Consider the following 105625-nt stretch of genomic DNA (forward strand, 5'->3'; position numbering starts at 1 on the left):
ATCTGATAAAGACTTCCTTTCATGATCGTTTTTTCATTCGCCACATTAAAAACCGATTTCCCAATTTTGAAAAATCTAGCGATAATCTCCAGGCATTTCTGATGAAAACCACTGTCGAAAAACAGCAGCGAAGATACGATCATTACGTATGGAAAAACGCCGATCGGGAACAGGATTTTTGTGAGCAAATGGAAAACAACGACTAAGATGAAGGCAAAAATCCGGGTGCGTTTGTACAATAGTAAAAACACAATCGTCAAATCGTAAACCGCACCAGTCCAGCTGAAGGCAAAATGCACCCAGTTTTCATTCAGCAACGGCCCAATAACCGGAAAATTCAGATTGTTTGGCAGCCAGATTTTAAGCGGCATCGCTTTGAAAAGCCAATCGGAATTGAGTTTGGCCAAACCCGCATAAAAGTATACGATCCCGAGCAAAAGCTTTAAAATATCGGTGTTCCAGGAAGGAATTTTTTGAAAAGATTTTTTCGGATCCTGATATGCATCAACTGAAAAACAGGCATTTGCAGGAAGGAAAATCATTACAAAACCGATGATCGAAATGAAATAATAATGGTTTAGGTAGGTCGTTTTGTCCATCAGTTCGATGTAGGTAAAACTCAGGAAAAACGCGATTGCCGAAGCTTTGTATCTGTATCCGATCGTAAAGAAAAGTGATGAAATTCCGCAGATCAAAAATATCAGATACGTGTAAATCCCGATTGGCTTCACCCAGTCAAAACCATAATAAGTGAAATGATATTGGGGCGCAATGTAGAATTTTTCGATCCAGCCGTAAGCCGCAAACCGGATCAGGCTGCACAGCATCATAAAACCAAACGCCAGCCTGAAAAAGGCCAGCGTTGAAGCATTTGTATACGTATTTAAGTAATTTTTGATTCGGTTCATGATCAATCGCCGTCGCCGTCAACATAATCAATCGTAATGTTCAATGCCTGCATCATATCGAGTTTGATGTAAACGAGATTTTGCTGCATGGTATTGTAAGCATTGAACATTTTTTGGTTGTCGGTACTGATCTGATCGATAAAATTTTCACCAAGCAGGTTGTTTGTCGTTTCTACGAGTGCAAATTGTGAATTGATAATGTCGCTAAGTTTTTGTCCGTTTCGGACTGCATTTACATAGTCGAGGTAACTTTTTAAACCTTCGCCTGAACCGGCAGCGTTGAAATATTTACCGTTAAAAAAATCTTTTGCCGCTGTTACCGAAGCATTCAATAAAATTTTAGACACATCTTTTTTGTAATACGCTTCCACATCTGTTGGCCTTGGAACGTTATTTGAAAATACCCCGGCAGGAAAACCCACTTTTCCGGAACGAATGTCTCTTTCAAAACTTTTCACAAAACTGTTTGTTGTTTTGCTTACAGAACTGCTTACAGAAGTTCCGTTATTGCTGATATATGCTGCCCTGTAGCCGCCAGTCCAATCTGCAACTACGGCATCGGCATTGGATTTCATTTTCGCTACAACATCTATAAGGTATGTTTTGTATTTGGCGGAATTGGAATCGGTCGAATAAAATGCGATAATCTGGGTATCATTGGCGCCAAGCCCGTTAATCAAGTAATCAAGCCCTGGAAAACCCTGGCGTGTGAAATTGGCAAACAAAGAAAGATTGTACGTTCCCGAAGCAATATTTGCGTCGATCCCGGCTTTATCGATTGGATACGTATTGCTCATTTCCTTAAAGCTGATGTCCTGCGCTTTTCCGAAATTGTACAAGGCTACATATTGATAGGCTTTATATCCTTCGAGCCATGAAGTTCGTAATGTTTGCAAAGTTGCCGTTGTTGGCGTGGCTGTAAAAGCCGCAGCATCTGTCGAAAGCGTGTTGATTTTTGCCTGATAGTTTTGATAAGCAGGAATGATGATATGATCGGCCCAATTGGTCAAAAGCGCCGTTCGGTCATAATTGTTATTTACAGTTTCAGCCTCATCATTGTCGCTCGAAGAACAGGCAATCAGAACTGCAACAAATCCGAACAATGCCATTATTTTTTTCATCTTTTAAAAAATTTCGACAAAAATACAAAAGCAAATCCTACTTATCCATAATAATTCTAAATTAATTTTTAAATCCTGACCTTCATTTATTAACAATCCCGATTGCTAAAAAAATTATTAAATAAAGTTTGCGTATTCTAAAACCAGTCGATACTTTTGCGTTAAATTTAATCATTCTAAATAAAAATACTTTATGAAGCAAATGACTTTAAAAGCAGCGGTTGTCCTGACTCTTGGATTATCTATATATGCTTGTAGCGATGATGACGATGCGGGATCGCCCGTAACGAAAAAACAAGTAATCGAAAATTATTCAAATATTGTTTATGCCAATTACCAAAAGGCGTATGATGATGCCGTTGTTTTAGAAGCAGCCATTGATGATTTTACCGAGACACCCACAGAAACCACTTTAGAAGCAGCCAAAGCCAAATGGAAATTGTCAAGGGAAAGTTACGGTACTACTGAAGCTTTTCGTTTTGCCAACGGCCCAATCGATGCCACTGAAGAAAGCCCTGAAGGATTGATCAATTCATGGCCGCTTGATGAAGCTTTTATTGACTATGTTAATGATAATGGAACAATCACCAATAACGGAATTATAGCTTCTTCAATTGCAATTACCAAAGATTACCTTGAATCTGAAAATGGAAATGGCGGCGAAGCCAATGTAAGTGTCGGATACCACGCTATAGAATTTTTACTTTGGGGACAGGACTTAACTGCTCCATCTGCAGACTTGCCAGGTCAAAGGCCGTTAACCGATTACACAACGGATACTTATGCCGGAAGAAGAGCACAATACCTTAAAGTATGTGCAGATCTGCTAACCGATCATTTGGCTTATTTGGTTAACCAATGGAAAGTAGGTGGTGAATACAGAACTACCTTTTTAACAATGGATGAAAACCAGGCCATTACAAACATCTACCTTGGAATTACAACCCTGGCACAGGCTGAATTGGCTGTTGAAAGAATGGATGTTGCGCTTATTTCTGAAAATCAGGAAGACGAGCATTCTTGTTTCAGCGACAATACCCACAGGGATATTGCTTTGAACCTTCAGGGAATCGTGAATGTTTATGAAGGACATTACGGATCTGTTGACGGTGCTTCTTTGCAGGATCTGGTCGGTCAGGCCAACAGCGCAGTTTCAACAGACACCAACAATTCAATTGCAGCGGCACTAAGCAAAATTGCAGCTATTAAAAGGCCTTTTGATCTAGCGATTTCTGGCGGACCGGAATCTGAAGAAGGTGCAAAAGTGAGAACAGCTGTTAGGGAATTGGAAAATTTAGGAGCCAACTTCATCGCTGGCGCATCAAAAATTGGCATCACAGTGAATGTGATCTAATTAAGATATACATTTGCAAACTAATTACAAAGTGTCTTTTTCAATAAAGGCACTTTTTTTCATAATCAATGATTGAAAAAAAATTTAGAATAGTTATTCTCGTTGCATTGCTGGTGCTGTCGGGCTGCAGCAAATCTGACAGCGTCGAAGATTACACCGAAGTTCCACCGTCAACCGATCTTTTACCCGAAACTGGTGAAGAACTTTCCGGAGGTCAGGTAACGGTATTCAATACTTCACAGGAAGCTTTTGGTTTTTTTGCGACCAACCTTACTCTGGAACAAAAATCAGATTTTGGTGTCGGAAATTCATTGTTTCGATTGCCATGGGTTACCGCACCGTCGAGCACCAACGGAAGGGATGGCCTAGGCCCATTCTTTAACACAAACGCTTGCGGAAACTGCCATTTTAAAGATGGCCGCGGAAGGGCTCCTGCATTTGATGGAGAATTGGGTACCGGATTGCTTTTGCGTTTGTCGGTTCCCGGAATCGATGCTCATGGCTCACCAATGCCCGATCCCGTTTACGGTGGGCAATTGCAGGACAATGCCATTTTCAACCAAACCATTAAAGGAAAGTACAGCATTGTTTATCAAACGATCTCTGAAACGCTTTCAGACGGAACGGTTGTCGACCTGCAGAAGCCAGCTTACCAGATTAGCCAGTTGGGTTACGGGCCTTTGTCGGGAACACTTATGATTTCACCAAGAGTTGCAAACCAGCTCATCGGGCTCGGATTGCTTGAAGCCATTCCTGATGCAGCTATTTTGGCTTTAGCCGACGTGACCGACAGCGATAGTGACGGCATTTCCGGAAAAGCAAATTACGTTTACGACGTCCAGAGCAATTCCACAAAAATGGGCCGTTTTGGATGGAAAGCCAACCAGCCAAATGTAAAACAACAGGTTGCTGCAGCATTTTCAGGCGATATGGGCATCACATCTTCTCTTTTTCCAAATGAAAATTGCCCTCCCGGAGTGGATTGCGGATCCATACCAAATGGCGGTTCGCCAGAAATTGAAGACCTGAATTTCAACCGTGTAGTTTTGTATTCGCAGGTTTTGGCCGTTCCGGCAAGGAGAAATTACAAAGAACAAAATGTTTTAAGAGGAAAACAGGTTTTTCAAACGATCAATTGTACCGGTTGCCATGCACCTAAATTTGTAACTGGATCTGATCATCCGGTTACAGCGTTGAGAAACCAGACCATCAGGCCGTATTCAGATCTATTGCTCCACGACATGGGCGAAGGATTGGCAGACAATTCTCCCGACTTTTTAGCTTCCGGTAGCGAATGGCGTACACAGTCTTTGTGGGGAATCGGGCTCATTAAAACCGTAAACGGACATACAAACCTGCTTCACGACGGACGTGCCAGAAATGTTGAAGAAGCGATTTTATGGCATGGCGGTGAAGCCCAAAAAGCAAAAGACAAATACAAACAGTTATCGCCTCAGGAACGAAGCGATTTATTGGCATTCATCAATTCGCTTTAAATAAATTTTATTTTATAAAAAAAAGGTTTGACTTTATTGCCAAACCTTTTTTTAATGCTTCATATCCAAATTTAAACTGGTTTATAATCTGAAACTTTCCAGTCTGAAAGATTGACATAGTGGTAATGAACCACATCATTCTTATCAAATTCCCCGTTTTTATTAGTATCTTCAATAGTCCTGAAATACAGGCGGTTTTTAGATTCGAGCAGATTCCAGTCAATAAGCTCCTGAAAATCAGGTGAAATTTTTGTAAAACGGCTGCCACTGATCTCGCTCAGATACAAGGATTTGATATCGCTGGCATCGAGTTTTCCATCTTTATTCGTATCCATATCGGCCAACGTATAAACCAATAGCTGCTGTTTGGTTTTATCTGCAACCGCTTTAAGATAAGTAGCCGTTTGTATCAAAACCGGTTTATCTGTTAAAGTCTTTAACGAATCTGAACCCACTTCCTGAAATTTAAAATTCCGCAGATAACCGGTAATTTCATTTTCGCCATAATTCGAAATCTTGAAACTGATGTCGTTTACATTCGAACCCGATTCGGAACGCGATTTGGCGCTTCCACCGTAAATATTCAAATCGCCAACAGGATGGATCAGGTAATTGGTGCCCTGCATTTGTATCGGCAGATCGGCCACTTCAATTTGTGCGGTATCCACTTTGGCTTCAGCTTTCGCCGATTTGGAAGTGTTTTCGTAAATGACTTTGGGTTTTTCGTCGACTTCTTTCTTGCAGCTTGCAAAAAACAGGACTGCGATCCCGATAAAAATGCGGTTTACATTTTTCATATGCTTTTTGGCTTTTGCGTCAAATATAATTATTTTTAAAACGAATCGGTGTTAACTACAAGCGAACATTCAGTTTGACATTGAAAACGCGCGTCGTTAAATAATTCGGGATTCCGTACTGGTTTTTTGTATATACATCACGAACCCATGTATTTGTGATCGCATTCTGGTTGTCGAACAGATTGAATATCTCGAATCCCAGCGACAGGTCTTTGAATTTTTTAAGCCAATGCCCTTCGGGGCGAATGTCGTTCTTTTCTGTAAATACGTATGAAAACCCAACATCTGCACGGCGGTAATCTTTCAATCTGGATTGGTAGACATATGGATCGGCATAAGAAGGCGAACCGCCAGGCAATCCGGTGTTGTAAACCAAATTCAGGTACAATTTTACGCTTGGGATCCGCGGCATAAAATCCTGGAACAACACGCCGAATTTCAAACGCTGGTCCGTTGGCCTTGCGATGTAACCACGGTCGTTGATGTTTTCTTCGGTTTTCATATATCCGAAACTGATCCACGATTCCGTTCCCGGCACGAATTCACCATTGAGCCTGAAATCAAGCCCTTGCGCAAATGCTTTCGCATTGTTGTTTGCAGCATAACGGATCCTGACGTTTTCCAGAGTATAAGGATTCACATCAGTCAATGATTTGTAATAGGCTTCGGTGACCATTTTAAACGGCCTATTCCACATTTTAAAGCTGTAATCATTGCTCAAAACAATATGAACAGCTGCTTGCGCTTTCACATCCGGATTTACCGTACCAAGCGAATCGCGCAATTCCCTGTAAAACGGCGGCTGGTAATACAAACCTCCTGAGAGCCTGAAAACCATGTCTTTTCCCCATTCCGGCTTGATCGCGAATTGTGCGCGCGGACTAAAAACAACCTGGCTTTTGCCATTGATGTTGTCGCCTGAAACCTGCCATTGGTGCATCCTGACACCTGCATTGTACCAAACCTGGCTGGAACCGATGTGGTCTTTCAAACTCCATTGTGCATAGCCTGAAAAACGGTTTATCGTTACAAAATTCTTCGCCCTTACATTTTGGTATGGTACCAACGGGCCGGTGTAAGGCGTGTATGGCTGGTCGTTTATCGGAAACCCTCTTGGCGGATTCAGTGAAAAACCGGCAGAGTCAATCACTTCCCATTCAACAATCCTATCGCGGATGTCTTCACGCGTGTATTTAAAACCCCATTCGATCTGGTGGTTTTTGACGTTGTGGAACCCTTTGACTTCGGCGTTAACAATTACCGCATCCAAATCGTTTCTGGCGTGGTTTAATTGTGTTCCAATGGCACGGTTGAATGTGACAGCACCTCGGGTTTCACCGCCAATGCTCGTATCAACATCCCCGAGTCCGTAAGACGCAAAAATATCAAAATATTCCTGCTCCAAAGTATGGTAAGCCGATCCGATAAATTTTAGCGTGAAATTGTCATTGACTTTAAAAACCGTTTTAAACGCACCAAAATACGTTTCATATTTATCCTTTTCCTGTCCTTCATAATTAACAAGCAAAGCAATCGGTTCATCTATGGTACCGAATTTGGTTTCGCGTGTCAGCGGTTCATAATTGTACCGGTTCTGCGAAATATTCCCCAGAAAACTGAACTGCCATCTCGCTGAAGGCGCAAAAGTAATGTTCGATTGCAAGTCGGCAAATGTAGGCCGGAAATTCGTCTGTGTTTCCTGGCTGTTGACCAAAAGGCTGTTGTCGCGGTAGCGAACTCCAGTTAAGGCTGTCCATTTCTGGTCTTTAGAAACCGCATCAACAGCGATGCTTCCGCCAAGGAAACTCGCTTCGGCAGCAAGGCCAAATTTGGTTGGCGTCCTGTATGTAATATCCAAAACAGAAGACAATTTATCGCCGTATTTCGCCTGAAAACCTCCGGCAGAAAAGTCGACATTCTGCACCATATCGGTATTGGTAAAACTCAAACCTTCCTGTTGCCCTGAACGGATCAAAAACGGGCGATAGACTTCAATTTCATTGACATACACTAAATTCTCATCGTAATTTCCGCCGCGAACCGAATAGGCCGTACTTAATTCATTATTGCTTGAGACGCCAGGCAAACTTTTTAAAAGATTCTCCACTCCGGCATTTGCTCCGGGAATTCTGCGGATCGTTGCCGGTTCAAGCGTGGTAATTCCTTCTACCCTTTTGCGGTTGTTTGCCGTTACAGTTACTTCGCCAAGACTTTCGGCTTTGTCGTTCATGACGATATTGAGCTCGTAAATTTCATACGGTTTCAATGTTACCGTAACGGTGTTTTTCTTAAGAACTGCGTGCGTAAAAACGGCCGTGACTTTTTCATTTGCGGGAATTGAAATCACATAAAATCCGTTTTCATCGGTTTTTGTAGTGTTGATTCCGGCGGTCACATTGACTCCATTTACTGGTGCGCTATTTTCGTCAAGAATGATTCCCTGAAGCTTTGCTGTTTGAGAAAATCCGGTAAATCCGACAAGGAAAAAAAGCAGCGTAAGTAGTTTGATATTCGTATTCAAGAGCTAATTTTTTATTGTTTTTGACTTCTGAAAAATTGTGTTTCAAAGATAGCAGAATTTCCAAGATTATCGGAAACTATTACTTTTAAATCATTTTTGCCTTCTGCGAGCTGGCCGTCATCAATCAGATACGTAATTTTTTTAGACTTGTAATCGTATTCGAAAAGCACCCATTTTTCATTGATAAATCCGCTATACGATTTGATACCGGAAAGGTTATCGGAAATGCTCAGCTGAATGTTTTTCTGGTTCGTGATCCATTTGCCTTCGATGGGTTTTGCAATGGTAATTCTTGGTGCAATCGTATCTTTTGCAAGTTTAAACTGTCCGAGATTTTTGGTATAAGCTGTAAAAACGTTGTCTTTGAATTTGGTCGGATTATAGCTCAGGTTTTTTCCGGAAACGGATGCTATAAACGTTTTTTCTGTATTTGCAACCGAATGGCTTTTGATCGCCACCTGAAAATTGGAATGCACCGCCGTATAATCGTCCTGAACCGTCATCACGCTATCGATTACGTCAAAATTCAGGTAGAAATCATTGTAAAAAGTTCCGGCAGGGAGAAATACCGACATGTCGCCTTTTTCAAAACTGCTATCGGTTTTTGCTTTTACGAAATACGGCGTTTTTACCGTTTCAGAGGGCACTTTTGCAGGCGAAACAGCATATTCGATCGGGATTATAATTGTGGTTTTATTGCCACTGAAATCGGAAACTTCAATTCGGTAAGACAGCATTACATTTGGCGCCATCTGGATCAATCCGTTTCCTGCACTTGCGTGAATGATACTCAGTGGGAAAGATTGCCGCATGAACAATTGCTGCACGCGCACTTTTGTCTTTTTGTACCTTGGATAATCGATCAGCGCATTGACATATCGGCCTTCGTCGAAAGCGAAAGTATCAAATTGGTAACTGAAATTCGATTGTCCGTTATAAAACGTTTCGGCTTTATAAATACCGTTATTATTATACGAAACATCGTCAAAATCGTTGGCTGTAATCCCAAATCCGAGTTGTCCGCTGGCAAGCACTTTTTCAGCAATGAAACTTCCGTCGGGCTGCAACGATAAATTAATCATAATCGGGCGCGACGATTGGTTTACGACGCTGCTGTCGCCAATTGGATAAGCCACCAAAGAAGTTACAATCGGCCTTTTGGTGTCTTTAATTTCCAATCCAAATAACAGCGGATTAATCACTTTTTCTGATTTGGTATCGCGGAATTCAAAATGCAAATGCGGACCTTCAGAACCGCCGGTATTTCCCGAATAGGCAATCGTATCGCCTTTTTTAATCGGAAATTCACCAGGTTTTGGCAAATAATCAATTTCGTAAGATTGTTCTTTATATTGTTCCTTCTGAATAAAATCCTCAACACCTTTGTAGCCTTTTTGCAAATGCCCGTAAACCGTTGTGTAGCCGTTTGGATGGTCGATGTAAATGGCTTTTCCGTAACCATACGGAGAAATCCTGATCCGGGAAATATAGCCATCTGCGGAAGCGTGAACGATCTGACCTTCTTTTTGCTGGGTTTTAAAATCAAAGCCGGCATGAAAATGATTGGGGCGCAATTCACCAAAATTTCCCGAAAGCTGCATCGGAATGTCCATTGGCTGCCGAAAATAATCTTTCGGATAATTGACTTGAGAAAAAAGCGGCATGTAAGCTAGTAAAAGGAGTGTATATTTCATGATAAAGGTTTTCGCTAATATAAAAAAAGTGGTCGTATTCCCGAAAAAAATTCTAGTTTATAACTCCTTATTTTACATGTTATTGCAGGCAAACATCTTAGCGTTGGGAAAATTTTAATAAAAGTATTGGTTTAATTGGATTGGAATATTAACTTTGTAGGATTAGTAATGAACTTTGACTTAAATGAGTGAGATTGTAGAAATTATTGATACTCTTGAAGGAAGGCTAAAAAAACTATTGCAGAAAATAGCGGTTTTAGAACAAACTTCGGCGGATTTAAAGCAAGAGTTGCAAAAAGCTACAGGAACCATACACAATCAATCGGGCGAGATTGAGACGCTCAAAAAGCAGTATGACACACTCAAAATAGCCAATTCATTGCTTGGCAGTGACGACAATAAAAGAGATACCAAGCTTAAGATAAATTCATTAATTCGGGAAATAGATTACTGTATCGCGCAACTTGCAGATTAAAAATATGGATGGAAAGCTTAAAATCAAATTATCAATCGCAGACCGCGTGTACCCGTTAACGGTAGAGCCGTCGCAGGAAGAAGGCCTTAGAAGCGCTTCCAAAAAGATTGATGCAATGATCAAGCAATTCGAAGAAAACTATGCTGTTCGCGACAAACAGGATGTTTTGGCCATGTGCGCTTTACAATTTGCCTCACAACTGGAGCAAAAGCAAATCGACAACTCGATCGACGGCACGGAAACCATCGAACGCATTAAAAAAATGAATGATTTAATCGCGAATTATCTCGATAAGTAATAAAACACGTTCTTTACATAACTAAGATACTGCCTACATTAGTTCATATTGGTAAACTCAACACTAACATTTTAGAATGAGCAAATCATCGCTACTAAAGCAAGCTGCCCTGAGCAGATCCTTGAACAGCGAGTTAGCTCAAAACTTGTCTTTTCGAGTTTATTCACACAACTGATGTAGGCTTTTTTTTATATATAACCCTCACTTAACATGGACATTTTAACAATAATTATCTCAGCAATCGTCGGCATCGCCGCAGGTTTTGCCATCGCCAAAATGATGGAAAAAAGCAACGTCTCAAACCTGATTAAAAACGCGAAAAAAGAAGCCGGCTCGATCTTAAAAGACGCCAATCTCGAAGCAGAAAACATCAAAAAGGACAAAATCCTCCAGGCAAAAGAAAAATTCATCGAATTAAAAGCAGAACACGAGCAAGTCATCCTTGGCCGTGACAAAAAGGTTGCTGAAGTTGAAAAACGCATCCGCGACAAAGAATCTTTAGTTTCAGGCGAATTGGCAAAAGCAAAAAAAATCAATGACGATTACGAAGCCAAGACCAAGGAATACGAAACCAAGATCGAAACCCTCGACAGGAAACGCGACGAAGTCGAAAAAATGCACAAAAGCCAGCTGAACCAACTCGAAGTCATTTCAGGCTTGTCTGCTGAAGAAGCGAAAGATCAATTGGTTGAAGGTTTAAAAGCCGAAGCCAAAACCAAAGCGATGTCGCACATCCAGGACACGATTGAAGAAGCAAAATTGACTGCGCAGCAGGAAGCTAAAAAAATCATCATTTCCACCATTCAACGCGTTGGAACCGAAGAAGCCGTAGAAAATTGCGTATCTGTTTTCAACATCGAATCAGACGATGTCAAAGGAAGAATCATCGGGCGTGAAGGAAGAAACATCCGCGCACTTGAAGCTGCAACCGGAGTAGAAATCATCGTTGACGATACGCCTGAAGCCATAATCTTATCGTGTTTCGATCCTGTAAGAAGGGAAATTGCACGTCTGGCATTGCACAAACTAGTAACCGACGGCCGCATTCACCCGGCGCGAATCGAGGAAGTCGTAGCAAAAACCGCCAAACAAATCGACGACGAAATTATTGAAGTCGGAAAACGCACGGTAATCGATCTCGGAATCCACGGATTGCACCCTGAATTGATTAAAGTGGTTGGAAGAATGAAATACCGTTCCTCTTACGGACAAAATTTATTGCAACACTCGCGTGAAGTTTCGAAACTTTGCGGAATCATGGCAGCCGAACTCGGATTGAACGTAAAACTCGCTAAAAGAGCCGGATTGTTACACGATATCGGAAAAGTGCCTGACGCCGAAAGCGATTTGCCACACGCACTTTTAGGAATGCAATGGGCCGAGAAATACGGTGAAAAAGAAGAAGTGTGCAACGCCATCGGAGCGCACCACGACGAGATCGAAATGAAATATTTGCTCTCGCCGATTGTTCAGGTTTGTGATGCAATCTCTGGTGCAAGACCGGGCGCACGCCGCCAGGTTCTCGATTCTTACATCCAGCGTTTGAAAGATTTGGAAGAAGTGGCTTACGGGTTCAGCGGTGTAAAAAGCGCTTACGCGATCCAGGCCGGACGCGAATTGCGTGTCATCGTAGAAAGCGAAAAAGTTACCGACGACAACGCGGTCAGCTTATCATTCGAAATCTCGCAAAAGATCCAGACAGAAATGACGTATCCCGGACAGGTAAAAGTCACGGTGATCCGTGAAACAAGAGCGGTGAATATTGCGAAATAATTCAGTTGAAAGTCAAAAAGTCGAAAGGCTTATTTATAGAAAAAATCCGGGCATTATTGTCCGGTTTTTTTATTTGCATTTGGGCGTTGCCTGTGGCCGGGCTGTACGTTGCAATGTTTTACGGCTTCGCTGCGCTGCGCCGCTAAAACGATTTCCGCTTCCATCCCTAACGCGGCCATACCTGAAGCATCGTAACAACAATCAGGACTTTTATTAACAACAAACTTTTGACTTTGCAACTTTCGCATTTTTGCGGCTTTGTGATTTTCGCCTTTCAACTGTTCTTCCTCGGATGAAACGCATGCATGACCTGCGTCAAATGCTTTCTGTCCAGATGTACGTAAATTTCAGTTGTAGTAATCGATTCATGGCCAAGCATCAGCTGGATCGAACGCAGATCGGCACCGTTTTCCAATAAGTGCGTGGCAAACGAATGCCGGAAGGTATGCGGGCTAATGGTTTTATTCAGGTTGATCTTATCTGCCAGGTTTTTAATGATCGTAAAAATCATGGCACGTGTCAGTTGCTTTCCGCGCCGGTTTAGAAACAAAGTATCTTCGGCGCCTTTCTGAATATTCAAATGTGGACGAACTGAATTTTTGTAGATTTCGATATACTTTCTGGTCAGGTTTCCAATCGGGACAAAACGCTGCTTATTTCCTTTTCCGGTAATTTTGATAAACCCTTCATCGAAAAACAAATCGGAGATTTTGAGCGTCACCAATTCGGAAACGCGCAATCCGCAGCCATAAAGTGTTTCGAGCATTGCGCGGTTGCGTTCGCCTTCGGGCAAGCTTAAATCAACAGCATCAATTAGCGCATCAATTTCAGACAATGCCAAAGTGTCGGGAAGCTTGCGCCCGGTTTTTGGTGTTTCGATTAGCTCGAGCGGATTGTCATTTCGGTAATCTTCAAAGATCAGATACGAAAAAAAACTTTTCAAGCCTGAAATGATCCGTGCCTGAGAACGCGCATTGACTTCTTTCGAAACCGAATAAATGAATTGCTGCAGGGTTTCTTCGGAGATTTTCACAGGGGAAACCTCCATCGATGATGCTTCAAGAAACGTGAGCACCCGTTCGATATCGAATGTGTAATTATCGATCGTGTTTTTCGAAAGCCCGCGTTCAATCCTCAAATACGACTGATAACTTTTGATGTAACTTTTCCAATCCATCCTACAAATTAAGGTTATTTTCACGCATAAAAAAAGCATCCAGTACGGATGCTTTATATTTTGAACTCAGGAACAATTTAGAATCTGTAACCAATTGAGGCCTGGAAAACCCCATTGTGAATGCCCTTGTCGTAATCATAATCATTAAAGTCATCATTGTCATCATTTCTGTTGTAATCGTTTTTGTCAATGCTTGAAAGCCCGATGGTATAACGTGCCTGCACAAAAAGATTGTTGGTGAAATAATACGAAGCACCAAGATTGAATCCGGCATCGAGTGTTCTCAGATTGCCTTTGATATCATTTTTTCTTGATATGGTAGAAACATCGTTGCCATCAACTTCTGTATAAGTATATTTGTTTTCAGCATTGACTAAAAATCCGATTTGCGGACCGGCTTCAAGGCTTAACGCCGGAATGACATAAAACTTGGCCATTACCGGAATGTTGATGTAAGTCAGGTTGAGCTTTTCTTCATTGGTGTAACGGTTGTTGCCAAATGATTCGGTATAATCGTTTTTCGCACCCTGAAGCGACAAAAGCAACTCGGGCTGGATCGCAAATTTGTTTGTGATTTTAATTTCTACAAGTCCGCCCACATGTGCGCCAATTTTGGCCTCGGCATTTTCAATATTCCCGGTAAGCGTGGAAACATTCAATCCTGCTTTTACTCCGAATCTTGCCGTTTGCGCCTGGGCAAATCCGATTGCAAATAATGCGACTGCTGCTAAAAAAACCTTTTTCATGTTTTATTTTTTTGAATTAGTCCTGCAAACTTAGGCCTAAGTTGGTACAGCGGTGTTACAGCAATAACAGAAAATGTTATATATAAAAAAACCTCCCAATGGGAGGTTTTATATGCTTGTTTAATTCTGATTAGAATTTGTAACCTAAAGAGATTGACAATACGCTGTTTCTTGTTTTGAAATAGCTGCCATATGCTCCTAAATCTAAATCTTCGTCATTGTTTCCATCTTCAGCAATATCGCTTAAACCAATGTTGTAACGAACACTTGCGAATAAATTTTCAGTAAATTCATAACCTGCACCAACGTTTACACCAAAGTCAATTGATTTATATGCATCTTTTACATCTACATCTGTACTTGCACTCATGGTTACATCACCATCGGTTTCAGTATACTCAGATTTGTTTTTTGCTGAAATTAAAAATCCAACCTGCGGACCAGCTTCAATGAATAATTTTTCAATCGGGTAAAATTTAACCATTACCGGTACATTGATGTAGGAAAGGCTGATTTTGTCTTCAGAAGAATAGCTGTAACCGTCGAAATCAGCTTCTGAACTTTTAACTTTAGTTCCTTGTAATGAATACAAAACCTCTGGTTGGATTGCAAATTTGTCGCTGATTTTGATTTCAACAAATCCACCAACATGAAATCCCGGTTTCATTTTGTTGTCATTGCTATAACCATCTAAATTACCATAATCAGTAGTAAGATTGGCTAAGTTAAGACCAGCTTTTGCTCCAAATTTAATATCCTGAGCCTGAGTAAATGCAAAAGCACATAACGCTAATGCCGTGAGAGTAATTTTTTTCATTTTTTGTTATTTTTGTTTTGTTTGATGCGAATATATAAAAAAATGTTAATTTGTATAATATTTTTTCATAAAAATAAAAAAATAAAAAATCCGGCATCGAAACCGGATTTTTTTATGTTAAAAACGATAGCCTACACCAGCGTGGATATTGCTGCCAAGATAACCCCCTAAGCTTATATCACCTCTGACCTCGACGTAAAAGTCCTGCATTAAATCATAGCTCGCCCCGATATCGAAGCTTGGTGAGAATTGATCATCATCTGCATTTACCGCATAATTAAGTCCGGGACCGGCCATGGCGTAAAACTTATCAAAGAAAGAATACTTCGCCAATACCGGCACGCCTATCGCCACATAGCCATGATCGCCAGGAACAACAGACAGCGTAAGTTCTGGCTGGAGGCGGAATTTATCCACCAGTGCAAAATCAACCAGACCGCCTACGTATATACCAACATTGGATTTATTCGACCCGTTTCCATAATAATACGAGTTGTAAATATTATAATAATCATAATTCCCGTAATCATTATCTACTGCAAACTGATCGTAACTGGAGATCATCAAACCTGCTTTTACGCCAAATCTCATATCCTGTGCATTTGCAAAACCAAGGGCAAATAGGGCAATTGCCATCAATAATACTTTTTTCATTGTTGTTGTTTTTAAATTAGTATACTCAAATTTAATGTTTTAAAATTGGGCTGCCGGGCGTAAAAACCGCAATTGTCAACAATTTTATCAACATTCACTTTGAAAATTGTCAACAATGAGAGAAATCATACCACACAATTCGCGGAATTTAATTAAGTTTGGAATCATGAATTAATCAAAAAAATAATGAAAAAATCAACCGCTATCGCAGTTTTACTCCTTGTGTTATTAGGATCTTTTAATGCCCATGCTCAATTGTTCCGATTTGGGCTTAAAGCCGGACCCAATTTTGCCGATCTTGATGGCGAAGGCCTGTACAACACCAAAACAAAAACCGGATTTCATTTTGGCGCGCTGCTGCAAATCAAAGCAGGCTCAAATTTTTTCATCCAGCCTGAAGTGCTTTATTCTACGCAGGGAAGCAAGGTAAAACTCGGCGATTTAGAAGATGAGAAAATTAATTACGATTATGTAACGGTTCCTGTTGTACTTAAATATTACATTCTTTCCGATCTTTTAAGCCTTGAAGCCGGACCGCAATTTGCATTTTTAGTAAATGACAACAAAAAACTTGACCTTGATGATCCGACATCTTTTGATTTTGGAGTTGTAGGCGGACTTGGCGTTGACATTACAAGTCATATTTTTGTTCAGGGCCGATATGTAGTCGGATTAACTGATATTTCTTCAGATGCCGATGTGAAAAACAGGGTCATTCAGTTCTCTGTCGGATACAAATTCTAATACCCCGCAGTGTTGCGTGCTTCTTCTATGAAAATCATCATCATCAATGGCCCGAACCTAAATCTTCTTGGAAAACGCGAACCCGATGTTTATGGAAACACTTCGTTTGAAGATTATTTTACGACATTAAAAAAGCAATTTCCGAACCTCGACCTTGAGTATTTCCAAAGCAATATTGAAGGCGAGCTCATTGGAAAAATCCAGGAAAAAGGGTTTGATTATGACGGTATCATCTTGAATGCTGGGGCGTATACGCATACTTCGATCGGAATTGGTGATGCCATAAAAGCCATAGCCTCGCCTGTACTCGAAGTGCACATCTCGAATACTTTTTCTCGGGAAGCATTCAGGCACCAATCTTATATTTCGCCAAACGCCGCCGGTGTGGTTTTAGGATTTGGCCTTAAGAGTTATGCATTGGCTTTGGCCTATTTTTCAGACAAATATTAAGTGATTTAACCCGCATGAAAATAAAAATTACAATGCTGTTCCTGTTCTTTTCTGCTTTAAGCATGGCACAACAAAGCCGTGTCGCGGGAATCATTACAGATCAAAATGGCAAACCGCTCCCATCTGTATCGGTATATATTGAAAATACCTATATAGGAACCACCACAAATGAACAGGGATATTATGAATTGGCGATTAAACATCCAGGCAAATCGATGCTTGTTTTCCAATACCTTGGTTACAAAACCAAGAAAATAAAGTTTGTTTTTTCGCCTTCGACCCAGGAACTCAACATTCAACTTGAAGAAGAAAACATCACACTTAGTGAAGTCACCATTGACAAGAAAAAAAATCCTGCAATTGAAGTCATCCGAAATGCCATAGCGTCAAAAAAAGAAAATTCAGAAACGACTGCAAATTATACAGCCGATTTTTATTCGCGTGGGATTTTCAGGATCAAGGATGCGCCGAAAGCCATTCTCGGACAAAAATTCGACTATTTTGATGAAGTGCTCGATTCTACGAGAAGCGGCATTTTATACCTTTCGGAAACCGTCTCTAAAATTTCACGCCAAAAGCCTGATAAGATGAAAGAAACCATTGTTGCTTCTAAAGTCAGCGGCAATGACAACGGATTTAGTTTCAACAACGCGGCATCTGCAAATTTTGATTTTTATGAAAACTACCTGCCTTTTCAGGTCAATGCCATTTCGCCGATAGCTGACAATGCGTTTAACTATTATACTTACAAGCTCGAAGGTACATTTTTCGACAAGAACAACCAGCAGATCAATAAAGTCAAGATCACGCCAAGACGCAAATCGGAACCGGTTTTTGAAGGATACATTTATATAGTTGAAGACAGCTGGGCGATCTATGCAGTTGATGTTTCGATCATTGGTGCCCAGGTACAAATGCCAGCACTTAATACACTGAGCCTGAAACAGAGTTTTAATTACAACAGCGTGAGTAAAATCTGGGCAAAAAACACGCAAAAACTTGATTTTACGGCAGGCCTTCTGGGTATTAATTTTTCAGGCGGCTTTACTTACGTGTATAGCAGATATCTATTTAACCCTAAATTTGACAAAAAAACGTTTGGTGCCGAAGTCCTTAATTTTGAGGACAATGCTAATAAAAAAGACGATTCTTTCTGGAATACATTGCGTCCGGTGCCTTTAACTTCAGAAGAAATTACTGATTATCAGAAGAAAAATGCGCTTCAGGAAAAAAAGAAATCGAAGGTTTATCTGGATTCGATCGATGCAAAAGGCAACAAATTCAAGTTCCTTGATCCTATTGTGGGCTATGACTACAAAAATTCACATCAAAAATGGAGTGCCGGTTATGATGGGATTTTAAAAGGTTTTAGTTTTAATACCGTTCAGGGTTACCGATTCAAAAGCGGGTTGTATTTTACAAAAAGGGATGAGGAAAAACGTACATTCTCTACCATCAGGACCGATTTTGATTATGGCGTTTCCGAGAAAAAACTGCGTGCCACCGCCAGTTATGTTAATCGTTTTAGCAACACCAATTATAGCGAATTGCGCGTTTCCGGAGGTAGCAGCGCCGATCAATTCAATCCGGATGAGCCGATCAGCCGATTCATAAATTCGATCAGCACTTTGTTCTTTAAGGACAATTACATGAAATTGTATGAAAAGAATTTCGTTAAAGCTTCATTCGGGCGCGAGATCATTAATGGGCTTTTCATGAACGCCTCGATTGATTATTCTGAAAGAAAACCGTTATGGAATATGACCGACCAGGTTTATTTTCAGGACAGAAACGATTTTTACACTTCAAACAATCCGTTATTGCCCTTTGATTTCAATACTTTGGCAATTACAAAACACAACCTGGCCAAGGGCGCCATTTCTGCAAGGATTACCTTCGGGCAGCAATACTGGACGCGCCCGGATGGGAAATTCAATTTCAGCAACGACAAATATCCAGTCTTGCATATAGGTTTCGAAAAAGGATTTGCCGGGAGCGAAAAACGATACGATTTCGACCATTTGAATGCAAGGCTGACGTATGATATTACGCTTGGAAACAAAGGAAATCTTGCGATAAACACCAAAGCCGGAAAGTTCTTCAATGCCGAAGGAATTTCATTTGTAGACTACAAGCATTTCAATGGAAACCAAACGCACGTGGGACAATCTGACCGTTATTTGAACAACTTCAACCTGATGCCGTACTATTCAAACAGCACGAATGACGCTTATTTTGAATTCTACGCCGAACATGACGACAAAGGTTACATCATGAATAAAATCCCGTTGCTGAACAAGCTGAAATCGACTTTGGTTTTGGGTTATCACAACCTTTCGGTTCCGGATCGAAGTCCGTACAACGAGTTTTCAGTTGGGTTAAACAACCTCGGATTTGGTAAATTTAAATTCTTCAGATTGGATTACGTACATTCTTACCAATATCAAAATCATTCCGACGGCGTTGTTTTCGGATTGAAATTATTGAATGTTCTTGATTGATGAAACGAATAATTATCCAGATCATTTGCTGCCTGTTTCTGCAATTCGGCTACAGCCAAAATCAGAATCCGGAACTGACAAAAACCTTGCAATCCATTTATAAAAAATCGGGTTTTCCAGGCTTTGCTGTTGCTGTTCTGAACGAAAACGGAATTGTTTATGAAAATGCTTTTGGTTTTGCCGATGTAAAAAACAAACTTCCGTACACTACAAATTCAGTTCAAAATATTGGTTCAGTCAGCAAGACATTTATCGGTGTTGCACTACTGAAAGCTGTCGAATTGGGTTATTTTAATTTGGATGCCGATGTGAATTCAGTACTTCCATTTAATGTTTCAAATCCAGATTTTCCGAATGCACCGATCACGATCAGGCAGCTCGCCACACATACTTCTTCGATTATTGACGATGAAAATGTGTATCCGAAAACATTTTATCCAAATGAATATTCCGATGTAAAAAGTGTGCTGTACAAAGATTTTATCACACATTCTACAATTCAAAATCAAACTGACCTCGAGCTTTCGACATTTTTAAAAAGCTATTTGTCGCAAGGTGGAAAGTTATTCAATAAAACAAATTTCGCCACCGAAAAACCCGGAACTGCTTACCATTATTCCAACATTGCGTCTGCCCTCGCCGCTTATATTATCGAAGTAAAAGCCAAAATACCATTCGACCAATTTTGTAAAAAATACATTTTCGAACCTTTGCAAATGAATCAAACTTCATGGAAACTGACCGACTCAATCGTAAAAAACCATGTCAAAATCTACAACCGCAAAATGCAATATTATCCTTTGTATTCTGAAATCACGTACCCCGACGGCAGCCTCAAAACATCCATCAGTGACCTTTCAAAATATCTGGCTGAAATGATCAGTGGCTTAAGTGGAAACGGGAAAATCCTCTCCAAAGAATCATTTACGACTTTATTTCAAAAGCAATTCTCAGACGACCAGCTTCCCATTCACTTCGATCCCAAAGAACCAAATTCCGGTATTTTCTGGCGCATCAAAAGCAACGGACAAATCGGCCACACCGGCAGCGACCTCGGCATCACAACCTTTATGTTCTTCGATCCAAAAACAAAAACCGGAAAAATCTTCCTGACGAATATTGAATTCGACGATCCGCACCAAGAAGGCGTTGACAAAAAACTGGTAAACGATTTCCTCAAAGTCTGGAAAACCCTCGACAACTAAACAAAAAAATCCCGTTGCTCACACAACGGGATTCATTATTAATTGTCAATTAATTGACTATTCTCTCGTAATCTTCGCACCAATATTCCGCAATCGCTGCTCAATATCTTCATAACCGCGGTCAATCTGCTCAATATTCTGGATTGTACTTGTGCCTTTTGCAGACAAGGCCGCGATTAGCAAGGAGATTCCTGCACGGATATCCGGAGACGACATGACTGTTGCTTTCAATTGCGACTGGAAATTGTGCCCAATCACCACCGCGCGGTGTGGATCGCAAAGAATGATCTTCGCGCCCATATCGATCAGTTTGTCCACAAAGAACAAACGGCTTTCAAACATTTTCTGGTGAATTAAAACCTCGCCTTTCGCCTGTGTCGCCACAACCAAAACGATGCTTAATAAATCCGGGGTAAATCCAGGCCACGGTGCATCGGCAATCGTTAAGATCGAACCGTCGATATCTTTTTTAACTTCATACCCGTTTTCATGTGCCGGAATGTAAATGTCATCGCCTCTTTTCTCTAATGTAATCCCAAGCTTTCTAAACACACTCGGAATCACGCCAAGGTTTTCCCAGCTTACATTTTTAATCGTGATCTCGCTTCTGGTCATTGCTGCCAGTCCAATCCATGAACCAATTTCAACCATATCCGGAAGAATTCTATGCTCACATCCGCCAAGGTTTTGAACACCTTCAATCCGCAATAAGTTCGAACCCACGCCTGTGATTTTCGCGCCCATCGAATTCAGCATGTTGCAAAGTTGCTGCAGATAAGGCTCGCAGGCCGCATTGTAAATCGTCGTGACGCCTTTGGCTAAAACCGCTGCCATCACAATATTCGCCGTTCCGGTTACCGACGCTTCGTCGAGCAGCATGTCTGCGCCAACAAGTCCGCCTTCAGGCTGTTCAACGCCATAAAAATGGTCTTCTTTATTGTATCTGAATTTCGCGCCTAAGTTGATAAAACCTTCAAAGTGCGTATCCAATCTTCTTCTTCCAATTTTATCTCCGCCCGGTTTCGGAATGTATCCGCGTCCGTAACGCGCCAACAATGGGCCAACAATCATGATCGATCCTCTCAGCGATCCGCCTTCTTTTTTGAAAGCTTCTGTTTCAAGATACCCAACATTCACTTCATCCGACTGGAATGTGATCGATCCTTTGCCATGTCGTTCGATTTTCACGCCCAGGTTTCCAAGCAATGTCACGAGTTTATTGACATCGATAATGTCCGGAATGTTGTTGATTGTTACTTTTTCAGGAGTCAGCAATACCGCGCAAAGAATTTGCAGCGCTTCATTTTTAGCTCCTTGCGGCGTGATGTCGCCTTTGAGGCGAATGCCGCCTTCAATTTTAAAAATACCCATTTTTATGTCAGAGTTATGATTGACGATTTACGATTGACGTTCGCGCCGTACATCGTAAATCAAAAATCGTAAATTTATGATTGTTTTCTATTGTTGTTATTTTTCTTGAATGCATTTTGTTTTTGTCCGCCGGCATTTTTATTGGTTTGGATTTTCGGCGGCCCGGAAGGCATGATCTTATTCGACATCCTTTTGTTGGTACGCATTAAATCGGTTGTGTTCAGCAATTCTTCAGTGCTTTGCAGCAAATCGATCTTACCATCCGACAATTCATACAAATGCTCGAAGATCACATCGTCTTTCACCGTGTCTTTATTCCAGCTCAGGTATGATTTTTTCATGTGGTTCGCAATCACTTTCACAAGTGCGCCTTTGAGTTCGCCGTCTTCCCATTTGTTGGCCACATCGATCATGTATTTGATGTTGTTGCCATAAAAACGGTACTTTGGAAAGTTCTGCGGATAATTCAACACATCCGGCTTCAACTGTAAAACCTCACGTGAAGGCACAGGATAAGGCGAATCTACGTCGATCCTGAAATCAGACATAATGAACAACTGATCCCACAATTTATGCTGAAAATCCGGCACGTCTCGCAAATGCGGATTTAGGCTTCCCATCACCTGAATGATGTATTTCGCCGCTTTGTTGCGCTCGTCCTTATCTGCAATTGCAGTCGCCTGGTCGATCAATTTCTGAAGGTGGCGGCCATATTCTGGAATGATCAAATGCTGCCTTTCAGAATTGTATTCCAAATGGTGCACGACATCGTTCGCGATTTCTTTCTGATATTTATTTGTCATAATTTTTAAAGGGAAACAATACCTTCTATCGTAGAAACTTCAAGGTATTTATCAATTATTGCCTGTGCGCTGGCCATCTGAACGTTTACAGATACACTCGTAAACTTCCCGGTTTTAGACTTCGAGGTCTTAATCACCGCACCCATGCCGTTAAACGCGTTTTCCACACGTTCCTCATTATCGCCTACTGACGGCATTATAAATTTGTATAAGTATTCCGCTGGCCATGAAGGTGTGCTTTCATTGAGCTCATTGCGCAGCCTGTTGTAAAATTCTTCCGTCTTCTGATCCATCTTCAATTTAAAATAAAGGCAAATATAAGGTTTTGGTTTGAGATTTTTTGATTTAAAGATCGGATTTTCCCATGACTTCAATTCAAACCATAATGTCAAGGATTTGTGGGATTCGCGTTAGGGATTGCAGCGGCATCCTGCGCCTTTTTCTGGTGCAGATACAGCGGAAAGCCCGGGCCAAAGGCAACGCCATACTCTAAATCATTTGGGCGTGCCCCTGCGGGTCGGGCAATCCGCTGCAAGTCCGCGCCGTCGTACCTCCGGCTGTGGGCTTTTCGCTGCTGTCCCTCACGCGGTCGATTCAAAAGAATTATTAAAACCACCGGAAATGCATTTTTCAAAAAACTGATGCGGATTTGCAATCCGTGCACCCACCACCACAAAACAATCTTTAACGCCAACTTTTTTCAAATCCCAAATACTTTAACTAAGTTTGCGCCTTATTTCCAAAAAGTGCAAAAAGACATTATTGTAATCATCGGCGGGCCAGGAACCGGAAAAACCACCATCATCGACGGACTCACAGCAAAAGGACACTGCTGTTATCCTGAAATCTCGCGCGAAGTGACCCTTGAAGCCAAAAAACAGGGCATTGAGCAATTGTTTCTTGAAAACCCTTTGTTGTTTAGCGAATTACTCCTCGAAGGCCGCAAAAAACAATTCAGGAACGCACTTGAAGAACCGCACGAAGTCGTATTTCTCGACCGTGGCATTCCAGATGTTTTAGCTTACATGCACTATATTGGCGACAGCTATCCAGTTTTTTTTCATGAAGCCTGCGAGGCTCACAAATACAGTAAGATTTTTATTCTGCCACCCTGGGAAGAAATTTACGTTAGCGACGACGCGCGCTACGAAAACTACGAGCAGGCCAAACTGATCTACAGCCACCTGACAGAAACTTACGAGAAATATGGCTACAATTTGATTGAAGTCCCAAAAGATTCGGTGGAGAACCGCATTGATTTTATCTTAGGCAGTTTAAAAGCGAGAAACTAAAACCAATTTTTACCTGCATTTCAATCACGCAAAGCTTTCCGATTTCCAAATTACAGTCTGTTTTTCTATATTTATACGATCTTCAAAGATTGAAATGCCATTTTTAGATTTATCCGCCAAAAAAGAAGACTGCAAATCCCATGGAAACAGCTTTAGAAATCCTACAGAAATACTGGAAACACGACACTTTCCGGCCGTTACAAAATAACATCATCGATTCGGTTTTGGCTGGAAACGATACATTTGCATTGTTGCCGACCGGCGGTGGAAAATCAATTTGCTTTCAAGTTCCGGCAATGATGAAAGATGGCATTTGCCTTGTGGTTTCCCCTTTGGTCGCATTGATGAAAGACCAGGTTGCCAATCTGCAAAAGCGCGATATTAAAGCGATTGCGCTCACCGGCGGCATCTCGGCAGATGACACCATCAATTTGCTCGACAATTGCCAGTTCGGAAATTACAAATTCCTATATCTTTCCCCGGAACGCCTGCAATCTGACTGGATTTTAGACCGCATCAAAAGCCTGCCGATTAATTTGATCGCAATTGATGAAGCACATTGTGTTTCGCAATGGGGACACGATTTTCGTCCGGCTTACCTGAAGATTTCTTTATTGAAGCCGCATTTTCCGAAAGTAGCATTTCTCGCCTTGACCGCATCAGCAACACAGCGTGTCCAGGAAGACATTATTGCACAATTGCAATTGCAGAAACCAGTTGTTTTCCAGCAGTCATTTGCACGGAAAAACATTGCTTACATGGTTTTTGAAACTGAAGACAAGAATTACCGCATCGAACAAATCCTGACGAAATATCCGCAGCCATCCATCATTTACGTCAGGAACAGGAAATCCTGCCTTGATGTTTCTTCACAGTTGAATGCCGCAGGTTTTCGTGCCACTTTTTACCACGGCGGATTGCCTACAAAGGAAAAAGACAAAAACATGCAGCGCTGGATGAATGAAGAAGTCCAGGTTATTGTCGCGACAAATGCTTTCGGAATGGGGATTGACAAAGCAAACGTGAAAACTGTAATTCACATCCAGCTTCCGGAAAATATTGAAAATTACTATCAGGAAGCGGGTCGCGCAGGACGGAATGAAGACAAAGCGTTTGCGGTTTTATTGACCGCGCCATCAGATACGATTCAGGCAGAAAACCAGTTCATTAACGCGCTTCCGGATAAAAAATTCCTGACGGAAGTTTACATTAAACTCTGCAATTATTTCAGGATCGCTTACGGAGAAGGCATCGATGAACAATTTTCGTTTAACTTAAACCAGTTTTGCCAGAAATATGGCTTTCCGGCTTTGCGGACTTTCAACGCGATGCAATTTCTTGACAGGCAAGGCATCATTAGTTTGTCGCAGGAATTTTCAGAGAAGATCACGATACAGTTTTTGATCGAGTCGAAAGAAGTCATCAGATACATCAGCTTGAATCAAAATGATGAAGAAATCATCCTGGCGATTTTGCGGACTTATCCCGGAATTTACGACATGCAAACGGCTTTCAATCTTCCGCTGGTCGCAAAAAAATCGAATGCAAAAGAAAATCAGGTTCACGCCGTTTTGCAGAAATTAAAAGAAAAGGAAATCATCGATTACCATGCAAAAAACAATGACGCGACTTTGATTTTCAATGAAGTCCGCGAAGACGAAAGAACCATTAACCGCGTCTCTAAATTCCTCGAAAACCAGAACCAGCTTAAAAAATCGCAATTGCGTTCGGTTTTGGATTATGTGAACGACGGTAAAAACTGCAAAAGCCGCACCATTCTGGGTTATTTTGGGGAAACCGACACCACCGATTGCGGCATTTGTTCGAATTGCATTAAAAAGCAAACAACGCCAATTGATAACAACACCTTATCCGAAAAAATCCTGTCGCTGCTTAAAATGCAGGATTTCGATTCAAGAGAATTGGAAAAACTGACGAAATTTCAATCGGCCGATGTTATCTTTGCGATACAGCATTTACTCGAAAACGACCGGATTTCAATCAATCCGAACAATCAATATACACTCAGAAAATAATGGAAAAATTACGCATCGTCTTTATGGGAACGCCCGAATTTGCGGTTGGAATCCTTGACACGATCCTCAAAAATAATTATACCGTCGTTGGCGTTATCACGGCTGCCGACAAACCTGCGGGCCGAGGGCAAAAGATTAAATATTCGGCGGTCAAGGAATACGCATTGGAACACAACCTGAAATTGCTGCAGCCTACGAATTTAAAAGACGAAGTTTTTTTATCGGAATTAAAATCGTTGGATGCCAACCTGCAGGTCGTTGTTGCTTTTAGGATGTTGCCGAAAGTAGTTTGGGAAATGCCGGAATTCGGCACATTCAACCTTCATGCTTCACTCCTGCCGGATTACCGCGGCGCGGCTCCGATCAATTGGGCGATCATCAATGGAGAAACCAAAACCGGCGTGACTACTTTTTTCATCGATGATAAAATCGATACCGGTGCGATGATCTTAAATGCGGTAATTCCGATTTCGGATGAAGAAAATGCAGGCCAATTGCACGACGAACTCATGGAAGTCGGAAGCAAAATTGTTGTTGAAACGCTGGAATTAATTGCGAATGGAAATGTAAAAACGACGATTCAGAACGATCATCCCGACATTAAAACAGCCTACAAACTCAATAAGGAAAACTGCAAAATTGACTGGGATAAACCTGCAAAAGAAATCTACAATTTAATCCGTGGCTTATCGCCTTATCCTGCGGCATGGTGCTTTTTTGAAGATAAAGCGCAACAGTGGAACGTGAAAATCTATGAAGCTTTGCTCGTTAACGAAAACCATAACGAACCTACGGGGAAAATCATGGCAACAAAAAAGGAATTGAAGATAGCAGTTGATGGCGGTTTTATCCAGATTTTGACCCTGCAATATCCTGGAAAGAATAAAATGACTGCACAACAATTGCTAAACGGTATCTCATTTTCTGAAAATGCAATCGTGCGTTAAGTTGCGCCAATGCTGATTTGAATTGATTTTCGATAAAAACAACACACTTTATCAACAAATTGTTTGAGTTATCAACAAATCGATTAAAAACACTTGAAAAGTCTTGTGTAGTAAGGAATTCCTATTAAATTTGTTTTCTATTAACATAATGTTTAACCAACAATTAATAACTATTATTATGAACAAATCAGAATTAATCGATGCTATCGCTGCAGATGCAGGAATTTCAAAAGCTGCTGCAAAATTGGCTTTAGAATCATTTTTAACTAATGTAGGCGGAACTTTGAAAAAAGGTGGAAGAGTATCATTAGTAGGTTTCGGATCTTGGTCAGTTTCTAACAGAGCTGCAAGAGACGGAAGAAATCCACAAACTGGAAAAACGATCCAAATCGCTGCTAAAAATGTAGTGAAATTCAAAGCTGGTGCTGAATTAGAAGGCGGATTAAACTAATCACGTATTAGCCAGACATAAAGCAAAAGCCTTTCGGAAACGAGAGGCTTTTTTATTACTTTTTCGATAATTATTTGGTTTTATTAATTTTATTTTGTTAAATTTAATAAAAATTGCAATAAAATGATTTCAGAAAAACTACAAAAGGGACATCTGCTCATTGCAGAACCATCCATTATTGGAGACCTATCCTTCAATCGTTCTGTTATTTTATTAGCAGACCATAATGAAGACGGTTCCGTCGGATTTATCATCAACAAACCTTTAAAATATACCATTAACGACCTGGTTCCAGAGGTTGAGGCTAATTTTAAAATTTACAATGGCGGCCCGGTAGAACAGGACAATCTATATTTCATCCATAACATTCCGGAATTGATTACGAATAGTGTCGAGATCTCGAGCGGGATTTTTTGGGGCGGCGATTTTGAGCTTACAAAAGACCTCATCAACGAAGGAAAGATTAAAAAGGATAACATTCGGTTTTTCTTAGGTTATACAGGCTGGGAAGCCAAGCAGCTTGAAAACGAAATGCAATCGAATTCCTGGATCGTTGCTGAAAATTTATACCAGAATAAAATTATCGGAAAATCTACAACCGACTTCTGGAAAGAGAAAATACTTGAACTTGGCGGCGATTACATCTTATGGTCTAATGCACCTGAAAATCCTTTACTGAATTAAGAAAACCTGATCTGGGCGTTTAATTTCACCAGCAAACTTTCTGCAAAAGCAGTTCTAAAATCTTTTTTCCTGTATTTCGTGACCGGCTGGATTCCGGTAATGACATTGGTAATGAAAATTTCATCAGCTTTTTGAAGGTCAAATGGCGAAATGATTTCTTCGGATACTTCGATTCCTTCCACTTTCTTTGCAATGGCTAGAATTTGCCTGCGCATGACGCCATTCAGGCAACCTTCTGAAAGCGGTGGCGTCACGAGTTTGCTTCCGCTAAGCATAAAAACATTTCCGTTTAACGCTTCAACGACAGTTTTGGAATCATTCAGCAACAGGCAATTCTGCAAAGCATTTTCATCTGCATAAATGCTACCTGTAATATTAATGAGCTTGTTGGTCGTTTTTACCGAAGAAAGCAGCTGTTTGGTGATGTAAAAATCCTTGAACAAGTCGACTTCATATTCTTTTCGAACTATGGCATATACTTTATTTTCGAGTGGTATTGCTGAAATGGCAAATCCTACTGAATGGGCTGTAGGCAGATAAAACCCGCCTGCATTTCGATAAACCGTAATCCTTACCCTGCCGGAATCGAGGCAATTATTCGCAGCAGCGGTTTCCAATAATTGGGATTCGAAAAACTCCATGGTAAAGTCCATTGGGATTTTCATCCTCACGATCCGCATGCCCGACATGAGCCTGAAATAATGATCTTCGAGAAAAAGCACTTTTCCGTCAAGGATCTTTACGGTTTCAAATATGCCGTCTCCGTAAAGGAATGCACGGTTTTCTACTAAAATATTTTCTGAAGAAGGAACAAGCGTCCCGTTAAAATTAACCATAAAAAAGCCCCGGATTTATTCGGGGCAAATATAAGTGTAATAAACAAATTATACCGATCCAATGACATGTTTAAGATCGGAAATCTGATTTTCCCAAAGCAAAGTCGCTTCGCTGATTTCGTCTTCGATCGCAAAATCGATGATCATCAGGGAAACATCTTTGGTAATTTCGTCTTCCAATATCCGAAGCTCGAAAAAATAGTCGGTGTCTTTATTATTTTCATCGATCCATCTGAATTTTACCTTCTCGCCGGTCTTTTTTGAAGTCAGCCTTGCACTTTCTTCAGAGTCGTTCCAGATGAATGTAAAAAATTCACCTCTTGAATTTACATTATCAGCAAACCATTCAGATAAACCCGAAGGTGTTGATATGTATTGATATAGCAATTGAGGTGAGGAATTGATCGGGAATTCTAATTCGTAGCGTGCTTTTACGTCCATTTTTAGCAAATATTTTTGGGAAATATATAGAATAATAATCCAAAAAAAAAGCATTTATAAAAATAAAAATTTTTTCTTTATTTATGTTTGCAGCATCTGATTTAAGTTTTATATTTGCACCCGCATTGAAAGATGCAATAACCAAATTTTGGCGAGGTAGCTCAGTTGGTTAGAGCGCAGGATTCATAACCCTGAGGTCACGGGTTCAACTCCCGTCCTCGCTACTGCAAATCGTAAATCCCTAAACACAAAAAGTTTAGGGATTTTTTTTGCGCTTATTTTCTTTAATTCCCTTGTGGACACCATCTTTTTAAATTTCACATCTTTTACCAGCCATTTAAAACCAGTTTTTATAGCTGGCATTTCTTATTTGTTTCTGCAAAAAAATTTAATAATTAGATTTTTTAGTTATTTTTATTATAATATAAAACTTACAAAATAATCATTTTTATGCTTTTTGTCGCATTTTTATGCACTTTGTCGATGTTTTTCTTTTTTCTAATTAAAATAAGATTTAGTTTTGGCCTGTAATTATTAGCGTACTGAACTGGAACACTATCTGACAAATTATTGGTTATGAAAAAAATTACCCCAAATTCAAAAATGACCTTACTGATATTATCAGCTTTATTTTCATTATTTATAAATGCACAGGAACTACATCCAGCTTTGGTTACAAACAGCGGAAATGTAATTTCACAAAAAAACACCAGCCCTGTATTAGCAGAAAAAGATACCGATGGCGACGGCATTCCTGATCGTAATGATCTTGATGATGACAATGACGGAATTCCCGATGCTATAGAAGCACTTTCCTGCGGCACCGGATTTTCATTTTGCGACTCTGATAATGATGGAATTCCTAATTCATCAGACCTTGATTCCGACAACGATGGCATTCCGGATATTGAAGAAGCAGGCTTTGCCAGTTACAGCAACAACAAAGCGACTATTGATCCTGCAAACTGGATCGATGCGAATGCAAACGGCCTGCATGATGCAATCGAAGCGATGTTGGCAGCAGGAACATATCATTTGCCGGATACAGATAATGATGGTGTAAAAGATTTTACCGACTTAGATAGTGATAATGATGGCCTTTTTGATGTGGATGAAGCTGGAGAAAGAAATGGAGATGGCGACAGAAACGGAGATGGCGTTGGCGACGGAATTGACTCAGATGGCGATGGGATTTTGGATGTATTCGATACTTTAACCGGATTTGGATCTGTCGACCGCCCGTTAGCAAGAAAAACTTCTGGAAATTCGAAAGCCGATTATCAGAAAACAGATTCTGATGGTGATGGGATTTATGACATTGCAACAACTTTATTCTCTCATTTGGATACCGATAATGACGGAATGATCAATGCAGTCGAAGATATAGACCACGATGGCATTTTAGACATTGTTGATACAGATGTTACAAACGCCGGATCGCCAAGAAGCCTTAACAATAAGTTGTTCGTAGAGTTTGACGGCCGAAACGATTATGGCGACGGCATGCAATTGCTAAGCAACTTAAATCAGGCCTCAATGATGGGCTGGATCAAACTAAGCAGGAACTCAAGCGAAGATGTATTTGTAATGGGCCAGGAAAATTTCAATATTTCCTTAAGAAGTTCAAATAACCAACTGGCAGCAACCGCAAACGGCACCACCATTTTATCTTCTGAAAATTTAGAGCTTAACAGATGGTATCACATCTCAGCTGTGTACAATGCCAATGATCCATCGGCCAAATTAAAATTATACCTTAATGGAAAAGAAGCCGTTTCATCAAACAACGGTGCTTTATCAGGACACCTAAACACTGCGACAGCCAAGTTTACTTTTGCCAAAAATCCGGTAGCAGACAGCAATTATTTTAATGGCGGAATCGACGAGATCAGGGTTTTTAAAACAGCATTGACCGATGATATGATCCAGAAAATGGTCTATCAGGAAATCAGAAAAAATGGAGCTGCAATCCGTGGCGAAATCATTCCAAAAGATATCGAAGGGCTTTCCTGGTCTTCGCTCTTGGCGTATTACAAAATGGATACGTTTCAAAACGACGCGACCTCAAACCTGATTTCAGAAAATACCACTGCCGCACAGGACATTACTGCTGCACACATTTACAATGTAAAAAACATCAGGCTGCAATTGGCTCCAATGCCGTTTACGACAACAAGGGCAGGCAATCTGGAAACTTCAATCAGCCCAAACAGTTCGGTAAGGGCATCAGATGCGAACACTTATGTGTGGTCGATCATCAAAATCAAGCATAATACTCAAATCTCTGCCAACCAGACGTCGTTGGGAATGTTCATCGAGCCCGGCGTAACGGTTTCCATTGACAACGAAAACAAACTGCAAAACACGTGGTACCTGAAACTCGACGGAAAAATCGACCTTAAAGGAAAATCACAATTGGTACAAACCGAATTCAGTGAACTGGATGCCACGAGCACCGGATACATTGAAAAAGACCAAAGCGGGCAATCCAACATTTACAATTACAATTACTGGTGTTCTCCTGTAGGCGCGGTAAGTCCGATGGGAAACAACAGCGGCTACAATATAAATGCCGTGATGAAAGATGCAACAAATCCGGAATCATTAAAAAACATCACCTGGACCAGCACGATGAATGGTGCACCAACAACGCCAATCACCGTAAGCAGTTTCTGGATCTTTAAATTCCAAAACCTGAATGCATATACTGCAAACTGGTCGTCTGTAGGCTCAACCGGAATCCTGCATGCAGGCGAAGGTTTTTCAATGAAAGGCAGCGGCGCTTTGGGCGCATACCAAAATTATGCTTTTACTGGAAAGCCAAACAACGGCGACATCAATGTTGCTGTGTCTTCAAACACGCCAAATCTTTGCGGAAACCCATATCCTTCAGCACTTGATACAGACAGGTTCATTGCCGACAACGTCACCTCAACAACAGGTGCGATTTACCTTTGGGAAAATTACGTTACAAACAATACACATTATCAGACTGACCATCAGGGTGGTTATGCAACCCGATCGCTTGTTGGCGGAACACCGGCCATGTCACCAATCGGGCAAAATAATTCGGACAGTCAGTTTCAAACTCCGGGAAGGTACATTCCTGTCGGGCAGGCGTTTTTTATGGTAGGCATAAGCACTGCCGGAGATATTAAATTCAGGAATACCCAAAGGGCATTTGTGAAAGAAACCAATACGGCTTCGACGAATGTATTTAAAAACAATGCTTCCCCATCAAACAGTAATATTGAAGATGCTGCTCAGGCAGATGGGTTTGCAAGGATCAGGATCGGGTTTGATACGCCAGACCATTACCACAGACAGCTTTTGATCGGATTTATGGACAATCTGGCTACTGACGGAATTGATACCGGTTATGACGCGCAATCTATCGACACGCAGCCAACCGATTTGTTTTTCGAAAATCGCCTTAACATCCAGGGTGTGGGTGCTTTTAATACCGATAATAGCTATCCGCTGATGGTAAAATCATCAACCGGCGGCATTTCAAAATTCGTTCTCGACAAAATCGAAAACATGGATGAGCAGCAGCCAATCTACATTTTTGACAATGTCACCCAGCAATACCACGACCTCCGAAATGACGGATTCGAAATCAACATACCTGCAGGAGCAACAAACGGAAGATTTTCACTCAGGTTTAAAGATCCTTCCGCGCTTGCAACCACAAATTTCAGCCTCAACAATGATGTGCTGGTTGCTTACGCGACAAACGACAATACGATCGTTATAAAAAACAACAATACCGATGTAACCATAGAAACCGTCATGCTGTTCAACATGCTTGGCCAGTCGGTGAATCAGTGGAATGTCAAAAACGAATTACAAACCAAAATCAGTATTCCTGTAACCAACCTAAGTTCCGGGACATACATTATCAAAGTGCACACAAATAAAGGGGAACTTTCCAAGAAAGTGACCATACGCTAAACACCCTTTTGCCCCACAAAAGAAAAAAGCTTCCTGAACAGGGAAGCTTTAGCATTTAATATAGGTATGATTTTATTTCTGAAGACTGCTTTGCAACGCGATGAAATCGACTTCAAATTGTTCGCCTGAAATGAGATCTTTCAATGCAAAAATGCCTTTCTCCATTTCGGTTTCCCCGGCGATTACCGCGAATTTAATACCGCGTTTGTCGGCGTGCTGAAATTGCTTTCCTACTTTGGCATTGTCAGGATACAATTCTACTTTCACTCCGGCTTTCCGCAACGAAGCAATCGCTTTCATTGCATACAATGCTTCTTTTTCACCATAATTGATAAATAAAGCTGTTGATGTAGAAGTTACTGTTTCGGGAAATAAATTCAATTCCTCAATGACCAGGTAAATGCGGTCAAGCCCGAATGAAATTCCCACACCGCTCATATTTTTAAGTCCGAAAATCCCGGTCAGATCGTCATATCTTCCGCCGCCACCGATAGATCCCATAGCAACGGATGCCGGCGGGGCGACTTCAAAAATAGCACCTGTATAATAATTAAGTCCGCGCGCTAAGGTCACATCCAAATCCAAAACAGATTTATCAAGTCCGAGATTTTGGATGCTGTCGCAGATGAAACGCAGTTCGGCTACCCCTTTTAAACCTTCTTCGGATGAAGCAAGCAATTCCGAAAGCTTGTCAATTTTTTCAGAGATTGTTCCGGTAAACTGAAACAACGGCTGTACTTTTTCAATCGCTTTCGCGGAAATTCCTTTTTCGGTCATTTCCTTTTTCACACCGTCTTCGCCAATTTTATCTAGTTTATCTAAAGCGACTGTGAAGTCAATCAGTTTATCCGAAGCGCCTATCACCTCAGCGATTCCGCTTAATATTTTACGGTTGTTGATCTTGATCGTAACGCCTTCCAATCCAAGCTCAGAAAAAACCGAATCATACAATTGCACGAGTTCTACTTCCTGCCACAAGCTTGTCGACCCAACGACATCGGCATCACATTGGTAAAATTCGCGAAAGCGCCCTTTTTGCGGACGATCGGCACGCCAAACTGGCTGGATCTGGTATCTTTTGAACGGAAATTCGATTTCATTTTGGTGCTGTACGACATATCTTGCGAATGGAACGGTTAAGTCGTAACGCAATGCTTTTTCTGAAATGTGCGATGTCAGTTTTAAGCTGTCTTTATTGTTCAGAAGGTTTTCATCGGCTTTAGCCAGAAAATCACCGCTATTCAAAATCTTAAAAATCAACCGGTCGCCTTCTTCTCCATATTTTCCCATCAGCGTATCTGAATTCTCAAACGACGGCGTTTCTATCGGCTGGAAGCCAAATTTTTCAAAATTGCTTTTGATGATTTGCATGATGTATTGCCTTTTCGCCACTTCTGCCGGTGAAAAATCCCTGGTTCCTTTTGGTATGCTTGGTTTTTGTGCCATTTTAATTTCAGATTTTAATAACGATTTACAGCTTTTCAATTGTGCGTAAATCAAAATTCCCTGCAAATATCTTATTTTTTGCAGGGAATTTAGTTGCTATTGTGAAAAACTTAAACTTTCACAATTTCGTCACGCGCAAATAATCGAGCATTGCCTGATTCACAGTGCCGTTCATATTTTCATTTGCCGGATCCAGCAACATGGTCAACACGTGTTTTCCTTTTTCAAGCTTTACTTTTACACTGTTGCTAAAACCCCAATTGCTCCATTCCTGCACGCCGCGTTGCGGGAAAACCAACGTTCCTAAGAAAGTGCCGTTTTCTTTTAAGCTTCTGATCGCACATTTGTTTTCGGTATTTGTTGGGCCGTTGCCGTTCGCGTATTTAAAATCGATCGCATAGGTTCCGCTTTCCGGGATTTCTACCGGAAAATTAATCGTTGCATTGTTTTCTTTCGACGTTTCTACAAATCCGCTGCCCGAAAATCCTTTATAGGCGAGTGCCGATTTTGCTACGACGGTTTCAGCTTCTACAGTTACTCCAGTTTTTACACCAATCGAAACTGGCTCGCTGGCAAACGATTCCACTCCATTCGCATCAAAAGCAACGACCTGGTATTCTGCATAATTCTTGTCTTTGATCTTATAATTGTCGCCCGTGGTTTTAGCGCTGTACACGCCATTTCTGACAATATGGTAAAAAATATTTTCTGTTTTTTGCCATTTCAGGATATCGCCATCTGCCACAACCAATGGTGTCGCCGGTGAAAAATAATTTGCTGTTTTGTTAATTACAGCAGGCGCTTCCTTATTGTCAAGTTCAATCACCACGGTGTGCCTGCCTTTTGCCAGATAAGACATTTCGGGATTCTTTTCTACTTTTCCGTCAACCATGAAATTCATGATTTTATTTCCGTAACCGTTGATCTTGATGTCCAGAATGAGGTCACGGTATTTAAAATTATTCAGCGTCCTTTCGCCTTCCAAAGTTTTCGGGACAAATGGTTTAAAGACAAGCTTGTCATCTTCAAAATTGAGCCCGAAGATAATTTTATGAACGATCCCAAGATTTCCCGAAAGGCTCCAAAGCATGTTGCTGGAATTGATTTGTGTTCCCGCAAAATCGCCATTATCGGCAACGAAATTTTCTTTATTGGTCAGAAATAAAGCTGCCGGACGGTCAATGGCTGCAATCGATTCGATTACTGAAGCCTGGTTTCCTGCTTTTGCAGATGCCATCGCCCAATACGACTGTACAAAAGGCCAGACAGCATTGTTGTGGTAAGGCGGAATGTCTGGGATTTGGGGATAAATGCAGGAAATTCCGTAAGCCGTTTGTGGTGTTTTCGAAATGATCGATTGTGTTTTTGCTTCATCGGCTATGCCAAATAAAACACACAACGCTTCGCCTAAAGCTTCGGCGCGCTTCGATACCATTTTATAATTTCTTCCGTAAATGAATTGTGCGTAATATCCTTTTTCGGGCATCCATAAATATTTGTTGATCCCGTCTTTGATCTGATCGGCGGATACTTTGTATTTTTCAATAGATGGCTCATCTTTTAGCAGTTTTGCCATTTTGTAAGCAATAACGTTGGCCTGATAGTGAACGGCGTTCGTACCCAGGTTTTCCGACTCAAAAATATCTGCCGGCTGCATCCATTTCGGATACGTCTGCTCGCGCCAGTCCAGGAATGAAGATTCTCCGCGAACCAATCCGGTTTCTTTGTCATAAGCATTAATCCTGTCATCTCCAATTGAATTTTTGATGATTTCATAAGAAGACGAAAGCCATTTTTTATCGCCGGTTGCTTTGTATACTTCCCACGCAGCAATGGCCCAGACCATTCTGTCGGTCGATGCCGGATACGCGCCTCCGGTTCCTGTATCCTGGATAATCCTTTTACTGGCACTGACTTTTTTCATCAAGCTGTTCATCGCCACTTTGGGTTGCAAATACGCCATCGAAAGGATGATGCTGTAGCTGATGTCACGCGTCCAGACGCCCGCCCATTCTTTTCCGGTCCTGAACGTGCTGTCGGGTTCTATGGCATTGACCATTTCTTCTAGCGACAGGTTGTAAATCGCGTTTGAAAGCACTTGCTCTGAATGATATTGTGGAAATGCCGTAATATTTTTAGATTTTTTCCACGAAGTAGCGGTTACTTTCTGGTCTTTTTTTGCGTTGAAAATTAGTGTGGTTTCATAAATTCCGTCTCCATCGGGATCTTTGAGTTCCAGTTCTGATTTTTGGTACAAATTGTCAAAATCCCATGACAAAGGTGCAGCAGCTCCGGCAACATATACATGCTTAAAATCTTCTTTGAAAATCTTATCACCATTAAATGCCGTGTAATAGCCTTTTGATTTCATTTCGCCCAAAACTTCCCTTAAATCCAAGCGGATTTTTAATTTGCTGTTCGGATTTAATTGGGTTTCTTTCGTTTTAGCAGACCCTTTTGAGGCTTCGCCAAATTTAATCACGCTAGTTTCTGAAACGCCATCGGACAGGTTGAAATAATGGTTCACGCCGGGTTTCATTTCGTTGTCCTTGCCGTTGATGCTGAACTTGAATTCGATTTTAGAAGATACCGATTCGTTTTTCGGGCTTTGATAGTCTGAAGTAAGCTCAAATGCCGATTTGGCTTTCGCCGAAAATCTATCCTGCTTTACGCCATTTGCGAAAATCGTGTATTCGTTTGTTTTGTGAATGACAGCGCCACTCTGCGCCTGAAGTCCGCTTGCTGCGGCGAAACATGCCAGCAATGCAGAAATACGAAAAGAAATTGGTTTCATTATGAATTGTATTTGAATTACAATAATACCACTTTTCGCCAAAAATTCCCGTTTTTTAAATGAAGTATTAATCAATCGAAATTGCTACTTTAGTAGCATTAAAAAAACAACATGTTTAAGCTGTTTAAAGAGAATGTCCGCATTGCAATGGGTTCGATCAGGACACAACTGCTGCGTACGATTTTAACTGTTTTTATTATCGGGCTCGGAATCTGGGCGCTCGTTGGAATTCTGACCTTTACGGCAGCACTTGAAAATACGCTTTCAACGGATTTTGCTTCAATGGGTTCCAATACTTTTAACATTGAGCAATATGACATTTCGCAACAGATGGATGGTGGCAACCGCAAAAAGGCAGTCAACCCGATCATTTCGTATCCTGAAGCTGTCGGATTTAAACAGAAATACAAATACCCGTTTACGCATACTTCGCTTTCGTTTACAGCGACTACGAAAGCCGAAGCCAAATTCGAATCCAAAAAAACTGATCCAGATATTAGTGTTTTGGGGGTTGATGAATATTACATGATAAATTCAGGCTCTGAAGTCAACCTCGGGCGCAATTTCACGCCATTCGACATTCAGAATAATGTGTCGGTTTGCATCGTTGGTTCTGATTTTGAAAAGGATTTATTGAAAGATGTAAACCCGATCGATAAGGTTATTTCGATTCGCGGCGCGAAATTCAAAGTCATCGGCGTATTGAAAGAAAAGGGTTCCACTTTCGGCAACAGCCAGGATTTGCGCGTTTTCATCCCGATACAAATTGCGCGTTCGTTGTTTACGGCACCAAACATCAACTACACCGTTAGCGTCATGATCGACAAGAAAGAATTACTCGACGAAGCGATTGACAATGCCAACAGCATGATGCGGCGCGTGCGAAAACTAAGTCCGGTCAAGGAAAATAATTTCGGGATTTCGAGAAGCGACGACTTGATCAATAAAATCCTGAGCATTACGCAATATTTGGGAATGGCAGCCTGGGTTATTGGAATTATTACAATTTTCGGATCATCGATCGCTTTGATGAATATTATGCTGGTTTCGGTTACAGAAAGAACACGAGAAATTGGCGTTCGGAAAGCGCTTGGCGCGAAAAAGACCACAATTGCCGTTCAGTTTTTTATTGAAACTTTAGTCATTGGACAACTCGGCGGATTGGTTGGGTTGATCTTAGGGATTTTAACCGGCTACGGAATTGCATCGTTGCTTAACTTTGCATTTGTGATTCCGTGGGGCGCCATTTTAGCGGCTTTTGTCACAACTTTTTTAGTAGCTGTGGTTTCAGGTTCATATCCGGCAGTTAAAGCGGCGCGGCTCGACCCTATTGAAGCGTTGCGGTATGAGTAGTTGCTTTAGACTTTAGACTTTAGACTTTAGACAAACTTACTTTCTCCCAAAAACCATCCGGTGATTTCCGTAAATGTCTTTTCGAAGCTCCATTTGCTGAAAATTTTTCTGTTCTAGTAGATCCATCATTTCCTTGCCGAGATACTGGTTGATCTCAAAATACAATTGCCCGTTTGGAGAAAGGTTTTTCTGTGCCAATTCCGCGATTTTACGATAAAAAATCAAGGCGTCGTCATCGTCAACAAACAAAGCAAGATGTGGTTCGTGCTCAAGGACATTTTGCCTGATCTCTTCTTTTTCAAGGTTTCTGACATACGGCGGATTCGAAACAATGATGTCAAATTGCTGTTCCAAATCCTCAGTTTTTAAAATGTCGTTGCGTAAAAAATCTACTTTTACTTCGTTGGTTTGGGCATTTTTTTGGGCTGTAGCCAATGCTTTTTCGGAAACATCAATTGCAGAAATATTGGCGGCAGGAAGATTTTTGGCCAACGAAATCGCAATGCAGCCACTTCCGGTTCCGATGTCAAGAATTTTTAAATTTCCGGATTTACAGTTGTTTGAAAGGATCCACTCGACCAATTCTTCGGTTTCAGGTCGCGGAATCAGGACATTTTCGTTGACCTCAAATTCGAGTCCGTAAAAATGCGTTTTGCCTAATATATATTGTATTGGAATGTATTGCTTTAATTTTTCGAGGATTTCATTCCATTCTGGAATTTCGATTTCCGAGAATTGAGCTTCGGGGTTTAACGCCAGATCGATTCTTTTCCATTGCTTTTTATCTTCCAAAACCAGATAAAAAAAACTTTCTGCTTCGTCCAGATCGTAAATCGGCGCAAGCGTGTCAACAAAATGGTTCCTGTATTCGCGAATCCTCATTATGAATTATTAATTATCAATTGCTTTGATCATCCAAACGGGACAGGAAGTGTGTCCTGTATTTCCAAGCGGCCCGCAAAGGTATTCAAAACCCGACTTCTTATACAGTTTTTGTGCGGCTTTCATATTTGGCATGGTTTCGAGATAACATTTTTTATAGCTGGAATCTTTCGCAAACTGTAAGCACTTTTGGATCATTTTTTCTCCCAATCCGAGCCCGCGGGTTTCGGGAAGAAAATACATTTTCTGGAGTTCGCACGTTTCAGGTTCTTTATCTAACGACCCGATTCCGGCACCACCGAGGATTTTTCCATCTTGTTCTATAACAAAATAAGCAGCATTCGGAACGTTATAGGTTTCGAACATTTCGTCAAGCTGCGGATCGGCATACGCAGTTCCAATTTTTGGAACTTCAAGTTCGATCAACACTTTTCGGATGACTTCAGCGATTTGCGGATTGTCGTTTGGCTGGATTTCCCGAATAGTCATATTAATTGTTAACTATTAATTATTTAATCGAACTGCCCTAGCCCGGATGGAAGCGGCATCCTTTTGTGCAATGCAATGGAACAAAAGATACAGCGGACAGGCGGAACAGCTCCTGAACAAATTTACCTTTTAATTCCTGATTTTAAAAATGTATTTTTGTGGAATGAAGACGCACGACCTTTATATGAAACGCTGTATTGAACTCGCGAAAAACGGTTTGGGAACGACCTATCCGAACCCATTAGTGGGCAGCGTGATCGTATGTGACGGCAAAATTATTGGCGAAGGCTGGCACAAAAAATCAGGTGAAGCGCATGCCGAAGTCCATGCCGTGAATTCGGTTAAAGACAAATCGCTGCTTAAAAAATCTACGATTTATGTGAGTTTGGAACCGTGCAGCCATTTTGGGAAAACGCCGCCGTGCTGTGATTTGATCATTGCGAATGGAATTCCGAATGTGGTTGTTGGAACGGTCGATCCGAATGAAAAAGTGGCCGGAAACGGCATTAAGAAATTGCTTGAAGCCGGCAAAAATGTAACGGTTGGCGTTTTGGAAAACGAATGCCAGGAACTGAATAAACGGTTTTTTACGTTTCACAATAAAAAGCGTCCGTATGTGATCTTGAAATGGGCCGAAAGTTTGGACGGATTTATTGCGCCATCGTCAAAACTGGAACAAAAACCGGTTTGGATTTCGAACGTCTATTCGCGCCAGCTGGTGCACAAATGGCGATCGGAAGAGCAGGCGATTTTGGTTGGCACGCAAACGGTGATTGATGACAATCCGAAACTTGATGTTAGGGATTGGACAGGAAACAGTCCGGTTCGCGTGGTTTTGGATTCCAAAAACAGGATTCCGAACGACCGCCATGTTTTTGACAACCAGCTCAAAACGATTATTATTTGTTCGGAAAAGTTTTCTGGCGACAAAGAAAATGTTATATTTGAGGTTATCGATTTTACAAAAAATGCAGTCGTGCAGGTTTTGGATGTTTTGTACAAACATCAAATCCAGTCGGTCATTATTGAAGGCGGAAGGCATACTTTGCAGACTTTCATCGACTCTAGTTTATGGGATGAAGCGCGGGTTTTTAAAGGAAATATTGTTTTAAACGATGGCATTTCGGCTCCGGTTTTACATTTTAAAAAAGTCGGCAGGCAAACGATAGGCGAAGACGAACTTTTAATTTTTTCAAACCATGATTAACACCATTATTTTTGATTTTGGAGATATTTTTATCAATCTTGAAAAAGACAGGGCGATTGCAGCATTTGAAAAACTGGGATTGAAAGGCCCAAATGAAGAATTGCTGCAGGCCAATGAAAAGTTTGAACGCGGACAAATTAAGGAAGACCAGTTTTTAGAAACGTTCCAGAAGTTTTTGCCTGAGGCCGATATTGAAGAAATTCGAAGCGCGTGGAATGCTGTCATTGGCGACTTTCCGTTGTACCGATTGGAATTTTTACAATTGCTTTCCAACAAATACCGCTTGTTTTTACTGACGAATACCGATCAGATCCATATTCATGAGTTTGAGGAAAATGTAGGCGTTTCGTTTTTCAGCGATTTTTACCAATGTTTTGAAAAAGTCTATTACTCGTTTGAAATGGGCATGCGAAAACCCGATTCGCAGATCTTTAGCTACATTTTAAACAAGCACGATCTTTCCCCAAAACGCACTTTATTCATCGACGACAAAAAAGAAAACACCGACGCAGCAGCAGCTTTGGGTATTAATGTGTGGAATTTGCAGGTAGGCAAAGAAGATGTCGTCGAGCTTTTTGAAAAGAAAATCCTCCAGTAATTTTAATGCCTGAAATTAAAGACACGTATCAAACCCTTGCTTTTCCATCGGAAGAAGTCTTGTTGAAGGAAAAAGGCAGTAAGTTTTTCGGTTATGCTTTTCCGGTGGCTTCCGAAGATGAAATCAAATCGAATTTAGAATTGCTTAGAAAACAACATTTTGGCGCGGTGCATTTTTGTTATGCGTGGCAAATGGGAACCGAAAAATTGTCTTTTCGCGCGAATGACGACGGCGAACCCAGCAACAGTGCGGGAATGCCGATCTATGGGCAAATCCAGTCTTTTGATGTTACGAATGTTTTAATTGTGGTCGTACGATTCTTCGGCGGCGTGAAACTTGGCGTTGGCGGATTAATATCGGCTTATAAAACGACCGCGCAAATGGCTTTGGAAGCATCTGAAATTGAAGAAAGAACCATTGATGTTCATTTCATCGTATCATTCGATTATAAAAACATGAACAAAGTCATGCGCATTATTAAAGAAAAAAATCTAGAGATCATTTTCCAAAAAATGGAAATGAGCTGCGAAATCGAAATTGCCACCCGAAAAAAAAATGCCGAAAACGTATTCGGCACTTTTGAATCTCTATTTGAAATCGGTATAAAAATTAAAGAATAATCCTGTTATTATTCCAAATCCTTTAAAAGTGATTTTATATACTCCGGAGGTGCTATTGGTTTACCAATTTTAACATCTACAAACACCAGAATAAAATGGGCCGTTGTTAATAACTCCGTTTTCTCATTCCATATTTCACAATCAAATTCGATCTTTACAGAAGTCTGGCTTTTGAACTTTGTTTTTACCGTTAGCAACTCATCATAACGCGCCGGCTTTTTATAGTTTAAAGTCATCGAAACGATCGGAAGCGCTATTCCGCTCTCCTCCATACTTTTATACGACACGCCTTTATTTCTAAGCCATTCGACGCGGCCTATCTCAAAATACGGAATGTAATTGCCGTGGTACACCACGCCCATTTGGTCTGTTTCCGAATAACGTACCCTGACTTCAATTTGGTGTTCTTTCATAGGAGTTTTAAATAAAATTTTAATATATTAGCAAAGGTAAATAGGTGTTCTTACAACAATATTTCTGAAAAATCAAACCCTGTTTTATTTTTTTTTAACGATTTTTGTTCACATATTTGTTACCCCAAAATACAGCAAGAAAACTACTTTTCTTTTGTAAGAGAACCTTTAATAAAAAACACTAATTTAAAACAATTTATGAGCAAAACTGCGCAATCAGTATGGGAAAATTGTCTCCTTTTCATAAAGGACAATATCCAGGATCAGGCTTACAAAACCTGGTTCGAACCGATTAAGTCTGTTGAGCTGACCGATAACGCTTTATACATTCAGGTACCAAGTAAGTTTTTCTACGAATGGCTTGAAGAGCATTATGTGAAATTGTTAAAAGTGGCGCTTACCAAAGAACTCGGGAAAAGCGCGAAGTTACTCTATAAAATTAAAATGGAAAACACTTATGGCAACAAACAACCGTTTACGGAACAATTGCCAAGTGCGCACCGCAGCCCGATGAAAACCCAGGAAGTTGATGCGCCATTTAAAAATCTGAGCCCGGAACTTAAAAATCCTTTTGTAATTCCCGGAATCAGAAACCTCAAGATCGAATCCCAGTTAAATGCGAATTACAGTTTTGACAATTTCCTCGAAGGAGATTCAAACCGTTTGGCGCGTTCTGCAGGTATGGCTGTAGCCAATAAGCCAGGCGGAACTTCATTCAACCCGCTGTTGATTTTTGGCGGTGTCGGACTTGGAAAAACGCACCTGGCACACGCCATTGGTGTGGAGATCAAGGATAAATACCCAGAAAAAACGGTGTTGTACATTTCTGCGGAAATCTTCACCCAACAATATATTGATTCAGTTAAGAAAAACAACAGGAACGATTTCATCCACTTCTATCAATTGATCGATGTGCTGATTATTGATGACGTACAATTCTTATCCGGAAAATCAGGAACTCAGGATGTCTTTTTCCACATTTTCAACTATTTGCACCAAAATGGCAAGCAGGTGATCTTGACATCGGATAAAGCGCCGGTTGATATGCAGGACATTGAGCAACGATTGCTTTCGCGTTTCAAATGGGGCTTGTCTGCCGAATTGCACCAGCCTGATTACGAAACAAGGATTTCAATCCTCAAAAATATTTTATACCGCGATGGCGTAGAAATGCCCGAGGACATCATTGAATATGTCGCCCGAAACATCAAATCGAATGTTCGCGAACTCGAAGGCGCGATCATTTCATTGATCGCACAATCTTCATTCAACAAGAAAGAAGTTACGATCGATTTGGCGAAACATGTTGTCGAAAAATTCGTCAAAAATGTCAAACGTGAAATCTCGATTGATTACATCCAGAAAATCGTTTCGGATTATTTCCAACTCGATCTTGAAACGCTGCAATCCAAAACCAGGAAACGCCATGTTGTTCAGGCGCGGCAATTGGCAATGTTCTTTGCGAAGAAATTCACCAAAGCATCATTGGCAAACATCGGTTCACAAATCGGCGATCGCGACCACGCTACTGTATTGCACGCTTGCAAAACAGTTGACAATTTGGTAGCAACAGACAAACAATTCAAAAAATTTGTTGAAGATATCAACAAAAAATTATCCTTGTAAAATGCCTGTAAAAATTCTAATGGTCTGCCTGGGAAACATTTGCCGTTCGCCTTTGGCCGAAGGACTGTTGGCATCCAAACTTCCAAAAGACAAATTCGTTGTCGATTCAGCCGGTACCGGACATTGGCACGTTGGAAAACAGCCCGACGAGCGTTCGATTGCCGTAGCTAAAAAATACGGTCATGACATTTCCAGACAAAAAGGCAAGCAGTTTTCTAGTGCCGATTTTGACAATTTCGATTATATTTATGTGATGGACGGCACCAATTATAACGATGTAATGGAGTTGGCAAAAACCGATGAACAAGGAGCTAAGGTCAAACTAATCCTTGACGAAATGTTTCCCGGAGACAATGTCGATGTTCCCGACCCTTATTATGGATTGCAAAATGGTTTCGAAACCCTGTACCACATGCTTGATGAAACCTGCGACATCATTGCCGAAAAGCTCATTGCAAAACATTCTTAATTCCATCAGATGAAACCGTCCGGAAAATTATACCTGATCCCAACGACTTTGGGCGACACAACCAATAATGAACAGGCGCAGCAGAACAATCCGATGGATGTATTGCCGCAAACCGTCAGAAGAACGGTTGAATTCATTGATGATTACATAGTTGAAAATGAAAAAACGGCGCGCAAGTTCATCAAAAGCATTGCTCCTGAAAAAGTCCAGGCCACTCTATGCCTCAGTGCTTTAAACAAACACACCGCAGTTTCCGAATACAATAAAATGATCCAGCCGTGCATGGAAGGCAAAAATGTCGGACTGATGTCCGAAGCCGGTTGTCCTGCAATCGCCGATCCAGGCGCAGCAATTGTAAAACTGGCACATGAGAAAGGCATTCAGGTCGTTCCGTTGGTTGGTCCAAGTTCGATTTTATTGGCCATGATGGCGTCTGGAATGAACGGACAGGGATTTACTTTTAATGGCTACTTGCCAATTGAAAAAACCGAAAAGAAAAATGTACTTAAAAATCTGGAAAAATTATCATCTGATAAAAACCAGTCACAAATTTTCATTGAAACGCCTTATAGAAACAATAAATTATTAGAAGATATTTTGCAGGCTTTACAGCCAAGTACGCATCTTTGCGTAGCCGCAGACATTACTTTACCAACCGAATATATCAAAACGCTGCACGTAGCCGACTGGAAGAAGGTAACTGTCGATTTACACAACCGGCCAACGATTTTTATCATTCATAAAATGTAACTTTATTCCATAAAAAAACCTGTCGGCTGACAGGTTTTTTATTTTTATATTTGGGATTACATCACTTTCGGATTGCTGTTTGCTTCAATTCCTGCTGTTTCATAACCTCCGAAATTTTTCATGTAGCTTTTAATTGATGTACCGTAATTGTCTTTTAAATAGCGCTCGCCATTGCTTTTGAAGAATTTTTTTACCGATCCAACGCCACCCAAATGTGCAGCAGCTAAAATTCCCGACTCCGTAATTTTGATTCCGTTTACAATTTTTCCGGAATACTTTTCAATTTCATCCCGAAGCTCATATTTATTTTTTGAAAGTAAGGCTACAAATGCTTTTTCCTGCATTTTCGGACTGTTCAAAAAAGCTTCGTTGTTGTGGATTCCGATTGTCTTTAACGTTTGGGAACCAAATTGGTATTTTCCCATGTATCCCAAAGAATTGATCTTTTTGTATTTTCCCTGTGATTCTTTAAAAGCAAGTGCTTCTTTGAATCCAATAAAAAATTTGCCGGTAAAAGGAATGTTGAGATGGGAATAATCAGTTTGCTCTTTTGAAGGAAAGTTGTAGAGCGTTTCGTCTGAATTGTTAACGTAAAACCAATCGTGGTTTTTGAGTTCAAATGGTTTAAAAGCAAGGCTTAAAAACGTGACAATGATAATGAGGCTGGCGTAAAAAATGCATTTTTTAATCATAAATTGTTTTTCTTCCAAGACTGTCACTCCGGGAAATTTCTGCGGGACAAATATACGACAAAAAATATAAATCTGGTTATCAGCCAGTTAAACTTTTCTAAAAGTACAGCGCACGCAGCTTCCCCTTTCCGTCAGCCCTGTATTCAAACGTTGGCGCTGGAATTTTAATTGTGTTGAAGATTGAGAAAACGGTCTTCAAAACATGTGATTTGGTTTTGATTTTCGTCAGGTCGGCATCAAAACTGAAGTAAAATTGGCGTATTCTTTTGCGTTCTGGAAGAAAAATCGTGTTTACAAAAGCATCTTCCCCGGTAATCATGCCTTCGGCGCCATAACCAACAGCTACATTGAGCCATTTAGGGATTTTGGAATCTTTAAAAAACGAATGCACATTGGCCGAAAGCCAGTACGTTTGCCCGTTGTAATCTTTTAAAAGCTGTTCGTTTAAAGAATTCCCCAGGGCATTTGGCCGCGCAGACGCATAAGGCGTCGTATGAGAAGAAAATTTCGGGATGATTCGTTGTTCTTTCCACAGCAATTCCTGGGAAACGAATAGTGCCGTTCCGGTTGCATTTGCTGCAACATCGCCCCACGAGGCGCCCCAATTTGAAGAATATCCATCCATAACCTCAACAGCAGTGAGGAATACAAAACCCAAAGTCGAACCGTAAATCAGTTGGCTTTTTCGGCTGGCTCCACTCCATTGCAACGCTTCTTTTCCTAATTTCCCAAAATGGTACGATGAAAAAACATGCCCGGCTTTATCCATCTGCAGCCATTCGGAATTGTCGTTGATAAAATGAAAATCAGATCTTGCATAATCGGCATACCACAATTGGTTTAAACCCACCAAAACACCTGCAGATAAAGCAACTTCAGAAATCACTACTGTATTTCTTCGGGGAACATTTAAAGAATCCGAAGGTTTCAAAAATGCATTTACAGCACTTTGAGCCTGCAGATTTTGAAACATCAAAACCAACAAACCCAAAATAAATATGCTTTTTAGAAATTTCAATTAACGCTTAATTCCTTGGCTGTTGACCCAGGCAACATATTTCTTACGGTTGACTTCATGCTGCGCTGGAGTGACGGCAAATTCATGATAACCGAAATTCGTCACACTTGCACAGAAGTAAATGTAATTGTGCTTTTCCGGATTTAAAACCGCTTCAAGCGCCGTAATATCGGGCATCGCAATTGGCCCTGGCGGCAAACCGGCATACATGTAAGTGTTGTATGGCGAATCGGTTTCGAGGTCTTTGTACAAAACACGTTTGATGACCTGGTTGAAATCGCCTGATTTTTTCTTGACCGCATAAATTACCGTTGGATCGGCTTCCAGTTTCATTCCGGTCGAATACCTGTTCAGATAAACGCCAGCTACTTTCGGTCGCTCGTCTTTTTTTACGGTTTCCTTATGTACGATCGAAGCTAAAATTGAAGCCTGAATCGGTGTCAGGTTTTGTGCCTTGGCTTTGGCAATTCTCTCCTCTGTCCAGAATTTACGGTATTCTTTTGCCATCCGGTCACGGAATTTCTTTGCATCGGTATTCCAGAAAAATTCATAGGAATTTGGGATAAACATTGCAAGAACGTTTTCTTCGGTGAATCCGTTTTCTTTTAAAAATTCAGGATCTTTAAATGCCGTGATCAGGCTTAAACTGTCGGCTTCGATTTGCGAACCGATTCTTCCTGCAAAATCTTCGAGCCGTTCCTGATTATTAAAAGTCAGATCGACAGGAACATTCACGCGAAGTGAGTTGATAATGTCATTGCTATTCATGCCCTTTTTGATCAAAAACCTTCCGGCTTTTTCGCTGCGCTGCGGATACGATTTTTTGTTGGCGACCAGATCAAAACGATCCATATCTTTAATATAAGGCGCGACTGCTTTTTTTACCTGTTCGTAATCGGCATTTGTCGGAATGTTGACATAAACCTGTTTTTGCTCAAAGTTGGTATTGCCTGCGAAAATGTCGCGGTACACCATATAACCGTAAATGATCAATGCAGAAACGATGACGACTGAAGCAATGGCGGCGATTTTTTTTATATTCAAAACGTAAATTTTATAGTTGGTTTTTGATTAGTTGAAACAGCACTTCATCTTTGTATTTTCCGTTGATGAAATTCCAGTCTTTTTTGATTCCGATTTGTTCGAACCCAAAATTAGTAAAAAGCCTGATACTGGCTTCATTTTGTGAATCAATATTCGCGAAAAGTTGGTGTAAATTTAAGTTTTTAAAAGCATATTGAATCAGTAGTTCCAAAGCTTCGGTTCCAATTCCGGCATTTCGGTTGTCGGGATTTTTGATCAGGATGCCAATTCCGGCGCGATTGTTCCTCGGATCAAACTCAAAAATATCGATCAATCCGACAGGAAGAAAAGTTCCTTTTTTGCAAATTGCCAATCGCAATTGTTTCGCTTCATAAATATCCTGCTGTGCATTTTTTAAATAATCGCGAATCAAAAACCGGCTGTACGGCGTTTGCGTATTGCTAACTTCCCAGATGAATTCGTCATTTTCGACCGCATACACAAACTCAAGGTCTTCGGGCTCGAGCGCTCTGAGGAAAATATTTTCACCTTTTAATGTGAGTTTCATTAGGATTTGATTTACGATTTTAGATGTACGATTTTGAGGTAGTCTTGGACTTTTGCCTTTTGCCTTTTGCCTTTTGCCTTTTGCCTTTTGCCTTTTGCCTTTTGCCTATATCTCAATTTCCCCTTTAAACACAAAAGTGGCCGGGCCTTTTAGGAAAACATCGGTAAACTTTTCATCTTTTTCAGTGAATGATACTTCGAGTTTTCCGCCTTCGACATTCAGGTTGATCGTATCAGAATTGGTTTTGCCAAGCGCTTTCATTGCAATGGCAACTGCGGTAGCGCCAGTTCCGCACGATAAAGTTTCATCTTCCACACCGCGTTCATAAGTACGAACCGAAAAGGTATCTTCGTTATCCTGGTTTACAAAATTCACGTTGCTTCCGGCTTTGCCATATATATCGCTGTAGCGGATGTTTGCACCTTGGGTTTTCACGTCAAAATCTTTAAGGTTTTCCTCCATTTGAACATGATGCGGCGAACCTGTGTCGAGAAAAACGTGTTCGGCGGTAATTTCAATGGTATCGACATCTTTCATCTGTAAAGAAACCGTTCCATCGTCAAAAATCGTCGCTTGATGCAAGCCGTCTGTGGCAATGAAAGTCGTTTCCTTTTGGATGATATCCAGGCTTTTGGCAAATGAGACCAGGCAGCGTCCGCCATTTCCGCACATCGAACTCGTATTTCCATCGGAATTGTAATAAACCATCCGAAAATCGGTTTCGGGATCATTTTCCAATAAAATCAATCCGTCTGCTCCGATTCCGAAACGGCGATCACACAATTTCGCAACAATCTCTGTGTTTTCTTTGGGGAATTTTCCGTCGCGGTTGTCGATCATGACAAAGTCGTTTCCGGTGCCTTGGTATTTGTAAAAAGTAAGTTTCATTTTTGTATTTCTGATGCATACAAATGTACGAATAAATCATATAAATATTCACCTAAATTACCAGGCTAGAATCAACGCTAAACCTTTGGCTTGCAGCCTTTCCCAACGAAAAGTTAATCCGTGTTAAACAGGCGTTAAACTGTTTTTTCAAAAACAATACTTTTCTAATTTTACTGTCAGATAACAAACATCAATGTTCAACCCAATTTTATTAACCAATGAAAAATATTTCGAGTTTATTTTTAGTGTCATTAATGAGTGGTGCAACAACACTCGGAGCTTACAAATTATTTATTGAGAATGACGGGATTTTATCCAAAAAAAATGTGGTGACTGTTGCGCCTGCAAATTATACCAAAAATATCGGACTTGGTGTCGAAACCGTCGACTTCACCGATGCCGCCGACAGAACCGTTCACTCGGTTGTTCACGTAAAAAATGTTTCTTACAGAACGGTTTCAAATCCGATGCTGGAATATTTTTACGGTTACAAAGGCGGCCAGCAACAAGAACAGGTTGGAACCGGATCTGGCGTAATCATCTCAGAAGACGGTTACATCGTTACCAACAACCACGTTGTGAAAGATGCAAACGACATCGAAATTACACTCAACAACAAGAAAATCTACAAAGCCAAACTCATCGGAACCGATTCAAAAATGGACATTGCGCTGTTAAAAATCGATGCAGATGAAAAATTGCCTTATACTGTTTTTGCCGATTCGGATAACGTAAAAGTGGGCGAATGGGTGCTTGCAGTCGGAAATCCATACAATTTGACTTCGACTGTAACTGCCGGAATCGTATCTGCAAAAGCAAGAAATTTAGACACAAACGGAATCCAGTCTTTCATCCAGACTGACGCTGCAGTAAATCCCGGAAATTCAGGTGGCGCATTGGTCAACACCAAAGGTGAGCTCGTCGGGATCAACACAATGATCTCATCTATGACCGGCTCTTACGTCGGATATTCTTTCGCAGTTCCGTCGAATATCGCACGAAAAATCATTGAAGATATTATGGAATATGGAAATGTGCAACGTGGAATTTTAGGCGTTGAAGGCGGCGAATTGAATACGAAAGCTTCCAAAGAACTCGGAATTTCAGAAACTTCAGGATTTTATGTAAACCGTGTGACGAAAAATTCAGGCGCTGAAAAATCAGGATTGGCCAAAGGCGATGTGATTGTAAAATTAGACAATGCGCCAATTTCAACTTATTCAGAACTGGCGACTTACATCAACACCAAACGCCCGAAAGACAAAGTTCAGGTGACGTACATTAGAAATGGAAAAACATACGCCGTTCCTGTAGAATTGACCAAAAATGAATTTGTAAGCACGGAATTCAAAGGCATCGAACTTGAAAATATCGATGCTTCGGATAAGAAAAGATTCGGAATCAGTTCAGGTGTAAAAATTCGTGAGATTACCAATGAAAACCTGAAACCATATTATGACGAACTCAAAGGCAACATTATTTTAAGTGTGGACAATGTCAAAGCTACCGACGTGGAAACCGTTTCCAAAATCATGAGTAACAAAGATGAAAATCAAAGTGTGAGCATTGAAATGATCAATAAAGCTGGGCAACGAATTAGGATTATCATATAATATCCGCCATAATTTCTTTAAAGCCATCTCAATTGGGATGGCTTTTTTATTTTATAACATTAACAAAACACAATTTTTAAACGAACCATGAAGGCATTAAATTCATTAAGCATCTGTAAATCTAAATAAACTTAATGCCTTAATGGTTCAAAAATATGTTGAATTAAATAGTTTGCAAAAAATTACGAAATCGTTTTCGTAAAACAATTGTTATGGTTACTTTTGCTGCGAATTACAAAAACAACACACTAACTTTTTTATCATTTACCCAATGAGCAACACCGTTTTATACGAAAAAGAAGTTTCTTTCCAAACTGACAGAAGGCGCGCCGGCGTTGAGTTTATCAAAATCATCAGCGATTTATGGTATGATAAATCGATTGAAATGGTTTTGTTCAGGAACCAGTTGATCAACCTGAATGTCAGCGACATCATCAATTTGCATGAATATGCTGGCGAATTTGTAGGCAAGCCGATTTCGATATTTGATTCTGTTGAAATTGCACGTGCGATCTTGTCTTTAGACCTGCCACCGGCGAAACTTGACATTGGAAAACTGACGTATGAATTCCACATGGAAGACAACAAATACGACGACGCAAAAGGTTTTGTCATCGACAAATTGAAGAATGCAAAAGACTTCAAAAACAACAAACCCAAAGATGTCATACTTTACGGATTTGGCAGAATCGGTCGTTTGCTTGCGCGCGAATTGATGTCGAAAACCGGAAAAGGAACGCAATTGCGGATGCGCGCGATTGTCACCAGAGATAAAAACGATGCGGTTTCACTCGAAAAAAGAGCGTCATTATTAAGGTACGATTCCATTCATGGCGATTTTCAGGGTTCAGTTGTGGCCGATGTCGAGAACCAGGCGCTGATTATTAACGGAACAACGGTTCATGTGATTACGGCAAATGGCCCGGAAGAAATTGACTATACAAAATACGGCATTGACGATGCTTTAGTCATTGACAACACCGGCGCTTTCACAACCAAAGAAGCGCTTGAAAGGCATTTGGTTTCCAAAGGTGTTGATAAAGTTTTATTGACCGCGCCCGGAAAGGGCATTCCAAATATCGTTCACGGCGTAAACCAGAAAGATTACAACCCGGATGAGATCAACATTTTCTCGGCGGCTTCCTGTACGACAAACGCGATCACGCCCATTTTGAAAGCGGTAGAAGATACTTTAGGCGTTGTAAAAGGCCACTTAGAAACGATCCATGCGTATACAAACGACCAGAACCTGGTAGACAATATGCATAAAAAATACCGTCGTGGCCGTGCTGCAGCGTTAAATATGGTTATTACCGAAACCGGCGCAGGAAGTGCCGTCGCAAAAGCATTGCCAACATTGGCCGGAAAACTGACTTCAAATGCGATTCGCGTTCCGGTTCCGAATGGTTCCTTGGTGGTTTTAAATCTAGAAGTGGCTAAAGAAACTTCGGTTGCCGAAGTGAATGCGATCATGAAACAGTATGCTTTGGAAGGCGAATTGGTCGAGCAAATCAAATATTCCCTGAACAACGAACTTGTTTCTTCTGATATTGTAGGAACTTCCGCACCATCGATTTATGACAGCAATGCAACAATTGTATCGGCTGACGGCAAGAATATTGTACTCTATGTTTGGTATGACAATGAGTATGGATACAGCCATCAGGTGATTCGGCTTGCAAAATACATTGCAAAAGTAAGACGCTACACTTATTATTAATAGCGAAAAATTTTAACAAAAAACCGTTCTGATTGTTATTAGAGCGGTTTTTTTTATAACTTTAAGTAGCTAAATGACAAGACGATGAAAGAACCACAGCGTATTTTAGAACTATTTGAGGATTTATACAATGGCGAGCCATGGCTTGACATTACGCTTTTCGGAACGTTGCAAAACATTACTGCTGAAGCGGCAGCTGAAAAAAAATATCCCAACCGGAATTCAATCTGGGAAATTACGAACCACCTGATTTTGTGGCGCCTTAGCGTACTCGACCGTGTAAAAGGCCATGTGATTGAAAGTCCTGAAACGAATTATTTTTATCCGATTGAAGACACTTCGCCTAAAGCCTGGGCAAAAACAATCGACAACCTCGAATATTCAGAAAAAGAATGGATGGAATTCTTAAATGGGCTTCCGCCGAAAAAACTCGATGACGTGTACATTAACAACGGACTGACGAATTATGAACACATTCACGGCATCATTCAGCATGACGCATATCATTTGGGACAGATCGTACTTTTGAGCAAACATTCTTACTGAACGAAAAAATCCGTTTTCATCAATGCTTTTGATGGAAACGGACTTTTTTTAGCCCTGATGGGAGCGGCATCCTTTTGTATTTGATATTAAGAGAGAACAGCTGGTGGCTGTAAGGTATTTTGTTTTGACAAAACATCTTGGTAACAAACAAAAGATACAGCGGACAGCAGGAAAAAGCTCCTAAAAAAACTACGCTTCTTTAGGCTTTGTCAGATAATATACCGGAATTCCGATCAGCATGATTAAAACGCCCCAGCCGCAGGTGCTGGTTTTGGTCACCAATAAGGCAATTGAAATGGCGCTTGCTACGATGATGTATAAAAACGGCAGCACCGGATAACCGAAAGCTTTGTATGGGCGCTCGGCATCTGGCATTTTTTTGCGCAGGATGAAAATTCCGTAGATCGTGAGAATGTAAAAGATGAGTACGATGATGATGACAAAATCGAGTAAATCACCGTATTTTCCTGTCAGGCACAAGGCCGAAGCCCAGAGGCATTGCGCCCAAAGTGCCCAGGCCGGCACACTGTATTCGTTTAATTGAGCCGCTTTTTTGAAGAAAAGCCCGTCGTTTGCCATAGTATAATAAACGCGCGCACCGGCCATGATGAGTCCGTTGTTGCAGGCAAATGTCGAAATCATGATCATGATCGCGATGATTAGCGTGCCGATATTCCCGAAAATATATTCGGCGGCCACAACTGCGACTCGATCGGATTTTGCTGTGGCGATTTCCTGAAGTGGCACTACTGCGAGGTACATTAAATTGGCCAAAACATAAATGACACTTACGATGAAAGTTCCGAGGAAAAGGCTCAGGCCGACATTTCTTTTCGGGTTTTTGATTTCGCCTGCGATGAAAGTCACACCATTCCAGGCATCGCTTGAAAATAAGGAACCCACCATAGCTGCGGAAATCCCAGTAATCAAAGCCGTTCCTGAAATGGGAAGCCACGAACTGCTCTCAGCGTGATACGATTGCGTCGTCCAGGCATTCGCCCAGTTGGCATTCCAGACTTCGCTGCTTGCGGCTAATGTTAATCCAAAAATAATGAGCCCGAGCAACGATAAAATTTTGATGATCGTTAAGATTGTTTGAAGGATCTTACTGTTTTTTACGCCGCGGCTGTTGACATATGTCAGAAAAATAATCGTGATGATCGAAACGATCTGCGCTGCATTGAGTTTGAAAGAACCAATTTGGTACAATATGTTTTCATCGCTGACAGGTTCGTACAAATAGGCCGCAAATTTTGCAAAGGCCACACCCACTGCAGCAATCGTTCCGGTCTGGATGACAGTGAAAAAACTCCAGCCATACAGAAATGCGGTGAGTTTGCCGTAGGCTTCTTTTAAATAGACGTATTGTCCGCCTGCTTTTGGGAACATCGCACTGAGTTCCCCATAACTTACCGCGGCAATGACTGTAATTAATCCCGTTAAAACCCAGATTAAGATGAGCCAGCCTGCGGAACCAATCTGGCGCACCATATCGGAACTCACGATAAATATCCCGGATCCGATCATGGAGCCAACGACGAGCATCGTTCCGTCTAACAATCCGAGTTCTCTTTTAAAATGTTCTTGTTCGTTGTGTTCCATGGATTTGGTTGGCTGGTTTAAGTTGCCTGCTAAAGATATAAAAAAGTGTGACTGTTTGTGCTTAAAAAAATCAATTGGTAAAATCCTGAGATATCGTTAAAATCGCAAAAAATATTTTCATTATCTGCAGAAATCAAATCTATTATTAAGATATCCCTAAGATATTGCACTTGTGTTAAATCGTCATATTTTTTTAATACTTTTAGACTGATTTTCAATGAAATACATCCTATAAAAAACTTAAGACCAATACAAATGAATTTGCAGAAAAACAAAAATATCGTCTTTATAACAGGTGCATTTGTAAGCAATAGCTGTTGGGATCAATGGAAAATCTATTTTGAAGATCGCGGTTACAATACTGTTGCACCGCCCTGGCCTTTCAAAAACGACACGGCTAAGGCATTGAGAAACCGGCAGCCAAACGACACAGATCTTGCAGCCTTAACACTCGACGAACTTGTAAACCATTACGCCGATATCGTAAAAAAATATCCCGAAAAGCCAATCGTTATCGGGCATTCTTTAGGCGGATTGATTACGCAGCTCATCGTGAATCGCGATTTGGCAGGAGCGGGCGTGGCCATTCATCCGGTCCCGACACTGGGCGTTTTTCCCTATGAATTTTCATTTTTAAGGGCTGGATGGAAATCGCTGGGATTGTTCACGTCTTTAAAAAAAACATATCTGATGTCTTTTAAAGACTGGCAATATGCATTTGTAAACGGCATGCCATTGGAACAGCAAAAAGCGGCTTATGAAAAATTTATAATCCCAGAGTCTAAAACAGTAGCACGGGGCGGACTTACGGCTGCTGCAAAGGTCGATTACGAAAAGCCCCACGCGCCTTTATTGATTACTTCGGGCAGCGATGATAATATTATCCCGGCACATCTCAACATCCGGAATTACAACCGATATGTAAAAAATGGATCGGTGTTGGATTATAAGGAATTTGCGGGCAGGAATCATTTTGTATTAGGCCAGTCTACATGGAAAGTGGATGCCGATTTTATTATTGACTGGATTGAAAAACATAAGTTGTGACAATCAGCCATAAAACACGAAATCCCGGAAGTTTTTTATTTTATGTGATCTAAGCCATACGCTCGAATAAAATTTGTAAATTTAGGCGACAAACTTAGACCTTAATATGTTACCCGATACTGAACATACTTTCCAGAAAGACATTGACGATATTAGTAAAATAAATATTATACCGGGGCTGCTCGAAGTAATATGCCAGTCAACGGGGATGGGTTTTGCTGCCGTAGCGCGTGTTACCGAAGACCGATGGATTACTTGCAGCGTAAAAGACGATATCAATTTTGGGCTTAAACCGGGTGATGAACTCGAAATCAAAACTACGATCTGCAATGAAATCAGGCATGACAACAAACCCGTTGTGATTGACCATGTTGCAAAAGACCCGATTTTTCATGACCATCATACCCCGGCGATGTACGGATTTCAGAGTTACATTTCGGTTCCGATCACTCGAAAAGACGGTACTTTTTTTGGAACGCTTTGCGCTATTGATCCACATCCTCATACCTTAAATACACCGGCAACAACAGGAATGTTTAATTTATTTGCCGAACTCATTGCATTTCACCTAAATGCAGTTGATGAAATCGATTCCGGAAAAATGCAGTTGCAGCATCAGAAAAATTTCAATGTTGAATTGGAGAAAAAAGTCAAAGAACGCACCGTCCAGCTTGAAGACACCAATGTTTCTTTGGAGAAAATGAATAAAGAGCTGCAGTCGTTTGCTTACATTTCGAGCCATGACTTACAGGAACCGCTTCGAAAAATACAGACTTTTGCCTCACTGATCGCAGAAAAAGAAATTGACAGCCTGACGCCAATCGGCAAAGATTATTTTAATCGGATGCGCAATGCCGCTGAGCGCATGCAAACACTCATCAATGACCTACTCGCCTACTCGCGTGCCGATAACGACATTCGGAAATTTGAAATCACCGATCTTAGAGCGATAATTGAAAGTGTAAAAGATGATCTTACAGAAGAATTGCACTCTAAAAACGGTATAGTCGCAATTGGTGAAATGTGTGATGTAAACATCATTCCTTTTCAATTCCGCCAACTGATATACAATCTGATCAGTAATGCGATTAAATTTACAAAAGCCGGGCAAGCACCTTTGATTGAAGTAAGCAGCCAGATAGCTGAAGGAAAATTCCTAAAAAACAAGAACCTGCTGCCCAACAGCTATTACTGCCACATTACGATCACCGATAACGGAATCGGTTTTCCACAGGAATACAACGAAAAAATCTTCGAGCTTTTTCAGCGGCTGCATTCCAGGACCATTTATGACGGAACCGGCATCGGATTGGCAATTGTAAAGAAAATCGTCGACAACCATAACGGCTATATTGCTGCTAAAGGCGAATTGGATAAAGGCGCTACATTCGATATTTTTTTTCCCGCAACCAGAATATAATTGGTTTACCTGTCGCAATCTGCCTTTAATTTGTCTTACTTCCCAATTAGAGTTGAAATATTACTGTCGTAAATTTGATTTTAAATCCTCAAAACTTAAGTCACGTCTTTATGGAAACTTCAAAAACAATAACAGTAAAAACAACGGTAAACGCGCCCGTAGAAAAAGTATGGAAATTCTGGTCGCAGCCTGAACACATTAAAAACTGGAACCATGCTTCGCCTGACTGGCATACGCCGATAGCGGAAAACGACTTCAGAGCAGGCGGAAAATTCCTTTCAAGAATGGAAGCCAAAGACGGCAGTTTCGGATTTGATTTTGAAGGTGTTTATGATACCGTAACTACGCATCAATACATTCATTACACCATGGCCGATGGCAGAACCGTAAGCATTGCATTTGATGGAGATGAAAATGAAACCAAAATCACTGAAACATTCGATCCTGAAAATCAAAATCCCGTAGAAATGCAACAAACCGGCTGGCAAATGATCATAGATAATTTCAAGAAATACACTGAAGCAAGTTAATGCTTAACTCCCGGTTTTGTTCGGAAGTTTTTGTTTCCCGCGGTTTTTTGTATATTTATCCGACAAGAAAAAAAGAATGAGATTACGAATTGCCTTAGCGTCGGATTTGCCTGATCTGCAGAAAATTTATGTCGGAACCATAGAAGAAATCTGCATTCAAGATTACAATCAGCAGCAGATTGACGTTTGGAAATCTACTGTTGAAAATACCTTAAGATGGACCGCAATGATGAACGACCAACTTGTCATCGTTGCCGAAAAGAACAATAAAATTGTTGGTTTCGGAACATTACGTGACGGCAATTACATTGACTTTTTCTACATTCATAAAAACTTCCAGCGTCAGGGAATCGCACAAAATATCTTATCCCAATTGGAAACCCACGCGAGAAAATCCGGGAATTTCAATATTACTTCCGATATCAGCATCACGGCGCGCCCTTTTTTTGAAAAGAACGGTTTCACAATTCTGAAGGAACAGAAAAACCTGCGAAAAGGCATTGAGCTCATCAATTATAAAATGGAAAAAATCCTTCAATAGTCATAAAAACAAAAAACTCCCGAATCGCTTCGGGAGTTTTTTTAAAATTAACCTAACTAAATCTTAAGCATTGCCAGCAGCTGCGATCAGGTTTAGTGCAGAACCCGCTACAAACCAGCCAACCTGGCCTTCGTTGTAAGTGTGGTTTGCAAGAATCACATCCGTACTTCCGTCTTCGTGGTTGAACTCGATCGTCAACGGCACGCCCGGCGCAAAGCTTGTTAAATTCGTGATACTGATCGTATCGTTTTCCTGAATTTTATCATAATCGGCTTCATTGGCAAATGTCAGCGCCAGCATGCCTTGTTTCTTCAAATTCGTTTCGTGGATGCGGGCAAAAGATTTGACCAACACGGCTTTAACGCCAAGGAAACGCGGCTCCATCGCAGCATGCTCCCGTGAAGAACCTTCACCGTAATTGTGGTCACCGACAACAATCGTAGGAATTCCGGCAGCTTTGTAAGCACGTTGAACAGCTGGAACCGTATCGTAAACGCCGGTCAATTGGTTTTTAACCGAATTTGCTTTTTGGTTGAATGCATTGATTGCACCAATCAGCATGTTGTTTGAAATGTTATCCAAATGTCCGCGGAAACGCAACCATGGCCCGGCCATAGAAATGTGGTCAGTCGTACATTTTCCGAAAGCTTTAATAAGTAATTTCGCTCCTGTGATGTTTTTTCCATCCCAAGGCGTGAACGGCGCAAGCAATTGCAGCCTTTCAGATGTTGGACTCACGACAACCTGAACACCTGAACCATCGGAAGCCGGCGCCTGGAAACCTGCATCATCGACAGCAAAACCTCTTGGAGGCAATTCGTTTCCGGTTGGCTCGTCAAGTTTCACCTCAATTCCGTCTTCATTGATCAAAGTATCGGTTAGTGGATTGAAAGACAGATCTCCTGCGATTGCAAGTGCAGTCACCAATTCAGGTGAACCTACGAAAGCAAGTGTATTTGGATTTCCATCGGCGCGTTTCGAGAAGTTTCTGTTGAATGAGTGAACGATGGTATTTCTTTCTTCTTTTTCAGCGCCTTCACGATCCCACATTCCGATACAAGGGCCGCAGGCATTTGCAAAAACGGTTGCCCCGATCTTCTCAAAAGTATCGATGAATCCGTCACGCTCTATTGTATATCTTACCAATTCCGATCCCGGAGTAATGGTAAAGCTCGATTTTGTTTTTAAATTCTTCTCGGAAACTTGTTTGGCCAATGATGCGGCGCGCGAAATATCCTCGTAGGAAGAGTTTGTACACGATCCGATCAAACCCACCTGGATTTTCAAAGGCCAGTCATTTTTGATCGCTTCTTCTTTCATTTTAGAAATCGGCGTAGCCAAATCTGGTGTGAAAGGTCCGTTTAAGTATGGCTCCAATTCCGTCAGGTTAATTTCAATCACCTGGTCGAAATATTGTTCCGGGTTTGCATACACTTCCGTATCTCCGGTTAAGTAAGAAGCAATTTTATTGGCTTCATCCGCAACATCGCCACGATCCGTCGAACGCAGGTAACGATCCATGGATTCGTCGTATCCGAAAGTCGAAGTCGTAGCGCCAATTTCAGCACCCATATTACAAATGGTTCCTTTTCCGGTACAAGACATCGCTGTTGCGCCTTCTCCGAAATATTCAACGATCGCTCCGGTTCCACCTTTGACAGTAAGAATTCCGGCTACTTTTAGAATAACATCTTTTGGCGCTGTCCATCCCGATAATTTTCCGGTAAGTTTGACACCAATTAATTTTGGAAATTTCAATTCCCACGCCATTCCAGACATCACGTCAACGGCATCGGCACCACCTACTCCGATAGCAACCATTCCGAGTCCGCCCGCATTTACCGTATGTGAATCCGTTCCGATCATCATTCCACCTGGGAAAGCGTAATTTTCAAGGACAACCTGGTGAATGATTCCGGCGCCCGGTTTCCAGAATCCGATTCCGTATTTGTTCGATACCGAAGAAAGGAAATCGAAAACTTCACTGCTTTGTGACTTCGCACGGGCCAAATCGGTTACCGCGTCTACTTTTGCCTGGATCAGGTGATCGCAGTGCACGGTTGTTGGCACTGCAACTTTTGGTTTTCCGGCGTGCATGAACTGCAAAAGCGCCATTTGTGCGGTGGCATCCTGGCAGGCAACCCTGTCCGGCGCGAAATCTACATAATCTTTTCCACGCGTAAACGCAGTTGAAGGAATTCCTTCCCAAAGGTGGTTGTAAAGAATTTTTTCAGTTAAGGTAAGCGGATGCCCAACAATTTCACGTGCTTTATCGACACGCGTTGTCATATTCGCATACACTTTTTTAATCATTTCAATATCAAAAGCCATAATGAATAGGTTTGTTTATTTGTGTTGCAAATTTACGGAATTCCTCTTTAAATTAAACTATTTCGAATAAAACTAACGTTTCGAAACATTATTATTTCCAAAAAAGCATTTTTAGTGATTATTATTAAATAAATTTTGCGTTCGGATCAAAATATTATGTTATCGTTAATTTAAACTGCTTTTATTGCCAAATTCGGAATTCCAACAGACAATAATTATATCGTTATAGTTAAGAACCTTTCTAAATTAGGGATTTACGCTTAAAATTGAATTTTGGGTTCCAAAATTCGAAGCGTGAAAACAATTGGAAATAAAAAACCCGCAATGAAGCGGGCTTGACTATTTTGGATCTCACTTTTAGAAAAGCGATGTGATGATTTTTTCTATTGAAATTCCTTCCGCGTCAGCTTTGTAATTTTTCACTACACGATGCCTTAGGATTCCGGTGGCAACAGCTTTGACATCTTCAATATCCGGGGAGAATTTTCCGTTGAAGGCAGCGTGCGCTTTTGCAGCCAAAATCAAGTTTTGCGAAGCTCTTGGCCCGGCGCCCCAGTCGATATAATTCTTAATGTAGTCATTTGACAAATTGTTATCTGGGCGTGTTTTACTCACCAAAGTCACGGCGTATTCGATCACATTATCTGCAACGGGAATGCGTCTGATCAAATGCTGGAAATCGATAATTTCCTGGGCGGCAAACAAAGGATTCACTGTTACTCTTGCATCTGAGGTCGTGCTTTTCACCACCTGAACTTCTTCTGCAAAAGATGGATAATCCAATTTAATTGAGAACATAAAACGGTCGAGCTGCGCTTCCGGCAAAGGATAGGTTCCTTCCTGTTCGATCGGGTTTTGTGTGGCCAAAACGAAATACGGCAAATCGAGTTTGTAATTGTGGCCTGCGATCGTCACCGCGCGTTCCTGCATCGCTTCAAGCAAAGCAGCCTGCGTTTTTGGCGGCGTACGGTTGATCTCATCAGCAAGAATAATATTCGAAAATATCGGGCCTTTAATAAATTTAAACTGTCGGTTTTCATCAAGGATCTCACTCCCGAGAATATCCGATGGCATCAGATCGGGTGTAAACTGGATCCGTTTAAAATTCAATCCCAAGGCCTGCGCAATCGTATTGACCATCAAGGTTTTTGCAAGCCCAGGAACGCCTACAAGTAAAGCGTGCCCGCCCGAAAAAATACTCAGCAGAATTTCATCCACAACCACATCCTGGCCTACGATGATTTTAGCGATTTCTTTTTTAAGCTCGGTGCGTTTCTGAACCAGGTTTTGTATAGCGGTAACGTCAGACATAATTGAGTATTGAGAAATGAGTATTGGGCATTAAAAAAAGAGTTTTGAGGAGTTTTAAGTCTCAATTCTGATCTAACTACTTTTTAAGCCAGTTGTTGGTAAATTCGCAGTTTCTGTATTCTCCGTTGATCTTGATATAAGTCTCTTTAATTTTTTCTTCAGACCATTTGGCAATGGCGTTGATTTGTTTTTCTTTCAAAGCCAGATCTTTGATTTTGATGTAATCTTTGGCATAATCAGCGGTATGCTCGTTGATCCTATTGGTCACGGTAACGAGTTTGTATTTTTTCCTGCCCGATTGCTCGACATCCAAAATAGGTTGCGATACTTCGTTGTCTTTCAGGTTTGAAACCTGGGAATACAAAGCCGGATCCATTTTAGTAAGTTCGAAATGCGTATCCTGAGTTTTTGGATTGACCAGAACACCACCGTTTGTACGCGTTTCTTTTTCATCAGATTCGGTACGGGCTGCTTCGGCAAATGTGACTTCTTTGCTATCGATTTTCTTTTTGATTTGGATCGCTCTATCTTTTGCCTCTTTTAATGCCTGATCTGAAACAGTCGGTGTCAATAAAATATGCCGCAAATCGATTTCCTGACCCCGGATTTTTTCCACATAAATGATATGGTATCCGAAAGTCGTTTCAAAAGGCTCAGAGATTTCTCCTTCACCAAGGCTAAAAGCGACATCTTTAAACTCTTTTACAAATGGCGTTTTGCGATTCATTTTATAAAATCCTCCGGTTGCAGACGACCCTTTATCATCTGAATACAATACGGCTTTTGTTGCAAAACTGGCGCCGTCCTGGACTTCTTTCTTGAACTCCTTGAGTCTGTCGATTACCTTTTGTTTCTCTGCATCGGTTACTTTTGGCTGGATGACAATTTGGGCCACTTCCATTTCGGCACCAAAAACCGGCAGTTCGTTCGTTGGTATTTTTTTATAGAAATTCCTGACTTCTTCGGGAGTGATTTCTACCGCATCCACAATTTTCTTCTGCATTTCAGAAGTCAGCTTGTTCATTTTGATGATTTCAAAAAGGTCCGTACGAAAGTCTTCCTCGTTGTTCTTTTTAAAATATTTGATCACTTTATCCATGGATCCAAGTTGCTGAACCATGTAAGACAATTGTTCTTCAAGCTTGCCTTTGACCTCATCGTCACTTACAACGATACTGTCCTGGATCGCCTGGTGTGCATACAATTTATCTTCAAGCAGCTTCCCCAACATCTGGCAGCGGGTGATGTCTTTTATCGAATTTCCCTGGCTGGTCATTTCGAGAAACGACTTGTCGATATCAGAATCTAAAATAATGTAATCTCCAACTGTTGCAATAATCCCGTCAACTTTTCGGTGCATTGTGGCCGATACTTTGGCAGGTTTCTTTGCTTTAACCGTGTCCTTGACCACTTCTTGTGCAGACGCTAAAGTGGTCATTACAAAAAGGCAAACTGCGAGTACCATTTGTTTATTTATAAATTTCATATTTCCGGTCTTTAATGGCATCATCAGTGATTTCCTTTTCAAATTTTTTAATTGATTCTAACTTTCTTTTGTTCAAAATAACCTCTTTGAGCGTCGGTTTTAAATATTCATAGGGCCCGATCTGGTTTCTGTCGATGACATTTTTAATCTTTACCAGATACATTGCCGTTCCTTCAGGATATTGTATTGATTTGCCTGATACGATATATTCATCGCGGTTCCCCGGATTGATGAAAGGCAGCTTGCTGTACACCTGGCTCATATCGGCCCAGACCGAATCGTTGAATGCAAAGCTTTTGAACTGCAATGCATAAGTGTCCCAAAATTTCTTATCCGATTTCTTATAATCGAAAAACTTGCTTTTTATGGTTTCAAGCTTTGGATTGTCTTTTTCAAGATTAATATACCGAAGCCTTACCAACGCACCGTTTGTCCTAAAATTCTCCTTGTTCTCGTCGTAATATTTTTTTAATTCTTCTTCAGAAACAATGGTATCGACAGATCGGTTTACCAATTCTTCGAGGTATGCTTTCGTATAAAGGTCGATTTTATACTGCTTGATCAGGTCGTCAAAACCTGCTTTCTGTTCCTTTCCGAGATTGACTTCAGCGGCGCTGATCAGTAATTTCTGTGAAGCCCAGTGGTCGATGAAATTCCGAACCATTGCAATACTATCGGGTTTTGCCGTGCCTTTCGGAACCAGGTCTTTAATGTCTTCTTCATACAGGAATGCATCGTTTACCCTTGCAATCGAATGCGGTTTTGCCGCCGGTGTCAAAAAATTGCAGGAATACAACGACAGGAACATTGCTGTATAAAGCAGCCTGTACATTATTTTTTCAGATCGGTTTTCACGTGTGCAAAAACATCCTGGTTTACTTTCACTTTGAATTCCTGTTTCAGGTCATCGACCCATTTTTGCTCCAGGAATTGCTGGTAATCATTAACGCATTTGCCTTTGCATTCTTCGAGTGTTTTAGGCGCCGCTGGAATTACCTTATTAATTTTGGTCACAAAATAATATTCGCCTTCTTTGACAATGTCTGAAACGCCTGTTTCGAATTTGGTACTTTTCGGAAGCACTTCGTTGCCTTCTTCGAATACGCCTACATTGGTCATTACCGACACTTTATCTTTGGTGTTTAGTTTTTCTTTGATCTGATCAACAGTGTTGTTTTGTTTCAGCATTTTTTGTGCTTTTTTGATCACATCCATACTTGTAGAAGAAGCAATGATCGCATCTGCCCTGTTTTTCCACATGTAGTTCATTTTCTGAGTGTTGTAGAAATTCTGCAAGCCCACCGTATCTGTTTTAGATTTCTCCCAGATTTCTTTTTCCATCAAATCAAAAAGCAGCAATCCGTCACGGTATTCGTCCATGATCGCAGCAAAATCAGGAAATTCTTTTTCAAGATGGCTGTCGTAATAGGCATTCAGCTGATCGTCAACAAACGATTCATATAATTTATCTGTCAGTTTGTTTACAGGCTTTAAAGCTTTCCCGCCATTTTGGTGTGTTTTTACAAAATTTAGGAAATCGGTTCCGGTAACGGTTTTTTCATTGATTGAAAACAGCTTGCCGTCATACGGTTTTGTATTTGCAGGCAATTCCCATTTTCCGTCATAAATAGCGTCGTTAACCGTTTTTGCAGCTGCCGCATATAATTTATTGTCTCTTTTTACAGGATATTTTTTCCTAAGCTTGTCGTTGAGTGAATTCGTGATCAAACGCGAACGATCGTCTTTTCCGACTTTTGATTCCAGTTCGGTTTTCATTTCGTCAAACGTTTTTACCGGGAATTTCTCGATAAGTTTTACGATATGCCATCCAAATTTACTTTGAAAAGGCTCAGAAACCGGATGTTCTTTCGTCAATGAAAATGCTGCATTTTCAAATTCCTCAGAGCTCAGTTGCCCCGATCCGAAACGGTTTAAAACACCGCCTTTGGAAGAAGAAGATTTATCGTCAGAAAATTGTTTTGCGAGGTCTTCGAATTTTTCACCCTGCTGCAATTTTTTGTAAATATCCTGAATTGTTTTTTTCGATTTGTCTTTGTCTGCTTCGTCTGCTTTAGGGTTCAGGATCATGATGTGCGCCACACTTACTTCACCCCTGTTGTCGCGAACGTCATCCACTTTGATGATGTGGTAACCAAAACGCGTTCTGATGATATTTGAAACTTTGCCTTTCTGAGTTTTATAAGCGGCAGATTCGAAAGCATAAACCATTCTGAATGACGAGAAATAACCCAGATCCCCTTTGTTTTCTTTAGCAGAAGGATCTTCAGAATATTGCGCGGCAAGTGCTCCAAAATCTTCTCCGTTAACTGCCTTCTGCCGAATGTCTTTGATTTTATTGTATGCTTTCAGCGTGTCTTCAGGGGAAGCGTTTTCATCCACTTTAATCAGGATGTGCGAAGCGTGAATTTCTTTTAGTGAACGTTGATAACCTTCTTCAACGAGTTCTTTGGTAACTTTAGAGTCGGTAACGTAATTTTTGGAGAGTTGTGTACGGTAAGTAGCAAGTTCATTTTTATAACTGTCACCGTTTTGAAGCCCGAGTTTGTTGGCCTTGTTGATTTTAAGTTTGTAACCCACGAACAATTCCAGGTATTGGGTCAGGTCTTTTTGGGATTCGTCTTTAACAAGATCTAAATTTTTATTGTAAACCCTTTCAAATTCATCTGTATAATAGGGCTTGTCATCAATTGTAAATAAAACTTCCTTTTTTTTGTCATTTTGTGCATAACTGCCTAAACTAATGGAAAGTAATAATCCGAACAACAATTGTTTCATCTTCATTATGTTAAAAATTTCTTTTTGATTAATTAAAATTCTGAATGCCTGGTTGGTTTTTTGTGCTATTTCTTTCAATAACAGCCAACAAAAATAACAATTCGATCGCATTAAACAAGCATACGCAATACTATTAACAAAAAATTATATGCTGCGAAAATAGGTGTAAAACATAAGTTTCAGCAGGCAAAAAATGGAGTTTTATTTAATGCCGGGATTATTTGTCGAATAAATAGTATTTTTGCAGTCCATTTATATAAAATATGAGTTTTTTAAAAGAAATAGAAAGACGCCGCACATTCGGGATCATTTCGCATCCCGATGCCGGAAAGACCACATTGACCGAAAAATTATTGCTTTTTGGAGGTGCGATCCAGGAAGCCGGAGCCGTTAAAAACAACAAGATCAAAAAGGGTGCTACTTCCGATTTCATGGAGATTGAGCGCCAAAGAGGGATTTCGGTTTCTACCTCTGTATTGGCATTCAACTACAAAGACAAGAAAATAAACATTCTCGATACGCCGGGACACAAGGATTTTGCCGAAGATACTTTTCGGACGCTGACTGCTGTTGACAGTGTCATTGTCGTAATCGATGTGGCAAAAGGCGTTGAGGAACAAACTGAAAAACTCGTGGCCGTTTGCCGGATGCGCAACATTCCGATGATCGTTTTCATCAACAAATTAGACCGTGAAGGAAAAGATGCTTTTGATTTGATGGATGAAGTAGAGCAAAAACTCGGGCTTACCGTTACACCGTTGAGTTTTCCTATCGGAATGGGTTATGACTTCCAGGGCATTTACAACCTTTGGGAACAAAATATCAACTTATTCAGTGGAGACAGCCGCAAAAATATCGAAGAAACAATTGCTTTTTCAGATGTACAAAATCCCGAATTGGAAAAAATCATCGGCCAGAAACCGGCAGACAAACTTCGTGAGGAATTGGAATTGATTGATGAAGTCTATCCAAAATTTGAGCGCGAAAAGTACTTAAACGGAACCTTGCAGCCTGTCTTTTTTGGATCGGCGCTGAACAATTTCGGTGTTCGTGAATTGCTCGATTGTTTTGTTGAGATCGCCCCGTCGCCCCGAGCGAAAGAATCGGAAACGCGATTGGTAAATCCGACTGAAGAAAAAATGTCGGGGTTTGTATTTAAGATCCACGCGAATATGGATCCGAAACACCGTGACCGTCTTGCATTCGTAAAAATTGTTTCCGGGACATTCGAACGCAACAAGCCTTATTTGCATGTCCGCCAGAATAAAAATTTAAAATTCTCAAGTCCGAACGCCTTCTTTGCAGAGAAAAAAGAGATTGTTGACATTTCATATCCCGGCGACATTGTTGGATTGCACGACACGGGGAATTTTAAAATTGGCGATACCCTGACCGAAGGCGAGCAAATGAGCTTTAAAGGCATCCCGAGTTTTTCGCCCGAGCATTTCAGGTACATCAACAATGCCGATCCGTTGAAATCAAAACAGCTCGAAAAAGGCATTGACCAGTTGATGGATGAAGGCGTCGCGCAATTGTTTACCCTCGAAATGAACAACAGGAAAGTCATAGGAACTGTTGGTGCGCTTCAATATGAAGTCATTCAGTACCGACTCGAGCATGAATATGGCGCGAAATGTACGTATGAGAATTTCCCGGTTCACAAGGCCTGTTGGGTAAAACCCGAAGATCCGAAAAGCGAAGAGTTCAAAGAATTCAAGCGAATCAAACAGAAATTCCTGGCCAAAGACAAATACGGGCAACTGGTTTTTCTTGCAGATTCAGATTTCACGATCCAGATGACCCAAAGCAAATATCCAAATGTAAAATTGTTCTTTACGTCTGAATTCGAGTAAGCTCAAATTATAAAAGCAAAAGCCTTCCCAACCGGAAGGCTTTTTTATTTGTGTTTTTAGAGACAAGGGAAAAACGTTAGAAAACAAAAATTAAGAAGACAAGATTTTTCAATTGCGATTTTCCTTTATGCCGTCATTTGCACCAATTGGATCAAATAAAAAAACCTTCCCCAATTTCTTGAGGAAGGCTTTCTTATTTTACCGGAAACCCGGTTGTCATTAAAGATTATCTCTTGATAACGCGTAGTGTTTTGACATTTGTACCTTGAGTTACAATCACATTGTAAACTCCGGCAGCATATCTGGCACCTACTTTTTGTCCTTCAAGATCTGATACTTCAACTTCACGGGATTCGATCAGTTTACCTAGCATATCATAAACTTTCAAATGAACCTGCTCACTGCTTGGCGTAGTTACGCTGATAGCAAAGTCAGATGCAAATGGGTTTGGATGTGCCAAAGCATTGAAAGATAATGATTCTCCAACACCTTCAACTTCAGCTTTAGTAGCCGCACCTCCAGGAGCAAATACGGTACAAGCATCACTATAAACAGAGAACAAGTCTTTGGTTAATGTGGCTACTCTTACAGAGTATCTTCCGCCTGGTACATAACCAGGAATCATATTGAAGGTGAAATAGTTGGTAGTCCTGTCGATAGTCGTAGCTGAATTCTCAGGCATTTTGGTTACAATAAATCTGTATTGTGTAGCACCAGAAGCGCTAAGCGCTGAAATTGGCGTACTTCCAAGAGCAGCTGTTACACCACAAGATGTCATTGTGACCAATGGTGTTGAAACCTCACATGGCGATCCGTATCCTGAGTAAGCACCAGTTGTTTTCACTGCAACTTCTACTGAATAAGTAGCGTTGTAGTTGTACTGTGCCAACATTGGAAGGCTAAACCATTGCAATGGTCTGTCGATCGTTTGAACAAGGCCTGTTCCACCCGGAGTAATATCGGTGATGCGGAAACGGTAACCCGTTGCACCCGGAAGGCTCGTTGTAGAGACTAGAGTAGTGATCGTTGTTAGTCTTTGTCCACACTGTGATGGAGATACAGAAGTAGCTCCGCCTTCGTCAAGAACTGCTGGTGAAGAAACAAAACATGCATCTCCATAGTAACCTAAGGCCACTCCGTTTCTTACCAACTGTATTTCTACAGTGTAAGTCGTTGCATAGTCATAGTTAGTTAACATAGTCAGGCTAAAGTTTGGCAATGGCCTGTTCAGGATTTGAACGTTGGCACCATTTGTAACTTTAACAATGTAACCGGTAATCTGATTGCTTGTAGGCAATGTGATGATACCGATCAATGATCCGATTGAAGTTAACGTTGCACCACAGAATGATGGCAACAATTTGGTTTTCAACTGGAATCCTTCGTCTAAGTTTCCGTCACAGTTGTTGTCAATTCCGTCAAAAGGAACTTCCGCATGACCAGGATTGATTGCTGCAACAGCATCGTTACAATCACCGGCTACAGAAGCATATCCTGCTGGTGGTGTTGTTGCATTAACTGCACACAATGACACAGCATTACCTGTTCCATAGTGGTCACCATCATTATCTACATAGAAATTGTAAAATTGGTTTACTGTAATCACACTTGCTGTACTCGCTTTTGGACAAGCACCAAGGCTAACAGTTGCCACATATGATGTTGTCGCAGTAGGTTTCGCATATACGACAGCCCTTTGGCCTCCTGTATAAGGAACCGAAGCAGCCGCATCAGTATACAAACCTGTAGTAGGGCTCCATGTTGGAACCAAGACATTAACAGCTTCAAACGTTGTGTTCGGCCTAGAAGAACTTGCCGCCTCTGAATCATATACAGTTAAAGCGTCAAATCCTGCAATGCCTCCAGAGACATCATCACTAGCCCCATAATACACTGTATTGGTTGCAGTAGTGGTTGTAAGAACTCTAGTTCCGTTTCCATTACCACCGTTACCTGCATTGTGCACCATTTCGACGATCAAGTTTGAAGTACCGTTCCAAACGTACGGCGTAGTCAATGTGAACTTGGCCACACCCGGAGCTGTAGGAGGAGTGTAAGTTGCAGGACCATAAACTGTTGATGTTCCTGTAACAAATCCTGTCAATGCAGTATTTGAAGTCGTACCCATTCTAATGGTAAAATTAGTACAAGCGTTGGCAACAGCTGCACTCATTGGTAATGAGATCGAATTAATGCTGCTTCCTGCCTGCAATCCTTGTGCTGTTAATTCAGCAGCGGTATACAACATTTGGTGTTTTACACCTCCGTAATATGCGCTTAATGGATTTGGAAAGCTTGTTGTGCTTGGAGCAGTAGTTCCTGTACCAAGAACAGCTAAAACATTTGCTGTTGAAGAATTCCCAATAGTCAATGCTTGTATAGATCCTGCACACAATGTAGCAGTTGCCGGTGTAATTACCGGTGTTACAGGGGAAGCATTTACAGTCACATTGAAAGTAGCTGTATTTACACAACCTGCAGCATTTGTAGCTGTCAAAGTATAAGCAGTGGTAGCAGATGGATTGAATGTAAACCCTGTTGCTGCAGTTCCGCTTACACCTCCAGCCGGAGCCCATGTGTACGTATCGAAATTAGCAGTTGGGCTAGTTACATTAACCACTGTGCTGTTACCATTACAAAGCGTAGCAGTAGCTGCACTAATAGCAAGTGCTGGTGCTGCATTTACAGTAGCAGTTACTGCAGTTCTTGCAGAGAAACAGCCTGTAGTTATACCTAAATTATAAATGAAATAATTCGCTGTACTTGCACTTCCTGCCCATCCTCCTGTAACAGAAGCATTTGTTGAAGTGTAAGGGAATGCAGCTGAAAAATCCCTGATTAAGCCTGTAATTCCAGTAGTCGCTTTCACAAGCAATCTATATCCTGTACCTACAGGAACAGAGAAGCCAAGTGGAAGTGTTACAGGAGTTGCAATACCAGTTCCCGTTACTGCAATTGCACTTGAAACTGCAATTTCAGTTCCTGCAGAGTTTTGCAAAGCGATCGTAATTGTTCCAGTACCTACCGGATAAATCACGGCTGAAGCTAATGTAAGACTAGAGGTTGCATTGAATACAATTCCATACCCAGTAAATAAGGTATTTCCATCAGTACCTAGACTTGAAGGTTTTCCTACATTTTCTGAGCTTCCGCCCATTGCTGCAGCAACATAATAAGTCGTATTCGTACTGATTGAAGGTGTAGCAAAAGTATTTCCTGAACCTAATACAGTACCTGAACTTGCTGAAGCAAACCAATTTAAAGTGGCACCAGCGCTTGCTGTACCAGTAAGATTGACAGTGCCAGCACCGCAACGCGTTGCTCCATTTGATGTCAATACTGTTGGGTTGTTTACTCCAATCGTGATTGTAGGCGTGTCTGCAGAAGAACCTCCTGAGCAAGTCACCCTATAGAAGTATGATGTTGGAGTAGAAATTACCGGCGTTGTATACGTCGGGTTAACCGCTCCTGAAATCAATCCTGTTGTTGTATTATACCATTGGTAGCTTAGACCTACAGCATTTGCACTGTATCCAGCAGCTGTAAGTGTAACAGCTCCTGAACCACAAACTGCCGCAGCAGATGAAGTTACCGTTCCGGCAACCGGAGTTCCGGTACAAGCTGGTATTGCAAGAATGTTTACAATATAATCCTCAGCTTCACCATATCCTCCACCGCCAACACCACAAGCCTGAGCTGTAGTAAGGGCAGAATCATTTCCTCCGCGAACCCTCATTCTTGTGTTACCAAGAACAGCGCCTGCAGGAACATTAAATGTAAATACAGCGGTACCGCTTGCGCCTGCGCTTGTTGTTGAAACAACACCTTCGCTTGCGTCAAAAACACCATTGTGGTTAAAGTCAATCCACACACCTCCATACTGAGTTGAATCAGAACCATAGGTTACCGATACATTCACAGTTGTAGTTGTATACAAATCCGGAACATTTACCCCTGTAAAGAAAGTATAGTAAGGAGATGTACTGTTATGAGTTGACGGATTGTTTAAAGTTCCAACCGATACATTCGCAATACCGTCTGTTGTACCAGGCCCGTTAGCAAATGACGGCGCACAGTAAGTAGTAGTTGTAAGCAAAGCTCCAGTTGAAGCCACGCTACATCCTACACCAGACGATACCAAAACCCTGTAGTAACGTGCTGTGCTTCCCGCTGCTGTTTGCTGTGCAGTTGCAACTGACAATGCAGAAGTATTGGCTCCTGAATAGGTAATATTCGCTGGAGTTCCATCAGCAACATTTGCGTAAGGTCCTGCCAAGGCTGTTGAAAATTGCCATTGGTAAGTTGCAGCAGTTGTTGTTGTAGCGGCAACTGTAAATGATCCTGAGTTACCAGAGAAAATTGTAGTTGGAGCTGGTTGTGTATTGATCGTAACGTTGTTGATGATCAATTGTGCTCCTGCAGATTTTGCAGCTGCACATGGCGTCTCATCATTTACTGTAATACCGTTTACTACGGCTCTGTAAAAATAAGTTCCATTTGCAGGTGTTGAAGCTGTCGTATTTACAGTAAGGCTTGCTGTTGCAGCACCACTGTAAGTAGCTCCCGCAGGTACCGTTGCTGTTACTGAAGACCAGTCAGCATCATTAGCACTGTTTGTAGTGGCATATTGCCATTGGTAAGAACCAATTCCTCCACCAGCAGCTACTGTAAAGATCGCTGATCCTCCAGAGTAGCAAACAGATTGAGCCGTAGGATTGGTATTTACAACTGGTGGTGCAGCTACAGTTAATAAGGCAGAATTTGACTCTGCAACACCGTTTCCTGTAACGAACACTTTATACCTGTAATTGTTATATGCAGATGTAACTCCTGTTAAAACCAAAGTAGCAGTAGTACTTCCTGAATAGATTCCAGTATCAGTAATATCTTCCCACTGGTTTCCACCCGGATCTTGTTGCCATCTGTAGCCATCAGCAGGAACATCCGGAGAAGCCACTACTGTAAAGCTTGCTGAACCGCCTCCTGAAGAACAGATTGTTTCTGATTCTGGCTGCGTTCTGATTGCTGTTTCACCAACGATCAATACTGAAGGATCTGTAATCACAGTACCACAGGCACCAGTAATTATCAATTGATACGCTGTATTGTTCAAGGTATCAGGAACATCCGTTATTGTAAGCGTACTTGTAGTTGCTCCGCTAAATGTAGCGTCATTTTGCACATCCTCGAAACTGATCCCTTCATCGATACTAATTTGCCATTGGTAACTTAGTGCCGGTGTACCGGTACCTGTAGCTGTTACAGCGAAAAACGTATCATCACCTGTTTGTACCGTTTGTGTAGCTGTGCTTGACAGCACTTCTATAGGTTTGTTTACAGCGATCGCATGCGTTTGTGCACTTGTACATCCCGAAGAAGTAACTGTAAATGAAATTACGGCATTTCCTTCTGTAACAGGAGTTACAACTCCTGAAGAAGATACTGTTGCCACATCAACATTTGATGAGCTCCATGTACCTAAACCTGAAGGTGTATCTGTAGTAAGGGTAACCGTACCTGATCCAAGACAAACTGAATCTGGGCCTGAGATCGGAAGAACCGTTGGGCTTGGGGTTACGGTATAAGCAGTGCTTGTTCCGGTTCCGATAGCGCTCGTAACGGTAATATTTCCAGCTGTAACTCCTAAAGGAGCCACTGCAGTGATAGTTGTTGCGTTAACTACTGTGTAAGACGCAGCGTCAACACCGTTAAATTTCACAGCAGTAATGTTTCTGAATGCATGCCCGCTAACAGTAACCGATGTTGATCCTTGTGAGCATAATGCCGAAGGCGTAAAACTATCGATCGTTGGCGGAGCTACTTCCAATGTATAGTCGTCAAATCCTAATCCATAGGAATTGATTGAAGATGTTGTTGTTCCTTGTGCGATTACATAAAAAGTATTTCCAATGAAACTTGACGGAATGCTTGCTGTGTAATTGTACCAACCTGCAGCCGCTACTACCGGAGCTGAACCAAACGGCAATGCCACATCTATAAGTTGCGTTGCACCGGTTACTGAAGCTGTATTGTTAACAAAGAATGTTACTTTATCTGTAGCCAATCCGTTAGCACTTCTGTAAATCCATACGCTAACCCTTGCATCTACCGAAGGAGTAGCCGTTAAATTATATGGAGGGCTAATCAATAAAGAACTACCACCTCCACTTACCCAGGCTTTTCCTGCGAATCTTGTCCCTGTATGCGGACCAACTACGCCATCATTGCTAAGAGCAGGAGCCCATGCACCTGAGCCACTTACGAGGCTCGTTGACCAACATGCCGGCAATGCTTCAGCATCAAAGCTTTCAGTATGTGGCAGTGTTGTCAGTGGCAAGCATGACGTTGTAAACGTATAAGCTGTAGTCCAGTCGCTATAGATTGACGCGCCACATACACCTCTTACAAATAATGTGTAAGTGGTTTGAGCAGTCAATCCTACAATGTTTTGAGTTGTAACACCTGCAGCAGTTGCACCCGATGCCTGAAGGCCGGCATTGCCACTACCTGCAGCTCCTGAAAGCCTTACTTCATACTCGTATCCATTGGCTGGCGCTGTTGATGGTGCTGTCCATGAAATAGTAGCTGTAGTAGTTCCCAAAGCCGTAGTTGTTGGTAAAGTTGGAGTCAAACAACTGTTTAATGTTGTAAAACTGGTCTGATTGGCAGCGCCACAAACCGGAGTTCCATTTAAATTTTTAGGAACTACATACCAATAATACTGCGTAAGACCTAATAATGTCTGAGCAGTTGTTAAGGTATAAGAAACTGCAGTCGGTCCTGTCGTTGTTGCCAACAATGTAGTTGGGCCTGAAGTTGTTCCTAAATACACATCATAGGTTTCAGCATAATCAACTTGTCCCCATGTCAACGTTGGCGTAACACTTACCCCAGTTGCCAGATTTGCAGGAGATGAGTTTGTTGTACAAGACGGGATTGGGTTGAATACACAAATCGAAAACTGGCTGTTATTTACTGGCGTCCCTCCAATTCCCGAAGGGTGGCGGTAAGCTCTTAAATAATATTCAGCTCCTAAAACTGTAGTAAAGATCACTCCTTCATTAGCGCCTGTTGAACCGCCGTTGATACAGCCAACAGGGGCCAATACCAAATTATTTCCTGCGCAAGTTCCTGAGGTTACTGAGAATGCCTGGATCGCTACGTCAAATCCTGGGACTGAAGTAAGCGTTAATCCATGTGTAGTTGACGTAGCAGTAAATTTAAACCAAACATCGTTTACACTTGCTCCTGCACCGGTACATGTTGGTGCAACAACACCATTTGTAGTGGTAGTAGTCGCATTAACCACATTTGTTGTTCCGGCTGCTGTCGTATCAGAATACGCATTGCAAGCAGTTGAAGGTGTCAAAGCGATAGCTCCACAAGGGTTATCATTTACTGGAGGAAGACTTACTTCACTCACACAAATGGACAACGTTGGAGTTGTTCCATTACCCGATGCCTGATGGTAAACTCTTATGTAATAAGTAGCACCAACAGTAAGGGTAGTCGCATCGATTGTTTCAGTTAAACCAACTGCAGTTGCATTTGAGCAGGCCAAAGGCGTAGTGCCCTGATCGCTGAACAATTGCAACACCATATTATAACCGCCGCCGCCGAAAGCCTGGATTTTTGTAGCTGCCGTTGTAGCCACAAACTTAAACCAGACGTCATCGTCAGGAGTTCCCGGAGTTGCAGCCGAACATACCGCAATACCTGCAGAAGCAGTTGCTCCAGTAGTGTTGTAATACGTTCCGCACAAAGTTCCGCAAGGTGCACTATTTACTGTCAAGGCGATAGCCGTTCCCGGTTCGTCATTTGACGGTGTTAAAACTACAGGCACATAGGTAGTATAAGTACCCGGTGTGAAAGTAATTTTAGTATTGCATTCCGGAGGTGTTACCAATGCATTCTGCGCAGTTGCAGCAAAACTTCTTGTATTGGTAATTTGCTGGGCAGTAAGGTTATTGACACTTGCCGTACCAATACTTTCCCCATTTAATCCGCTCGCATAGCTGTAAGTTGTGTTTAATGTTCCATTGTACCCTTCCATGCTGCCATAAACGAATTCAATGTTATTTGAAGTTTCGTAAAATTTGGCTTGGAAATTAAGGCTTGGCCCGGCATTGTTATACACTTCCATGTTTGACCATTCAACAGTCAAGACGCGGTTTGGAGATATACCGTCTACCTGATATCTAATCGGTGCTGTTGCACCTTGTAATGCAGAAATCAGATTCGGGTTCCCCTGGATAACCAAATCATCCCAAAAAGGAGCAACAACGCTTCTCCAAGTCGAAGTAGAACCAATATCTTGGCTCGCACCTGATTGCGTAGTTAACGCCGCGCTGCTTAAAGTCACGAAACCGTTAATATTTGCTCTAAATCCCGCTACGGTGTTTCCTCTGTAAACAAAAGGAAATGGCATTGTAACCAAAGTAGTGGTATTGTCATCAGTAAGCAATGTCGAAGTTGTTGCCGGCGTAGAAGCCGCAGTATTCCATGTAAATGCATTACCTGTAGAAATAATAGAATTATAAGTGATTCCTGTACTTCTTGTAACATCGTAAGCACAGTTTACGACAGTAATTGCCGAAACTGTAGAATATGCAAATGCCCCGCCATTGGCGCAGGTTACTTTCAAACGGTAATACCTGTTTACGGTTAATGCTGGTGGAGTGTAAGAAACGGTTGTAGCACCGCTTCCGCCCGCAGCATTCGCCCAAGCATCAGCTACTCCGTTGTCATCAGATTCTTCCCACTGGTATGTTAAGCCGGTAGTTCCGGTACTCACACCTGTTGCAGTTAAGACCGATGGAACTAAACCACTACATACATTAGATGTTGCAGGGCTAGCAGTACCACCTGAAGGGGTTCCTGCACAAGCATTCTGTAAAGTTGTAAATGATCCGGCAGCTGCATTATAACCATCTCCTCCACCCGCAAGATTCGGGATGTGAGAATAAATAGAATTGGCACTGCCGTTTGATGATTGCACCCTTACCTGATAAATCGTGTTTGCCGTTAAACCTGTTAATACAACACTATTTGTTGCAACAGGGTTAGCACTCCAGTCTGTCCAGGCACAAGTACCACGAACCCTGTATTGTACATTATATTGTGTAGCTCCGGTAGGAGCAGTCCATGCCACAGTTGCACCTGAAGATGTAACTGCAGTTGTTGCAGAAAAAGTACGAACAGGCGCTACAGCAGCTGCAGGCGGTGTCCATGTATAGCTTAAACCAGTAGGGATCTTAACATTTGCGTTGGAAACTGCAAATAACATGGTTGAACTGTTTGAAGTTCCCGTTACCGCATTTGACCAATCACATGTAGTTCCTGTTGGCGCATCCAAAATGTAAAGGTTGTTGACATTTGAAGCATAAGCAATCGAATTCCCACGAATACCTACTTGAGGATTTATTCCGGAAGTCGAAGTTCCTGTTGGATTTGTGCAAGTTCCGTAAACAATTCTAATGATTCCGGTTGCATACTCAAGTCTGATCTGGAAATTTAACTTCTCAACAGTTCTGTTATAAAAGTTAGCATGATCTTTATATTGAACTACAAATTCAGTCCCTAAATCCTGATAACGGATTTCCGGTACTGCTCCCGTAGCTGTCGATGCTCCGGCATCCTGCCCAAAAGCAGAAACTGCACCTGTGCCAATCAAAGTAGACAGCGGAGCATAGTTACTACTTGAAGAAACAGCTCCAAACGTTATATAACCATTGGTGTTAATATAACATGTTGTAATGCTGCCACCTCCAAAAGGAAACGCAGTTCCTAAAGTAATTGCGCCAGAAACTGCATCGTCATAACCGGCAGTTGCAAAAACTGTCCCTCCGGTTATCGGGGAGTAAGTTGCGCCGGTAGCCGATGTAAACACATAATTTGCAATATTGGTTTGTGCATAAATGCTACCTCCTGATAGTGTGAATGCAAAAACCAACAACAAATTCCAAAGCCACGACGTTCGTGAGACTTTTGTGGGCGAAGTTGGCGGTGAGCCGATGACTTCTCCCACATCATTTTTGAGCCAAGCATCCCTGCCACGACTCAAAGAATTGTAGTTTATAATCATAATTAAAAAAATTGGGTTAAAATAATACGGTAATGTATAAAAAAGTTAATAATTCGTTAAGACAAAAATCACAAAATCGTTAAAAAACATTATTTGCCGATAAAAAGCAAGACGCAACGATATAAGGAAAATTGATTACAATTCTTTTAACATTTGATTCAGAGCCAAAAAAACCCCTTTTCTAAATGAAAGGGGTTAATTTCCTGGTTGTCTTGTTATTAAAAGATGATTTTTTTAACTACAGTAATTCCGTCAACGGACGTTACTTTAACAAGCAATACTTGTTGAGCAGCTGCCAGATTTGATATTACTGCCGTAGTACTATTGATATTGTTTCTAAAAAGAAGCTCACTTCCTTTTATATCATAAATTTTAACAACAGACATGGTGATACCTTTAGTTTTCAAATTGATGCCGTTTTGGTCTTTATAAACCACAATAGCATTCTCATCGAAAACAGCATCAGTTGTAGCCAATGCAGTATTGGTATATTTCAATAAAAAACGATTGTCAAATGTTCCTGCTTCTGTAGCAAATGAATAGGAACCTGAAGTAAAATCATGTGTTGTCAACAGCAGCCTGTCTTCAAGATATACTTTTTGCTCTCCAGACTCAAACAAACCGTCTTTTAATGCTAAACTAATCTCATAAGTTCCTGCAGTTGTCGTGCGGTACCCTAAAGGCACTACATCACTATTGACAAATGGCAATGCCCTTCCCTGAGTGGTAAACTTTTTAGCGCCGTTGATCGTATAGAATCCAACGGTATTTCCAGATTCTAAAGACTCACCATCATATCCTCTTTCATAATTGTTAGTAGCTCCTTCTATGTAACCAAGCAAAATTTGTTTAAATGATTGGTCATTTTTAAACTCAAGCCACAAACGGTTTTTCTCAACTTCACTTTCAGTATTTTCATTTTTATAGAAATTCTGATTGTTTAAACCTCCTGCACGCATCGTATTTTTAAAGACTACATCGGTATATCCTGTTCCTACAATCGAAGCCATAAAACCTTGTCCTGCGGCTATGTATTTAGTAGGAATGCTTGCATTTGCACCCGGAACACCTGTTACTGTAGTTATTCCCGTACCTCCTGTATAATTATAAGTCGCATAATCAGATGAATTGTAAGCCTGGTTGCTGATATTCGTATTGTGTGTCCAGAAATACAGCGTGGTACCACCTCCAAGCGAAGCCGCATTGCTTGGGTCTTTCATCAGTTTCTCTGCATCAAGTGCACTTGGATAAGGATTCCCTAACAGGTTGACATTTTTAGCAGGATCAGCAGGATTGACATATACACTATTAGGCAAAGTCGTAATCGTCCCATTATTAGGTATTCCCAAAAAAGGAGCTGTATATACCCCACCACCAACTGGGATATCAGTTCCTGCCCGAGCAATATATCCCTTTCCTGGCGTCATGATTGTAGATGAAGGCGCAGCAATAACCGACCATGCGTAAGCTACCGGATCCCAAGCCATATACTTGTCAAATCTGGTGTTCGGTGACAAATTAAATAATGTTTGCCCTCCTACTGGCGAAGACCAATAGGTATAGTCAAACGGATGCATGGTTTGTGAATTTCTTTTATAAGCAATCGGATTTGTATTTACAACTGTAGCATCTGCCTGCAATAAACTTGCATTGTTGTTAAAACTCAATGAGCCGCCGGTGATATGAACCCCATGCTCAACATTTAGCGTCACACCAGAATTAACGATAATTGCACCACCTTGGATGACTACTGCACAAGCATTAAAATCTGCGTTCAACGTAGTTCCTGTAACAAAAATAGCCATTTTTGTAGCGTCAGGTGGGCTTGACCATGTTCCAGTGAAGGTAGTTGTTGGTACCGTTACTTTTACAATTTGGCTGGCCTTTTGAATACATCCAGACTGTATCGCCCTAAAATAACGATCCCCTGTCATGATCCCACAGGCAGCCTTGATTTGCGCCGATGTTAAAGTCATTGTAGTATTCGCTATTGTAGTCGGACTTGTAAAGGCAGCATTATTTGCCCATTCCCATCTCACGATAGTCGTTCCGGTTGTAGCACCCGTGATCGTTATGTCTGAGGCCACACCACTACATGCAGTTTGCACTGCCGGTGCAATCGTACCCATATCAAACGGAGTCACTGTAATTGCAACGTCGGTATAAGTTTGACAACCCAAGCCGCTTGCTGCAGCTGCCCTGTAGGTAGCGTTAGTCTGTGGAAGTGCATAAACCGACGCAGCAGGACCACCATTATAGACGTTTGTAGCTCCAGCATCTGTAAACAATCCGGAACCAACACCATTAGGCGTCCAACTTACAGCAGAAGACCCGCTTCCTGAAATAACAATATTATCTATACCCCAACCATAATCAAAATAAGCTGCATATACAAAACGCAATTTGATTGTTTTGTTCTGATACAAACTCAGGTCTATTATCGAGTTGATAAAGTTAGTTGCTGTACCGCCCTGACTGGTTGCTGTGTAAGTTGCCAAAGGCGCCCAGGTTGTATAAGCATCATCATTTGTCGCAATTTGCACGGTACCTGATTCCGGGAACGTATCTACGCTATAATATCTGTAATATTGCCAAAAGCTCAACGAAATCGTACTGTATCCTGTCAAATTAATTTCAGGGGACGTAAGCGAGGTATTTGTGTTATAAAATCCGGCAGAATCACTTTCTGCAAAAGCAAACTGTGTATAGTCATTACTATGATAAGTACCATAAAAATAGTAGCCGTCTGGCGCCAATCCCCAAGCACTGAGCGCACCATCAGGTCCGCCAGTTGAATTCGCAACCAACCACCCCGGAGCATCTGAATTAAAATCTTCTCCATATATTTTAACCCCTGATATCAAACCACCAGTAGTTGAAAGCAGTTGCGCTGGCCCTTGCTGACATGTCGTAGCCGAAGCCGGCGTAATGACGATCGAAGTTGGAGGCTGGTTTACGATTACATTAAATTTAGTAGTCGCCGTCTGGAAAGTAGTCGAATTAAATGCGTTAAAAGTATAAGTAACATTAGATGTTGGATTAAAAGTATAGCCCGTTATAGCATTACCAATGACCCCTACATTCGGTGTCCAGAAAAAAGTATCATAAGTGGCAGTACCTGTGGTGATCGTAACTGGAACCGTACTGGTTTCATTGCGACATATCGTTACAGAAGCAGCACTTAAAACAACAGGCGGAGGAAGTGGCAAAACATAGAACGTATAGTCCTCAGTTTCCCCTTTTCCAGAATTGTAAGCGCAAGGATTGTTTGGATTTGTTGAATTATAGTCAATAAGAACACGCATGCGTCCGGCTCCTGATGTCGCTCCTAACGGAACTGCAAAAGTCCCCGAAGCAGAAACCACATAACCTGTAGTATTAAAAACCCGTTCTCCAGTAGCAAAAGTACCATCATGGTTCCAATCCACCCAAATACTGATCCCAACATTATCACCGGAAGTCGTAGATGATGAAGTTACAGTAAAATTAATCGATTGCCCTTCTGTCTGTGTAACAGACAATGCGGTATAATTTCCATACCCGCCTGGATTTGCTCCGCTCGTATTTGAAATATTTGCAAGCGCCCCGGTGGTACTGAAACTTTTAATGTAAGTTGATGCAGTACCTAAAACCGGCGTACAAGATGCCGGAGGCAAAGTAGGTGCAGTTGGCGTCGTAAAAGTTCCGTAAGTCAAACTCCATCCGCTCATATCTCCATTCCCACAATTAGAACGTACCCAAAAACGGTACGTAGTACCAGGAGTTAAACCGGAAAGGTTTCCAATCAATCCACTGGCGCTACCTGTTGCGGCCGTAGTAAATACAGGAGCCACAAATGATGGCCCTGGAGATATGTAATAAAAATATCCGCTTCCGGGTGGCGTTGTAGGAGCAGTCCATCCGATAGATGCAGAATTTGGCGTAACCAATCCTGAAATCAATCCTGTTGGATCTTTACAAGTAGATTCTTCAATCACGATATCATCCAGTAAAGTAGTCGCATTCAATTGTTTTGAATAATCGATAAAACCAAAATAATAGGTTCCGCTTCCGCTTGGCGGATAAAAATTGACCACATTGGTCAACGGCCCGCCCCTGAAATCTACGTGTCGCGCAAGTGTATCCGTTACTGCCGAAGCTACCGGTGCCGTTCCTATCGTTAACTTTAAACGCTGGTTTGTCGTTGGCTGTTCCGCCGAAGCTCCATATTTGTATGAAACACGGTATGATTTTGAACCGTCAAGGGTTAATCCCTGGGTGTAAAATCCTGATCTGTTTGCTCCAGTAGTTGCAGAAGCCGGCTTTGCGGTAATCCTTAAATGCGAACTGCTAAATCCCCAATCATTTGGTGTGGATGGTGGTTTTAAAGCCCAAAAACCAAAACTTTGGTCGATTGGATTTGTGGTTTCAATTCTTGTACAAGTTGGAAGTGATGAAAAATCCAAAGAATAAGCGGGGTTCACAATCTGAGGCGTACAAAGCGTTCTGAATGTGGCCGCAACCGACCATCCGCTTGTAGCACCGCAATTTGAACGCACATATACATAATATTGTGTATCTGGAGAAGCAAGCGTCAACGGAGTTGTTGTTACACCCGCACCCACTGAACCTGTAGCGGCCGTTCCGCTTAACGGATAAACTATATTTATATTAGAAGGCCCGGTAGTCGAAACCAAATATTGATAACCGCTCACGGGCGCCGGTGTGGGTGCCGTCCAGCTTACTACAGCACTATTTTGCGTCACCGATGCAACTGCTACATTTACTCCAACAGGAGCAAAACAGCTTGGTGGCGTATATGTCAAAGTAACTTTCGCAGGCATACCTGTCGTACTAACCCTTACAGCAACAGTTTGATTGTTTGCAGTTCCTCTTGTAAAAATTGGCGAAGCAGTAGGCCAAGCCGTCCCAGTAAAGTTTTTATTATTAAAATCGGTATTATTCTCACCTCTGACACCCACTTGTCCAGTTGCGCCCGTAATGGATGATCCAGAACCAGCCCCATATCTTAACTCTATCGAGTTTGAGGTTTCATTTAAAACAATCTGCATCGCTATCGTTGCTGTAATCACAGTATTTGATGCGCTAAGCCTATTTGCATTATACTGCACAATAAAAGTCCTTGCTCCGGCAACACCCGCAGTTTGCTTAAAAATATCAAGGTTTGCAGTCCTTAGATCTTGCGCAAATACCGCAACAGCGCCATCGTAAGTTTCAGTACTAGATAATGGGGTATAATTGGTAGTTGACGGAGCTGATCCAAAAGTGATAAAACCATTACTGGAAATATTACATGCCGTGTAAGACCGTCCATTGAAAACAAATGTAAATCCTAAAGGAACGTTTGCTACAACATCATCATTCCAAGCTGTAGTTCCAAACACACCCGTTGTTCCAGGTCCTCCTTGAATCGTAGCGTATGAGGTTGTGGTAGTCCCAGTTGTAGAAACTCCAGTAGGCGTATAAGAACTCACCTGCCCTTGAGAATTCCAGGCTGCAAGCAGTACTATAATAAGGAAGGATTTTTTAAAAAATACGAACGCATTACTTTTTTCTGCAGGGCCACAAAAAAGTGAAAGTAATTGTTTAATCATAAGGTAATTTTTTTAGAAATGGTGGGTAAATGGCATTTAAAAAATCGGTTTGAACAGTTCCGACTTTCATTTTTTTAACGATTTAGCGATGTTAACTTAATCACATCGGGGTGCTAAATTTACACTAAAACTTAATATGAAATAATTTATACCGTTAAAATATGTAGTTTATCGATTAAACACAAAAAACATCGACCAACTCCCTATTTATCAATACTATTAACAATCTGAAACTGACAATCAAAGTGTTACACTTCAAGCTTTAATAACAGTCACAGCAACCAAAATTAATAATTTTTTAAAGTTAAAAAAGTGCAAAATCATAATCTTATTAACACAAACCGCCATAATCGGGATTACAGTTAACAAAACTTCCGTCAAACTGCACCGTTGCTGTTTGTCGACACTTAACATTTAATAAACTGTTGTTGAAAACTATTTGTTAATTTCAAATATAATAGAATGTTAAGCTTGTGTGAAATTTTTTCGTTGAACTGCGGTTAAAAACGTTTAAAAGAAAAAGGCTTCAAATCGGTTACAGCTTCTTTCCATATGCTATGTATTTTGCGCTTTGTTTTTTGCCTCAAGCTTCAAATACAATTCATGGCAGCCATCGAGCATTTCAAATTCACTCAAAGGCAACAACTGGTCAAGAATTTCCAACAAGCTTGCAACATGGCTGCTCGGGTCTACCACTTCACCTGAGTTCTGTGAGCCGTCATTATACATCGTATGCAGTGCAATTTTCATCAGGTCACTGATTACAAAACCCAAATTGGAATAGCTGTAAAATTCCAGCCTCGCCTGAAAAATTCCCGGCTTACAATTGTGGGGCATCAGTGTCCTGAAATAGGCGATCTTCGTTAACTCATCAGCGAATTTTTTAATGTCGGAATTCAGGTCAATATGATCGGGTTCGGCTGTTGTCGTTTCCGCATTGTTGTCCGGGGCATACAATACCACTTTAGCTTCGTCATTGCCTTTTGCCTTACACTTCGCAATCATTTCCTTAAACAATTGATAAGCCTCCTTTTTCATCAGTTCCGTTTTTTCAGTCGCAAGGGCGATTGCTTCCGTCGTGAACTCATGCGTGTGGTCGTAACGGACAACTTTAGATGAATTGTCCAGCTGTACCAACGCCTCCCATTCTTCCGCCTTTTCAGGATCAAAAAGTTTTCCAAAGAACGGTGCAAAATCCGCAACATGCTTTTGTTGTTCCGCAAGGCTTTCATTTGTAAACGTATCACCCATAGTCAGCCATGACACAATAAAATAGGTGGCCTGCAACGTCTGGTGCAAGTGGAAGGCCGCTTCGGCAAGCTTTCCGTAACGGCTGTAAAAGGTGACATGCCGGAAAAACCCCGCGGCCTCCACGTGTTGGTTGTCGTAAAATGCGGTCGCTTTTCGCAGCCGTTTTTTGATGTCGGGATCTTTTGTACTAAAAATCCTGTTTTTAGGATCCGAACGGTACACCAATTCATCGACTGTGGCGTGGCGCATAAAGAACGGACTGCCTTCTTTCCAAAGACATTCTGCCCACCAATACTCAAAAAGCGTAAATGAAAAGTTTGGCAGGGATTCGAACAGCCTCGCCACCAAAGGATAAACGGTGCTTAACTCCTCTTCACAGTATTCCGAAAGGAACAGCGTAACAATCGTCATATCTGTTAACTCGCTGTTCGTCGAAACGTAAACTGAATGCAAGGGAAGGAATTCCAGCAACGTCGTTACCGTTTTTAATAAAAGGGCATGCTCCGGATGGTTTTCAGGTATTCTAATTGTATTTTCCATGGGTAGTAAAATTTAAGATGGATTGTTTTGTAATTTGTTATCATTCACAGTTTGCATGCCTTCACTTTTCAGCCGCGCCAGTTCCTTATCAGTTAGTTCACTTGCGAGTTTCATTAACTCACCACACCTGCCCGAAAGAAAATCCATGTCGGTATAATTAACCTCCCACTCATAATGAAAGCGCATCGAACTGGGATGCGTACTGATCATCTTAAAAAGGCGTTTGTCCTCTTCGCTTGCCCTTGGGAAAAATTGGTTGGGCAGTGATGTAAAAAATCCGCACAGGTCAATAAAGAAACCCAGCGAAAAGTAATTGGGCGTATACCCAAGAAACACGCGGATCAAACCGAGGCAGGTATGCTCTACGGCGAGGTTCAGCATCACCTGGTCAATGGTCGAAACATTCCGCGATAACCTTTCAAAATGGGCATCTAAAAAACAGTTGCCAATCGTTTTGCGTTCGCCCATGAATATTTCGGCAAAGGAAAGGTTGCGCACTCCGGCATCCTTTGAATGCAACGGACACCGGAAACCTTCTTTCCCGTAAAGCAATTCCCCATTCGCAATCACGCTGCTGAAAAAACAAAGCTGGTCTCCGGCAGCCTTTTTCAGGGAATCTGTTTTGTGCACAAGCAATACCGCGACAAAGCGCTGATCCGTTTTGCTGCTGATGATGCTGCCCAGGTCGGCCGATGCGTTGGCCCTCGTTGACGTCGTAAGCACTAAAAGATACAACCGGGTTTGCTGAAAGTTGCCTTTTGAATGGCCAATCGCAAGCTTTTCGGTGTGCTCAACCTCTTTCTTTCCAAAACAATAAACGGCATCTGTCGGAATGAAATCCCTGATGATCTGACAGACAGCCTCCAGATCGTTAGCTGACGCTTCAAAATTCCCTGTTGGCGTAGCCAGCAATGGCGCTGTATCGCCTGCTTCTACGATGTCTTCCCTGTAGGATATCTTTTCAGTACATTCGGCTACCATCTGATCAAACATTTTTTGAACCTCATCTTTCAGCCGTGCCACTTTTTCCTGAACCTTGCCGAGATCCGGCAGCTTTACGTTGTGCACCTGCTTCCTTTTATAGCTCCAATAGCATTCGTCCAACTTTTCAAGCAAATCGCTTTCTTCCTCCTGCCCGATCTGGAAAAGATTGCTCAAAGACGGGGCGAACTTACTTAAATGCAGCTGCTGTGCGGCAATGCTTTTAGCCGCATACGGCTTGCCCATAATGAAATGGGTTGCCGTTTTATACAGCAATTGCATCGCTTTATGGATGGTAAAAGCGGCTTCAAGATCATTTTGATATTCAATACTGCGGGGAACATCGAGTAAACAGACATCCACTTTATTCATGTGTTTTTTAAAGTGCTTGGCAGCGCGCCGTACCAGTTTGCTTACCGTAGCTTCTTCGGGATAAAAAGCATGGTCAGCAGAAGGATTGGCGTAGGCAAGCTCGCCAAGCGTGCAATGCCTTAAAAGGAACAGGTTTCCTTTTCGCAATGCATCTTCTGCGTAATCGCACGACAGGATCTGGTAGGCGATTTCAGGGTAGGGTTTGAAGACGCGGTCTGCCACCGCAAACAAGTCGCCTTCGATCTGCATGCTGTCGCGGTGCATAAAAATCGAAAAGATAATTTTAGGCCCGCCCCCTGTATTGTCCAGAGAATAATAAACGGAATCTGCATTGATAAAATCTAAAAGCTCATTGGTAATCAGCATCAGCAAGTGGGACTGCGGATGGTTTCGCGGTTTTAAAACATAATGGTCCATGGTTGTGAATTTTAAAGTAAAACATATTTGAAAATTTGTATTTTTGTTCACCTGCAAGTAAATAAGACCTGTTCATGTACCGAATCATTTTTCCCTGTATGCTACATTTTCAATAATGTTTTTTACGCACCCTGAGTTTATAACCTACTGCCCCACAAGACCATTTTGACAAAATGCCGATGTAAAGCCCGAACCACCAACCAACCATCCAATACCATTTCCCCATTTTTAAAGACCGCAGCACTGCGGTCTTTTTCTTATCTTAGCTGCCAATGCATTTCAACGCCTGAAGCCCGGTTGGGTGCAAACGCAGCGTAAGTGGAACGATAAACAACAAATGGTATGGAAAACCAGGGCGCATCAGTGGTCATCAACCACCATATTATAGCCGGTAAACAGGAACAGTACGAAGTGTGGCTGGAGGAAATTGGCGCCATCTGTAAAAAATCAACTGGCAATATCGACTGGCAGGTCATCCGGCCCATTCCAAACCTGACCTTTAATTACACGGTAATTATCCGGTTTGATACGATTGCACATCTGAAAAACTGGATGGAATCCGAGGATCGGAAAAGACTGATTCAAAAAGCGAACAGGCTCCTTGCGGAAGACGACCGATATTTCATTAAATCCGGACTGGATTTCCTTTTCCCATTGGAAGACGAAAATCGAAAAGTTCCGGTCAGGTGGAAACAATACCTGGCCACCTGGTCCGGGATTTATCCGTTGTCTATCGGGATTCCGTTGATGGTAATCCCCATTCTTAAAAGTTTACATGTCCCCGAAAATAAATTCATTTACTCCTTTTTCATTTCCGGGATCGTGGTATTTATCATGGTTTACCTGCTCATGCCCCATTACACCAAGCTGATCAGGAAATGGCTTTACAAATGAAAGCGGCACAATCACAATCTTAACACAAAAACTCGTATTTGCCATCCGGAAGGGTTACCTTTAAGAAAAAGTAAAAGATGTCAGAAAAAAACAAAAAGTTGTTCGGCGTTTGGATGGATTCACAAAACGCTACGATTGTAGGAAAAGAAAATGTTGAAAGTGGTGAATTCATCGTCATAGGCCATGTAAAAAATGTAGGGCCGGACAACAATTCAAACGAGAATGCGTCAAACCACCAGGAAATCGCCTTAACGCAAAAATTCTTTAAAGAAATTGCTGCTAAAATGCCAAACGTTGACGCGATACATATTACGGGAACCGGCCAGATTCAGGAACAGTTTATAAAATTCCTGTCAGAGACGCCACAATACAAAAATGCTATGGCTACAGAGAGCACTTCCAATAAAATGAGCGATGAAAATCTTTTGGCTTTCATAATGAAACATTTCAATTAAGAAGCACTATCAAATTGACTAGGGCCGTAAACTTCTGTTTGCGGCTTTTTGGTAATTGCCAATTGTCCGGCGCGGCCTTTTGCTGCATATTTGCCCGTAGAAGATAATTTCAGGTTCCTTGTTAAAAATGAAATCTAAATTTGTATTTTTGAAAAGTATAAAACAAATTTTGTTGGTGTAGCCAATCATTTCCAGCTGTATCCTACATTTCAATTTCTGTTTTTTACATGCAACGCGTTTCCATCACAATTAATACTTTTGAATTATGAACACACCATCCAAAAACCATATAGGCCGAAAAATAAGTCGCATCCGCGAATTGAAAGACATGAAACAGGAAGCTTTGGCGGCAGCACTGGGGACAAACCAACAGGCGATTTCTATGATGGAAAATAGTGAGAATATTGATGAAGATAAACTGAAAGAGGTTGCGAAAGCGCTTGGAGTTACTCCTGACGCAATTAAGAATTTTAGCGAGGAAGCTGTTATCAATATAATCAATAACACTTTTTCCGATTTTAAGGATAATTCATCTGCGATTAACTATAATTGTTCTTTAAATTTCAATCCTCTCGACAAGTTAATTGAAACTTACGAAGAAAACAAAAAACTGTATGAGCGACTGCTAGAGTCAGAAAAAAACCGAAAAATATAACCGAACAATTACTGTACTATCCAACTATGTTTAAAGACCGCCACGCGGTCTTTTTTATGTTAAAAATTTATTAGTACATTTATTCGTTTACATTTAAGTTACCAGCAATTATATTTGACGCACAACCCAAACAAGACTTTTTTTTCTTAAATTTGACACATGATGTTAATTGATAATAATATCGAATCGCTAAAAAGACTTTGTAATATTTACAACGTCGACAAAATGTACCTTTTTGGCTCAGCATTAACTTCAAATTTTACTGAAAAGAGTGATATTGATTTTTTAGTAAAATTCAAACCTATAGAATTGTCTCAATATTTTGAAAATTATATTGATTTTAAACAAAACTTACAATCATTATTTGGTCGTGAAGTAGATTTACTTGAAGAGCAAACTTTAAGAAATCCAATTCTCATTAAATCAATTAATAGATCTAAAGAGTTGATTTATGGATGAAAGGATTTTAAAATGGCTGTTTGACATCAAATTGTCAATTGAAGAAATCGATAGTTATTATCAAAATCATGAAAACGATTTTTTTAGATATCGTCAAAACTTGATGATGAAACGAGCAGTTGAAAGAAATCTTGAAATAATTGGAGAAGCGATGAATAGAATAATTACTCGCGACTCTAGTTTTGAAGAAAAAATAACAAATGCTAAAGCTATTATTGGATTAAGAAATCACGTGATTCATTCTTATGACAATGTTTCTGATGAAAATATTTGGGCAATTTTGACAAATCATCTTCCTAAATTAAAACTTGAAATTGATAGCTTGATACAATAACTGCTGGTAACAGCGGCTAAGCGAGATTGCTGGTTTTCTGTAACCGGAAACTTTGTCTTCACGAAGAAAGTTTTATCTTGGCAGAGAAAACTCAGTCCGCTTGAATCGCAACCTCGCTTAAGCCGCGAAACGTTATAGGACATTGCAGAAAAAAATCGTAATCATGAAGTTTTTCCCGATACATATTTTAATTAAAGATTTATCATTCATGATAATTTACTTTCTAATTATGAAGTTTAATTTAACGAACGAAAGTTTTTTGCCTGATACAATGAAAAATTTCCCTGGCGCAACTAAAATGCAATTTGTAGATATGATCAGCGCTTCGGTATTTTATAATTTAATTCCTCTGTTTTTTAGCTTCATTTTATATTATCCAATTGTTTATGCTATAAACAAATTAATTAAAAATAATTCAATAGTAAAATTAGTTTTGGCTGGATTCACATTGACTTCAACAACTCCACTACTCTATTTATTTTTTAATAATTACAAACATAACGATTATTATATGTTGAAAGCAGAAACTATATCTTGGATTTTTGTCTATTCAATTTCAATAACGCTATATGTATTTTTAAATATCAATTTAAAATCTTTAAAATTAAAACAAAGCAACGTCCTATAACCGCCTGTAACCGCAATCGCGGGGTTTTAGGTAATTTGAAGTTTCATTTTCACGAAGAATGTTTTATCTTGGCAGAGAGAACTCAGTTCGCTTGGATCCGCGACTGCGGTTACAGGCCTAACGTTGGCTGAAATATTAAGAAAACATGCGAAAATGACTGCAATCAAAGAATCATTCAAAAAGTTTAAACAGGATTTCCTTCCGAAAGTATACTATGATATCCTGAAATGGTTGTTTGGTATCATTGTAATTTTCATTCTATACAAGCTTTTTAATAAGAATTTGAAAATTGAAGAATTTCTAGATAAAGCAGTTTCTTTAAAGTTCTACATGCTCATTATTATCATTTTAGTTCTGGCAGGTGCTATTGTTGGAGTATTAAAAATATGGTATAATAAAAAAATAAAGGAGTTGAAGAGAATAACCTATACGGACGAAAAAACCGGACTAAAAAGTCACAAACTGTTGGAAGAATACCTTGGCGAAAAAATGAAAGAGGCCAAAAAAATTCGAAAGCCATTATCAATCATTTTAATTGATATCGACGATTTTAAAAATTTTAATGAACGATATACGCCCACGATTGGAGATAAAGTAATTTCCGAAGTGGGAAAGCTACTTCTCGACGATGTTCGTATCACTGACCAAACTTTTAGAAGATATGAAACCGGTGATGAATTTGTTGTAATAAGCTCAGACACCAATATTTCTCAAGCAAAAATACCTGCAGATAGAAAACGTGAATTTATTGCCAACCACAATTTCATTGTAGATAACGTAGCATACAAAATAACGGTATGCTGTGGTATCGCGCAGTATAAAGAAGACGATACAATCCAAACATTGCTCGACCGAGCTAATTATGCGATGCGAAACATTGCAAAGAAAAAAGAAAAGAAAAATTCCACGGAACACGCATCATAAAAATACTTCAGCCAACAACGCAACAAAGCACACGCTGGTTTTCGGCAAGTTGAACGTTCATCTTCACGAAGAAAGTCTATCTTAGCAGAGAGAACTCAGTTCGCTCTTACGCGCATGCGTTGTTGCGCGAAACGTTGGTGGCAATGCTAAAAAAAGAGAATATGAATACTAATAATGAATTTTGGAATAATTTAGATAATGTTGTTCAAAAACACAACGACTATATTTTGTCTGATGAACAGCGAACAGCAATTGCTAAATAAGAACAAAAAGCTTATGAAGCAAATATTAAAAATATTAAAGAAATAATTGAAGAAGTCGAAAACAGACTTAATGAAAGAGGATTTTGGACTGAAAAATTTATTGACAAAAAAGGATTTAGGTTTAGATTTAACAAGAGTGGATATTATGGACCTGGAGGATTTTCCAGCCAATATCATACGGCGGCCCATTAGTTTTGGGAATTATAAATCCTTTAGGCGATGCTTTAGTTTCTTATTCTAAAAATACCTTGGAAGAAAATATCCAAATAGGTTGTAACTTCGAAAAAAATGAATTTACAGAATTCGTTAAAAAAACAATTATGGACTTCATTTCACCTAACAATTTAATAATTTCTAAAGATCAATATGACAACTTACGAAACTTTAAAGCTAATAATTGAAATTTTGAAAATTATGGTTTGGCCAATATTTATAATAATCATCCTTCTAACTTTTAAAAAAAACATAAAACAATTATTTGACAGAACTGGAAATATTGAGGGCAGCTTAGGCTCTTGGAATTTCAAATTACAAGCTAAAGATCAATTACAAAAAACTGTGAAGGAAGCAATAAATTTAGAAAAGCTAGGTAAAAAAGAAGATGCAGATAAACTTATCTCTGATAATACTGAAATTATTTCTCAAGCTTTAGGACTTACAGAAAATGATATTCATTATTTGATTGATATAAAAGAAGGTAAGAAAAAAGGTAGGTGGGGCAAAGTCCATTTAGCAAACGCTGGTTTAATTCAGCTAGATGGTGGCGATTTAACTGAAGCAGGACAAATTATTATTGATCGGTTTTTAAAACATAATAAGAAATAAGCACAGCCACCAACCGCCTGTATGCGAATTGCGATGGTTTTCAGTGGCCGGAAGTGTTCTTTCACGAAGAAACATTATCTGCGGCAGAGAGAACTCAGTTCGCTTTGACCGCGACTTCGTTTGGCGAGAGAACGTTATGTGCAAGGTTTGAGCTGCAAGATGCAGGAAACATTCGGCATTACTGTCTTACAATTACCTTGACTCGATCACGAGCTATACAAACTCGGTTTTTTACTGCAAAACAATCGACATAATGTGAGCCGATATACGCCGTTTTTTCTATTTTTTGTGATGTTCCATGATCACTTATTTCTCCTCGTGGTTCCGGACTTCGATCGTCGTTTTTAACCTTCCATTTTAAAACGTCAGCTCTCGTATTATTCTCAACCACTTTAAACTCAATACTGTTCTTCGTATCAACAATACCATTAGCGATCTTTAAATTAGCATGGTATTTTCTGAAACCATCAAGTTTTTCAACAAAGCCATCAATATTTAAAATTAATGACTCATCGACAAGTACTGGAATTTTTTGATCAAATAAATATCTTTCCATTGCACTTTTCCTTTGGTAAAAAGTCGAATCAAACTTTTAAAGTATAGGAAGTAGGATTTTTATAATCTTTTCTAAATTGATTGGCTAGATTATTTAAATAATTTTGGGGCTCAACATTTTGCCTTTGCCAATCTCCCATTATATATAAAATATCTAAATCATGAAGCGGCCTTATAGCAGTAAACCTCGGATAAGATCCTATTTGAACACAATTGTTTACCCCAAGTAAATCATTGAATGATTGATAAATGTTCGATACGAATTGCCTATCCTCAGAATTTGGTGACAATTTCTCTTTTACAAACGTTCTAATTAGCGAGTTAATTCTATCTTTTTTCATAAGTGGTAGTTGTAATCATTGATGTTAAAATATCATTTAATAAGCGGCCTTTAAAGTTCACTACAATTGAATTTCTATTACGGTTGATCTCAGTCATTATATTCTGGTCAATTCTGCTTTGAGGCGCATAAATAATGAGTGAGTCACTATCTCTTTTATACTTCAGAATTTCTAGTATTTGGTCTTGAAATTCTTCATAATTTACCAACATCATTGTATGTCTTTCGCCTTTTTTTAATGAAGCGGATGCTATTCGTTCAATATTTTTTGATTTAAATAATCCCGAGTCTAAAAGTAAATCTCGAAAATCTTGAAACTCAGCCTCTGCATAAATTGCAATCTTTTTATTTGCCAATCCTCTTCCTAATCTGACCCAGACTGGAACTACTCCGGAAAGAATTATATAAAGTCCATAAATCAGAGAAAATAAAGCAGCCATGGTACTTAATCCTCCCACTATTATAAAAAATGGGTGATTGAAAAAGTCTATAATTCTTTCCATTTAGTTCTTAGGCGTTAAAAAGTTAATTTTCTAATACACTCAATTTTCAATGAACATATTTCTTTACATTTGTAAATGTAACAATAAAGCAGACAAAAAGTAGAACAAGTTGAAAAGTTCGTCTTTTTGTTAAAAACTATTTGATTGAAAATGAGGAAGATTCATAAAACGCAAGAGAAACTGTTGGATTTGCTGAAATCCACAATAGATCATCCATTGACCATTAGAGAACTTGCATCTTCTATTGGCGAACAATCACCTGGCGTCATTCATCACCATTTAGTACAACTTGAAAAAAAAGGTTATTTAAAACGCAATCCAAATAACCCTAAAGACTATACAATTTTAGATTCAGGTGAAAAGCTCATTGTATATTTAAATAAATATGGAACCGCACAATGTGGACCGAATGGGATAATGTTAGACGATAATGTTATAGAAAAAATCCCAATTGCTTCTAGCCTTTTAAAATTTCCATCTTCTGAAGCTTTTATAGTTGAGGCTCGCGGAGATTCAATGGAGCCAAAAATCTTCAGTGGAGATATAGTCATCGGTAGAAAACAGGAATATGCCGAACACAATGATTTTATAATTTGTACTTATAATGAGGAAGTAATGATCAAGCAACTGAAGAAAGGCAATGATGGTCTAATACTTTACTCTATAAATAGCGGAAAATACAATCCAAAAAAAATTGAAGCGGAAGATCTTAAAATTGCAGGTATTGTTAAAAACATTTTACATTACGATTAATTAACCCTGCACATAACAGAGGCTAAGCGAGTCGCCTGGTTTTTCGTAAATCGAAACATTTATTTCCAATGCTAACGCACCGAAACCATAAACTAAACTGAATATGATATTCCGCGAAGCAAAAATTGAAGATATCAAACAAATTCAGATCGTACGGAATTCCGTAAAAGAAAATACGTTGTCCAATCCGGCATTGGTAACGGACGCAGACTGCGAAAACTTTATGTTTCATCGCGGCAAAGGCTGGGTTTGTGAAACGTACAACCGGATTGCCGGATTTGCAATTGCCGATTTAAGGGAAGACAACATCTGGGCACTTTTCCTGCATCCTGAATTTGAGGGAAAAGGCATGGGGAAAAAACTGCACCAAATGATGCTTGACTGGTATTTCTCCACCGGGAAAGAAAAGGTTTGGCTGGGAACATCGCCAAACACGCGGGCTGAAAAATTTTATACCAAGGCGGGATGGAAACGAAACGGGATGCATGGAAAAAACGAAGTGAAATTCGAAATGTTGAAACAGGATTGGTTAAAAATCAATCCCGGCAGTTAACCACCGGGCAAATGGGTAATTCGATAAATCATTAAAATTCCTTTTCGGAAATTAATAATTTTAATCATGCAAACTAAAGGCCAAACGTTAGCGGAAATGCCCGAGCGACAAGAAAAAAAAAGAAAATCAAAAACAAAAAATGACAAAACAGAATAAACTAATAATCGCAATTTTTTGCATAATAAAATTTACACTTCATTTAATTGCAGATTATCATTCAGGGTTTCAAGGTGACGAATTATTACATATTGAAACTGGAAATCATTTAGCTATTGGTTATATGGAATTTCCACCATTAATTGGAGTTTTAGCATATGTTCAAAATCTTTTTAATTCCAATTCTGTATATATTCACCATCTATTTTCTCATATCTCTTGCATTTTAATAATTATTTATGTTGGAAAAATCACATTAGAATTAGGCGGTAAAAACAAAGCGTTATTTCTAACTTTATTATGCATAGTCATTGCTCCAGCATTTGGACGTTCACAACAACTTTTTCAACCTGTTATTTTTGGACAACTATTTTGGGTTTTGGGTTTTTACCAATTAGTTCGATTTACAAAATATCTTGACAAAAAATATTTAACCTATTTAGCCATTTTTTCAGTAATTGGTTTTTTATTCAAATATGATGTACTTTTTTTTATTTTCGGTATATCGTCATTATTATTCTTTAAAAGAACAAGAGAAACATTATTAAAACAAAATGTTAGATTACATATTTTGCTTGCTTTTATAATAATTCTGCCAAATATTTATTGGCAATACATGACTGATTATCCTGTATTTCAAATGTTTAGTAGATTATACGAAACACAACTGGATAAAATTTCGAGAATTGATAATTTGAAAAATTTAATTCTTGCTTCCAATCCAATTTCGCTTATTTTGATTTTACCTGCATTAATTTATATTTTCAAATCTAACAAAGCCGAACTTTATAAACCATTAGCATTTTCAATTACTTTATCCTTCCTTTTATTGATATCCAGTAACGGAAAATCGTATTATTTCTTTCCTATCATTTTAACAATCTTGCCCTTTGGAGCAATATTTTGGGAACAAAAAGTAATTCAAAATCATAAATGGGTTATGTTTCCAATAACATTTCTTTTATTTTTAGGCTCTATATTAATTTCATTCGGAATGCCAGTTTATACTTTCAACCATTATTTACATTCCATTTACAAATTTGAAAAGAAAGATATTGATGGCGGAAAATATGGTGTAAAATATGATGAGTATTATACTAAAGAAAAATGGAAAAAAACAATGAGTGAATTAAAAAAAGTTTTTGATAGTTTGCCAGAAAATGAAAAGCAAAATTGTAAAATTTGGGGCAAACATTATGCTCAAGCTGGAGCAGTTAATCTATTTGGGAAAGAATACAACTTGCCAAAAGCATTTTCATATCACGGAAGTTATTATAGTTGGACACCAAGTGGAGGAATGCCAAATACTGTAATTGCATTAAGCTATCAAGTTGGTGATTTTTTCAATCCATATTTTGAAAAAGTAACTCTTGTTAAGAGTATTTATAATCCATATGCAGACAATGAAGAAGAATTGTATCAGAGAATATACATTTGCAAAAAGCCAAAACAGAATTTTGAAAAAATGAAAGATTTATTTAAACATAGAATATTTGAATAAATAAAGGCACTATCCGCTAACAACGGCTAAGCGAATCGGCTGGTTTTGTGTAAATTGAAACAGTTTTCTCCATAACTTCGTTTCCGTTCAGCAGGGAATACGCTGCTAATAATTTCGCAGAATTCGCTTAGCCGCAAAACTTTATGTTACGCCCTAAACCAAACTTCTATCAAAAAAGAAAGCCCAATGAATTACCAAACATTTAAACCAAATCAAGACTTGGCTACACTTGTTAAATGTTATTGGACATTGGAAAGCCCGAAAGAAGAAACACCAGAAAAGCAAAACATTGTTCCTGACGGTTGTATGGAAATGATTTTTCATTATGGCGATTTATACCGGCAATATACTGCAAACGGGGAAAGCATTATCCAGCCAAAATGTTTTGTAATCGGACAACTGACCCGGCCACTCGAAATAGAACCAACAGGAGAAACAGGGATTTTTTCCGTTCGCTTTCATCCCAACGGATTTTTGCCTTTTGCAACCGTTCCGATAAAAGAAATCGAAAACACAGCCGTATCATTAGAAAAACTGTTTGGGACGGACGGACAGGAAATCGAAAAACAGATTTTAACCGCTAATATAACTTTAGAAAGGATAAAACTTATTGAAAGATTTTTATTAAGCCATTTAACTGATTGCGAAACCGTTGACCGCATTGTAAAATCAACCGTTGAAACCATATTGACAGCTAACGGACAACTTTCTGTTGCCGAACTTTCCAAACAATCGAATACCAACCGGAGACAATTGGAACGTAAATTTTCATCAACAATTGGTTTAAGCCCGAAACAGCTTTCAAAAACCATACGACTGCAAGCCACACTTAAAATGTTGCTGAACAAAAAATTTACAAGCCTTACCGCTTTGGCCTACGAAAACGAATTTTACGACCAGGCACATTTCATCAAAGACTTCATAGAGTTAACCGGATTTACACCAAAAGAATTTTACAGAAATAACCTGAAAATGTCTTCGCTATTTTACGGAACAGATTAGCCTTGTCGCATTTTTACAATTTTAAGTTTCGAACATATTAGAACTTTGCAACCTAACGTAAAATAATTGAATGGAAACAGGTAATAAACTTTTAATTGCTATGGTCAGCTTGATCATTCTTTGTGCTTGGACAACAAAGCAGACGAATGACATCAAAAAAGCGGAATGGCTTATCGGAACTTGGGAAAACAAAACCCCAAAAGGAAATATCTATGAAACCTGGAGTAAAGCCAGCAACGATGAACTTATAGGAAAAAGCTACATCGTCAAACAAAAAGACACGATTATTTTTGAAAACATAAGATTAATTCAGGACAAAGCAGGATTCTTTTATATCCCAACCGTTAAAAATCAAAATGGCGGTTTGCCCGTTCGCTTTGAAGCAACAACAATTTCAGCAACACAATTGGTTTTTGAAAATCCGCAACACGACTTTCCAAAAACCATTTCTTACACAAAAATCAGTAGTGACTCTTTATTGGCTGAAATTTCAGGAACGAAAAACGAACAAGAACGCAAACAAACCTTTTCGATGAAACGACTGAAATAAAAGGGCGGTCGCATAACTGTGCGTACATGAAATACAAAGCCTGTTTCATTTTGAAACAGGCTTCATATTTTTGCAATCCGAAAAAGATTACCAATGAAACCAGATTGTTTCTTTTAAAATGCAGATTCCATAATGCTTAACTGCTCGGCAAGACTTTTTTTTCCGCTGTGATGATTTAATTTGTGCGATAAAGGCTACCTTTGAAACGTAACAGTACCGCAACCAAATCGTTAGATGACAGGAAAGAGAATGAAAATAATCTGGTGGAGCACCATTGTGGCCAGCGTGTTGCTGCCCGCCTGTGTTTGGTCACAGGCCGTAGAGATTAGAAAATTGCAGCATGAATTGAAACAGGCTCCGGACAGCGCAGCTTATGTGAAAAAGTTGAATCGCATGTCGATGCTGATGCACCTGAAAGACCCTGACAGCGCTTTCATATATGCGCTGCGGTCTAAAAACATTACAGCCCGGCTGAAAGATTTGCAGGGCGATGCAGACGCGACAAATGTTATGGCCATTGCCCTGGCAGTTAAAGGGATGCAACATGATGCCATGAACCTTTTCAAACAAGCATTGGCCAAATACAAGCGCCTCGATGACGCTTCAAACATGGTGCAGGTTTATATGAATATGTCTGTTTTATTTTCAAGTTTAGAGCAGACTCAGAATATGCTGGAATATTCACGCCGGGCAATGAAGCTGGGTAAAAAAATTACGAATGACAGTATTTTAAGCCTTGTTTATTCCAATTACGCAATGCTGAATGACAAAATGCCGGCGGACAGTTTGCTTTTTTACCTGAGCAAATCTAACGCGATTGCGCAGCGGTATAAAGATTCGCGGGTGTTGCTGGTAAACCGTCAGATCGAAGCGTCTAAACTGATGGCCGGCACAGCAAAAAAAGAGGCATTGCCTGTTTTTATGCAGGTACTGGAGCAGTCAAAACGCCTGGGTATTGAATATGCCGAAATTTCTGCACACCAGGCGCTTGCCGAATACTATCGCGACAATCCGGCAACGGCTTTACAGCACAGCGAACAGGCATTGTCGGTTGCAAACAGCAACGGCTATTCTTACCTGACACCGTTGATCCTGGAAGACATCATGCATTATTCCAAACTTGCGGGCGATGAAAAAAAAGAGCTTGAAACTGCCCGGCAACTGGTGGAAGCGGTAAAAATGCAGCAACATCAGACCGAACTTTTCCTGCACGATTATTTACATTTCGACGACCTGCAGCGGGAAAACAAATTATTGGAGGACAACTCCAAAGCCGATAATAAGCGCATACTGCTTCTTTTGGTTTTTTCCGCACTATCCGCCCTTTTTACCATCGCGATGGTGTGGCTGTACCGAAAAACCCGTAAAGTATCCATGAAAAAAAGCACGATGAACCGTGCCATCAGGAGAAAAAACGAAAAGTTCGAACAGAGCGATCATTTCAAGAACAGGCTTGTCTCCATCCTTGCCCACGACTTTCGGTCACCATTGATTTCCACAATCTCTGTTGTCGAAATCTTAAGTGCGCATCCTGATCTTTCTGCTGAGGAAATGGATGCTTTTTATGCCAGGATTAAAAACGATGTAAGCAAGATCCTCGACAGGTTCGACCTCACCTTGCAGTGGATCCGGCAACAGCTTAAAGGCTACACACTGCAATTGGTTACTTTGCAGCCGCGGCAGCTTTTCGATGATGCGGCGCAGAATTTTGCCTCCCAGTTACAAAAAGCGCAGCTCAAATTTATAAATAACATTCCACCGGACCTGACTATTGTCTCGGACAAAGAAATGTTGCAATTCATCAATCGGAATTTGCTGTCAAACGCTATCAAATACTCGCCCGTTGGCGGAAAGATAACGATAGGATTTCAATTGCAAAATGACAAAATATCGATCGAAGTATCCGATGAAGGCAAAGGCTTGGATGAAAAAAGTTTCCAAAATCTCTTCTCAGTTGGTGATTACTCCGGCTCCACGAAAGAAGGTGCCGGAATTGCACTTTCAATGTGCCAGGATTTCATTACGAAACTTGGGGGCGAAATTACAGCAGCAAACAACAGTTCCGGAGGCGCCACTTTTACTTATTCGCTGCCAATGGAACCTGCAAAAGTAATGAGCAGGCCATAACGTTAACCCCGTTTTTCCCGCCGAATGCGAATGATTCGTTATTAACTGCTGACGGCCTTTATCCCAACCATACGAAAAATTACCCTGAGAGCACCTTCGGTTCAATAGTGCACACACAGCGATACGGCAAGTACCATTGTGATTACCTGCAAGCGCTGCTGTCCCATAGCCCGGTCTATTTTAAGCAATCGATCGTTTGTTCAGAAATACTCGGGATGTTGGTAAAAACTTAGGCTTTCATTGATTTCGTTACGGTAACTGTACAAATCCGTCAGATCCGAAATCCGGCTGCGCGATTCGACCTTTTTTTTTCCAACGATGCCAAGATACTGCCTCCGCTTGTTATTTAGGTATAATCTGCAAATCGTCCGGTATCTGTCTCCGTCAAGAAATACGGCAATATACCCTTTCAGTCTTTGGCAGCAAATTTTTTTGGGATCAATGCGCGGCGCGAGGATGTCGCTGATAATTTGGGTGGCGATTTGTGCCTCTTGTTCTTCCATAGTGATCATTTGTAGGGTTAATCATAATAGTTCGAATCGTCAAGTATATAAATATAAAAAAAGTTTTCAAATTTTAGGCTTCAAATCCACTGTTTGTAATACGGCAAATTAGCGCTTACAATCCTTCAACTGCCCTTTAGAAAATCATACATCCCAAATCAGGCAGTAATTTTGTTTTTTAAACTGTATATAAATTCTTTTTTGTCCCGCTTGCGCGTGGGCCAGTCTAATTTTACAAGGCACTCAAGAAGCAGTGCAAATTCCTGCAATGAATCAGGTTGAACGGTATAGAAATCAGCGCCTAAAAGCCAACATGTTTCCTGGGTCCGGTAGTCGTTAATTTTAGACAGTACCACAATAGGTATTTTAAAAAATAATTTGCTTTTTTTAAGGAACTGGATGATCTGATACCCGGTAAAATTAGAGTAGTAACAGTCAACAAAGATAATTGTGCCAGGCGGAGGCTGTTGTTTTGAAACCAGGTACTCAGCCGTTAGCGGAGCAGATTTGAAATTTCCTGACATATTATCGACCGCCGCCCGAAAATCGCCTTGTGCGACGGCATTGTCAGATGCGTATAACAATGTTATAGGAAGCGGTGCATTAGTAGAACCTTTATACATGATCTTTGGGGTATTGAACATTATAAAAATCGCTTTATAAACATACAATTATAATTCAATAATCATACAGTAAATTCCAAAAAAAAATGAATAATGAGCGGGTACGACGGCAGCAAATAATTGATGTATTTAGTATCAGCGATTTAGCTTTTTTGGATGATTTCAACGCCACTGACATGGAAGTAATTTATTATGGTATTACCAACTCAGTAATGGTATCATGTTGACCGAATTTTGGCCTGATCCATTTTTCAAGATCAAAATGATGCCAATTCCAGCCTCTGAACAGCAGCTGTTCACTTTGATAAAGGAATTGTCCCTTGGAATTTAAAAAAGTTTACAATGTAGAAATCACTCCCTTTTTCACTCCAGTATTTTTGGAAATAAATACTCTCCCTTGTAAAGTCATCCAGTATATAATCTGCAATCATGCGTTCTTCCTGAAAAAAGGCATCGAGTGCCGCAATACTGGTACGAAATGCAAAACCGATATAAACGTGCTTTCGATCCGGGCTTATCGTTTTAGGGGTTTGTACTTCCCCACTCGACCCGATTAATACCACTTCTACAAGTTCAGCTTCAGCGACAAAGCACGGACGTAATCAGCAAGCTGGCTTTCTACACTTGGCGGGCTAAAATTACTTACGTTTAGCGGCTGGTCGAATTGATACAACAGCATGATGCTGAGCTTCATATTTTTCATACCCTTAAATATCGCGCTGCTCCAGTATCCTGCCGTCAAGGCCATGGATAAATATCACGGCTTTTCCGTATAAGCGTTTCGCCAAACCAACAGCTTCTTTTACAACAACATTTTTGTCCGCTCCCGAAATCAAGTCAGCCGGAGCGCTATTGCATTTTGCCGTCCAGCCCTTTACCGTTTTTAAAATGTGTATCTGCTTCATATTTTGAAAATTAGCATTTAAAAATGTTGCCGGAAAAATTACCCTTAAAGGCGTGTAACTATTAATTCCGAACTGTAAAGTTAGCTACAGCATTTTCAGCATACTTACACCACTATTTCGATTCATTGTACAATTTTTGGGAGAACTATTTGATTTTGCGTTTTGCTAAAACCGGTTGCTTCATTATGAAAATCGGATTCTGTATGCAACACGGGATTAAACAGTCCTTGATTTGGTATCATTTTACCCTCGTTCGCAAAAATCATTTTTTTGCAAATCAAACCAAAAGGAAACCAAAACCACATCAAAACAATACCAAACCAAAACACGGCATGGATGCGGCATGGATGTATCATAGCCACGGTACCGCAGCAGTTTGTTTTTTTAAGATTTTTTTGTAAGTTTGAGTTGTGAAGTATTGGCGGACAGCCAATTGGTATTGCAAATATACATTATCCGACTGAAAAAAGATTATATGCACTTAAATTTTATATCATGGCCAAAAACATCGGACCCATCCAATTTACCGGAAAGCTCGGAGGGCTTTCAGGACGTAATACTGCCTTCGGCAATGTCATCCAGACACCTGGAGGCTTTAAAAGCGAACGCCTTAAAAATGATCTCATTTATTTGAAAAGCCGTCAGTGTTCTGCCGAGTTCGCACATTGCTCAAAGACCGCAGCATTGTTCAGGCAACAGTTGCTGCCCTATTTGCAGCTACTGCCCGACCCTTACGTGTACAACCATATCCAGAAACGCGTCCTGGTGATTAAAGACTGTGACCCTACATCCCCAAAGGGCAGTAAAACGTTTAACAAAGGGCTGTCTAGCGAGTCAGGTGAAGCATTGCTCCGCAATTTTTCCTTCAACCGCAAGCGGCAATTTTATTTTGCGGGAATACCCGGGCATAGTATAGACATTGAAAAAGGCAGGCTTACTTTGGATGACGTAAATCCGAACATGTTTGATTTCCCGGGAACCGCCAATGCAGTAGTTTTTCAACTTATTCTACTTGGGGTTGATTTGTCGGTTTCAGCCCTAACTACAAGTGCGTGTTTTATTGTAAAAAAAACCGACATACAAACATCAATCTCTTTGGAGGCAGAGATTCCTTGTGCCGGTACATTCGTGGCCGTATTATTTATCGGGGCCTGCCGTAGCGCTGAAGGGGCCATTTTGTGGATGAAGCACGAATCTAATGTATTGCAGGTCATGGCGTTGGGTCAAAAACTTTAGGTATTGATTCGTAATATCTTCCGCTGCAAGAAAATCCTAAACTTCCGTTTCGGCTTCACTGTTTTGTAGCAGGTAAGAGATAATTTTATCGCATTGTTTTTAATATTGTCTTAGGATGCGCTTATTAATACCAACAAAGCATTTTCAGCGTTGATCCATTACGATTTCCGCTATGATGGTAATCATGCATGTTCAAGTCATTTAGAGGTCTTAAAACCTTGATTTGACCATATTGACTTTCATGTGCAGTTCTTTCGGCTTCTTTTCGCTATAGCTCCTGTTACATAATAGTCATAAAAAAGCCTCCCGTTTCTGAAAGGCCTATTACCTAATCTAACTAATATAAAATAACTTATGCGATCGTGCTTTGAAAGTCGTTTGCTTTTTTAAGGAATGCTTTGATCAGCAAACGGTTTGGTGCGATACCAGAGTTGATCATTTGTTTTTTTCCAACAGTACCGTCA

At 40.6% G+C, this 105625-nt stretch carries 87 protein-coding genes, 1 tRNA gene and 1 other RNA gene (1 of these 89 only partly in view); 47 read left to right on the forward strand and 42 right to left on the reverse strand.

Translation table 11 applies throughout. The features are described 5' to 3' along the window. Both BLS32_RS16845 and BLS32_RS16850 read right to left on the reverse strand, forming a co-directional pair. Positions 1-908, reverse strand: partial view of an HTTM domain-containing protein gene (locus BLS32_RS16845; RefSeq protein WP_091398755.1) — the 5' portion only. The gene continues 457 nt to the left of window position 1, outside the view; the window shows 908 of its 1365 coding nt (coding positions 1-908); it begins with the start codon at positions 906-908; its stop codon lies off the left edge, out of view. A 2-nt stretch (positions 909-910) separates the two neighbouring features. Beyond that, positions 911-2029, reverse strand: coding sequence for an imelysin family protein (locus tag BLS32_RS16850; RefSeq protein WP_091398757.1), 1119 nt, complete (start codon positions 2027-2029; stop codon positions 911-913). 193 nt (positions 2030-2222) lie between these two features. On the opposite strand from BLS32_RS16850, the gene BLS32_RS16855 reads away from it, so the two are divergent. After that, complete coding sequence (locus BLS32_RS16855) at positions 2223-3383, forward strand: imelysin family protein (RefSeq protein ID WP_091398762.1); 1161 nt, start codon at positions 2223-2225, stop codon at positions 3381-3383. 68 nt (positions 3384-3451) lie between these two features. Continuing rightward, the gene (locus tag BLS32_RS16860) at positions 3452-4879 is read left to right on the forward strand and encodes a di-heme oxidoreductase family protein (protein ID WP_091398779.1); all 1428 of its coding nucleotides are present in this window, start codon (positions 3452-3454) and stop codon (positions 4877-4879) included. 71 nt (positions 4880-4950) lie between these two features. On the opposite strand, the gene BLS32_RS16865 is transcribed toward BLS32_RS16860, so the two are convergent. The 3 genes from BLS32_RS16865 to BLS32_RS16875 are packed head-to-tail and all read right to left on the reverse strand — an operon-like array spanning position 4951 to position 9891. Next, the gene (locus BLS32_RS16865) at positions 4951-5676 is read right to left on the reverse strand and encodes a hypothetical protein (protein WP_091398787.1); all 726 of its coding nucleotides are present in this window, start codon (positions 5674-5676) and stop codon (positions 4951-4953) included. A gap of 55 nt (positions 5677-5731) precedes the next feature. Then, positions 5732-8197, reverse strand: a complete 2466-nt coding sequence (locus BLS32_RS16870) for a TonB-dependent receptor (protein WP_091398793.1) — start codon at positions 8195-8197, stop codon at positions 5732-5734. Between the two features lie 11 nt (positions 8198-8208). Next, positions 8209-9891: a M23 family metallopeptidase gene (locus tag BLS32_RS16875; protein ID WP_091398807.1), complete on the reverse strand. Its 1683-nt coding sequence runs from the start codon at positions 9889-9891 to the stop codon at positions 8209-8211. 184 nt (positions 9892-10075) lie between these two features. Between BLS32_RS16875 and BLS32_RS16880 the strand changes: the two genes are divergently transcribed. The 4 genes from BLS32_RS16880 to rny all read left to right on the forward strand — a co-directional run bounded on the left by BLS32_RS16880 (position 10076) and on the right by rny (position 12437). Then, entirely contained in the window at positions 10076-10366 is a 291-nt protein-coding gene (locus BLS32_RS16880; protein WP_091398819.1) for a hypothetical protein, read from the forward strand. Positions 10367-10370: 4 nt separating this feature from the next. Continuing rightward, complete coding sequence (locus BLS32_RS16885) at positions 10371-10664, forward strand: cell division protein ZapA (RefSeq protein ID WP_091398822.1); 294 nt, start codon at positions 10371-10373, stop codon at positions 10662-10664. Between the two features lie 55 nt (positions 10665-10719). Beyond that, positions 10720-10825: non-coding RNA, 6S RNA (ssrS, locus tag BLS32_RS16890), on the forward strand. 49 nt (positions 10826-10874) lie between these two features. After that, on the forward strand, positions 10875-12437 hold the full coding sequence (gene rny, locus BLS32_RS16895; protein ID WP_091398826.1) for a ribonuclease Y: 1563 nt from the start codon (positions 10875-10877) through the stop codon (positions 12435-12437). A gap of 53 nt (positions 12438-12490) precedes the next feature. Here rny and BLS32_RS16900 read toward each other — a convergent pair whose 3' ends face one another. The 5 genes from BLS32_RS16900 to BLS32_RS16920 all read right to left on the reverse strand — a co-directional run bounded on the left by BLS32_RS16900 (position 12491) and on the right by BLS32_RS16920 (position 15831). Then, positions 12491-12676, reverse strand: a complete 186-nt coding sequence (locus BLS32_RS16900) for a hypothetical protein (protein WP_139171800.1) — start codon at positions 12674-12676, stop codon at positions 12491-12493. Between the two features lie 35 nt (positions 12677-12711). Further along, complete coding sequence (gene xerD, locus BLS32_RS16905; RefSeq protein ID WP_091398828.1) at positions 12712-13614, reverse strand: site-specific tyrosine recombinase XerD; 903 nt, start codon at positions 13612-13614, stop codon at positions 12712-12714. A gap of 77 nt (positions 13615-13691) precedes the next feature. Further along, the gene (locus BLS32_RS16910) at positions 13692-14360 is read right to left on the reverse strand and encodes a porin family protein (protein WP_091398829.1); all 669 of its coding nucleotides are present in this window, start codon (positions 14358-14360) and stop codon (positions 13692-13694) included. Between the two features lie 130 nt (positions 14361-14490). Then, positions 14491-15177, reverse strand: a complete 687-nt coding sequence (locus BLS32_RS16915) for a porin family protein (RefSeq protein ID WP_091398830.1) — start codon at positions 15175-15177, stop codon at positions 14491-14493. A gap of 117 nt (positions 15178-15294) precedes the next feature. Then, on the reverse strand, positions 15295-15831 hold the full coding sequence (locus BLS32_RS16920) for a hypothetical protein (RefSeq protein WP_091398831.1): 537 nt from the start codon (positions 15829-15831) through the stop codon (positions 15295-15297). Positions 15832-16017: 186 nt separating this feature from the next. Here BLS32_RS16920 and BLS32_RS16925 point away from each other — a divergent pair, with 186 nt between their 5' ends. Genes BLS32_RS16925 through BLS32_RS16940 form a run of 4 tightly spaced genes read left to right on the forward strand, consistent with a single transcriptional unit; the run spans position 16018 to position 20731 of the window. After that, positions 16018-16575: a porin family protein gene (locus BLS32_RS16925; RefSeq protein WP_091398832.1), complete on the forward strand. Its 558-nt coding sequence runs from the start codon at positions 16018-16020 to the stop codon at positions 16573-16575. A 27-nt stretch (positions 16576-16602) separates the two neighbouring features. Further along, positions 16603-17025, forward strand: coding sequence for a type II 3-dehydroquinate dehydratase (gene aroQ / locus BLS32_RS16930; protein ID WP_091398833.1), 423 nt, complete (start codon positions 16603-16605; stop codon positions 17023-17025). Positions 17026-17039: 14 nt separating this feature from the next. Then, positions 17040-19526 carry a DUF5686 and carboxypeptidase regulatory-like domain-containing protein gene (locus tag BLS32_RS16935; protein ID WP_091398845.1) on the forward strand — a complete coding sequence of 829 codons (2487 nt, stop codon included), beginning with the start codon at positions 17040-17042 and terminating at the stop codon, positions 19524-19526. Then, positions 19526-20731 carry a serine hydrolase domain-containing protein gene (locus BLS32_RS16940; RefSeq protein WP_091398848.1) on the forward strand — a complete coding sequence of 402 codons (1206 nt, stop codon included), beginning with the start codon at positions 19526-19528 and terminating at the stop codon, positions 20729-20731. Before BLS32_RS16935 ends, BLS32_RS16940 begins: the two co-directional genes overlap by 1 nt. Positions 20732-20788: 57 nt before the next feature. Here the strand turns inward: BLS32_RS16940 and murA are convergent, their stop codons facing one another. The 3 genes from murA to BLS32_RS16955 all read right to left on the reverse strand — a co-directional run bounded on the left by murA (position 20789) and on the right by BLS32_RS16955 (position 23198). Next, on the reverse strand, positions 20789-22102 hold the full coding sequence (gene murA, locus BLS32_RS16945) for a UDP-N-acetylglucosamine 1-carboxyvinyltransferase (RefSeq protein WP_091398851.1): 1314 nt from the start codon (positions 22100-22102) through the stop codon (positions 20789-20791). 74 nt (positions 22103-22176) lie between these two features. Next, positions 22177-22905 (reverse strand): DUF4290 domain-containing protein, encoded by a 729-nt coding sequence (locus BLS32_RS16950; protein WP_091398853.1) that lies wholly within the window; start codon positions 22903-22905, stop codon positions 22177-22179. Between the two features lie 5 nt (positions 22906-22910). Further along, a complete protein-coding gene (locus tag BLS32_RS16955) occupies positions 22911-23198 on the reverse strand; it encodes a DUF493 family protein (protein WP_091398854.1) in 288 nt (95 codons plus the stop codon). A 453-nt stretch (positions 23199-23651) separates the two neighbouring features. Between BLS32_RS16955 and BLS32_RS16965 the strand changes: the two genes are divergently transcribed. The 5 genes from BLS32_RS16965 (at position 23652) to BLS32_RS16985 (ending at position 28315) form a co-directional block, all read left to right on the forward strand. After that, positions 23652-24197: an AAA family ATPase gene (locus BLS32_RS16965; RefSeq protein ID WP_091399047.1), complete on the forward strand. Its 546-nt coding sequence runs from the start codon at positions 23652-23654 to the stop codon at positions 24195-24197. A 140-nt stretch (positions 24198-24337) separates the two neighbouring features. Further along, positions 24338-26233, forward strand: a complete 1896-nt coding sequence (locus BLS32_RS16970; protein WP_091398857.1) for a RecQ family ATP-dependent DNA helicase — start codon at positions 24338-24340, stop codon at positions 26231-26233. Beyond that, positions 26233-27180 (forward strand): methionyl-tRNA formyltransferase, encoded by a 948-nt coding sequence (gene fmt, locus BLS32_RS16975; protein ID WP_091398858.1) that lies wholly within the window; start codon positions 26233-26235, stop codon positions 27178-27180. Before BLS32_RS16970 ends, fmt begins: the two co-directional genes overlap by 1 nt. A 178-nt stretch (positions 27181-27358) precedes the next feature. Beyond that, positions 27359-27631, forward strand: a complete 273-nt coding sequence (locus BLS32_RS16980) for an HU family DNA-binding protein (RefSeq protein WP_091398859.1) — start codon at positions 27359-27361, stop codon at positions 27629-27631. 123 nt (positions 27632-27754) lie between these two features. Next, positions 27755-28315 carry a YqgE/AlgH family protein gene (locus BLS32_RS16985; RefSeq protein ID WP_091398860.1) on the forward strand — a complete coding sequence of 187 codons (561 nt, stop codon included), beginning with the start codon at positions 27755-27757 and terminating at the stop codon, positions 28313-28315. On the opposite strand, the gene BLS32_RS16990 is transcribed toward BLS32_RS16985, so the two are convergent. After that, the gene (locus BLS32_RS16990) at positions 28312-29151 is read right to left on the reverse strand and encodes an aminotransferase class IV (protein ID WP_091398861.1); all 840 of its coding nucleotides are present in this window, start codon (positions 29149-29151) and stop codon (positions 28312-28314) included. The two genes, BLS32_RS16985 and BLS32_RS16990, sit on opposite strands and share 4 nt — an antisense overlap. 48 nt (positions 29152-29199) lie before the next feature. Beyond that, the gene (locus BLS32_RS16995; protein WP_091399050.1) at positions 29200-29592 is read right to left on the reverse strand and encodes an START-like domain-containing protein; all 393 of its coding nucleotides are present in this window, start codon (positions 29590-29592) and stop codon (positions 29200-29202) included. A 150-nt stretch (positions 29593-29742) separates the two neighbouring features. Between BLS32_RS16995 and BLS32_RS17000 the strand changes: the two genes are divergently transcribed. Next, positions 29743-29816, forward strand: a tRNA-Met gene (locus BLS32_RS17000). Between the two features lie 352 nt (positions 29817-30168). Further along, positions 30169-33546: a LamG-like jellyroll fold domain-containing protein gene (locus BLS32_RS17010; RefSeq protein WP_139171801.1), complete on the forward strand. Its 3378-nt coding sequence runs from the start codon at positions 30169-30171 to the stop codon at positions 33544-33546. 72 nt (positions 33547-33618) lie between these two features. Here BLS32_RS17010 and hisS read toward each other — a convergent pair whose 3' ends face one another. After that, positions 33619-34992, reverse strand: coding sequence for a histidine--tRNA ligase (gene hisS / locus BLS32_RS17015; protein ID WP_091399051.1), 1374 nt, complete (start codon positions 34990-34992; stop codon positions 33619-33621). A gap of 118 nt (positions 34993-35110) precedes the next feature. Continuing rightward, the gene (locus tag BLS32_RS17020; RefSeq protein WP_091398866.1) at positions 35111-37786 is read right to left on the reverse strand and encodes an alpha-L-rhamnosidase-related protein; all 2676 of its coding nucleotides are present in this window, start codon (positions 37784-37786) and stop codon (positions 35111-35113) included. A gap of 111 nt (positions 37787-37897) precedes the next feature. On the opposite strand from BLS32_RS17020, the gene BLS32_RS17025 reads away from it, so the two are divergent. Next, positions 37898-39139 carry an ABC transporter permease gene (locus tag BLS32_RS17025; protein WP_091398868.1) on the forward strand — a complete coding sequence of 414 codons (1242 nt, stop codon included), beginning with the start codon at positions 37898-37900 and terminating at the stop codon, positions 39137-39139. Positions 39140-39175: 36 nt separating this feature from the next. Here the strand turns inward: BLS32_RS17025 and prmC are convergent, their stop codons facing one another. Then, positions 39176-40021: a peptide chain release factor N(5)-glutamine methyltransferase gene (gene prmC / locus BLS32_RS17030; protein ID WP_091398891.1), complete on the reverse strand. Its 846-nt coding sequence runs from the start codon at positions 40019-40021 to the stop codon at positions 39176-39178. Between the two features lie 9 nt (positions 40022-40030). Next, entirely contained in the window at positions 40031-40510 is a 480-nt protein-coding gene (locus tag BLS32_RS17035; RefSeq protein ID WP_091398894.1) for a GNAT family N-acetyltransferase, read from the reverse strand. 163 nt (positions 40511-40673) lie between these two features. Here BLS32_RS17035 and ribD point away from each other — a divergent pair, with 163 nt between their 5' ends. Genes ribD through BLS32_RS17050 form a run of 3 tightly spaced genes read left to right on the forward strand, consistent with a single transcriptional unit; the run spans position 40674 to position 42935 of the window. Further along, positions 40674-41717 (forward strand): bifunctional diaminohydroxyphosphoribosylaminopyrimidine deaminase/5-amino-6-(5-phosphoribosylamino)uracil reductase RibD, encoded by a 1044-nt coding sequence (gene ribD / locus BLS32_RS17040; RefSeq protein ID WP_091398897.1) that lies wholly within the window; start codon positions 40674-40676, stop codon positions 41715-41717. Further along, positions 41710-42315, forward strand: coding sequence for an HAD family hydrolase (locus BLS32_RS17045; RefSeq protein WP_091398900.1), 606 nt, complete (start codon positions 41710-41712; stop codon positions 42313-42315). Before ribD ends, BLS32_RS17045 begins: the two co-directional genes overlap by 8 nt. A gap of 5 nt (positions 42316-42320) precedes the next feature. Then, positions 42321-42935, forward strand: coding sequence for an IMPACT family protein (locus tag BLS32_RS17050; RefSeq protein WP_091398907.1), 615 nt, complete (start codon positions 42321-42323; stop codon positions 42933-42935). 8 nt (positions 42936-42943) lie between these two features. Here BLS32_RS17050 and BLS32_RS17055 read toward each other — a convergent pair whose 3' ends face one another. Further along, positions 42944-43348, reverse strand: a complete 405-nt coding sequence (locus tag BLS32_RS17055; protein WP_091398908.1) for an acyl-CoA thioesterase — start codon at positions 43346-43348, stop codon at positions 42944-42946. Between the two features lie 198 nt (positions 43349-43546). Here BLS32_RS17055 and dnaA point away from each other — a divergent pair, with 198 nt between their 5' ends. From dnaA to BLS32_RS17070, 3 genes are read left to right on the forward strand one after another with little or no spacing between them, the layout of a single operon-like run. Next, positions 43547-44974, forward strand: a complete 1428-nt coding sequence (gene dnaA / locus BLS32_RS17060; protein ID WP_091398912.1) for a chromosomal replication initiator protein DnaA — start codon at positions 43547-43549, stop codon at positions 44972-44974. Between the two features lies 1 nt (position 44975). Next, the gene (locus BLS32_RS17065; RefSeq protein WP_091398914.1) at positions 44976-45443 is read left to right on the forward strand and encodes a low molecular weight protein-tyrosine-phosphatase; all 468 of its coding nucleotides are present in this window, start codon (positions 44976-44978) and stop codon (positions 45441-45443) included. Between the two features lie 9 nt (positions 45444-45452). Then, positions 45453-46193: an SAM-dependent methyltransferase gene (locus tag BLS32_RS17070; protein WP_091398916.1), complete on the forward strand. Its 741-nt coding sequence runs from the start codon at positions 45453-45455 to the stop codon at positions 46191-46193. A 56-nt stretch (positions 46194-46249) separates the two neighbouring features. Here the strand turns inward: BLS32_RS17070 and BLS32_RS17075 are convergent, their stop codons facing one another. From BLS32_RS17075 to dapF, 5 genes are all read right to left on the reverse strand, one after another. Further along, positions 46250-46885 carry a peptidoglycan-binding protein LysM gene (locus tag BLS32_RS17075; protein ID WP_091399054.1) on the reverse strand — a complete coding sequence of 212 codons (636 nt, stop codon included), beginning with the start codon at positions 46883-46885 and terminating at the stop codon, positions 46250-46252. Between the two features lie 97 nt (positions 46886-46982). Next, positions 46983-47858: a DUF2279 domain-containing protein gene (locus BLS32_RS17080; RefSeq protein ID WP_091398921.1), complete on the reverse strand. Its 876-nt coding sequence runs from the start codon at positions 47856-47858 to the stop codon at positions 46983-46985. 45 nt (positions 47859-47903) lie between these two features. Then, positions 47904-48947, reverse strand: coding sequence for an endolytic transglycosylase MltG (gene mltG, locus BLS32_RS17085; protein ID WP_091398922.1), 1044 nt, complete (start codon positions 48945-48947; stop codon positions 47904-47906). Positions 48948-48957: 10 nt separating this feature from the next. Further along, positions 48958-49494 (reverse strand): GNAT family N-acetyltransferase, encoded by a 537-nt coding sequence (locus BLS32_RS17090; protein ID WP_091398923.1) that lies wholly within the window; start codon positions 49492-49494, stop codon positions 48958-48960. 105 nt (positions 49495-49599) lie between these two features. Next, complete coding sequence (gene dapF / locus BLS32_RS17095; RefSeq protein WP_091398927.1) at positions 49600-50382, reverse strand: diaminopimelate epimerase; 783 nt, start codon at positions 50380-50382, stop codon at positions 49600-49602. 218 nt (positions 50383-50600) lie between these two features. Here dapF and BLS32_RS17100 point away from each other — a divergent pair, with 218 nt between their 5' ends. The 3 genes from BLS32_RS17100 (at position 50601) to BLS32_RS17110 (ending at position 54261) form a co-directional block, all read left to right on the forward strand. Beyond that, on the forward strand, positions 50601-51995 hold the full coding sequence (locus tag BLS32_RS17100) for a trypsin-like peptidase domain-containing protein (protein WP_091398930.1): 1395 nt from the start codon (positions 50601-50603) through the stop codon (positions 51993-51995). A 271-nt stretch (positions 51996-52266) separates the two neighbouring features. Further along, positions 52267-53715: a glyceraldehyde-3-phosphate dehydrogenase gene (locus BLS32_RS17105; protein ID WP_091398933.1), complete on the forward strand. Its 1449-nt coding sequence runs from the start codon at positions 52267-52269 to the stop codon at positions 53713-53715. An 84-nt stretch (positions 53716-53799) separates the two neighbouring features. After that, positions 53800-54261 (forward strand): DinB family protein, encoded by a 462-nt coding sequence (locus BLS32_RS17110; protein WP_091398936.1) that lies wholly within the window; start codon positions 53800-53802, stop codon positions 54259-54261. A 189-nt stretch (positions 54262-54450) separates the two neighbouring features. Here the strand turns inward: BLS32_RS17110 and BLS32_RS17115 are convergent, their stop codons facing one another. Beyond that, positions 54451-55863 carry an APC family permease gene (locus tag BLS32_RS17115; protein ID WP_091398939.1) on the reverse strand — a complete coding sequence of 471 codons (1413 nt, stop codon included), beginning with the start codon at positions 55861-55863 and terminating at the stop codon, positions 54451-54453. Between the two features lie 255 nt (positions 55864-56118). Between BLS32_RS17115 and BLS32_RS17120 the strand changes: the two genes are divergently transcribed. The 4 genes from BLS32_RS17120 (at position 56119) to BLS32_RS17135 (ending at position 59401) form a co-directional block, all read left to right on the forward strand. Next, the gene (locus BLS32_RS17120; RefSeq protein ID WP_091398941.1) at positions 56119-56910 is read left to right on the forward strand and encodes an alpha/beta hydrolase; all 792 of its coding nucleotides are present in this window, start codon (positions 56119-56121) and stop codon (positions 56908-56910) included. A 106-nt stretch (positions 56911-57016) separates the two neighbouring features. Next, positions 57017-58330 carry a GAF domain-containing sensor histidine kinase gene (locus tag BLS32_RS17125; protein ID WP_091398944.1) on the forward strand — a complete coding sequence of 438 codons (1314 nt, stop codon included), beginning with the start codon at positions 57017-57019 and terminating at the stop codon, positions 58328-58330. A 110-nt stretch (positions 58331-58440) separates the two neighbouring features. After that, a complete protein-coding gene (locus tag BLS32_RS17130; protein WP_091398946.1) occupies positions 58441-58860 on the forward strand; it encodes an SRPBCC family protein in 420 nt (139 codons plus the stop codon). Positions 58861-58936: 76 nt separating this feature from the next. After that, entirely contained in the window at positions 58937-59401 is a 465-nt protein-coding gene (locus tag BLS32_RS17135; protein WP_091398948.1) for a GNAT family N-acetyltransferase, read from the forward strand. 63 nt (positions 59402-59464) lie between these two features. Here BLS32_RS17135 and BLS32_RS17140 read toward each other — a convergent pair whose 3' ends face one another. The 5 genes from BLS32_RS17140 to BLS32_RS17160 all read right to left on the reverse strand — a co-directional run bounded on the left by BLS32_RS17140 (position 59465) and on the right by BLS32_RS17160 (position 67331). Then, a complete protein-coding gene (locus BLS32_RS17140) occupies positions 59465-61732 on the reverse strand; it encodes an aconitate hydratase (RefSeq protein WP_091398950.1) in 2268 nt (755 codons plus the stop codon). 357 nt (positions 61733-62089) lie between these two features. Next, positions 62090-63043 (reverse strand): AAA family ATPase, encoded by a 954-nt coding sequence (locus BLS32_RS17145; protein WP_091398952.1) that lies wholly within the window; start codon positions 63041-63043, stop codon positions 62090-62092. Positions 63044-63119: 76 nt separating this feature from the next. Beyond that, on the reverse strand, positions 63120-64550 hold the full coding sequence (locus BLS32_RS17150) for a peptidylprolyl isomerase (RefSeq protein WP_091398954.1): 1431 nt from the start codon (positions 64548-64550) through the stop codon (positions 63120-63122). Continuing rightward, positions 64513-65361 carry a hypothetical protein gene (locus BLS32_RS17155; protein ID WP_091398956.1) on the reverse strand — a complete coding sequence of 283 codons (849 nt, stop codon included), beginning with the start codon at positions 65359-65361 and terminating at the stop codon, positions 64513-64515. Before BLS32_RS17155 ends, BLS32_RS17150 begins: the two co-directional genes overlap by 38 nt. Continuing rightward, a complete protein-coding gene (locus BLS32_RS17160) occupies positions 65361-67331 on the reverse strand; it encodes a peptidylprolyl isomerase (RefSeq protein WP_091399056.1) in 1971 nt (656 codons plus the stop codon). The genes BLS32_RS17155 and BLS32_RS17160 overlap by 1 nt, the downstream gene beginning before the upstream one ends. Before the next feature lie 257 nt (positions 67332-67588). Here BLS32_RS17160 and BLS32_RS17165 point away from each other — a divergent pair, with 257 nt between their 5' ends. Continuing rightward, on the forward strand, positions 67589-69178 hold the full coding sequence (locus BLS32_RS17165) for a peptide chain release factor 3 (RefSeq protein WP_091398958.1): 1590 nt from the start codon (positions 67589-67591) through the stop codon (positions 69176-69178). Between the two features lie 226 nt (positions 69179-69404). On the opposite strand, the gene BLS32_RS17170 is transcribed toward BLS32_RS17165, so the two are convergent. The 4 genes from BLS32_RS17170 to BLS32_RS17185 all read right to left on the reverse strand — a co-directional run bounded on the left by BLS32_RS17170 (position 69405) and on the right by BLS32_RS17185 (position 88417). Next, positions 69405-79262, reverse strand: coding sequence for a GEVED domain-containing protein (locus BLS32_RS17170; RefSeq protein WP_091398960.1), 9858 nt, complete (start codon positions 79260-79262; stop codon positions 69405-69407). 218 nt (positions 79263-79480) lie between these two features. Next, on the reverse strand, positions 79481-84856 hold the full coding sequence (locus tag BLS32_RS17175; RefSeq protein ID WP_091398962.1) for a GEVED domain-containing protein: 5376 nt from the start codon (positions 84854-84856) through the stop codon (positions 79481-79483). Between the two features lie 555 nt (positions 84857-85411). After that, positions 85412-86647, reverse strand: a complete 1236-nt coding sequence (locus BLS32_RS17180) for a hypothetical protein (RefSeq protein ID WP_091398964.1) — start codon at positions 86645-86647, stop codon at positions 85412-85414. A gap of 12 nt (positions 86648-86659) precedes the next feature. After that, positions 86660-88417 carry a hypothetical protein gene (locus BLS32_RS17185; RefSeq protein WP_091398966.1) on the reverse strand — a complete coding sequence of 586 codons (1758 nt, stop codon included), beginning with the start codon at positions 88415-88417 and terminating at the stop codon, positions 86660-86662. Positions 88418-88759: 342 nt separating this feature from the next. Here BLS32_RS17185 and BLS32_RS17190 point away from each other — a divergent pair, with 342 nt between their 5' ends. The 7 genes from BLS32_RS17190 to BLS32_RS17225 all read left to right on the forward strand — a co-directional run bounded on the left by BLS32_RS17190 (position 88760) and on the right by BLS32_RS17225 (position 93854). Next, complete coding sequence (locus tag BLS32_RS17190; RefSeq protein ID WP_091398968.1) at positions 88760-89311, forward strand: putative antibiotic biosynthesis monooxygenase; 552 nt, start codon at positions 88760-88762, stop codon at positions 89309-89311. 77 nt (positions 89312-89388) lie between these two features. Continuing rightward, positions 89389-89766, forward strand: coding sequence for a hypothetical protein (locus BLS32_RS17195; protein ID WP_091398969.1), 378 nt, complete (start codon positions 89389-89391; stop codon positions 89764-89766). 265 nt (positions 89767-90031) lie between these two features. Continuing rightward, positions 90032-90421 (forward strand): helix-turn-helix domain-containing protein, encoded by a 390-nt coding sequence (locus BLS32_RS17200; protein WP_091398972.1) that lies wholly within the window; start codon positions 90032-90034, stop codon positions 90419-90421. 159 nt (positions 90422-90580) lie between these two features. After that, a complete protein-coding gene (locus BLS32_RS17205) occupies positions 90581-90880 on the forward strand; it encodes a nucleotidyltransferase family protein (RefSeq protein ID WP_091398977.1) in 300 nt (99 codons plus the stop codon). Further along, positions 90873-91214 carry a HepT-like ribonuclease domain-containing protein gene (locus tag BLS32_RS17210; RefSeq protein WP_091398980.1) on the forward strand — a complete coding sequence of 114 codons (342 nt, stop codon included), beginning with the start codon at positions 90873-90875 and terminating at the stop codon, positions 91212-91214. Before BLS32_RS17205 ends, BLS32_RS17210 begins: the two co-directional genes overlap by 8 nt. Positions 91215-91995: 781 nt before the next feature. Continuing rightward, a complete protein-coding gene (locus BLS32_RS17220; RefSeq protein WP_139171802.1) occupies positions 91996-92766 on the forward strand; it encodes a GGDEF domain-containing protein in 771 nt (256 codons plus the stop codon). 629 nt (positions 92767-93395) lie between these two features. Continuing rightward, entirely contained in the window at positions 93396-93854 is a 459-nt protein-coding gene (locus BLS32_RS17225; protein WP_091398989.1) for a hypothetical protein, read from the forward strand. A gap of 178 nt (positions 93855-94032) precedes the next feature. Here the strand turns inward: BLS32_RS17225 and BLS32_RS17230 are convergent, their stop codons facing one another. From BLS32_RS17230 to BLS32_RS17240, 3 genes are read right to left on the reverse strand one after another with little or no spacing between them, the layout of a single operon-like run. Beyond that, the gene (locus BLS32_RS17230; protein WP_091398992.1) at positions 94033-94410 is read right to left on the reverse strand and encodes a nucleotide-binding domain-containing protein; all 378 of its coding nucleotides are present in this window, start codon (positions 94408-94410) and stop codon (positions 94033-94035) included. Positions 94411-94438: 28 nt separating this feature from the next. Continuing rightward, entirely contained in the window at positions 94439-94750 is a 312-nt protein-coding gene (locus BLS32_RS17235; RefSeq protein WP_091398995.1) for a nucleotidyltransferase family protein, read from the reverse strand. Then, positions 94737-95252 carry a hypothetical protein gene (locus BLS32_RS17240; protein ID WP_091398998.1) on the reverse strand — a complete coding sequence of 172 codons (516 nt, stop codon included), beginning with the start codon at positions 95250-95252 and terminating at the stop codon, positions 94737-94739. The genes BLS32_RS17235 and BLS32_RS17240 overlap by 14 nt, the downstream gene beginning before the upstream one ends. A gap of 150 nt (positions 95253-95402) precedes the next feature. Here BLS32_RS17240 and BLS32_RS17245 point away from each other — a divergent pair, with 150 nt between their 5' ends. The 6 genes from BLS32_RS17245 (at position 95403) to BLS32_RS17270 (ending at position 101894) form a co-directional block, all read left to right on the forward strand. Next, on the forward strand, positions 95403-96005 hold the full coding sequence (locus BLS32_RS17245) for a LexA family protein (RefSeq protein ID WP_091399001.1): 603 nt from the start codon (positions 95403-95405) through the stop codon (positions 96003-96005). 103 nt (positions 96006-96108) lie between these two features. After that, the gene (locus BLS32_RS17250; protein WP_091399004.1) at positions 96109-96558 is read left to right on the forward strand and encodes a GNAT family N-acetyltransferase; all 450 of its coding nucleotides are present in this window, start codon (positions 96109-96111) and stop codon (positions 96556-96558) included. A gap of 139 nt (positions 96559-96697) precedes the next feature. Continuing rightward, on the forward strand, positions 96698-98215 hold the full coding sequence (locus BLS32_RS17255) for a glycosyltransferase family 39 protein (protein WP_091399006.1): 1518 nt from the start codon (positions 96698-96700) through the stop codon (positions 98213-98215). 186 nt (positions 98216-98401) lie between these two features. After that, positions 98402-99217, forward strand: a complete 816-nt coding sequence (locus BLS32_RS17260; protein WP_091399009.1) for a helix-turn-helix transcriptional regulator — start codon at positions 98402-98404, stop codon at positions 99215-99217. Between the two features lie 70 nt (positions 99218-99287). Beyond that, on the forward strand, positions 99288-99767 hold the full coding sequence (locus tag BLS32_RS17265; protein ID WP_091399012.1) for a DUF6265 family protein: 480 nt from the start codon (positions 99288-99290) through the stop codon (positions 99765-99767). Positions 99768-100001: 234 nt separating this feature from the next. Beyond that, on the forward strand, positions 100002-101894 hold the full coding sequence (locus tag BLS32_RS17270) for a sensor histidine kinase (protein ID WP_091399013.1): 1893 nt from the start codon (positions 100002-100004) through the stop codon (positions 101892-101894). A 200-nt stretch (positions 101895-102094) separates the two neighbouring features. Here BLS32_RS17270 and BLS32_RS17275 read toward each other — a convergent pair whose 3' ends face one another. The 4 genes from BLS32_RS17275 to BLS32_RS17290 form a co-directional block, all read right to left on the reverse strand. After that, positions 102095-102397 carry a hypothetical protein gene (locus tag BLS32_RS17275; protein WP_091399016.1) on the reverse strand — a complete coding sequence of 101 codons (303 nt, stop codon included), beginning with the start codon at positions 102395-102397 and terminating at the stop codon, positions 102095-102097. 158 nt (positions 102398-102555) lie between these two features. Then, a complete protein-coding gene (locus BLS32_RS17280) occupies positions 102556-103020 on the reverse strand; it encodes a PleD family two-component system response regulator (RefSeq protein ID WP_139171803.1) in 465 nt (154 codons plus the stop codon). Between the two features lie 565 nt (positions 103021-103585). After that, entirely contained in the window at positions 103586-103714 is a 129-nt protein-coding gene (locus tag BLS32_RS18770; RefSeq protein WP_262488502.1) for a hypothetical protein, read from the reverse strand. 13 nt (positions 103715-103727) lie between these two features. Further along, complete coding sequence (locus BLS32_RS17290) at positions 103728-103925, reverse strand: hypothetical protein (RefSeq protein WP_091399025.1); 198 nt, start codon at positions 103923-103925, stop codon at positions 103728-103730. A gap of 185 nt (positions 103926-104110) precedes the next feature. Between BLS32_RS17290 and BLS32_RS17295 the strand changes: the two genes are divergently transcribed. After that, a complete protein-coding gene (locus BLS32_RS17295; protein WP_139171804.1) occupies positions 104111-104326 on the forward strand; it encodes a hypothetical protein in 216 nt (71 codons plus the stop codon). A gap of 94 nt (positions 104327-104420) precedes the next feature. After that, positions 104421-105161 carry a hypothetical protein gene (locus tag BLS32_RS17300; RefSeq protein WP_091399030.1) on the forward strand — a complete coding sequence of 247 codons (741 nt, stop codon included), beginning with the start codon at positions 104421-104423 and terminating at the stop codon, positions 105159-105161. Positions 105162-105625: the final 464 nt, after the last annotated feature.

This window comes from Flavobacterium noncentrifugens (assembly GCF_900100375.1).
GTDB classification, from domain to species: Bacteria; Bacteroidota; Bacteroidia; order Flavobacteriales; family Flavobacteriaceae; genus Flavobacterium; species Flavobacterium noncentrifugens.

Coding starts and splice junctions, on each gene's coding strand:
- BLS32_RS16850 (WP_091398757.1), bottom strand. CDS start 2,029: ATGAAAAAAATAATGGCATTGTTCGGATTTGTTGCAGTTCTGATTGCC.
- BLS32_RS16855 (WP_091398762.1), top strand. CDS start 2,223: ATGAAGCAAATGACTTTAAAAGCAGCGGTTGTCCTGACTCTTGGATTA.
- BLS32_RS16860 (WP_091398779.1), top strand. CDS start 3,452: ATGATTGAAAAAAAATTTAGAATAGTTATTCTCGTTGCATTGCTGGTG.
- BLS32_RS16865 (WP_091398787.1), bottom strand. CDS start 5,676: ATGAAAAATGTAAACCGCATTTTTATCGGGATCGCAGTCCTGTTTTTT.
- BLS32_RS16875 (WP_091398807.1), bottom strand. CDS start 9,891: ATGAAATATACACTCCTTTTACTAGCTTACATGCCGCTTTTTTCTCAA.
- BLS32_RS16880 (WP_091398819.1), top strand. CDS start 10,076: ATGAGTGAGATTGTAGAAATTATTGATACTCTTGAAGGAAGGCTAAAA.
- BLS32_RS16885 (WP_091398822.1), top strand. CDS start 10,371: ATGGATGGAAAGCTTAAAATCAAATTATCAATCGCAGACCGCGTGTAC.
- rny (WP_091398826.1), top strand. CDS start 10,875: ATGGACATTTTAACAATAATTATCTCAGCAATCGTCGGCATCGCCGCA.
- xerD (WP_091398828.1), bottom strand. CDS start 13,614: ATGGATTGGAAAAGTTACATCAAAAGTTATCAGTCGTATTTGAGGATT.
- BLS32_RS16910 (WP_091398829.1), bottom strand. CDS start 14,360: ATGAAAAAGGTTTTTTTAGCAGCAGTCGCATTATTTGCAATCGGATTT.
- BLS32_RS16915 (WP_091398830.1), bottom strand. CDS start 15,177: ATGAAAAAAATTACTCTCACGGCATTAGCGTTATGTGCTTTTGCATTT.
- BLS32_RS16920 (WP_091398831.1), bottom strand. CDS start 15,831: ATGAAAAAAGTATTATTGATGGCAATTGCCCTATTTGCCCTTGGTTTT.
- BLS32_RS16925 (WP_091398832.1), top strand. CDS start 16,018: ATGAAAAAATCAACCGCTATCGCAGTTTTACTCCTTGTGTTATTAGGA.
- aroQ (WP_091398833.1), top strand. CDS start 16,603: ATGAAAATCATCATCATCAATGGCCCGAACCTAAATCTTCTTGGAAAA.
- BLS32_RS16935 (WP_091398845.1), top strand. CDS start 17,040: ATGAAAATAAAAATTACAATGCTGTTCCTGTTCTTTTCTGCTTTAAGC.
- BLS32_RS16940 (WP_091398848.1), top strand. CDS start 19,526: ATGAAACGAATAATTATCCAGATCATTTGCTGCCTGTTTCTGCAATTC.
- murA (WP_091398851.1), bottom strand. CDS start 22,102: ATGGGTATTTTTAAAATTGAAGGCGGCATTCGCCTCAAAGGCGACATC.
- BLS32_RS16950 (WP_091398853.1), bottom strand. CDS start 22,905: ATGACAAATAAATATCAGAAAGAAATCGCGAACGATGTCGTGCACCAT.
- BLS32_RS16955 (WP_091398854.1), bottom strand. CDS start 23,198: ATGGATCAGAAGACGGAAGAATTTTACAACAGGCTGCGCAATGAGCTC.
- BLS32_RS16970 (WP_091398857.1), top strand. CDS start 24,338: ATGGAAACAGCTTTAGAAATCCTACAGAAATACTGGAAACACGACACT.
- fmt (WP_091398858.1), top strand. CDS start 26,233: ATGGAAAAATTACGCATCGTCTTTATGGGAACGCCCGAATTTGCGGTT.
- BLS32_RS16980 (WP_091398859.1), top strand. CDS start 27,359: ATGAACAAATCAGAATTAATCGATGCTATCGCTGCAGATGCAGGAATT.
- BLS32_RS16985 (WP_091398860.1), top strand. CDS start 27,755: ATGATTTCAGAAAAACTACAAAAGGGACATCTGCTCATTGCAGAACCA.
- BLS32_RS16990 (WP_091398861.1), bottom strand. CDS start 29,151: ATGGTTAATTTTAACGGGACGCTTGTTCCTTCTTCAGAAAATATTTTA.
- BLS32_RS16995 (WP_091399050.1), bottom strand. CDS start 29,592: ATGGACGTAAAAGCACGCTACGAATTAGAATTCCCGATCAATTCCTCA.
- BLS32_RS17010 (WP_139171801.1), top strand. CDS start 30,169: ATGAAAAAAATTACCCCAAATTCAAAAATGACCTTACTGATATTATCA.
- hisS (WP_091399051.1), bottom strand. CDS start 34,992: ATGGCACAAAAACCAAGCATACCAAAAGGAACCAGGGATTTTTCACCG.
- BLS32_RS17020 (WP_091398866.1), bottom strand. CDS start 37,786: ATGAAACCAATTTCTTTTCGTATTTCTGCATTGCTGGCATGTTTCGCC.
- BLS32_RS17025 (WP_091398868.1), top strand. CDS start 37,898: ATGTTTAAGCTGTTTAAAGAGAATGTCCGCATTGCAATGGGTTCGATC.
- prmC (WP_091398891.1), bottom strand. CDS start 40,021: ATGAGGATTCGCGAATACAGGAACCATTTTGTTGACACGCTTGCGCCG.
- BLS32_RS17035 (WP_091398894.1), bottom strand. CDS start 40,510: ATGACTATTCGGGAAATCCAGCCAAACGACAATCCGCAAATCGCTGAA.
- ribD (WP_091398897.1), top strand. CDS start 40,674: ATGAAGACGCACGACCTTTATATGAAACGCTGTATTGAACTCGCGAAA.
- BLS32_RS17045 (WP_091398900.1), top strand. CDS start 41,710: ATGATTAACACCATTATTTTTGATTTTGGAGATATTTTTATCAATCTT.
- BLS32_RS17050 (WP_091398907.1), top strand. CDS start 42,321: ATGCCTGAAATTAAAGACACGTATCAAACCCTTGCTTTTCCATCGGAA.
- BLS32_RS17055 (WP_091398908.1), bottom strand. CDS start 43,348: ATGAAAGAACACCAAATTGAAGTCAGGGTACGTTATTCGGAAACAGAC.
- dnaA (WP_091398912.1), top strand. CDS start 43,547: ATGAGCAAAACTGCGCAATCAGTATGGGAAAATTGTCTCCTTTTCATA.
- BLS32_RS17065 (WP_091398914.1), top strand. CDS start 44,976: ATGCCTGTAAAAATTCTAATGGTCTGCCTGGGAAACATTTGCCGTTCG.
- BLS32_RS17070 (WP_091398916.1), top strand. CDS start 45,453: ATGAAACCGTCCGGAAAATTATACCTGATCCCAACGACTTTGGGCGAC.
- BLS32_RS17075 (WP_091399054.1), bottom strand. CDS start 46,885: ATGATTAAAAAATGCATTTTTTACGCCAGCCTCATTATCATTGTCACG.
- BLS32_RS17080 (WP_091398921.1), bottom strand. CDS start 47,858: ATGTTTCAAAATCTGCAGGCTCAAAGTGCTGTAAATGCATTTTTGAAA.
- BLS32_RS17090 (WP_091398923.1), bottom strand. CDS start 49,494: ATGAAACTCACATTAAAAGGTGAAAATATTTTCCTCAGAGCGCTCGAG.
- dapF (WP_091398927.1), bottom strand. CDS start 50,382: ATGAAACTTACTTTTTACAAATACCAAGGCACCGGAAACGACTTTGTC.
- BLS32_RS17100 (WP_091398930.1), top strand. CDS start 50,601: ATGAAAAATATTTCGAGTTTATTTTTAGTGTCATTAATGAGTGGTGCA.
- BLS32_RS17105 (WP_091398933.1), top strand. CDS start 52,267: ATGAGCAACACCGTTTTATACGAAAAAGAAGTTTCTTTCCAAACTGAC.
- BLS32_RS17110 (WP_091398936.1), top strand. CDS start 53,800: ATGAAAGAACCACAGCGTATTTTAGAACTATTTGAGGATTTATACAAT.
- BLS32_RS17115 (WP_091398939.1), bottom strand. CDS start 55,863: ATGGAACACAACGAACAAGAACATTTTAAAAGAGAACTCGGATTGTTA.
- BLS32_RS17120 (WP_091398941.1), top strand. CDS start 56,119: ATGAATTTGCAGAAAAACAAAAATATCGTCTTTATAACAGGTGCATTT.
- BLS32_RS17125 (WP_091398944.1), top strand. CDS start 57,017: ATGTTACCCGATACTGAACATACTTTCCAGAAAGACATTGACGATATT.
- BLS32_RS17130 (WP_091398946.1), top strand. CDS start 58,441: ATGGAAACTTCAAAAACAATAACAGTAAAAACAACGGTAAACGCGCCC.
- BLS32_RS17135 (WP_091398948.1), top strand. CDS start 58,937: ATGAGATTACGAATTGCCTTAGCGTCGGATTTGCCTGATCTGCAGAAA.
- BLS32_RS17140 (WP_091398950.1), bottom strand. CDS start 61,732: ATGGCTTTTGATATTGAAATGATTAAAAAAGTGTATGCGAATATGACA.
- BLS32_RS17145 (WP_091398952.1), bottom strand. CDS start 63,043: ATGTCTGACGTTACCGCTATACAAAACCTGGTTCAGAAACGCACCGAG.
- BLS32_RS17150 (WP_091398954.1), bottom strand. CDS start 64,550: ATGCCATTAAAGACCGGAAATATGAAATTTATAAATAAACAAATGGTA.
- BLS32_RS17155 (WP_091398956.1), bottom strand. CDS start 65,361: ATGTACAGGCTGCTTTATACAGCAATGTTCCTGTCGTTGTATTCCTGC.
- BLS32_RS17160 (WP_091399056.1), bottom strand. CDS start 67,331: ATGAAGATGAAACAATTGTTGTTCGGATTATTACTTTCCATTAGTTTA.
- BLS32_RS17165 (WP_091398958.1), top strand. CDS start 67,589: ATGAGTTTTTTAAAAGAAATAGAAAGACGCCGCACATTCGGGATCATT.
- BLS32_RS17170 (WP_091398960.1), bottom strand. CDS start 79,262: ATGATTATAAACTACAATTCTTTGAGTCGTGGCAGGGATGCTTGGCTC.
- BLS32_RS17175 (WP_091398962.1), bottom strand. CDS start 84,856: ATGATTAAACAATTACTTTCACTTTTTTGTGGCCCTGCAGAAAAAAGT.
- BLS32_RS17180 (WP_091398964.1), bottom strand. CDS start 86,647: ATGGAAAATACAATTAGAATACCTGAAAACCATCCGGAGCATGCCCTT.
- BLS32_RS17185 (WP_091398966.1), bottom strand. CDS start 88,417: ATGGACCATTATGTTTTAAAACCGCGAAACCATCCGCAGTCCCACTTG.
- BLS32_RS17190 (WP_091398968.1), top strand. CDS start 88,760: ATGGAAAACCAGGGCGCATCAGTGGTCATCAACCACCATATTATAGCC.
- BLS32_RS17195 (WP_091398969.1), top strand. CDS start 89,389: ATGTCAGAAAAAAACAAAAAGTTGTTCGGCGTTTGGATGGATTCACAA.
- BLS32_RS17200 (WP_091398972.1), top strand. CDS start 90,032: ATGAACACACCATCCAAAAACCATATAGGCCGAAAAATAAGTCGCATC.
- BLS32_RS17205 (WP_091398977.1), top strand. CDS start 90,581: ATGATGTTAATTGATAATAATATCGAATCGCTAAAAAGACTTTGTAAT.
- BLS32_RS17210 (WP_091398980.1), top strand. CDS start 90,873: ATGGATGAAAGGATTTTAAAATGGCTGTTTGACATCAAATTGTCAATT.
- BLS32_RS17220 (WP_139171802.1), top strand. CDS start 91,996: ATGACTGCAATCAAAGAATCATTCAAAAAGTTTAAACAGGATTTCCTT.
- BLS32_RS17225 (WP_091398989.1), top strand. CDS start 93,396: ATGACAACTTACGAAACTTTAAAGCTAATAATTGAAATTTTGAAAATT.
- BLS32_RS17230 (WP_091398992.1), bottom strand. CDS start 94,410: ATGGAAAGATATTTATTTGATCAAAAAATTCCAGTACTTGTCGATGAG.
- BLS32_RS17235 (WP_091398995.1), bottom strand. CDS start 94,750: ATGAAAAAAGATAGAATTAACTCGCTAATTAGAACGTTTGTAAAAGAG.
- BLS32_RS17240 (WP_091398998.1), bottom strand. CDS start 95,252: ATGGAAAGAATTATAGACTTTTTCAATCACCCATTTTTTATAATAGTG.
- BLS32_RS17245 (WP_091399001.1), top strand. CDS start 95,403: ATGAGGAAGATTCATAAAACGCAAGAGAAACTGTTGGATTTGCTGAAA.
- BLS32_RS17250 (WP_091399004.1), top strand. CDS start 96,109: ATGATATTCCGCGAAGCAAAAATTGAAGATATCAAACAAATTCAGATC.
- BLS32_RS17255 (WP_091399006.1), top strand. CDS start 96,698: ATGACAAAACAGAATAAACTAATAATCGCAATTTTTTGCATAATAAAA.
- BLS32_RS17260 (WP_091399009.1), top strand. CDS start 98,402: ATGAATTACCAAACATTTAAACCAAATCAAGACTTGGCTACACTTGTT.
- BLS32_RS17265 (WP_091399012.1), top strand. CDS start 99,288: ATGGAAACAGGTAATAAACTTTTAATTGCTATGGTCAGCTTGATCATT.
- BLS32_RS17270 (WP_091399013.1), top strand. CDS start 100,002: ATGACAGGAAAGAGAATGAAAATAATCTGGTGGAGCACCATTGTGGCC.
- BLS32_RS17275 (WP_091399016.1), bottom strand. CDS start 102,397: ATGGAAGAACAAGAGGCACAAATCGCCACCCAAATTATCAGCGACATC.
- BLS32_RS17280 (WP_139171803.1), bottom strand. CDS start 103,020: ATGTATAAAGGTTCTACTAATGCACCGCTTCCTATAACATTGTTATAC.
- BLS32_RS18770 (WP_262488502.1), bottom strand. CDS start 103,714: ATGAAGCTCAGCATCATGCTGTTGTATCAATTCGACCAGCCGCTAAAC.
- BLS32_RS17290 (WP_091399025.1), bottom strand. CDS start 103,925: ATGAAGCAGATACACATTTTAAAAACGGTAAAGGGCTGGACGGCAAAA.
- BLS32_RS17295 (WP_139171804.1), top strand. CDS start 104,111: ATGAAAATCGGATTCTGTATGCAACACGGGATTAAACAGTCCTTGATT.
- BLS32_RS17300 (WP_091399030.1), top strand. CDS start 104,421: ATGGCCAAAAACATCGGACCCATCCAATTTACCGGAAAGCTCGGAGGG.